This window comes from Aminobacter sp. 01T433, from assembly GCF_056398585.1.
Window position 1 is genome coordinate 1 of sequence record NZ_JBFTPR010000023.1, and the last position, 83,546, is coordinate 83,546.

Below are 83,546 nucleotides of genomic sequence, written 5' to 3' on the forward strand. Positions count from 1 at the left end.
ACCGCTTCAACAACCAGCGCCATCTGCCTGGAGGCAACCATGCCGGCCTCGTCGAGAACAAACACCGTCCTGGCATCAAGACCGTCCCTGTCTTGTTTCCAGCGCAGTTCCCACGACGCCAGCGTGCGGCTGACAATGCCCGCGTCCTTCTCAAGGCCTTCTGCTGCCTTGCCGGCAAGGGCTGCACCGACAACGCGATAACCAGCCAGTTCCCACGCCTCACGGGCAGCCTTCATCATCGTGGTCTTGCCCGCGCCGGCACGGCCAACGACAGCTGCGATCCGCGCGGCCCCCGCCACATGCTCGATGGCGACACGCTGTTCCTGCGACAGCTGCAAATGACGTGCCAAGACGCTGTCCAGCACCTTCTCTCGAACGCCATGCGTTGCGCGCTGCGACAGCCAGATCGATTGCGTTGCCATCTTGGCTTCGATGCGGATCAACTCGCGCGTTGTGTAGCGCGCTCGGACCTTGTCTCCTGTCGCAAGGTCGACGCCGTCGCGCTCGATGCGCAATGCCTCGGGGCTCTGCAGAACCCGCACCAGCAGATGCTGGAACGTGGCGGCATCGTCGACATAACGATGCAGGATCTTGGCGATATCGCGTTCGTCGAAGACGCTTCTTTCCGAAGAGACCATATCGAGCACGATCTCGGGCCGTCTTAAGAACCGGCGTGTATTCTCCTTGCGCTGCGCCTCGAACAGATCRATCCGCTCAAGCGAGGGCTTTTGACCTTCGCKTTCGSATTTACGCTGGATCGCCTTGGCGCCGACGCCGATATGRATGGTCGGCACGATGTCGATGCCGCGCTCGGCATAAGAGCGGCCATCAACGCGCAGATCGATGCCGCCAAGCGCCAGATGCCGGTTCTGCGTCTCGAACCAGCCATCGCGAAGCGCAGCAAAGTCGTTGATCCCGCCTGCCCATAGCTCATARACGATCTTGCCGGCGGTGTTGCGCAAGACCTCGCCATTCTCCCCGATGACGGCAATCTTCTTGGCGCCGAACCCATCTTCGGTCAGCGGTCGCAGCGTCATCATCAGATGGACATGCGGATTGCCCGGCGCGTCATGATAGACCCAGTCYGCMACCATGCCCTTGGCGAGGATGTGTCGTTCGACGAAATCACGGACCAGTGCGATGTTCTGCTCGGGCGACAGCTCCAGCGGCAAGGCAATGGTGATGTCCTTGGCAAGCTGGGCATCTGCGCGTTTCTCGCAAGCCTCGACCTTGTTCCAGAAGGCTTCCGCAGCACCTGCCACCGAGCGGTCGGCAATGAGGCTGCGCAGCCATTGTGGCGCATCCGGTGGTGCCGAAAACTCCTCGTGGAGTAGCCCTTGCTTGCGGGTGTAATCGACCGAGCGCGCCTCGCGTTCGTACTCCATCTTGGCGCAATGGCGATAGGCGGCCGACAGCACCGCGCTGCGGCCGTCGCCGCGGCTGACGATGCTGACGGAGAAGTGAGGGACAGTCACGGCAGAGATTGCTCCCGGAGCGAACGGACACCAGTGCGTTCGTCAGGGGCGGTTGGCCGGGCAGGCCGTTGAGCAACACGTCGCGCCAGCGACGTATAATTGCGCCCTTGGACCGCTCCTTCGGAACGGCGGGATCATCGTTGAGAGCGTCGGCTCCGCCGACTGCAGAATAAACGGGAATGCGCTTCGCACCCTCCCCGTCGATCTTTGCCTGGCGTTTGGCTCAATCCAAACAATGAGGAGGCTACCGGAATGAAACGACCCTCATCGAAGATCAGGGAAGAAATCGTCCGACTGCAAGAGCAACTCAAACAAGCGGAAATGCGCGAGGCCGAGCGCATCGGGCGGATGGCACTCCGGGCTCGTCTTGACGAAATTGAGATCGACGAAGCTGAGTTGCTGGCGGCCTTCGAGGAACTCGCGGGGCGGTTTCTCCAAAAGTCCAGAAAGAAGGATAGAGCCGGCAGGACAAACGGAACGTCGACCGCGTCGGTCGCGGCTGGCCAGGCTGCGGGCGGCGGCGGTGGGGCGTGAGCGCATGTCGCGGTTTGCCACATCGGAAGTCTGCAAGAGGGACACACGCGAGAAGATGGAGTTGGGCGGCCTGATAGTGAAGGCGGGGCTCCGATACGAGAAGTGGGCGCTATTGCTTGGCCTAATGCTCGATGCAAGCGGACGGCTGCGAGAAGACGAAGCCGAGCGACCCAGGCTCACGAAGATTGGAGTGGAGGCACTCGGTCATGACAGCGAGTAGGCTCCTGGTCGCAATCGCGCCTGTAGCACTGATGATCGGAACGCTGTTCGGCGTCACCGACGCCGAACACTTGCTGGTAACGCCCGGAATGAACGACAGTGCTCGCCTGATGCTAAGTCGTGCCGGGCTAGCCTTACCCTATTTCCTGTCGGGAACGGTTGGCGTCATCTTCCTCGTTGCGGCAGCAGGTGCAGCAAACATCAAAGCGGCTGGCTGGGGCGTCACGACGGGAAGTGCTGCGGTTGTTCTCATCGCAGTGGTTCGCGAGACAACCAGGCTTTCCGCATACACTGATCGCGTGCCAGCCGAACAGACGGTTCTGTACTACACTTATCCCTCCACCATGCTCGGAGCTGGTGTTGCAATGTTCGCGGGCATTTTTGCACTGCGCGTCGCAATGATCGGGAACGCTGCCTTCGCCAGAGCTGTGCCGCGCCGCATTCGTGGCAAGCGTGCCATTTACGGTGAGGCCGACTGGATGGGCATGCGCGAGGCGCGAGTGCTCTTTCCGGTCACGGGTGGAATTGTCGTCGGAGAGCGCTACCGCGTCGACCTCGACAGCGTCTCGACAATGGTATTCCGGGCCGACAGAAAGGAGACTTGGGGTTCTGGCGGTCGCTCGCCGCTACTTTGCTTCGACGGCTCTTTCGGTTCGTCACATGGAATCGTTTTTGCCGGTTCAGGCGGCTTCAAAACGACGTCGGTGACGATCCCGAGCGCACTCAAATGGGGTGGCGGGCTGGTGGTGCTTGATCCGTCCTCCGAGGTCGCGCCGATGGTGATCGCGCATCGCCGCGAAGCTGGCCGGAAGGTTATCACTCTCAAGGCCACTGACCCCACGACCGGGTTCAACGCGCTCGACTGGATCGGTCGTTTCGGCGGCACGAAGGAAGAAGATATCGTCGCGGTCGCGACCTGGGTCATGACCGACAATGCACGGCAGACTTCCGCACGAGACGACTTCTTCCGCGCCTCCGCACTTCAGCTCCTTACCGTGCTGATTGCCGACGTTTGTTTGTCGGGGCATACGGAGGCAAAGGAGCAGACCCTGAGACAAGTACGCACTAATCTTTCCGAGCCTGAGCCGAAACTGCGTGAGCGCCTCAAGCAAATCCATGAGCAGTCGGCATCGGAGTTCGTGAAGGAGAATGTGGCGGTGTTCGTGAACATGACGCCCGAGACTTTTTCCGGCGTCTATGCCAACGCCGTCAAGGAGACGCACTGGCTCTCCTATCCTAACTACGCGGCGCTGGTATCAGGCGAAGCATTTTCAACTGACGATCTGGCCGGCGGTGACACCGACATTTTCATCGCGCTCGACCTTAAGGTTCTGGACGCGCATCCGGGTCTCGCCCGGGTCATCATCGGTGCTCTTATGAACGCGATCTATAACCGCAATGGCGAAGTCACGGGAAGGACCCTGTTCCTGCTCGATGAGGTGGCGCGTCTCGGCTATCTCAGGATCCTCGAAACCGCCCGCGATTCAGGGCGTAAATACGCCTTGACGCTCATCATGATCTTCCAGTCAATCGGGCAGATGCGCGAGGCCTATGGCGGCCAGAACGCCACAAGCAAATGGTTCGAGAGCGCATCATGGATCAGCTTCGCCGCGATCAACGATCCTGACACCGCTGAATACATCTCCAAGCGCTGCGGCGACACGACGGTCGAAGTCGACCAGATGAGCCGCACGAGCGGGATATCCGGCTCGTCGCGCTCGCGATCAAAGCAACTGATCCGGCGCCCTCTGATCCTGCCCGACGAGGTCCTGCGCATGCGCTCGGACGAGCAGATCGTCTTTACCGCAGGCAACCCGCCGCTCCGTTGCGGGCGCGCGGTGTGGTTCCGACGGGATGACATGAAGGCCGTCGGCAAGAACAGGTTCCACCGGAAAGGTAAGGCTTGAGGACCGGAACGGAGAGCATAAAGAGCTCACCTTGCGCCTAGCATCATGGCCGCTAATTTGCAGAGCTTGGCGCACACAACCGGCCAGTGTTCGGTGTGCCCCTACCAGGCGCTCCCCTGGCGCGCCCGGCTCGACCTTGTCGGGGACCTGCGGGGCGCGCCACTGCAACTGACATCGCCGCAAGCAAAGTTATTGCATTTCCTGCGGCCTCAGACCGCAAAATACCCTGAGCTAGGCCTTTGCAGACAGGGTCGGGCTGTCATCCCCGCTTAGGATAGCGCGAAGGTCAATGGCCTGGTCATGCGGAGCAAAAAGCAAGCTGGCTTCTGTCGTACGGTACAGGTTCTCGACATGGGCGACAGCTTGCTCGACTTTACCTGCATAAATCAGCTCGATCAGCTGCCTATGATATTCATGCGGGGGCCAGAGCACCAGATTCTGCTGATAAAGCGTGATCGCCATCGTACCGCGCATCATCAGGCGCTCTTGGGCCGCTGCCAGTGTCTTGTTGCCGTACAGCAAGACCAATAGAACATAAAACTCGACGATAAGACGCCGCATGGAGTGGTAGTCATTCGCCGCCGCCACTTGCTGCTGGAACTGGTAGTGCGCGTCAAGGCGCCCCCGGTCTTCTGCGCTGAGGCGCATAGGGTTTTTAGCAAGCTCGCCCACGACATGCATGGCGATGACGCGGGTGGCTTCAAGGACTTCCTGTGCATCCTCCGGCGTCGGCGTGGCGACATAGGCACCGCGGTTGGGAGGCAAATGAACAATCCCCTGCTCCTCCATAATGAACAGGAGCTTGCGAATGACGGTCCGGCTGATGTTGAAGGCAGCGCCGATCTCGTCTTCGGCCAATTTGGTGCCGGGGCGGATCTTGCGGTCTAGGATGGCGTTCCACAGCCGGTCGTAGATCAGCGCTTCAACACAGCGGTGCCGTTAGCGCTGGGGAATGGTAACGTTGGGGCATCCTTCAAAGTCTCCTGGCGGTAATACCTGGCTTATATCAATGGTCTTGGTGGACTGGAAACATGAAAACTTGCAAATCGAGTCAACGTGCATGACAGGATTTCATCGCTTCAATTGGGTCGGCCTGCGAGGCGCCACTTGAGACAGCAACTCGGGCCAGATCGTGTTTTTCTGCGGCGGAGTCTGCCCGCAAGGACGGCCAATTGCCGATTAATCGCCACTCACGCTGAACCTCTCGGCCATCGCTCAATTGTAAGTCCTGCCACATACGAACTCGCTCGGCTTCCAATCGTATGAACGGCCGCTTCCGGTATTGCTGCGCAGGCGTCCGGCTCCGGGTGCACATTTGGTCGCTGCAGGTCTTGCCAACGGCAATCCTAAGAAGAACGATCTTACAGAGTTTGCCATTATACTGCCGCCGCTTAGATCTTGGTGAACTCTCAACTTACCGGCCTTTCGTTCCGCAAGCCAAGGCAGGACGGTTGAGGGCAACGATCTTCGTTGTCGGCCTAAACCGATCATTCTCTTAGTCGTGAATTTCATTCAGGCACTTGTTTCGTGCGACAATGTGCGGCCTTGGCCGCACCATTTGGGGCGATGAGCCCCCCGCCAGTTCGACCGGAGCGCCGCAGGCGATCGAGGCGGCGAGGCTAGGCTGAAGTCGCCGAAACCATTGCTGGCTTTGCCACAATGGGTCGGACTGGCACCCGTTGCCCTGGTGTGGATGGCCCTTCTTTTGCCGGTCTCTTGGAAACGGCTAGGGGACTGCTATGTTCAATCTCGAAGTGTGAGATGAGCTTTCGCCCGCCCTACTCTTCCTAGAGGATGAATTGAACCCGGAGCACGAGTGACCAGCTCTTCCGGGTTCTTTTCAATTCTAGGGTGAACCAATGGGGATTAACCACATGTGTGCACCTTCGAGTTTGAGGGCAAAGCCTGAATGCCTCGGCCGGGAATGCTCATCCTCCGGCTGGTTCGACGCTGGCTGCTTGTGCCTCGCGGGCGAGGTTCATGGCGGCTTCCATGCCGTCCAGAGGGTCGCCAAAGGGCGCCTTTGTCCGTGCGTTGAGGACTGACCATTTCCGGCCTTGCGTCTGTTCGACGGTGTAAAGCATAGGGTTCCCTCGTTAACTGGCATCTATCGAGGCAGGAGCTACTCTCCCGCCCCGCTTTGCGGGGTGTCACCGGCCAATGCCTTTCAATTCGGCCATGCGCTCGCCCAGCATCCACAAGGCTTTGTTGAGCTTGATGTCCTGATCGATGCCGTTGACGGCGCGGCTTGTGACGCGGCGCGGGCGTCCAAGGTCGTCGCGCCCGACGCCGCGGACACCACCCTTGATGATATTTTCCTGCGCCACATTAAATGTTGTCCAAAGATCATCGCTACGGTCGTCGTAGCGGCGCGGAATGAGGAGCTGGGCCGGTTGAATGGGCGTGGCGGTCTCGCCTTCACTATCGCCGAAGCGCACAAGGTGCGCGGCTTCGGCAAACACTGCCCGTTCTTCGCGATCCAGCTTGACCGTGCTCCAATCCTGCGGTGCCGCCAGCGTCTTCTCCGCCTCACCCAAAACGCGATAGGTACCCTCGATCACCTTGGCGCGAACGTCGCCGGAATGGCGCACCTTGACGCTGTCGAGCGTTGCCGTCTGTGCGACCATGGAATTCAGGCAACAGATGCGGAAAAGCCCGGCCATCAGGTCGTAAGCGCTGGTGCCGTCATTGGCATTTTTCAGCAGGATTTCACAAACTGTATCCCCCACTGAATGGGTCTTGGCAGTGTCGAGGCGGCGCAACCTTATCAAGTGCTTGGTGAACTCTGCCTTGCCTGCGATGCGCGTGCGCGACTGTTTTGCGCCCACAGGCATAAAGCCTTCGGCCATCAGGCCGCGCAAGACGTCGATAGTGGGGATTGGTTGGAACCGTTCGGAGCGGCTTTCATGAGCAGTAACGGCAAATATGGACGGCGCGGCTCGGCGTAACTCGTCTTCGGACATGGCACGGCCTGAATCAAAGCGAGCGGTGTTTGTGTAGATGGACATTGGTCTCTCTCCAGTTCCCTTTTTCCGCGAAGCGGTTTTGCTCTGTCCCGTAGGGGCAGGAGCCCCGCTCCTGCCTTCGAGCACGTGCGGAACGTGGGGTTGGGAGGGGAAACAGGTTTCGCGGGGAACCGCCTGCACGGAGCGGGGCATAGCCACGTGGAGGAAGGTGGGCGGAAGCCTGTTTGGGGAGGAGAAGGGGCAAAGCCCCTCGGCTTCCCTGCTTGAAGCAAGCAAGCGGCACTGGTGGGGCCGCACAACCGCTTTGCTCGGCGGAGACGGGCGTAAGCGTGGCTCCGAATAGAGCGCCACGGAGAGAACTTCGTCGTCCGCATGGACGGCGCACCATTGCCAGTATTTCCCGCCTGAGGCGACCATCTCATCGAGGTGCCATTTGTCGGGAATGACCTCTATGCCGTGAGCATATCCTTGATTTGACGAAGACTGAGCGGAATGCGGAAATAGAGCCACATCGGGTGGCTGATGATTTCAGCCGAAAAGCGGTGGCGCTAGAGATGTTTAGCCAGTCCGACTATGGCGCCATCTACGAGCCAACCTCTCATTCGGTTAACGCGACGCTACCGTCAGGATCGCCCGAAGATCGATCTCTTCTTTGCCCCCGTCTGGTCGCAATGTGCGGCGGATTGCGTCGTAGACCGTGCGGTAATAGGCGACTGCCTCGGCCGGCTCGCCGTCGAAAATATGGCGGGTCAGAGTTGTCGTAAATTCTGCTCTGCTGATCAGGGGGGGCGCTACCTGATACGAAGCAAGCGCAACGGTGTAGAGGTTCATCTGTCTATCGAATACGCCCGCCATAAGCCGGTTGCCGTGAATCAGCGCGAGAAGCAGGCAAAACTCGTTGTTCAGCCGGCGTGCGGTATGGAAATCCTGGTCAGCGGTGGCCTTTTCTTGGGCCTTGATGTGGTCGGCGAGCTTGTTGCGTTGTTCCTTGGTGATGCGCTCTGGGTGTGCCGCCAGTTCGCCTATGAAATAGATGAGCGAGGCAGACACGGATTCCAAGAGTTCCTCTGCGTCTCGGAACGATGGCGAAGCGATGTAAGCGCCGCGGTTGGCGGGCAACGAGACAATGCCTTCCTGTTCCATGATGAACAGTACCTTGCGGATGACCGTACGGCTGATGCCATAGATCTCCCCTATCACGGACTCATCGAGCTTGGCGCCCGGTCTGAGTTTGCGGTTGATCACCGCGTTCCACAGGTCATTGTAGATCTTGGCTTCGATCCCAACCAACGGCGCCATCAGCAGCGTCATCGCATCCTGATCATGAAGCGCTGGCGACAGATAGCGTTCTGGCATGGGTCCTCTTGTATGTTTGTCGATCAAAAGTTGCAGCAATACTGATTGGCGAGTCCTTTCGAATTGATTTATAGCTAGTAGGTCGTCGCTGCAAGAACGCAACGACCGGACGCTTCAAGACTTGCGCGGCCCCTTCCATTTGCTAGTCGTCAGGTTCCGGAAAGCTCGGCGGCGGCGCGCGCGTCCGTCTATCTCGGTCAAAGCGAAGGTGAGCGCCTGCTGGTCGCTGGACTTCATGAACGTACAGTTTGCCTGCGGCAGACGTTTTCCGCGTTCTCAAATGTCGTCGGTCATGCGCGTGCGAATGCCTGGCAGTGCGATATCAGGTTCATCAGCGATGAACCTGTTGGCTGATAGTTGGCGGTCGTGGTCCAGCCTGTTGTCAGATACAAGCATCATCGTTTCTCACTCGCTGTGATTGCCCCCGCGGTCTGACTCTACCTCCAATTTGCGCCGAGCCTGCCTGCTTCTGGTGGAAGAGAAGCTGCTGGTGCGTGCCATCGTCATTTCCTATGAAACGATCTGCTGCTGAGTGGGGAAATTCGGACCGACTATGCCAGCCGCAGGATTTCCGAGGGCTAAGGCAGCTTCAGGCGGCGGCCGGCGATCCGATCATTCAAGGGCTCGTGCTTTCCGATCACTATCGAGTGACACCAGTTGGCGAAAAACTCGGCGCTGCGCCACTCTCCACTCGTGGTGGTTCCAGTCGAATACAACGATGATGATCCGAAAAACCGCCGATATTGTCGTTCCATAGCCAATAGGTGCAGGCTGAAAGCCTCGAGGCCGTCGAACTGCGACTTACCAAGAACAGATACCGAAACACTCGTCTGGCGGACGTCACCGCCTGTGAGGTTGGCGCCGAAAGTCGTACAAGGTTGGGTTGCGGCATGATGCGCAACAGCCAGGAGCGTACAGTGCCGACTGCAGCATCTGACCGACTCGCTCTCGCAGCCAGACCCGGACCTCGAACAGGAGCATCGGGTGTTTCTTTGGAAGCCGAACGATGTCCTCAGAAGCCAGTGCGGAGTTCGGCAAAAATTCCCTCGATCCGGGTGGCCTCGTCATCCGTCAGACCCGCGAATTCGCGCTCGCGCGCCCGCTTCGAAAGCTGTCCGTCATTTTGGCGCAGAAACCGGAACAAAAGATCAAGTAGCCTGTCTGGCATGTCGATCATGCCCAGAATTTGACTCTTGAATGTGTCGTAACTCCGGAGGAACGCGGTCTCGGACGGCAGATCGACATCGACCGTGCGTGCCACGCAGGCGAACAGGAATTCGGCATGCGGGGTGGCGTCGAAATAGCGATAGAAGTCTATCGTCTCGTTCAGCACCTCCACATTGCCGCGATCGGTCGGCCGCCATCGAACATGCGGTATGAGACGACGCGAGTAACTTTCCAACGTCTTCCGATAGTCGTCGATCCGGTCGAGGATGACCGCAGAGACGGGGAAAACCAGGCCTGGCGGATTGAAACCACGCTCGGCCAGCACATGATGGACGAGATAGCGGTGAAGGCGGCCGTTCCCGTCCTCGAACGGATGGATATAAATAAAGCCAAACGCTAGGCCGGCGGCGGCAATAACGGGGTCGAGCCCCCTGGCCGCGCTTCTGTCGAAGGCAGTCAAGCCCTCGACCAGCTCCGGCAAATCCTCATGCCGCGCGCTGATATGGTCAGGAATGGGCGCGCCTGTGTTGCGTTCGTGCTCGCCGACGAAGCCGCCCTCTACGCGCAATCCCAAGTGCACAAAGCGCGCGTCGCCGATGACGATGCGCTGCAAACGCTGGAGTTCGTCGCGGTCGATCGGACGGCGGCCCGCCTCCCCGATGACCTGCCCCCAGCGCTGGATACGGTCCTGAGGCGGATCTTCACCTTCGATCTCGAAACTCGACCGCGAATCCTTTAGCAGCAGGAAGGCCGCCGTCCGCGCCAGCAGGTCGGCTGGCACCTCAGCGACCAGACGTCGAGCTTCTTCAGCCAGATTGCGAGCGACGAATGCTTTTAGCGCCGGCGTTCGGAACATCATTGGGCAGAACGCCGGCGTACCCGGCAGGTTGTTCTTCACCCGATGGCGGGTCGAGGTTGTGCCATTCGTCGCCCATTGCTGCTTAGGATCGACGACCAAGGCATAGGCACCCTGCTCAGCATCGGGAAGATCGAGCTGTGCGTCAAGGAGCCATTCGTACAGAAACCACAGCCGGCGCGCATAAGCGCCCGTCGGTGTCGCACGCACGATATCGGCGATCGGCTCGGAACCGGTGGCGCGAAACAGCTCCTTCAGCACGGCCAGATCCAGCCCCTCATAGCGCAGGGCGAAGGTCAGATGCCCGCTAAGGTCGGCACTGGGCGCATGGCGAGGCGTGTAGATATTCCAGCCATCGGCCTCATAGACCTTGTGGCGCGGACCAATGGCAGCCAGGGTTCGTGGGATCGGTACGGCCAGATCGTAGGCATCGATGAGAGCTGCGTAGCCTACCGGTGTGGCTGCTTCCGGCATCCCGCGACTGTGAAAAACACTCACGGCGCCTGAAAATGGCTCATGCTGTCTCTCCGTCATGAATTTCGATGCTCTTTCGTGAATATCGATTCCATAGATAGTATTCCATGAAAAGTGATAACATGCAAATATGATCCGTGAGCATGGAACCCTCGTCCTGAATTACGATCACAAAAAAGGCTTCATGCCCCTCCACCGCGACGATAGTACTGGCTATCACCAGTAAGCTGATTTCTGGTTCCCAGCCGGTGCGTTCGTGGCTGGAGCAGCCATCGGTAGTGCGCTCAATCAGCCGCGCAATGTCGAAGCCTGCGCGCTATGGTAAAACTGGGTGACAATCGCGTCGCTCGCCGAGACTTGCAAACTCAACGCCGTCATGCCGCAGGCCTATCTGGCCAGCACGCTCATAGCCATCGTCAAAGGCCACAACGGAGCCGGGTCGATGACCTCCTTCCCTGGAATCATCCACCCAAGGTGTGAGCGGGACACCGCACACAGCGACAAGCTCAACCTTTCCGACGCTTCGTTTAACGAGAGTCCGTCGTCATCTGAGATGGCCGGCGATCGGACGGAGCCGCCCGTAGAGAAGGCTATTCCGAGGTTCGAAAGACCTCTCTAACGGTCTTGATCGACCCGGCGTCGTTGACCCTGTAACCGGGTAATTGCGAAACCGCGGCATGGAACTCGTCGCCGCGCATGATCGAAAGCACGCGCTTGACTGCGTCAACCTCCAATATTTCTTTACGGCAGACGAAAAAGTAATCTTCAGTCACCAGGCGGACGAAATCGAGCCCGAATTGTCGCGCCGCAGCTTCAACCCCGAAGGCAACATCGGCCATGCCGGAGGCCACATAAGCCGCGACCGCCGCATGGGTGAATTCGGCATGTTCGTAGCCGTTGATGCCCGCGCTATCTATATGCTGTTGGGCCAGGAGCTGACTCAACAGCATCCGAGTGCCTGAATCCGGATCGCGATTGACGAAGCGTATCTGGGGATCGAGCAAGCGGTCGAGAGAGGTAATGCCGAGCGGGTTTCCGTGCGCGACCATCAAGCCCATCTCACGGGTGACGAAGCCGATAACCCGATGTGCGCTCGTCAGCCAGCCTTTGCTGGCCGCGATGCTGCGTTTGCGCAATTCGCCCTGCGGCAGGTGCATGCCGGCGAGATCGCAACCGTCATGAGCCAGCGAAGCCAACGAGTTCTGGTTGCTGACATAGCGGAAATCCACGCCGATATCCGGCTCGCGGCTAAGCAGCTCGCGCAGTTTGGGAACCGCGAAACCATGGCTAGCATGTACCCTCAGGATCAGCGGACCATGCGGCAGCAGTTGATTGATCTCAGTCTCAAGCTCCTGCGAAAGGTTCTGCAGCAGCGGCCCGAGACGCGCTTCCAGCCGCTGTCCGGCCCAAACCAGCTTGTCGCCAAAAGGCGTGAGGCTGGTGCCACTGCCTTGCTTGCGGACCACAAGCGGCGTGTCGAAAAAAGCTGACCATTTTTCGATCAGGTTCCACGCGTGGCGGTACGAAACGCCAACCAAGTCGGCAGCCTTGGTGATCTTTCCGCTCGCCCGTATCTCCGCCAGGAAGCCGAGCATGATCTGCAAGGATTGTGAGTCCTGGCTGCGCCGGAAGCGCCAGACTGGATCGATCTCGATACGGATCATCGTGCCCTCCCTGCCTTGGCGCAACCACATATGATGTTCACTTCATATATCGGTGTTAGCCAGACTTGCATGAGGGATCATGTATCCAGACGTCGATATAGGCAACAAATATCCTATTCCCACAGGAAAATATCTTTCCTAGGCTGATATCAGTCTCCTGCTCGCGGCATTGGGAACAACCGCTCCAGCAGAGACATATGAAACAAGATTCATATGTGGAGGAAGTCTGTGGTATTCGCCTTTTCCGACTGGACCCAGAAACTGCTCATCGACGGCAAACGCGTCGACGCACTTTCCGGCCGCACTTTCGAGACCGTCGATCCGTCGACGGGCAATGTCATCGCCAAGATCGCCGAGGCTGACGCCGCCGATGTCGACGCCGCCGCGCGTTCCGCCCGCGCCGCCCTCGAAGCCGATTGGGGACGGATGCGCGCCAGCGAGCGCGGCCTGCTGCTGCTCAAGCTTGCCGAGTTGATCCGCCAGAACGAGGACGAGCTGGTCAATTTGGAAAGCCTTGATAGCGGCAAGCCGGTTTCGGCTATCCGCCGCCAGGACCTTCCGGCCGTCATCGACACGCTGGTCTACTATGCGGGCATGGCCGACAAGATCAACGGCAAGGTGATACCGGCACGACAGGATGCTCTCACCTACACCGTGCGCGAGCCGCTTGGCGTCGTCGGCGCTATCATTCCGTGGAACTTCCCGCTGATGATCGGCATGTGGAAGATCGCGCCGGCACTGGCGTGCGGCTGCACGGTCGTACTGAAGCCTGCGGAAATCACCCCGCTGACAGCACTCCGTATCGGCGAACTGGCGCTCGAAGCCGGTTTCCCAGCCGGCACGCTCAATGTCGTTCCCGGCTTCGGCAAGGTTGCAGGACAGGCGATCGTCGATCATCCCGACATCGACAAGGTCACCTTCACCGGTTCACCAGCGGTCGGTCGCCAGATCCTGCGCGGTGCAGCCGGCAACCTCAAGCGCGTCACGTTGGAGCTCGGCGGCAAGTCGGCCAACATCATCTTCCCCGACGCCGACATCGATGCCGCGGTCAAGGCTGCGGGCGCGGGCATTTTCTTCAACACTGGTCAGGTCTGTTCGGCGGGCTCGCGCATCCTTGCCCATGAAAGCGTCTATGACGAGGTTGTCGAGCGGCTTGCAGCACGAGCGAATTCGACCCGCATCGGCGATCCGCGCGAAACGTCGACTGGCATGGGGCCTCTGGTCTCCGAAGTGCAGATGAACCGGGTCCTCGAGTACATCGACATTGGCAAAAAGGAAGGTGCGCGCCTGGTCACCGGCGGCAGCCGTCACGGCGAGCGCGGCTTCTATGTAGAACCTACCGTGTTCGCAGACGTCGAGCACGAGATGCGCATCTCGCAGGAAGAAATTTTCGGCCCCGTCGCCACGGTCATCAAGTTTACCGACGACGAGGACGCACTTCGCATCGCCAACGGCACGGTCTACAGCCTGGCTGCAGGCGTGTGGACAGCGGATATCGCCCGGGCGCACCGTTTCACGCGCCGCCTCAAGGCCGGCACCGTTTGGGTGAATACCTACGGCCCGACGGACATCCGGCTTCCCTGGGGCGGCGCCCGCGACTCCGGCTTCGGTCGCGAGCACGGCGAAGAGGCTATCGAGAACTTCACCGAACCCAAGGTTGTCTGGATCAACACCGGCCGTTGATGACGCGCTCTGCCTGAGCGGAAGCAACCTCAACAACCCAAGCAGTCACTGAACCGATCCGTGGCCCAGCGCTGCTGGGCACGGCGAAGCTTTGCCAAAATCTGGAGGAAAACAAGATCATGCGTATTGCCATCATCGGACAGCAGGCATTTGGACAAAGCGTTCTCGAGGCGTTTCTCGCCCGGGGCGACGAAGTCGCTGGCGTATTCTGCGCGCCGGAGAAACCCGGTGCGCGGCCCGACCCGCTGCGGGTTGCGGCCGAGAAGGCCGGGCTCAAAGTGTTTCAACTGCCCAGCCTTAAGGGCGAAGCTGCGGAGAACGCCTTGCGCGAACTCAACGTCGATCTCGCCGTCATGGCTTATGTGCTGCAGTTTGCGCCGCAGGACTTCGTCAACATCCCCAAGCACGGCACCATCCAGTACCATCCGTCGTTGCTGCCCAAATATCGCGGACCGAGCTCGATCAACTGGCCGGTGATCAAGGGCGACACCCAGACGGGCCTCACCATCTTCCGCCCTACCGACGGCCTCGACGAGGGCCCCGTCATCCTCCAGAAAACCGTCGACATCGGCCCGGACGATACACTTGGAAGCGTGTATTTTGACTGGCTGTTCCCGCTCGGCGTTGATGCCATGCTGGAAGCTGCGGACCTCGTCGTCGCGGGCAAACACAACGAAACTGAACAGGACGAGAGCAAGGCCTCCTACGAAGGCTGGTGCAAGGATGTGGAAGCCAGAATCAACTGGCATGCCCACATTGATGTGATCCACAACCTCATCCGCGGCTGCGACCCGGCACCCGGCGCATGGGCTTCGGTCAACGGCACCAAGGTACGCTTGTTCGAGGCGCGCAAGCACCTGGTACGCCGCTTCGGCGACGTCTTGGGCAAACCAGGTGAAATCAGCGCCATCGGCGAGCGCAGCATCAGCGTTTCGGCGCAGGGCGGAACCGTGGAGATATTCAAGGTTCGCACCGAAGCGGGCCAGAAGCTTTCGGGTGCTGCTTTCGCCGAAGCCTTTGGTTTGAAGCCGGGCATGAAGCTTGAGGCACCGGTCGTGGTGAAGACTGCCGAACCAGTCAACTGACGATTTTTCGTCGGTCAACCCTGGGGTTGACCATCCTCCCATAATAGCCGCCGAGCCATCGGCGGCTTTTATCCTTTCCTCTGGCCCGCCGCTGCGCCAGCAAGCTTTCACTCCTCGTGCCAGAAAAGACACCGCGCCGACGTCAGGAGGTCCGCTAGATGTGGGGGGCGCATCGTGCCTGGAATGCCGGCCAGTTGCGCCGATCGATAACGAGAAGCTGGCAATAGTGTCACGATGCGCCGCTCCAGGTCGCAGACGATGGTGCCGTAACGATGGTTTCTGGCCCAATCTTCAACACCGACAACCTTGAGGGTCCGTTCGCAAACAAGCCCGCCGCCAAACGACTCGTAGCAGCGTGTGTCATTGCTGACCGGAACCACCTGGCAAAACCGGCCGCCGGCCTGCCACCAAGCACCAATCCAGGGTGATGGACGATGCATTCCAAGCGGACGTACGCCGTGTTGCATCCGAACATAACAACCTACGACCGGGTTCAGATCGCCTAACTTTACGATGCCTTGGTGGAAGACTCGGAGGCCAAGTGGATGACGGCGGCAGATATTTTCCATTCGCTGGTGAAAAAGATCCTGACGCCGGAGCACACGAGCTGCAGATCGACGTGCGCGGCGATCTTAGACGGTATTCTCTGCGATACTCAGTTCAACATCCGGCGTGACGCGCTCGAGAAGTCGGCCCTCCAGTGCCTTCACACCCATCTGATGGAGCCGGGACTGTTCGAAGAATTCTACGCCGAGTTCACCCGCGAGGTGACCGCCGGCGCGTCGAGCGCAGCACGAACCTGGACGCTTCGTGGGCCGCGCTTTCGGCAGCCACAAGAACCTGCAACAGGCCCGCCTGCGTGCCCAGAACAAACAGCACCATGGCAGAGCCTGTCGCGTGTATGGTGACATGGGCCAGCCGGCCGGCATGGAAGAAGTGCTTGCGCCCACGCAGCATGAAGCCAAACTGCAGACCATAGTCCGCAAGAAGATGTTTTATCTGCAGAATAACCAAAAGCAGAAACATACCTTCCTGCGACTGGCTCATGATACTGGACGTCGTCTTGTTTGACGCATCTTGCTATATCCCGCCTTGCGAAAAGATCATGAACGCCAAACTTTTCTCATGCATGATCTGCCAATAACAATCCATGTTATCCACGGGTACTGCAGACAGCTCCCCATCATCGATCTTGCTCATGGATTGCGCAACCGGTCAAAGTGTAGTTCAGTATGAACCTGCGTTTCCTTCAGAAAATGCGGGGTAATTGCTATCGAACTCAGTCTGGAGGCAGCCTTATCCCCCAGTGGTTTTTTGGGACATCTGGCATATCTGCTATTGGTCGTTTCGATGATCATGCGCCGGATGCTGTGGCTTCGCATCTTCGTCATCCTGTCGTCGATCGCCGGCATTTGCTATGCGATGTTCATCCTGACCGACCCTGTCAGCGTGTTTTGGGAAACCACTTTGATTGCGGTCAACATACTGCAGTTCGGCATCAGCGCCTGGCAAAACAGCCGTGCCCGTTTCAGTCCGGAAGAACGCAGATTCATGGACCAGCATTTCCTGGGTCTGGCAACCGGACAGCAGCGCATCCTCCTGGATCTCGGGAAGTGGTCGAACCTTCCGGCGGGCACCGTCCTGTGCACGGAAGGCGCGGCGGTGCCTGCGCTCTACTACATCAGCAGCGGACAAGCCGCGGTTGCCGCCCATGAAAAGGTAGTCGGCACCTGCGAAAGCGGCAGCTTCGTCGGAGAGATCTCCGTTTCGACATCGGCCCCCGCAAGCGCCACCGTGACACTGACCGAGCCAGGTCTTTTGTGGCGAATAGAAGCCGAGCGGCTGCGTTCGCTGATGGAGCACCGCCCCCAGATCGCCAACGCGCTCAAAGCGAGCTTTTTCGTCGCGCTGCGAGACAAGCTGCTGCGTACCAACATGCAACTGAGTGTTCTTGCGGGGTCGGACAAATAGTGCCTGCGGCATGCGCCATCAGTCATCGGTCCTTGACCATGAATACAACTCCTTGACGCGTGGCCCGCATTTGACAATCATCGGGCGATTAGTGGTGCGTGTCCACTTGGACGCACGACGACGTTCAGACACTTTGAACCTACGCATCTTGATGCTGCGCATCGTGCTTGCCGAATTTCGTTTCTGATCCTCGGGCCTTTGTATCAGCTGGTTTGGCAGTCCCTTTCTTGAATGAAGATTGACGCCACATCTTGCCGCGCCGTTGCGGTGGCCACGTGGCACTGGATTGGAGCGGAACACTCGAATGTCGGCCCTGGACGAGATTCTCGCCGACCTGGGTTTCGCGCAATATCGCGCGCTATTTGAAGAAAACCATGTCGACGACTCCATGTTGGCGGACCTGACCGCCGACGACCTGCGCGAAATCGGAGTCTCGTCGCTTGGCCACCGCAAGAAGATACTAGCTGCCATCGCAGAACGGCCAAAAGCGCAGCCCCTTGCCCCGCTCCGGCCGGGCGAAGGGTCGGCCACAAGCGCGAAAAGGCGTGAGGTCACCACCGTTTTTGCCGATCTGACCGGCTACACCAAGCTCTCGCAGGAGTTGGACACTGAGGATATGCACTCCTTGCTGGGCGAATTCTACGATCGGTTCGATGCCATTGTCAGGCGCTTGGGTGGCACGGTGGACCGTCATATCGGCGACTGCGTCATGGCGGTTTTCGGCGCACCGATCTCCTTTGGCAACGATGCCGAACGCGCGCTGCGCGCTGCGCTGGAGATGCATCGCGCCATGACGGAGATTTCGTTCCGTTTTGGGCGCCAGCTGAGTGTCCATATCGGCGTCGCGGCCGGAAATGTGATGTTTTCGTCCCAGGGGATGGGGACGCTGAAAGACCGGGAGTTCACCCTGACAGGCGACTCGGTCAACCTGGCCTCCCGGCTGGCCAATGAGGCAAGGGACACCGAGACGCTGATCACCCGGCTGATTCATCAGGCCCTCGATGACCGGATCGAATCCGAGCCACGCGAAAGTGTCACCGTCAAAGGTTTCGATCAGCGGATCGAGGTCTATCGGCTGATCGGCTTTCGCGACAGCGCGACCGATCATCCGCTGATCGGCCGCGCCGAAGAGATCGCGCAGTTCGCCCGAACCTTGACCGATTGCCAGGCATCGGCAAGGGGTGGCGCAATCGCCCTGGTCGCCGAGGCAGGCTTGGGCAAGTCGCGCCTGATCGAAGAGTTTGCCCGGATCGCCGCAGATCGGCTGTTTCAGGTCCACAAGGCGCTCGTGCTTGATTTTGGCGTGAGCGATGCGCAAAGCCCGGTGCCGCTTCTGCTGGGCAATCTTTTTGGTCTCAGCGAACGGGCCGAGGCATCGGCGGTGCGATCTGTCGTTCTCCAGCAAAAGTCCCTGGGAACGATTGACGAGACGGCGGCCATGTTCCTCACCATCGTGCTTGGCGCCCCGCTTGATCGAGAGGCGCGGCAGATCCACGACGCCATGAGCGATGCTGCGCGAAGGGAAGGCTTGCGCGCGATGCTGGGGCAGGTGCTGCGCGGAGTGGCGGCGGCCGGGCCGCTGCTGTTGATCGTCGAGGATATTCACTGGGCCGACCGCACGACGCTGAAGGAGCTTGCAGAGGTCGCCGCAGTCACTGCCGATGCGCCCATCTTGCTATTGATGAGCGCGCGACCGGAAGGCTATCCCCTGGATGACGATTGGTGCGCGGACGCGGGCGGGGCAACGCTGCCCCGCATCGACCTTGCTCCGCTCAGCACTGAGGACGCATACCGCCTGGCTAGCGCAACGCACCGGCCATCAGAGGCTGTGATGCGCGAATGCGTTGCCCGTGCCGAAGGCAATCCCTTGTATCTGGATCAACTCTTGCGCCACGCCCACGAACAGGGCGGCGATACGCTGCCCGGCTCGATCCAAAGCATCATCCAGTCACGGCTTGACCGGCTGTCGCCTATGGATCGCAAGGTGCTGGAAGCCGCTGCCATTCTGGGCCAGCGGTTTTCCATGGCAGAGGTCATGACGGTTGGGCGGATCGAGGTCTACGATGAACGTCCGCTGATCGATGCCTCGCTCATCCGCGCCCACAATGACATCTATTTGTTCGCCCATGCGCTGATCCGCGACGCGGTCTTGCGCACGATGCTGCGTGATGATCTGCGCGCGCAGCACAGGCGGGCGGCAGAGTGGTTTCGCCCCATCGATGCGCTGCGCCATGCCGAACATCTCGCGGCCGCAAGCGACGAAGGCGCCGCCGCCGCCTTCCTTGCCGCTGCACGGGACGCACTGGCTGCCCATCGCAAGGATGCCGCGCTGGAACTCGCCGAACGTGGACTGGCGTTGGCCGCCGCCCAGGACGCGGTGCGCGGCGACCTCTTGCGATTGAAGGGCGACATGCTGCGGGATCTCGGTCGCGCCACCGATGCGATCGCCGCCTTCGAAGCAGCCAGTGCCATCGCCCTCAAACCAGTCGATCAATGCCGCTCGCGCATTGGGATCATTTCTGCGATGCGGATACTGGATCGGATCGACGACGCCTTTGCCTTGCTGGACGAAACCGAGGCCATTGCCGCAGCCGCCGACCTGGCACCCGAGCTCAGCGAGATCCACTATTTCCGCGGTAGCCTCCATTTCCCACGCGGCCAACTCGACGGGTGCCTGCGCGAACATGGGTTGTCGCTGAATTATGCCGAACGGGCGGGCAACGCTGAACGTCGGGCGCTTGCCCTGAGCGGGCTGGGCGACGCTCATTATGCTCGAGGTCGCATGTTCACCGCCCACACCGTGATCCAGCGATGCCTGGCATTGTGCGAGGAACACCATCTTGGCGCCGTTGAAGCCGCCAATCGTTTCATGCTGGCGACGGTGAAAATCTACATGAACGATACCGAAAGCGCGCTTGCCGAAGCACTGGCCTCCGCAAGGTTGGCGCAGCGGGTGGGGCTCGCGCGCGCCGAAATCGTCTCGCGGCTGACAGCGGGCTGGGTTCTGGTTTCGATGGGTGATGCCGCAGCGGCCCAGTCGCAAGTGGACCACGGCCTTACGGTGGCCGCGCAGTTGGGCGTACGGCGCTTCGAGCCATTTCTGAAGGAAACCGTCGCGCGTATCCGACATATCGAAGGCCGCCGGAACGAGGCCGAAGATGTCGCTGAAGAAGCGCTCGCGCAACTGCGCGACCTCGATGCCATGGCGTTCATCGGTCCCTGGCTGCTGTCGACAGTCGCGCTGACCACGTCCGACTCCGGGCGCCGGGCCGAAGCCCTGGCCGAAGGCGAGGCACGACTGCGCGACGGCGCTGTAGGGCACAACTATTACCAGTTCTACAGCAATGCCATGGAGGCCAATGCCAATGCCGGCGATTGGGCCGAGATGCGCCGCCATGCCGAACTGCTGGCGGACTATACCGCCGAAGAACCCACTCCCTGGTCCGAATTCTTCATTGCCCGCGCCCATGCCATCACCGCTGCCGCCGCGGGGCGCGACGCTGGTGAGCGGCTACGCGCCTTGAGAGAACAGGCACTGGCGGCGCAATTGCACACCGCCGTGCCGGGGATAGACCGCGCACTCGCGACGATATCGACAGGAGTAGGCACAACCGCAGTCTGGACAGTCAACAAGGAAGGGGAGAGCACATGAGGATCGCGATTATCGGAGGTGGAATCGGCGGCCTAGCCGTTGCGTACGAATTGAAGGCGCAGGCCAAGTCAAAGGGCCTGCCTCCCCCCGACTTGGTCGTCATCGAGGCGCAGCCCCGGTTCGGCGGCAATGCCGACACGTTGAATTTCAGCTTTGGCAACGGCCCGAACGGACCGGTCAACCGCTGGGTCGACCTGGGCGTCAACGATTTCAATGCGACCGCCTACACCCAGATCGTCAGGGTGATGAACACCATCAATTTCAAATTCGGGATCGACTACAAACCGCTCGAAGACACGACGAGTTACTACACCGGCGATGGGTCCCTGTTTTTCACCGACAATGCCACCCCCTGGTGGGGAACGGGCATTGATCCGGTGCTGAAGAAGACCGTGGACAGCTTCATGGTGACCGCAGGCAAGGATGTGAGCGATCCCAAGTACCACAATTACACGCTTGAGAAGTACATCGACGAAAAGTCGGCGGTACTCGGCTGGGACCCGCGGCTTGGCCCCTGGGTTATCTACCCGCGTGTCAACGGCATGTATTTCACCTCGTCCGAACTGGGCCCGCGCCAGATGCCCTTCTATGCGGTGATGCATTACTACCAGATCCAGGAAGGTGCCGGCGGCAAAGCAGCCCAGCGGAATTATTTCGTCAATGGCTCGAGCCATTGGATCACGGCTTTGACTGCCTACATGAAAAGTCTGTTGAACGTGCCCATGGTCACAGGTTTTCAGGCGAGCGTTTCGCGCAACGGGGCGGGCTGGACTGTCAAGGACGCCAACGGCTCCAAGACGGTCGATGTCGACCTTGTCGTCCTGGCCACCCACGCCAATGACGCGCTGCGCCTGATGCACGATCTGCCGCCGCAGGTTGCCAATATCCTGGCGCAGATCAGCTATGAATCCGCCGTCAGTGTTGCCCATGTCGACAACCGGCTGCTGCCCGTCGACCAGAATGCCTGGTGCACATACAACATCGTCATTCACGAACCCGGCTCCGTGGCGATGCACCCCTATGTCATCAACTACGTCGCCAACCGCCACCAGAATGACGCCGCCAATCCCGAATACGACAAGTTCGGCCTGCCGCAGTTCTTCGTCTCGGTGAACCCGCACTTGCCAATTCGCGCGGACATGGTGCTCAAGGACACCGCCGGAAACCCGGCGATGGCCTATCTGCACCACAACGTCTTTGATTTTGCCTGCATGCAGGCGCAGGCCGCCATTGTCCCGATGCAGGGGCAGGACAACCTATATTTTGCCGGCGGCTGGACGCACGGATCCGGCCTGCACGAGGAGTGCTGGATACAAGGCATGGACATCGCAAGCCAGATCCTTGCACACATCCAGACCGGACAGCCTGCGCCACAGGCCCTCCCCCATTGGGGCGATCTCGTGCGGAACCGGCTGTCGAGAACAGCGTCATCCTGACGGGAACGGGTGCATCGCGCCCATTCGGATGCTCGTTTGCTTGGGGTGCACACACACCCTTTGGCCATGCAATCCGCCCCGATGCCGACAGAGGATCGGCATCGGGGCATGTCACCGTGCAGAAGTGAGGCGCAAAGACGGCAATGACAACGCAATCAGCCGCCGACCGCACCGGTTCCCTGCGCCTGGCCATAGCCGCCCTGATCATGGCACCGCTGGCCATCGTCAGCACGATCTCGTTCTCGACCATCGTGTTTTCCGGTCCGCTCGCCCCATACCTCAGCCAGGGTGTCGGAATGGGCCTGTTCGGTGGGCTTGTTCTAGGGCTTGCAGGTGCGTTTGGGTCGTCCTTTCGCGGCATTATCTGCCAACCTCAGGATGTGACAGCGGTCATCTTGTCGATCAGCGCGGGCACGATCGCGGCCCGGGTCGGAACCGCCAACACCGAGACGCTGCTGGCCACGATCGCCATGCTGGTGGCAATCGCGGCGGCCCTCGTCGGGGTAGCCTTTCTGGCACTGGGCGCATTGCGGCTCGGCTCGTTGGGCCGGTTCATCCCGTATCCGGTGCTGGGCGGCTTCCTGGCCGCCAGCGGCTATCTCATCTTGCGCGTCGGACTGGACATGGTCGCAGCCCCTTCCGCCGGCGAACTGTTGTCGCTGCCTGCCTTCTGGCGATGGGGCCCGGTGCTGCTCTTGGGGTTGATCCTGTTCTGGGTCGCACGCCGCGACACGAGCGACTTCGGCGTGCCGATTGTCCTGGTGGTCAGCTTCGCGGTGTTCTACGCCGGCTTGAAGCTCGCTGGCATCGATCTGGCGAGCGCCGGACAGATGGGGCTGCTGCTCGGGCCGTTTGGCCCGGGTGGCGGCGAGTGGCGGATGATCAGCGTCGACGTGGTCACCCGGGCCAATTACGGCGCGATACTGGCCGAAACGCCGGCCCTTTTGACACTGGTCGGACTTGCGCTGGTAGGCATGATCCTGAACTCATCCGGGATCGAGGTCGGGTCCGGCACTCCGGTCGATCTGGACCACGAACTGCGCGTGACGGGCGCCGCCAACCTGCTGGTCGCCGCCGGCGGAGGGCTGGTCGGCTATCATATCCTGACGGAGACGCTCTTGGGGCGGCGGCTTGTCGGCCGCGGATCGCGCTGGATCGGTGCCAGCGTGGCGCTGGCCTGCGGCGTCGCGCTTATCGCTGGCGCGGACGTCCTGGCGGCGTTGCCGCTGGGGGTTTTCGCGGCGGTTGTGGTCTTTCTCGGCCTGGACTTCCTGTATGAATGGCTTTGGGTGGAACGCCGCCGCATGCCGGCCCAGGATTTCGCGGTGCTGCTGGGGATCGTCGGCGTCGCCGCGAGCGTTGGCTTTCTTCAGGCCGTCGGCACGGGCATACTTGCATCTTCGGTGCTGTTCCTGGTGAACTACGCGCGGCTGGACGTCGTCCGCTCGCGCCTGGACGGGACGTTGCGCCTGTCCACGACGGAGCGATCCGACGCTGCATCGCGCCTTCTCACGGAACAGGGTGGCGCGACCCTGATCTACGAGCTTCAAGGTTATCTGTTCTTCGGCACGGCGCATGTGCTTTTCGACCAGATCGCCGCGCAGATCGGCGCCACGCCGGGCGATCACCGCGTGCTGATCGTCGACTTCCGCCGGGTGCAGGGTCTTGATGTCTCGGCGACCTACAACTTCGGAAAACTGGAACAACTCTGTCGCACTACCGGTGTTCGGCTGATCCTGACAAACGTTGCGCCTGCGTTGATGCGAACGCTCGGCCCTTCGGGCCTGGTCGACCGCGTGGAACGGCTGCCGACACTGGACGATGCGCTGACCATTGTCGAAGAAGCCCGGCTGCAACACGCCGAACTCGCGGGGCCGCAGCCCCAGAGCGCCTTTGCCAGCCTGATCGGAAGCGCGACGGCATTGCTAGGTGACGCACTGTTTGCCAGCGAGGAGGTGCCGGCCGGCGCCGTGGTCTTTCACCAGGGCGCGCCATCCGACCGGCTGATATTACTGGAAGGCGGCAGGCTTTCGGCCCACATCAAAGGCCCGTCCGGCGATGAGATCAGGGTTGCCAGCTTTCTTGCGGGCGCATTGGTCGGCGAGATCGGCTTTCTGACACAAACGCCGCGCACCGCGACCATCGTGGCCGATGAGAAATGCTCGATCCGGTCGATTGGGCGCGAAGACCTGGACCGCCTTTCTGACCTCGAGCCCAACCTTGCGGGCGAGATTTTTCGCGAGGCGGCCGCGCAGCTTGCCCGTAGGCTAGCGCGGACGACAGCGCTACTGCGCGAAGTCAGCCGCTAGTCTGTCACCCCAAGCCGACGTTTGCTTTCGCTCGGTTCCGCTACAGCGATCTGCAAATTGTGTTGCGGGGCGACCTGGCCGCAATCCTGCGCTTTGCCGCAAACAAAAAAACCCCGACTTCCTTTCGGAAGCCGGGGTTATGGATGACCTGCTATCGCAGGGATCGGTGGTTGCGGGGACAGGATTTGAACCTGTGACCTTCAGGTCATGGTCCGCAGGAAGAGGAGCTACCATCGCCAGGGACGCCCGTCGCTTCCGGCCGAAGTCCGACCGGCTATTGGGCATCCTCGCTCGCCCGTTTTGCATCGATCGGCACCGGGACGAGCTCGCCCTCGGGATCGGGACCGGGATCAAGGGCGATAACCATCAGTGTAAGCACGACGATAGGCACCCCGATCAGGGCTGCGTAGAATGCCACGTCGATGCCAAATGCCATCGTACCGACAAGGATGGCCAAGGTGATGTTGACCAGGGTCAGCGGCAGCTGATCGGCTGAGATGAAACCGTAGAGAAATTTCAAAAGGCGAATGCCCGTCGCGCGGGGAAGCGTCACGCAGACCATCCACGCCAAAAACGCCCAGAACGCGCCCCATGCGCCCGCGTAGAGCCAGCCGAATATCGGCGCAATGATCGTTGTCAGGACAAGGGCGAAAGCGACACGCTTGTTCCTGTCGTCGTTATTGTTCTCTCTGGTCATTGTCACTTACTCCGGTAGGTCGTCGTCTAGAAAAATACGTTCAGCCGCGCCGTCGAGATCTTCGTATTGCCCATTCCAAAGGGTCCACATGAATGCAGCAAGGCCTAGGGCGCCGAGGGCCAGCGCGACGGGTATGAGAAACAGGAGCGGGCCCATTCAGGTGGCGCCCTCCCGTGGCGGACGCGCGCGCAGGGCATTGAGCGTTACCACCATCGAGCTTGCGGACATTGCCAGCGCCGCGATGATCGGAGTGGCATGGCCCAGCACTGCGAGTGGGATCAAGACAGCGTTGTAGGCAGCAGCGAAGCCAAGGTTTTGCCAAATGATCCGCGCTGCCTTTCGCGCTGTCTTGTGGGTCAAGACGATGGTCGACAGGCGGTCGGCGGGCAGGATGATATCGGCTGCTATCTGGCTGGCAGCGGCGCCGTGGCCAAAGCTCGCCGACACGTGAGCATTGGCGAGCGCTGGCGCGTCGTTGAGCCCGTCGCCAACCATCAGGGTATGGCGACCTCTGGCTCGCCAGTCTTCGAGCAATCTTACCTTCTCGGCTGGCAATAGCCCGGCGTGTCGGTCGGTGATGCCGAGGGAGGAAGAAAAGGGATCGACGACTGCCGCCCGGTCGCCAGACAAGATCGCGGGGGCAAGCCCTTGCTTCACGCAATATTCGATGACTGCCTGCGCATCGGAACGCGGCGCGTCATCGAAGGTGAACCTTGCCGGCTGTGCCTGCTCGCGAGCCAGCCAGACCTCGGTTTCGCTGCCGCCGATGCTGGGGGCAAGATCGCAGAACAGGGCGCTGCCCAGCCGAACGCGAACACCATCTATCTCCGCTTCGAGGCCGCTGCCACCGTGTTCGACAACCGTTCCAAGCGGCTCGGCTGGTGGGCCAAACCGTTCGATCAGGGCTCGCGCAAGCTGGTGCTGACTAGAAGCCGCAAGCCGTATCGCCAGGCCGATGGCTGCGGGATCAGATGGAGCATCCGTGACAACCGGTCGGCCCTTGCTCAGCGTGCCGGTCTTGTCGAACGCAACCTGGTCAATGATGGCGAGGCGTTCGAGTGCATCGCCCGATTTGATGAGGATACCCTTCTTCAGCAGGGCTCCAATCGCAACGACCTGCACTGTCGGGACGGCAAGTCCTATCGCACAGGGGCAGGCGATGATGAGGACGCTGACGGCGTAGAGCAGCGCCAGTGGAACGGAGACGCCGGCGACAAGCCACCAGCCCAGGAATGTCAGCAGAGCAATGCCATGGACGACTGGCGTCCAGATGCGGGCAACCCGGTCCGCCAGCGTCGCAGCTGGTCCGCGTTGCAGTTCCGCCTGCTCCACAAGTCGCAGGATTTCCGCCAGATGGCTGGTGTTGACGGTGCGCGTAGCACGAATACGCAAGGCGCCTGCGCCATTGATACTTCCGGCAAGGACTGCGTTTCCCGGTCCAGCTTGGAATGGCAAGGTCTCGCCCGTGACAATCGATACGTCGATGGACGAATGGCCGTCAGTGATTGAACCGTCAACCGGCATTGCCTCTCCGGGAGCGACAACAAGCAACATCCCCGGCAGAACGGCATTGGCGGGCAGCACTTCGAGCCGGCCGTCGTCATGCAGTACGGTTGCATGATCGGCTTTCATCATAACGAGCTGCTCGACCGCGGCCCGCGATCGAGCTCGTAGGCGGAAATCGAGATAACGGCCGATCAACAGCACGAACATCAGCATGGCGGCGCTGTCGAAATAGACGTCCGGACCACCCCGCAGCAGTTCGAACATGCTGATTGCGGCGGTCAGCACCAGGCCAGCGACGATAGGAACGTCGATGTTGGTCCGCCCCGATCTCAACGCCCGGAACGCGGAGCGATAGAATGGACGGCCAGCGAAGATCAGGGCCGGCACGGCAACGATGGCGGAAAGCCAATGGAAGAGTGCCTGTGTCGCCAACGGCATCTCTTGTGCCTGGCCAGCCCAAACCGCCCAGGACAGCATCATGACATTGGATGACGCGAATGCCGCGATCGCCAGACTTCGCAGCAGCTCCCTTCCGGCTTGCTGGTCGGATGCCGTGAGCTGTCCCACTTCGTACGGCGCGACACCATAGCCAAGAGCTTCGACAGCCGCTCCGATCCGCTCAGCGTCGTCCGGCTTTCCCTTCCACCCGATGGTCAGCCGGCGAAGGCTGAGATTGACCCTGGCTTCGACGACCGATGGGTCGGCCTTGAGCCGGGTTTCGATTTTGTGGATGCATCGAGCGCAATGAACGCCGTCGACGAGGAGGCTCAAACGGTGCTCGCCACCTTCGGATTCGACGAAGGCAGTGAGTACCGAAGTAGAAGGCGATGCAGGTACGGGCGCGCTTCGGAGTGCGAGAGCCAGCGTCATGGGTCGATGTCGACCTCGTTGATGCTCAGGGTGGCCTTGTTGTCTTTTTCGAGCTTCGTGCGGACGAACCAGCGACCAGCCAAAGGCACGTCCAGTGGTGCGCTGTATTGGCCGGGAGAAGTCTCGCTGAATACCACCGCAAGGATTTGCGGAAATCGCGACATGCGTTCAGCTGTGGCGTGCACGGCCAATCCCGTCAGCGGCCGGCCCTGTGCATCTTTCGCGACAAGAGTGAGCCGCCCGGACAGGCCATCGCCACGATCGAATTGCAGCGAGGACGACCACCCCAAGCGCTTTTCGGCTTCGCGCTGTGCGAGGACGTCGTCATAGGCAAGGCCGATGGAGTAGGCGTTGTCGGTGACGACCCCGCTGAAGGTGGTGTGAGCAATGGTAACGAACCATGCTTCGACACCGGCCAGACAGACAAAGAAGCCGATAAAGATCGCCGGAATCCAGAGATCCTTGCGAGGATTGGGGGCCGGCGATGGAGCTGTCACTGGCCAGGCCCCCAGAAATAGGTGTCGACCTTGCCAAGCTCGGTGCCGGCAACGGGATCCGAGAAGGTGATGTGCAATGGCGTGCGGCCGGCCGGGACATGCCCTGCGGGCACGACGACGAAAAGCCTGTCGCTGAGCTGTCTCGCCTCACCGATGGTCGCCTCGATATCAGTCAGGCCGGCATCGTCGGTGGAGCCCAATCTCAGCACGGCGCCGGGTATGCCGCTGCTTGATATTTTCACACGGTCGAGCGAGCCGAGGCGGTGGGCCAGACGCAGCGTGTAGTCGTTGCGAACAGCGCCGTCGGAGAGCTGGATGAATGGCGGATTGCGCTGAGGCTCGACCTCGACCATGACGTTGGCCATCGATGTGATGCCATAGGCCATGCCGCCCAGCGCAATCAGGCAGAACAGGGCGTAGAGGATTGATTTTGGCCGCAACAGATTCATCCCCGGCTGCTTGATGCCGCGCCTTGCTTCCGAGCCTTCGACATCGAAGCGGATGAGCCCCTTCGGCCTGTCAACCTTTGTCATGATCTCGTCGCAGGCATCGATGCAGAGCCCACACCCGATACAGCCCATCTGCAGGCCTTCGCGGATATCGACGCCTGTCGGGCAGACGCTGACACAGCGATAGCAGTCAATGCAGTCGCCACGTCCGCCGTCAAACGCCCCTTCCTCCCGCACGAGCGACGAAAGGCCAAGCAAATCGGTGCGGATAGGCGCCTTCTTCTTGCCACGCGGTTCTCCGCGCCACTTTTGGTAGGTCACCACGAGGCTGTCGCGATCGAGCAAGGCTGCCTGGAAGCGGGGCCATGGGCACATATGCAGGCACACGCGCTCGCGGGCATAGCCAGCCAGCAACCATGTTGTCAGCGTCAGGACGCCTATCGTGACATAGGCTCCGACCGGAGCCGTGCCGGTCACCAGCGCGATCGGAAACGTAAGCGCATCGTTGAAGTAGGCTGCAAAGCCGACGCCGGTCAGAACGGCGATGGTGACCCAGATGAAGTTGCGCAGTACCTTCGATGCGATGCTGCCGCGGCCAACAAGCCGTTCAGTGAGGCGGTCGACGCCATAAAAGAGATCAGTCCAGACGGTTTGCGGGCATGTGAAACCACACCAGACGCGTCCGGCAAGGGTGGTCGCATAAAACAAGCCGAAAGCCCCCAGGATCAGCGCGCCAACGGCAATTGGAAGGTCCTGAGGCCAAAATTCCAGGCCGAAGATAAACAGCCGCCGGCCGCTGAGATCAAACAATACCGCTTGGTCAGGTAGGTGCGCACCGCGATCCCAGCGTAGCAAAGGCGTCACGAAGAAAAACGTCAGCAGGATCGCGGCGACCACCGTCTTGATTGTCCGATAGCGGCCCCGGACCTTTTGCGGCAGAGACAGGCGGGTGACTGTTCTCCTGTCGATTGCGATCGTGGTCGTCATCAGCGTTCGCCTCCACCCAAGGTGTGGACGTAGACCGCAAGCATGCGGACCGTGACATCGTCGAGCCGCTGGCCCCATGAGGGCATTTCACCCATGCGCGGGGCTGCGATCTGCCGGACGATGGCATCCTTGCTGCCGCCGTAGAGCCAGATGGCATCGTTGAGCTTTGGTGCGCCCAACTCCCGCATGCCCTGCCCTTGATCGCCATGACAGGACGCACAGTTGTCGGCAAAGATTGTTGCGCCCGGCAGGCTTGATCGGGTTTGGCTCTGTGACTCGTGCGCCAGGCTCAGGACGAAGTCGGCGGTCGCGGCAATTTCTTCGGCGGACAATATGTCTCCGAAAGCCGGCATTTCGCTCTGGCGTGAGTCCGGGTTGGCATCGCGTATGCCATGCTGGATGGTCTGGTAGATGTCGGTAATAGTACCGCCCCACAGCCAGTCGTCATCGACCAGTGCCGGGAACTGTCCAATCTGACCTCCAGCACCGACCCCATGACACGCCGCGCAATTCTCGTTGAAGGCCGCCAGGCCGCCGGCTACCGCGAACCGTCTGAGCTGGTCGTCGGCTTCGATCTTGTCGAGCGGTGTCGCAATCAGCTGTGTCCGCCATTCCGCTTGCGCGGCATGGGCTGCGTTGATCGCCTGATCAAGCTGGCCACGGCTCGACCAGCCGAGCGTGCCGGGCGCAAAATCGCGCGTCGTGGCAAACGACGGATACAAGACAAGGTATCCGATGGCGAACACCCAGGTCACGACGAAGGTGATGATCCACCAGTTTGGAATGGGGGTCCTGAGTTCCTTGATCCCGTCCCATTCATGGCCGGTGGTGAGTTGCCCGGTCAGCGGGTCGCGTTCAGGGGCGCTCATTGGCCGTCTCCTTCGACGTCGAAGGGAATGCGAGCGTTTCGCTCCATCTGATCGCTGGCCGAACGACGGTAGGCCCACCAGAAGATGACCACGAACAAGACGGTGGCAACGACGAGCCAACTATTCAGGAACAAGCTGATTGCGTTTTGCGACATGGCCTATTCCTCGACCTCGTCCAGGCGGACATCGGAGAAATCGACCATCGTTCCCAGTACCTGTAGATAAGCGATCAGGGCGTCCATCTCGGTGATCTTGTCTGGCTGACCATCGAAATCGCCGACTTTGGCGCCGGGATATTTGGCAAGCAGCGGCTCTGCATTTTCGCCTGAAGCCTGCGCGCGGATATCGGCGGGGGCCTCGAGGATCATTGCCCCTGAATAGGGAACGCCAACATCGCGCAATGCTCGCAAATGATCCGAAACGTCGTCGAATGCGAGCTCCCTGCTCAGCATGAAGGGGTAAGCTGGCATGATCGATACGGGCACGACGTCGCGGGGGCTGACCATGTGAGCGACATGCCAGGCATTCGAATATTTGCCACCGACACGAGCCAGATCCGGTCCAGTCCGCTTCGATCCCCACAGGAATGGGTGGTCGTACATGCTCTCGGCGGCGATCGAGTAGTGGCCGTAGCGCTCGACTTCGTCACGGAAGGGTCGAACCTGTTGGCTGTGGCAGGTATAGCACCCCTCCCGCGTGTAGATGTTGCGTCCGAGTTGCTCGAGCGGTGTGTAGGGGCGAACACCTTTCACCGGCTTGATGGTTTCCTCCAGCCGAAACAGGGGAACCACTTCGACCAGCCCGCCGATGGAAATCACCAGGAAGGTCAGTACGAACAGTAGGGTCGTCGACCGTTCGATGATCGCGTGCCCCAAGGGCTTGTTCTTACCCGACGCCATAGCTGCGCGCTCCTTAGTGTTGAGTGGCCGGCACGAGGCCGCCAGCACGTGTTTGGCTTTGCGAGCGCAGGATCGTCATCAAGACGTTGAAGGCCATGAGCAGTCCGCCCAGGAGATAGAGGGCGCCTCCAAGGGCACGGACGAGGTAATAGGGGTGCAGCATGGCGACGCTGTCGGCGAAGGAATATTGCAAGAAGCCGAACTGGTCGTAGGCGCGCCACATCAACCCTTGGGCAATGCCTGCGACCCACATGGCGGTGATGTAGAGCACGATCGCGATGGTCGCGATCCAGAAGTGCCATTCGACCAGTCGAATGGACCACAGCTGCGTACGCCACAGGCGCGGAACCAGGTAATAGACCGCTCCAAAGATCATGAATGCGACCCAGCCGAGTGCACCCGAATGCACGTGGCCGACAGTCCAGTCAGTGTAGTGGCTGAGAGCGTTGACCGACTTGATTGACATTAGCGGCCCCTCGAAAGTGGCCATCCCGTAGAAGGCGACAGCGACAACGAGGAAGCGCAGGATCGGGTCGGTGCGCAGCTTTCCCCAAGCTCCAGATAGCGTCATGATGCCGTTGATCATGCCGCCCCAGGAGGGGATCCACAGCATGATGGAAAACGCCACGCCGAGCGTCTGAGCCCAATCAGGCAGTGCGCTGTAGTGCAGATGGTGCGGCCCGGCCCAGATGTAGAGAAAGATCAAGGCCCAGAAGTGGACGATGGACAGCCGATAGGAATAGATCGGCCGGCCGGCTTGCTTGGGCACGAAATAATACATGATGCCAATGAAGCCGGCTGTCAGGAAGAAGCCGATCATGTTGTGGCCGTACCACCATTGGATCAATGCATCCTGCACGCCGCCGAATAGCGAATAGCTCTTGGTCCCCATCCAGGACACGGGCATCGACAGATTGTTGATGACGTGGAGGACCGTCACCGTGATGATGAAGGCTAGGTAGAACCAATTCGCCACATAGATGTGCGGCTCGCGGCGACGGATCAGCGTGCCGGTGAAAATGCATAGATACACAACCCACACGACCAGCAGCAGAATATCGGCATACCACTCAGGCTCCGCATATTCCTTGCTCTGGGTAATGCCCATCGGATAGCCGGTGAAGGCGATGACCAGAAACGCCTGGTAGCCGAAGAAAAGCAGGATCGCGAGCTGGCGCCCGCCCCATAGACCCGTCTGGCATGTCCGCTGCACGACATAGAGCGAGGTAGCGATCAGCGCGTTACCTGCGAAGGCGAAAACCACACCGGACACATGCAGCGGGCGAAGGCGGCCGAAGCTTGCATATTCGCCGAAATTGAGGCTCGGAAACGCCAGCTGCAGGGCGATGAACAAGCCAGCAGCGAATCCGAAGATGGCCCAGACGACGGTTGCCAGCGCGAACCAGCGGACGATCTGCTCGTTATAGCTGGGGATTTGTTCGATATCCCGAGCCTCGGCTGCAACAGCGCTCATCTGCTTTTCTGCTCCGCTCGGACGTGTCTGGACAAAGACATTATTGCTCCATATGTATGGTTATTGCCCATACAATCATCCAGGTGACATTTACCGTCTAAACGAAGATGTGGCCAGATAGATCCGGGTGCATGCGACGATTTGTGCGTCACATACGCGTTCAATGGCACTGCTTATGCGTGTTTCTGTGTATGGGAAGAATTGGAAGTTGCCATACAATAAGACGTCACCGAGACGGCGAACGTGCCGATGCGCTGGTCGCGCCTGGCGGCGGGCGACGCAGGCCCTGTGAGGCCCTAAGTCGGCGCGCCGGGCTGCGCGACAATATCTGAGAAAAAGGTCAAGCACATGCCAACGCGAAAGTCGGTCTACTTCCACGAAATGCCGGTTGGGAGCATTCCAGCTCTCGTCACGCCGATGCTGCCGGATGGGGCAATTGACTGGAACAGCTACCGCAGCCTGATCGACTGGCACGTCGAGGCTGGGACGAACGCCATCGTTGTGATGGGTTCGACGGGCGAGTCCGCGACGGTATCAATGGACGAGCACAGCGAACTCATTCGTGTCGCCGTCGAACATGCCGCCGGCCGTATTCCCATCATCGCCGGAACGGGAGCTAACGCCACTGCTGAAGCGATCGAGCTGACTGGCTATGCGCGCAAGTGGGGTGCAACGGCAGCACTTTCGGTTGTTCCGTATTACAACAAGCCGACACAAGAAGGCATGTATAGGCATTTCAGGGCTATTGCCGAAGCTGTCGACATTCCCTTGATCCTTTACAACGTCCCAGGCCGGACGGTCGCCGACATGAGCAACGAAACAGTGGTGCGGCTGGCAGCGGTCGCAAACATCGTTGCGCTGAAGGACGCTACTGGCGACATCGGCCGGGGGATCTCGCTCATGCGTAGCCTCCCAGATGATTTCGCGGTTTACAGCGGCGACGATCCGACTGCGGCGGCACTCATGCTCTTTGGCGCGCGCGGCAATATTTCCGTGACAGCCAACGTCATTCCTGAACTCATGGCTTCATTGTGCAAGGCGGCGCATGAGGGGGATCTCAACACCGTTCGTTGCCTCAGCAGACGTATTGCTCCATTGCACGAGGCAATGTTCATCGAGACAAACCCTATTCCAGTTAAATGGGCGTTGGGAGAGCTCGGCAAGATCGATGCAAACTATCGATTGCCTATGGTTCCATTGACGGCCTCAAACCAATGTACTGTCGGCGAAGCGCTACACGCTGCACTCGCTGAAAAGCCAAACGAAGCTTGACCGGGCATCAGTTCGGAGGAGCTCCAATCAACTGGGGCTCCTGTCGAGGATTTCGCATCAGGAGCGCCACTGAAACTGCCGCGATTGCCGCCATTGCGGCAGCCGCAAACAGGGCCGTGGAGAATCCAGTGCTGTAGGCCTGGCGCGCGAGAAGCGTCGCGATGTCTTGGTGCTCTATCGCCACCAGTTTCGTTGCCATCGGCAAATCTCCGGCTACGACCGCGTCAGCAAAACGCCGCGCATCGCTTGGGCGAAGACCAATGGCGCCGTTGGCGGCCATTTCGAGTTGCTGTCTGGCAAATGTAGCCAGCACGCCGCTCAAAATGGCGAAACCAAGCAATATTCCCGAAAAGCGAGAGGTAGTGCTGATGCCAGACGCCATGCCCGCGCGGTCACGTGGAACAGATCCCATGATCGCGTTTTGTGTCTCGCCGTTGAGCAGGCCACCACCACTTCCAAGCAGGATCATGCCGAAGATGACGAGAGGCAACTGCCCCTGAAGCGCACCAAGCCCGGTCATGGCGTTGCCCAGGCACACGATGAGCAGACCAAGAACCAGTACCTGCGTCGATGACATGAATCGAGACAGCCACCGGCCTATCTGGGGAAGGACGAGCATCGCAAGCGCGAATGGCAGCATGGCGAAGCCGGCTTCAAGGGCTGGCCGCCCAAGGCCGTTCTGGAGATAAAGCGGAAGTAGCGATGCCATGACCTGTGCACATGCCGCATAAGCAAACATGGCCAGCACCGCACCGATAAAGCGCGGCAATCTGAAGAGGCTCAGATCAAGCATTGGTCTTTGCTGGACTGTCTCCACGGCGATGAAAATTGCGAAGCTGACGATGCCGACCGCAAAGCCGGCAGTGGACTGCCATGTCCCCCAGCCATGTGCCTGGCCGTTGATGAGGCCGGAGGTGAGCCCGAACATCGCGCCTGCGAAAAAGACGATGCCGGCAGGATCGAGACGGCGAGCGTTGCGGTCTCGTGATTCCGGCACCCACAATGCGACAGCAGCGGCAAGCAGAATGCAGATCGGCACGTTGACGTAGAATGCCCATCGCCAACCGAGGTAAAAGCCAATGATGCCACCCAATATGGGGGCCAGCACCATGGTCAGTCCCATCATGCCACCCCAGATCGCCCACGCCTTGTTGCGTTCTTTCTCGTCATGGAAGGTATGGCCGATAATGGCGAGTGCTGGCGCAAGCAGGAAAGCGGCTCCCGCGCCCTGTAGCGCGCGTGCCACATAAAGAGCGCGAGCCGACGGGGCAAGGCCACACAGCAGCGACGTCACTGCAAAGATAGAGATTCCAAGCAGGAAGATAGTCCGGCGCCCAAACCGGTCTGCAATCGCACCGGCCGGTAAGAGCAAAGACGCAAAACTCAGCACATAGGCGCTGATGACCCATTCGACATCGGCAAAACTCGCGCCAAGATCTCGAGCAAGGGTTGGCAAGACGATAGCGACGATATTTGTATCGAGCACCGTCATCGCGCAGCCGACGGAAGCGACGAGAAGCACGGCAAGTGAATTGCCGTCGGTCTGGCGCGCGATCATCAGCTGTCGTTGGCCTGTCCAGGCAAGGACGTGCCGGGCGTTGCGGCTCTCCATTGCTCCGGCGGATGATCCGAGGGCGTAACGATAGAACTGAAGCCGGCTTGAGCTAGGGGTTCGCGCTGGTCCGGCGACAATTGGCCAATTGCACGGATGTCACCGCCAAAGCCATGGTTTTGGCGCAACATGCGCGCCGTACGAAAGCCCTGTGCATCACGGGGTTCTGCAAAGTGCACCACCACCAGGTCGATCTTGTCGAGATAAGGGGTGATATGCTCGGGCGCGATTTCAGGCGTCACCAAAATCCCGACTGGCCGCTCGACCTCACATCCCAAAGCCACGGTGGTGAAAATCTCGAATGGGATGACAAAATTCGGTTTTCCTGCCGGCAGATGGCTCGCGTCAGGATAAAGCCATGTGTCCTCAATCACGTTCGCATTGCTGTCGATGAGCGCCATACACATCTTCCTTGAAGGCAGTGCCGTCGTCTCGACGATCAGCGTAGATTGCTCCGGCGGCCACCGGCGGCCGCCGTGTTGCAGGTTTCGGAGATCGGCACCCTGTCAGGCAGCCATGGCGCTTTTCATCCAGCCAAGCTTGCCGCGGATGGAAACAAGCGCTGCGACAAGTGCGTCCATGTGCTCTGCGGTGTGATAGGGCGTAGGCGTGATGCGCAGCCGCTCCTGGCCACGCGGGACGGTTGGGTAGTTGATCGGCTGAACGTAGATGTCGTGCTCTTGAAGCAGTAGTTCGCTGGAGCGCCGGCACAGATGCGCGTCGCCGATGATCAACGGAAGGATGTGGCTTTGAGAGTCCAGAACCGGCATGTCTGCTGCCTGCAGCATCGCCTTGAGCCGCGCCACGTTGCTTTCTTGCCTTGTCCGCTCTTCCGGATGGGACTTGAGGTGCTGGATCGCTGAAAGCGCGCCAGCCGCCAGGTGCGGACAAATAGATGTCGTGAAGATGAAGCTGTCGGCGAAGCTGCGGATGACATCCATGAGCAGCGCCGGACCTGTGACGTAGCCCCCCATGACACCGAATGCCTTGGCAAGGGTTCCCTCGATCATGGTCAAGCGGTGGGCGATGCCCTCTCGTTCGGCAATTCCGCCGCCACGCGGGCCATAGAGCCCAACGGCGTGAACTTCATCGAGATATGTGATCGCGCCGTACTTGTCGGCGACGTCACAGATAGCAGCGATCGGCGCCACATCGCCGTCCATGCTGTAAACGCTTTCAAACGCGACGATCTTGGGACGCTCCGGCGCAACCGAGCTCATCAATTCATCAAGATGCGCGGCATCATTGTGGCGAAAGATGAAGCGTTCAGCACCTGACCGGCGCATGCCTTCGATCATCGAATTATGGTTGAGCGCGTCGGAGAAGATCGCGCAGTCGGGCATGAGTTTGCCAAGCGTGCCAAGTGCCGCGAGATTGGAGATCCAGCCGGACGTGAAGACCAGCGCTGCCTCCTTGCCATGAAGATCGGCAAGTTCTGTTTCGAGCTGAACGTGCTGGCGGTTTGTGCCGGAGATATTGCGGGTCCCACCTGTTCCCGCGCCGAACAAGTCGATTGACTTGTGCATCGCGGCGAGGACGTCGGGGTGCTGCCCCATGCCTAGGTAGTCGTTGCTGCACCAGACTGTGACGCGGCGGCTTTGTCCGTCCGGTCCATGCCATCGAGCGGTTGGGAAGTCGCCGGCGATCCGCTCCAGTTCGATGAAGGTCCGATAGCGGCCATCGAGCTTCATTTCGGCAATCAGGCCCTCGAACCTTGCGACATAGTCCATGATCTTGACCACTTTCGGTAGAGTCGACGCCGAGCCACTAGCGTTCCAGCCGGCATCCGAAGCGATAAACTTACAAAATCCATATATATGGATATTGAATGCACTTCAATGAGGAATGCATGCGGCATTGTGAACCTGAAGTGGTCATGGGGGTGCCGATGACCTTTCTTGGGCGCGACTGGAAAATGCCGGGTTACGGACACCTGTACATTCTCGAGAAGGGAAATGACGTGATCGCGGCGCGTATACAGGACTGGATCGCCGGCAACGTCAGATAGCGTTGGCAACAATTTCCGGCGTTGCTCGAAAAATATCCCAGCTGGCGATGGAGCGTGCTTCGTCGCCAGCGTCCGAAATTGCAGCCATTCTTCTCGCTAGCAAAGGCGGTCGGTCAATTGACGTCCGCTTTCAGGATCGCCCTGGAACGAGCTGAACGACTGAACCAAGGCGCAAAGCCGACTTCTCGGCAGGGCGATACTAATTCGGACCATTTGCGCGAGCAGACCACTTGGACAGCGGCGGGGCGTGATATCGCTGCCGGCGACGCTCCGCTTAGGCCACTACGACCTCCGTCCCGCTCGCTTCAAGCGCGGCGGCGATCACAGCGGGCGGGTCCTGTTCCGTCACGAGCCTATCGATGGACGACAACGGCGCCACCTCGAAAATGCCGTGCTTGCCGAATTTCGAACCGTCCGCGAGCACGGTGACGGACTCCGCCCGCTCGATCATGGTCTGCGCCACTTCCGTCACCTGGGCGTCAAAATCCATGACCGAATGCGCATTGATCGCGCCGACGGTGAGGAAGGCATGGCGAGCCCGGAACTTCCGCACTTGTTCGACCGCGAACTGCCCGAGTGTCTCCCCCGCATCCGCCCCATAGGCGCCGCCGAGCAGATAGACCTTGTGATCGGCATTTGCCGAAACCGTAGCAGCGATCTTCCACGAATTGGTGATGACCACGAGCGCCGGCAGGTCGACGAGCGCTTCCGCTAGGATGACCGTCGTCGTCCCGGTATCGAGGAACACCGAGTCTCCCGGTGCAAGCAATCGGGCGGCGGCGTAGGCGATCCGCCGCTTTGCGGTCATGTTCTCCGCCATGCGCAACGCGAAAGGTCCCTCGACCGAGGGCTCCACTGACGGGTTCGACCGGACCCGCGCGCCACCGTGGAACTTCTTCAGGCGACCCAGCGCATCGAGGTTAGAAAGGTCTCTCCGGATGGTCTCGCGGGAGGCGTCGAGCGTCTGGGCCAACTCATCGACGCTGATTTCCCCCGCCTTGTGCACAAGCCTGACAATTTTTTCGTGGCGATCCGCGGGCCTCACGATGACTCCTCTTGGCGGCAGTTTTCAGATGCAACGCCGCTCGTTTGCGCTGGATTTCCGTTGTACAGCACCGATCGGTCAAGTCAACGACCGAAAGTCGCCCGAACGGCCAATCAGTGAGTTATCCCTCACCTACCAAAAACAGACAATTGCCGGACATTGCGAGGGGCGCATCCCACTGGCGGGCGCTCAGAGGCTTTACATTCGGTAAAACCATAAATACCGTTTAGTCAGTCATTGACCGAACGGGAGAAATGTCAGTGCCCCTTCCCCCCGCCATCTGCGGATCATTCGACATCGCGATCGTCGGCGCGGGAGTCGTGGGCTGCGCCGTCGCCCGGCGGTTTGCGCTTGCCGGCGCGAAGGTCGTGCTTATTGAAAAGGGAAATGACATCCTCTCCGGCGCCTCGAAGGCGAACAGCGCGATCCTGCACACCGGCTTCGACGCCCCACCTGGCAGCCTCGAGCTCGACCTGGTCCGCGCCGGCCGTCAGGAATATCTCGAGATCCGCGACACGCTGAACCTGCCGCTCGTCACCACGACCGCCTTCGTCTGCGCCTGGAACAGCATCGAGGCCAACAAGCTGGAGGCCATCGACGCACAGGCGCGTGAAAACGGCATCACCGACGTCGTGCTCCGGTCGGGCGCCGAGGCCCGCGCGGCGATGCAGTCCTTGTCGGACCGTCTGGTCGCCGCGCTTGAAGTGCCGGGCGAGCATGTCATAGACCCGTGGTCGGCGCCGCTCGCCTATCTCACGCAGGCCGTTGCGCTCGGCGCGGTTTTCCTGCGCGGCGCGGAGCTTCTCAAGGGTACGTTCGACGGAAGCTGGCTGCTGGAAACGTCGCGGGGCAACGTTGCGGCCGACAGCGTGATCAACACGGCAGGCCTCTATGGCGACATCGTCGACACGCGTCTCGGCTTCGAGGCAGCCTTCCGCATCAAGCCGCGCAAGGGCCAGTTCGTCGTGCTCGACAAGGCGGCCGCCCGCCATGTCCCCCGCATCATCCTGCCGGTCCCGACGGAAATCACCAAGGGCATCGTCGTCTGTCCCACGGCCTTCGGCAACGTACTCGTCGGCCCGACGGCGGAGGAACAGGAAGACCGGGTGCGCGCCACGGTCGAGACGGAGACGCTCGACGCGCTCTTGAGCCGGGCGGCGCAAATCGTCCCTGCCCTTGCTGACATTCCGGTGACGGCTGTCTATGCCGGACTTCGTCCCGCCAGCGAGGAAAAGGGCTACCGCGTTTTCGTGCGGCCCGACAAGCGCGCGATCACCCTCGGCGGCATCCGCTCGACCGGCCTCAGCTCCGCCTTGGGCCTGGCACAGCATGCGCTCAAGCTGCATTCGGAATTCGCGGACGATTTCGTGTCTCCCTCCGCAATTCCGCCGGTCTCCGTTCCCAATCTGGCGGAGTGCCGGGAGCGCGACTGGCAGCGTCCCGGCCATGGCGAGATCGTCTGCCATTGCGAACTGGTCACGCGCCGGGAGATCGAGGCGACCTTCGACAGTCCTGTCCCGCCCAGCGATTTCGGCGGCCTGCGCCGGCGCACGCGCGCCGGCATGGGACGTTGCCAGGGCTTTTACTGCAATGCCCACCTTGCCGAGATGACCAAGGGCAAGCTCGCAACGCCGCTTGCCAGCGAAGCGGAGGGCACCCGATGAGCGCTTTCGATGCGGATGTCATCGTCGTCGGCGGTGGTCCCTCGGGTGTCGCTGCGGCCATCGAGATGCGCAGGCGAGGCACCGAGCGGGTCATGCTGCTCGACCGCGAGCTCGCGCTCGGCGGCGCGACGCGCCATTGCAGCCATTCCCCCTTCGGCATGCTGGAATTCGGGCGCGTCTATTTCGGGGCCGCCTATGGCCGCAAGCTGGAGCGCGAAGCGGACAAGGCCGGCGTCGATATCCGCACGGGCCATTCCGTCGTGCGGCTCGACGACGACGGCGGCGTGACCCTCTCGTCGGACCGTGGCGTCGAGACCCTCAGCGCCAAGCGCATCCTCGTGACGACCGGCGCGCGCGAAAAGCCGCGTTCGGCGCGGCTGCTTTCCGGCGACCGGCCGATCGGCGTCGTCACCACGGGCACGCTCCAGTCCTATGTCGCCTTCCACGGCCTCATGCCGTTCCGCCGCCCGCTGATCGTCGGTTCCGAACTCGTGTCGCTGTCGGCCGTGCTGACCTGCCTCACTCACGGGGGGAGGCCCGTCGCAATGATCGAGCCGCGATCCCACGCCCTCGCCCGGGCGCCATTGAGCTGGTTTCCGACGCTAGTCGGCGTGCCGTTCCATCGCGGTGCCGATATCGTCGACATCATCGGACGAGATCGCGTCGAGGCGGTCAGCATCCGGCGGAGCGGCCAAGTCGAAACCCTCGCCTGCGACGGCGTCCTGCTGACGGGGCAGTTCACGCCGGAATCGGCGCTGTTCCTGCAGTCCCCCCTCGGGGTCGACGCGGGAAGCGCCGGCCCGGCGGTCGATCAATACGGCCGCTCCCGCGATCCTCTATGTTTTGCCGCCGGAAACGTGCTGCGCGCCGTCGAGACCGGCGGCTGGGCCTATCGCGAGGGTCGCGCGATCGGACGTGCCCTCGCCGAGGATATCGGCCGGGATCCGAAGGCCGCACCACCGGTTCCCGTCACCTTCGACGATCCGGTCAAGCTGGTCGTCCCGAACATCCTGCGCCGTTCGCCCTCGCTGCCGGCCGCGTTCCGAAATTTCCAACTGCGCTTCCTGCGCCGCGCCCGTGGCCGCCTTTCGCTCGAACTGGAGGGACGCGAGGTGTGGCATGCCAGCGGCGCCTGGATGCCTGAGCGGCGCGTGCTTGTGCCCATTCCGGCGGATGCGCCGCAGGCGCAGCATGTCCATTTGCGTTTCAGGGAGGAATCATGATGCGGGTAGCCGCCATAGATCAAGGCACGACGTCCACCCGCTGCCTCGTCGTCGAGGATGGCGGAGCCTGGAGGGTCGCCGGCACGCGCCGCCATGCACAGCACCACCCTGCGCCCGGCTGGGTCGAGCATGATCCGGAAGAACTCCTGCGCAATATCCAGGCCGTGCTCGAAGGCGCCGGCCCGGTGGACGTGATCGGCATTTCCAACCAGGGCGAAAGCTGCCTTGCCTGGGATGCGGGGACCGGAAAGCCTCTGTCTCCCGTCATCGTCTGGCAGGACGCGCGGACGGCGAACGATCTCGCGGCCCTGCCGCCGGTGGCGGAGGAACGTTCGAAGAAGGTGTCCGGCCTGCCGCTCGATCCCTATTTCTCGGCCAGCAAGCTTGCCTGGCTGGTGAAGACGGTGCCGGCGGTTTCGGCTGCGCTCGCTGCCGGCCGCCTGCGGCTCGGTACGACCGACGCCTTCTTCCTTGACCGACTGTGCGGTTCCTTCCGCACGGACCTAGCAACGGCCTCGCGCACTGGTCTCCTCGACCTAGCCACCGGGGGCTGGAGCCAGGAGATGTGCGACCTGCACGGCGTTCCGCGGCAGTGCCTGCCCGAAATCGTCGCCGTGGACGAGACGTTCGGACAGATCGGCCAGACGCCCGTCAGAGTATCGATCGTCGACCAGCAGGCAGCCCTCTTCGGCCACAATTGCCGGCGGCCCGGCGATTGCAAGATCACATTCGGCACCGGTGCCTTCCTGCTGGCAGTAACCGGGGACAAGCGCCCGCCGGCCTCCGACCTCCTGCCGACGATCGCATGGCACCGCAAGGGACAGGCGCCGACCTTCGCGGTCGAGGGCGGCGTCTACGATGCCGGTTCGGCGCTCGAATGGGCGCGCAGCATCGGCCTCTTCGCGGCAATGGAAGAACTCGGCAGCTTCGAGGGGCCTTCGGCGCTCAGCCGCGGCATCGTTTTCGTGCCGGCGCTTTCCGGCCTTGCAGCGCCCTACTGGGACCGGCAGGCCGCGCCGATCTTCATCGGCATGGACCATGCGACTGACCGCAGGGACATGGTCCGCGCGGTGCTGGAAGGCATCGCGATGCTGACGGTAGGCCTCATCGAGGCGGCCACGCAAGTCGTGACGCTCGGCAAGAGCATCTCCATCGACGGCGGCCTTTCGCAGAGCGCCTATTTCGCCCAGTTCCTCGCTTCGGCGAGCAACCGGTCGATCACCGTCCCGCCGATGCATGAGCTAACGGCCTTGGGCCTTGCCGAATTGTGCGGCGCGGACGTCAGCGGCGCGCGCACGACGGCGCGGACGTTCAAGCCGGACGCCACCGTCAGCGCCGCCGACCATGCGTGCTTTGCGCGCGCCATCGAGAGGGCTCGAACCTGGCGTCACTGACGCCCTCAACCTCAGACAGACCAATTCAGGAGTTTGAAAATGCGAAAGATCTTTCTCGCATGCCCCTACGGGCATGCAGACAGCACAGTCGTGGAGCAGCGGTTCCAGCTTTCGAACGCAGTGGCCGCCCGCATCGTACGGGGCGGCGCCACAGTCTTCAGCCAGGTGTCGATGTCCCATCCGATCAACGGACACCTCGCCGACCTCGACAAGGCAGGGATCGGCAAGCTCTGGGGTCCGGTCGACGCCGTTTTCATGGAGGCGATGGATGAACTGATCGTTATCGACGCCCCCGGCTGGAAGGAAAGCTCCGGGGTGGCGCGCGAGATCGACTTCTTCAAGGCACGGAACCGCCGCGTCAGCCTCTGGAGCGAGGCCGAGGGCGATTTTCCCGCATGACATGACAGCACACCAAACTGAACTAGGAGGGGAACCATGAGCAAGACCACTGCGGGACGGCCCGGACCGTCGTCCCATCATTCTAGCCAGCACGACACTCTGAAACGAGAGGTCACGGCCTTTCAATCCTTTGCCGTCGCCTTCGGCTTCGTCTCGATCGCGACCGGCATTTTCACCGCCTACGGAGCCATGCTTTCAACCTCCGGGCCGATGGGTATCTGGACCTGGCCGGTGGTCGTCGTCGGCCAGTTGATGGTCGCCCTCATCCTGGGTTCGCTCGCCGCGCGCATTCCGGTTACCGGCTATGTCTACCAGTGGACGTCGCGCATCTCCAATCCGGTCTTCGGATGGATCATGGGCTGGATCAGCTTCACCTTTCTTGCCATCGTGCTCTGCGCGGTCGACTACACCATCGCCTCCACCGTCCTGCCGGTCCTGTTCGGCTATGAGGGCACGCCCAATAACGCCTGGTGGATCACCAGCCTTGTCATCGTCGCCCAGGCTGTGATGATCGCTTTCTCGACGAAATTCACCCAGCGTTTCAACGCGGTAGCCGTCACTATCCAGCTCGTCGGCATGATCGGGCTCGTGGTGCTGCTGTTTGCCGTCGGCGCAATCAATGACGAGCTGAATTTCGCCAACCTGACGAGCACCGGCACCGTTGGCTCCGAAGGATACTACTCGTTCGGCGATCTCACAAAGGCCGGCCCTTGGATCATGGGCACGCTGCTCGGTGCCTTCACCATCGTCGGCTTCGAATCTGCAGCGAACCTGGCCGAGGAAACGCGCGAACCTGCCCGCGTCGTCCCGAGGGCCATGTGGCAGGCGGTGCTCAGCCTCGGCGTCATCGGCATGCTCTTCCTCATCGCAGTGACTGCCCTTCTCGGCGATCCTACCGCGCTCAGCGCGTCGGCGACGCCGATCGCGGACGTCATCTCTCGCGTGCTTGGCCCCGTCGTCGGTAGCTTCCTGCTGGTGCTGGTGGTCATCTCGATCTTCTCCTGCGGCCTCGTCATCCTTCTCAGCGGCACGCGTCTCGTCTGGGCGATGTCGCGCGACGAGCGCTTCCCGGGATGGCAGCTGTGGCACAAGATCAGCCCGACCCTGCAAACGCCGGTCAATGCGACGATCCTCGTCGCGGTCATCGGCCAGGTCATCCTTGCCCTGTTCTCACAGCAGACCGACGCGTTGTTCTCCCTGTTCTCGGCCGCCACGCTACTTCCGGCAATCATCTATGCGGTGACCGTGCTGATGTATGCGGCCAAGCGCCACCAGCTGCCGCCGAGCCAGGGCTTCACGCTGGGCGCCTGGGAAGTGCCGGTGCTCATCCTGGCCATCGCCTGGCTTGCCTTCGAACTGGCGATCTTCCGCGATGCCTCGTTCGCCAAACCCTGGTCCTACGTCGCCATCATGTTCGCCATCGGCGCGCTCTATCTCGGTTACCTGCTGGTCTCGCGCGGCGGTCCGAGCGGCCTGAAGATGCCCGAGCTGATTGCGATCGACAGCATCCTCGACGCCGATCGCGGAGCCGAACTCGACGCAGCGCCGGCTGAGTAAAACCAATACGGGTCGGCCGCTGCGTCGTTGCATCGGCCGATCCGTTTCCGCTCATGCACGGTCCCGAGCGGATTTCGACTTTGATGACTCTGGCTATGTAGCCGGCCAATCGCGCACGGTCGATTTGCTAGCGCGCAGGCAAACATGCCGACGCGGACGGCGCAGCCGATGTCGATCACTTCCTGCTGAGCGTGAGGCTCCAAATTCGTTACTCTGCGCGCATCTCATGTCAGGCCTCAGCCTGCCGACACGCCTCGTACTTCTATAGCTTCACCCGCATGATGGCCGCGCCATCCCTGAGCTCATCGACCTATCGCGCGTGGCAGGCAAGGATCGCATCTCGGTCGAGAATGACGGAGCCATCCAGCGCCCTGACGTCCAACCCCCCTGGAGATTGTTGTCCAGTATGGATGCATGCGCCACATGCAGGTTGGCGTCCAGCGCGATCGGGGTGCCCTCGGGGGTGGCCCTCGGCGCCGTCATCACGCTGGCGACATTGATCAGGCTGAGCGCTTGATGGTCCGGGCCGGACCGAGGAAGTTCCTGACGAATTTGGGATCGCTTCGGGGCGGTCATACTGCGGCATCTGACCGTCGAGCATGATCGCGACCCGGTCGCACATCTTGATCGCCTCGTCGATGTCGTGCGTGACGATGACGACTGTCTTGCTTTCATAGGATGCGGCGGTTGCACATGGAATATTTAGTCCTGCTTTGGCTCATTCATGGCAACATGGTGATTGCGCGCGCGCTCCAGCTCAACGTGATGCGTTTTACCACTGCGCTTTCCACATATCAGGCCGCGCCAGTCCGCGGCAGCCGAGCAGAATATTCGGCGACGTTGACGCGCCATATTCTGAATGGCGACCCAGATGCTGCGATCGAATGTGTTGCGGCGAATACCGATGCCGTGCAGCGAACACTGCACGCCGAAACTGCCAATGGTGCGATAGACCTCAGGGCAATTCTCGCTGGAACCGACTAAACCGCGGCCAAAATCTGGACGGTCGAAGGTGCCCTTTCCATGCTGATCGCTATTTTCAGTCGATGTATTGCCACGATGAAGCTGCCAGTATGCGGCGAGCTTTTCGCCGCAGAAGGCGATGAGCCATAAGTGAAGTTGATAGCGTCAGCGGTCAACGCTTGATCGCTCCAGCGGTGCAACCTCCGTTGAAGCAGCACCTGGAAGGCAACCTCATCTATTCCGGCGACTCCAACTCTTCCGGCGGTGCCTTCGCCAAAGACCTGGGAGCGATCGCCTGGATGCCGTTGGACGTCGCAGTCAAAGCAGCCCCGACTTCTTTGAAACACTAGCACCTCGCGCGGGCGGTCATCCTTGCACGGATTCGCGACTTCAATTGCCTTAGCCCTCAATCGCGCGGCGTTGCTGGCGGAAATTCCAACCGCCAGCGGCGGATGTAAGATTGAGTGCGTAATAGTTTTTGATTGATTGTCGTCAATTTTCCAATCAGAAGTCTATGCAAATCGTTAATTGCCCCCTAATAGGGCGCGTGCATGTGCGGCGCGCCATGCTGGAAATCTCGTGTCGTAGGTTCAAAGTGACTAGCCTCCATCATTCCCAATGTTCCGCCGACCCAGACGGATCGAATGAACTTCCATTTTCGATCAAGGACCGTGGACCCCATCCACGATCGTCTTTGTCGTCGATTACTAGCTATTGCCAAAAAGCCACACCACCCAGCAATCGTCCATAAACATAGCAGCTCAACCCCTGGCTTACTTGCGTGCACCATAATATCCACGCACGCTAATGTGGCTGTAGGGCGCGGCTCGGAGAATATTCCGTGAAGATCAGATTTCTACCCGCTCCTAATCATTCGCCAGCTCGTGCGGGATTACTCCGCGCAGCTATGTCGACAACATCTCTGATTGCACTCGTTGCGACGGCCCAAGCGCAGGCCATCTCAGTCACCAACGGCTCGACGGTGGCCGTGCCAGGGCCGCTGTTCCCCGCCACGACCTATACCACTTCCGCCCCCTTGGGGCCTGGAACCGGCATATCGGCAACTAACAGCAGCACGGTCAATGCGACGGGCGTCACCATCACCACGAGCGGTGACCAGGCGAGCGGAATTGGGGCCCGCACCGGGGCGACGATTGACTACACTGGCGGCTCGATCACGACATTGGCCACAACGGGCACCGGTACGAGCTCGTCCTATGGTGCGTTTGCAAACGGCGGTACGGCCGGCATCGCTCTGCATGGAACCAGTATCTCGACCGCAGGTATTTCCGCATATGGCGTTTATGGAATTTCCAGCAACCGCGTGCTGGTTGATGCGACGACAGTACTCACGTCAGGCGCGGCTGCTAACGGCATCCAGGCAACCAGTGGCGCTGTCATTACGGTGCAAAATGGCTCGCGCATCGAGACCACGGGCGCCGGCGCAAACGGCATTGCATCACTTGCCGGTTCGACAATCAACGTGAGCGATACGGGAATCATTACCCGCGGGGCAAACGCCGTAGGCATGGTCTCCAGTGCGAATGCTAGCAGTTTGGCACGCATCGCCGCTCGAAATGTGACCGTCGAGACTTTTGGCGACGGTTCAGTCGGCGCTGAGGCCTTCCAATTAGGATCCACACTTACCTTCGATGGCGGGTCGGTCACGACGCATGGTATCGGAGCGGCAGGCGTGTCGGCTCAGGACAATGCCACCTTGAGCGCGACGGGGGTAACGATCTCGACTGCAGGACAGAACGCAGCCGGGGCGTTCGCCTTTGCATCTGGTGCTGTCCCTGGTGTTGTCAACTTGACCAACGGCAGTGTTACCACGTCCGGACCTCAGGCCGTCGGGCTTCGAGCGCAGGGCAACGGCATTATCAATGCCAATGGTACGCCAGTCACCACGAGTGGCGCCTCCGGTCACGGGCTGGAAGCCACGCAAGGAGGCACGATAAATTTCGCCAACCAGACCGTGACAACTACAGGGGCGAGCGCCGCAGGCCTGAACTTCGGGCCCACCCCGGTTGGTGTGGTTAACACCATCAAAGTGACCAACGCGACGGTGAATCCGGCCGGCGATGGTTTGCGGGCAATTACGGGCGTTAACGTCGCGACGCTGACAGGGTCAACACTCAATGCCGGCAGTGGCATTGCCCTGGATTCGGTCAGTCAGGCCAGCACAACGTTCACGGCTGATGCCTCGACGATCAACGGCTCCGCCCAGACCGCCAGTTCAGCCGTTATGAATGTTACACTGCAGAACAACTCGCTGTGGAACATGACAGGCACATCGACGGTAACCACGCTTGTCAACAACGCGAGCCTGATCGGTTATTCGCCACCGACCGGTGACCGGGCGCAGCTGACGAGTTACAAGACGCTGACGACCAATAGCTACGTGGGCATTGGCGGGCGTATTGGGCTCAATACTTATCTGGGAACGGACGGCGCTGCCTCCGACCGGCTTGTCATCAATGGCGGCACGGCAACCGGCGACACTACGCTAATCATCAGGAACACCGCTGGACCGGGCGCCTTGACCCTTTCCGACGGCATCAAGGTTGTCGATGCCATCAACGGCGCGACCACTGCCAATGGATCGTTTGCCCTCCAGGGTGAGTTTGTTACCGCGGACGGCCAACAAGCGGTGGTCGGCGGCGCCTTTGCCTATACGCTGCATCATAATGGCGTCGTCGATCCAGCCGACAGCGACTGGTACCTGCGCTCGTCGCTGAGGCCGGTCCCGCCCACGCCGCCTGGCCCAACGCCTCCTGACCCGACCCCACCTAATCCGCCCGTTCCTCCGCAGCCGCGTTATCAGCCCGGCGTGCCACTCTATGAGGTCTATCCGCAGCATCTGCTGGCACTCAACACCGTGCCGACGCTGCAGCAGCGGGTCGGCAACCGCTACTGGACCGAGCCGGCACCCGAGACGGTGTTCTGCAAGGACGCTTCGCAGAATTTCCAATGTCCGGTCACAGGCGAACAAGCGCAATATTATGCCGGCGCCGATGGCCACCAGGCACTGATCGAGGACCAGCGGGCGATCTGGGGCCGCATCGAGGGTAGCCACGCTAGCATCGAACCGGCGGTCAGCAACTCCGGCACCGACTACGACACCAATGTGTGGAGGCTGCAGGCCGGCCTCGACGGGCTGCTGCACCAGGCCGAGGACGGCTCGAAGCTGATCGGTGGCATCACCGTGCATTTCGGCCAGGCCTCGAGCAACGTCACCTCGTTCTTTGGCGATGGCGACATCAACACCAATGGCTATGGCTTCGGCGGCACGCTGACCTGGTATGACCAGAACGGCTTTTATGTCGACGGCCAGGCCCAGCTGACCTGGTTCAACAGCGACCTGACCTCAAAGGCGCGTGATCTGGAGACGCCGACGCTTGTCGACGGCAATGGCGGCTTTGGTTATGCGCTGTCGCTCGAAACCGGCAAGAAGATCGACCTCAACGAGACCTGGACGCTGACCCCACAGGCCCAGCTTGTCTACGCCAATGTCGACTTCTCCAGCTTCACCGATGTCTTCGGCTCCAACATCTCACTCGGCAGCGGCGACTCCCTGCTTGGCCGGCTCGGCATCTCCGCCGACCATGACCAGAACTGGAAAGACGACGAAGGCAAGACCCGGCGCCGCCATCTCTACGGCATCGCCAATCTCTACTACCAGTTCCTCGACGCCACCCGGGTCGACGTTTCGGGCGTAAGCTTCGAGAGCCGGCCGGACAGGGCTTGGACTTGGCGGCGACTACAATTGGAACGACGACAAGTACGCAGTCTTTGGCGAGGTCTCGGTCAACAGTTCGCTGGAAAACTTCGGCGACAGCTACGCCCTTGCCGGTACCGCCGGCTTCAGGGTGAAGTGGTAGGGAAAGAGAAAGGCCTGCCGGGAGGGGGTTGCGGCAGGCCCCATGCTAGAGGGTGTGCTTGAGGGGACGAGCAGAGGCACTGGCAACACGCCAAGAATGCAAAAAACCCCGCAACTCACAGGGTGGTGACGGGGCTCTTGAATGGTCAAGCTTAAGGACGCGGGACTTGGTACATTTCCGCCAAGCCATGGTCGCGCAGCAAGGTTAATCGCCGGTAAATCTACGTCGGCGGCGGCCTGCCAAAGCTCAGGTTTCGGCAGGCCGCCTAACAGCCTGACCCCTGTCAAAAGAACAAGCCGCTTGTTCGCAGCATACCCGTTGTAATGAGGAAATTAAAAGGCCCGCCGGGAGGGGTCACGGCAGGCCTCGCCTGGAGCACTTATGGGGTTCTGGACGCACTCCAGACACCACAAACCACGTAGTGTCCGAATGGTTCCGAAAAGATGGACTATTGGCGTACGTGCAAGCTCACTTGTGACGTAGAGTTGTAGATGTGCATCCCAACCGCACCCATGGCAGGATGCTTGCGGGCAGACGGTCTGTGATCTCTGCCTAGGCCGGTGCACCCAGGCAACCCCCGCATCAAATGCACCGGCCGCCAAAGGCCTAAAAATGCAGGCGAACGGCAAAAGCAGAACATCGTCTGCGGGGTTGGAAACCTTCTCCCCGTGCAGGATGGCAAAGCCAGAAATCTGTTTGAGGATATCTCGGTGACATGGATTGCGGTTGCCGGCGCCCCGCGCTCGACAATCTTCGCGCAATGCGCACGCAGATCGTCGGGCGTGATTTCGGTGAGCAGGCGGTTTCGCCAGATCGGCAACAGATCACGCTCGAAGATTGAGCGGCGCATCGAGCGTGTGCTCTCCGCCATAGGGGGCGTCAGTTCGCTGCGGCAGCAGCCGACCGTTTGAAAACGATAGTTACCCTGGTTCCCTGCGTGGCACTTGAGTTGACGTCGAATTCCGCCTTGGCGTTCTCAGTCAGCGAGTGCGCAATCAGCGCCCCCAGCTTACCATGCTTGGGCCAGCTCTCGCCTTCAGGCAGCCCGATCCCGTCGTCCGCAACGATGATCCTGCAACCATCGCCGTCGACGAAGCTGTGTAGGGTTATTGTGCCACCGTCACGGCCGCGGAAAGCATGTTTGAGCGCATTGGTCAGCAGCTCGTTTACCACCAACCCTGTCGGCATGGCGACGTTGATCGAGACCGGATAGGTATCCACCTTCATGTCGAGTCGAATACCCTCGACTGCATGCGAGGTCATCACCGCTGACGCGATCTGGCTGAGATAGACGCCTAGATCGACCTCATCCTTCTGCTCGTCAGCTGACAGCGTCTGGTAGAGGATGGCGAGGGCGTCGACGCGACCGGCGAGCCTCTCGAAGCGCTTCTGGTCCGGCTCGGTGGCATTTCGGGTTTCCAGACGAATTAGCGCGGTGATCATCTGCAAATTGTTCTTCACACGATGCTGCAACTCCCGCAACAGCATGTCCTTTTCGCGCATGCGCTCCTCGACTGGGCGCGGATCCGCAGTCTCGCCATGAGCCGACACGTCAACAAGCGCCACCAGCCGAAAGCAGATCTTGCCGTTGTCGTCCTCAATAAGATTGGAATAGACGTCGACAAGCGCCTGCTTATCCGCGTCGCACTCAAGCCGGAAGGTGCCGACGAAATCGGTTTCCTCGATCACGGCCTCGGCCAGGGGGCGGTCCTTTTGCTGGTGGAGGCCAACGCCGGAAAGTGCGGACCAGTTTTGCCGCGTAAGGCCGGACGCCGTCAGGCCCGAGAGTTTTTCAAATTCCGGATTGGCATAGACAACGCGCTCCTTCGCCTTCAGGTCTGAGACCGCTATGGCAATCGGCACTTGGTCGAGGAATTTCTTGAATTGTTCGCTTTCCAGCGCATTGGCAAGGTCAGGTGTATCGAGCAGTTGCTCCACAGCCTCGGCTTTATCTGCATCGGATGTCATCTTCGGCCCCTGTGCTGGAAATGGGCGACATCAATACCAGCGATACGTTACTCCCGCTATTGCCAAAGCAAAAGGCGGCAAGGCCCCCGCTCAAGGATTAGGAGTCTTTGTGTCGCGGAGCGGCAGGACCATTGTGAAATGCAGGCCCTCACGGTCGTAATTCAGTTCGACTTTTCCGTCGTATTGCCGGACAATCGTGGAAGAGGTACGCCGGATCGCCCAAATCCAGCGGCCCCAGAGCGTGTTCTTTATAGGTATAGGTCGTCCGTTTCGTCCCGATGCCACTGCGCGCTAGAAGAACCGACTGAAAAGGAACTTCCCACCGGTGGCTCACACGCTGATTTGGTGCGGCAAACGGGAGAAAGCAGGAAGGTATCGTCGCGGTGGAGGTGAGGAAGGACGACGACGGAACGGTTGTATTCAGCCAAGCTGGCACCAACTAATTCGTTCGGTCCATAGACTGGTTGAGAAGAAGAGTTTCGGCCACCGATCTTCACTATCCGCTATTGACCGGCTTCCCTCTATCTGTCGGCCGCTCTAGCGGAAGGCCGAACGCATGGGCATACGCCGTGCCCGAATCGCGGATGTCGGCAGACGGACGATCGAGGTCTTCGGCCGCGACCGCGACGGCGACCGCATCTACGCGTCACCTTCGGCCGCTCGCCGAGCTGCCCGGTGTTGAGCTAGTCGAGCTCTTGCAGCGGGAGTATGACGCACCAGGCCGCGCTTGACTCAGCCGCGTTCCCCTTCGGCAGGGCTTAGGTCAGCGCAAGCCACCACCAAGGAGCGCACTCCATGCCTAACCTGAAGATTATGATTGCCTTCGTTGCCGCGATTGCCGCCTTCCCCGTCGCCTCCAACGAGCCGCCCACTCAGCAAAAGACGTGGCAGTCAATGGATACCGCATTGGGACCGGACCAGACTAAGCCGTAATCGCAGATACGAACTCTGATGAGTTACAAGAGTTGCAAGCTCTCATCGGCGACTCATGCCAGGCATTGTTGACGCTTCCGGCGGCTGGGCTGAATCCCACGCATGTCTTGGCGGCTGGGGTTACGTCTGATGGTGTCTTGACGTTGGTCGTCCAACAAACCGCCTAGTTAGGGGCGGGTTGCCCGCTGGCAATCGCCACGTCCGCACGGAACGGAACGATCGCGCGCCGCGCGTTTCAACTATCCTGCTGGTTGAAAAGAGGCCGGCAATGTTAACAATCATGGCCTTGGCCGCCACGGCGAGCCTTTATCTGATCTTTGCGCTCGTCGGGCAAACTTGGTGCTCTTTGCGTCGTGGCGCAATGTATGACGGCGTTAAATCTGGGATTGCGGGATTTATCTTGATTGCGTGCCTTGTCACCGTCATCGCAATCGCGTGGACAGAGAGCTGCGGATTTGACTGCACCGGTGCGGTCGTCGCGTGGGAGTAGCGGTTCTTGCGCTTTGCGACCCGCTTGACGGAATGCACACGCTAACCGCGAACTCAATTGCCTAGAGCGGGAGGTCCGTTCGCCTCCTCAGGAGGATGGATCGATTTTGGCGGTCGTGCGTTTTAGTCGCCTCTAAATTGGAGGCCAAAATGCCAGACGACCCGATGAAAACCAAGGAAGACAGAAGGCTCGTATCCCAGCAGGATTATGAGATCGAAGAGTTCGCGCATAAATATGACCTCTCGCGAGGTGAAGCCGCAGCTTTGATACGGCGCTACGGACCATCTCGAGGCAAGCTTGACGCCATTATTGCTCAGCGCCTCTATGGGTAATGACGCCGTTCGTGCCGCCGTGCATCCCGACGCTGGTTGACAAGCCGCCAGAGCGGCGGCCTCAATCGGGGCCGGCAACAAAGAAGCGGTGCCGGTCCAGCCGGTCTTACGCGTCATGGTGAAGTACTTGCGCGGCGAGGACAAGCTGCGGCATGCGACCGTGACGGAAGTGCTGATCCCTTGAGCGCAGAAACGGCCTGCCTAGCAAGGTTCGACAGGCCGCTTCCAGCACAGATTTGGTTGCATCATCATCACTGCGCACCAACAGGTTGCCAGGGAGTCAAAAGGCCTGCCGGGAGGGGTCACGGCAGGCCTTGCCTGGAGCGCGCATGTGGGGGGTCGGGACACACTCCAGACATCACAAACCACGAAGTGCCAGATTGTTCCTAGCGTCGGCTTGATATTCATTTGTCTGTCCGCAGTTGCGAGGAGTACAATTCGCCATCGACGGTAACTTTCGCGGGCATCGTCGACTGAAAGCGCCAATGCTTCCGCCCAGTTGTGAGGAAGTGATGGTCGCTCCCATTTCTGCGTTCGACTTTGACGTCATCCGGTCCGTGATGGAGAAATTCGCTTCCACCGGCACTACGGACCCGGACGATCTGCGCCAATTAGCTCGGACCATCGCGGAAGACTACTGTCCGGGCGAGGTCTATTCGGATGAAATGATCGATGTGCTGGTGAGCGCGGCGCTTGCCTCTAGGGACGAATCTGACCCAACCGAGTGATAATCTGCTCTGTTTGGTGCTGCGCAACTGACAGTAGTGTATCAACCTCATCAAACAGGCGTCTGTTGGTCATGTGCGCTATGCTCCGCCGCAGGGTTCGAAGCTCCCGGCGGAGCGTTTCGGCATCGGCGAGTTCATCGACAAGCATCGACGGAGCCTTACTGTGGACAGGCTGCGTTTGATGTGATTGGAAGTCACATCGAACGGGCATCCCCATAACCGAATCATGCGGTCTCCGTTCCCGCCTACCAGGCCAATGCCGGATCACTCGGAGTTAACAGCGCGAACTCCACCATTGACGAGATGCATAAAAGGCCTGCCGGGAGGTCACCGGCAGGCCGATAGGCGTGTCGGAGGGGAGCACGCCTCACGGACAGCAAAGACCAGCATTTGCGGCATGCTGGTCTGGCCCAGACGGGCGCAGCTGAAAGGTTAAGACCACGCCCTTTCTGCTCCGCTCACCAAAACGTCGGCCGTTCAAATCAGGTTCCCACAAAACAGAAAAATAGCCCCGACACCTTTCGGCAGGTAGTGCGGCGATGTGATTGTTGCCGCCACCAAAACAAAATTAGAAGCAGGGTAATATTTGGCTTTGCGTTTCCACGGCTCATTAACGTGGGTGGCACATGCTGATGCCATCCGGGTCATCGCCCCACAGCCTGCGACCCGGATCGCGCGCCCGGCTCAAGGTCGGCGGCAATTTCCCTGCTTGCCGATTGGCAAGGCCGGGCGCGTTGCCTTGCAAATGCCTGAGGATTCCGATCGCCCGACACATCTCAACGGGCTGCCAAAATGGGCATCGTCAATCCATTGATCTAGTTGCTTGCCGCGCGACGGGAGAGCAACATTGCTTTCGGGCTGATGGGGTAGAGCGCCGGCGCGACGCCTTACATCCGACAAGAGAGCATTGCGACGGTACCCCATCCGCCCCAAGCACACAAATGCCGTGCGCGATGCAATTGCCTGCTTGGAGCAAATATCCAAGCAGGCAATTGTCTGGCGGCTACCGGAACGCAAGAAAGCCCCGCCACCTTGCGGCAGCGGGGTTTTGATCACGAGAAATTTGGATCCAGAATGATCACATCGCCGAGCCGACTGTCACTGCGGTGACCTTGGTTGCATCGTCGTCAGCCACAGTGATGGAGATTTTCTTGCCAACCGCGAGCTCTGGGGGCAACGCGATATCTGCAGGAACGGTATAGGATTTGCCGTCTTCAAGGGTGATAACGCGAGTATCTTGCTTGAACTCCTTGACGACGCCGTCAACCGAAGCTGCCCATGCCGCGCCACTCATGAATGCAACAGTACCGAGGGCGAGAATGAGTTTCCTCATTGTCTTTCTCCTTGGATCAGTCCCTTCGCCTAGCAAACGGGTAACGGGGGCGAATGGTTGCACAGAAAGTGCCGAGCGGTTTTCATGCGCGTCAATCGCCAAATCTGGCGATAGCGAAGCAGTCAGCTCTACGGCAGTCTTCTCCCAAAAAGAGATCGCCATGGCTCAATGGTTTGTGACTTAGCAGGAGACGAACGTGCCACCGGCAAGCTGTGTTCGACATAGATGCCCTATGTCTCTGGGTGCAGTGGATTCCGAACGACTTGGCCCCCTGCGTGCCCGACTGGTTCACGCTCGACGATTTCGGCTCGGCCCGCGCCAATGGCTTCACAAAAGAGCGCGCGAAAGCCTGGCCCTCTTGTTCATCACCTCAATATTTCGACGCTGGCAAAGCAACCAGAGCGGGCCGAGAATACAAAAAAACCCGGCACTCGTTGGGTGGTGACGGATATTCTCACGATGCGACAGCTTTGATCCAGCATCATTCGCTGACCACACACCGCAGCGCTTTGGCACCTCGATCGACGAAAGCTGGAACCCCTACCCTGAGTGCCGCAGCTATAGCGTCCGAGCTTGAAACGTCGCTGAGGAACGCCGCGGCCTGCGACCAGGGGCCATCCTCCAAGGGCGCTCTATCCAGGAAGGTCGAGTGAACCAATTTTGTCTGCCCGGCAGCGCGCCGCTGTGAGATCTGATCAAGAGCATCTGTCAGCCACTGGGCATCGAATCGTAGGGTTTTGAGACTCTCCACCGTGACCTTGCCGCCGGACGCGAGCTTCATCTCGGCTTCCGATAAAACCGCCAAGACCGCACGTGCTCGAGTCAAGATCTGTGGGATGAGTTCATCCAGTGCTCAATGCCCCATCGTCCTCAGCGCGTCGGCACTGTCGACGATCTCAGTTGAAGGTGCAGTCTTGCATTTCGGCTCAACCGTCCGATGTTTCCTAATGACAGTCTCCACATTCACCACGCGGAGCCGCTCGCCCCTACGGGCTCGATCCAGCACGTCATCGCATGCGGCATCCGGAGCGTTTGCCAGCCTCACTATCGCCGTAGGGGGGAGTGCCACATTGAGCTCTTGGAAGATCAATGGTTGGCTTCGGAAACGCGTGTAGACATTGATGCAATCGCGTGACCACTGCTCAGACATTCCCGTTTCGGACACTAGCCAGGGAAGCCAAGCACCGTGTGGCAACAATTGGCGAGCCCGATGTAGATGTTCGCCGATATCGCCCAGCGCCCCCGCTGCTTCAACAAGAAGGCCGCGGATGGCGCGGGCGTTATCCTGCAGCTGATCTCGAACTTCCGGCGGTACCGCGCCGTAGTCGAAGCCGAGGACTACCTCCCCGCTGCCACATCATTATTCATCGTCCTACTCCCGCCCATTTTTATAGATGAACGGGTGTAGCGATCGGCCAATTACCGAATCCCACTCAACTGTCGATAATTGCCCTAACCAGCTGATTTCCCAACGACTTTTCCTCTATAAATGCACGCAATATCCGACAGACGGCTCGTCAAATTGCCACGCTGTTGATTTCATTGAGGATTTGCCAGAAATTTCTTTCTGTGAATATTCGGCGTCTGTCGATATCAATCGCCGAGTTTGCAAGTCCAGTCGCTCACATCCAACGACTTGCAAGAAAAAGTGCCGTCACTCCAAAACCTTACGCCCTTCCCTCTTCAAGGATGCCGGCCGGGACCTTAGCCACCCCGACCGGCCAGTCAACTATCACTTGGTGGTATTGATTGTGATGCGCTTGGCGTTCGCCTGCGCCCTTTCCGTCTTAGGCAGGGTCACGGTGAGAACGCCGTTCTTGAATGCCGCCTCCACCTTGTCCTCGTCGACCTTGCGACCGAGAGCAAGGCGCCGCTCGAAACGCCCGTAATAGCGTTCGCTGAACTGACGATCCTTGTCTTCGGTTTCCGATTTCTTCTCGCCGCGAAGTGTGAGAACACCTTCGTTAAGCAGAACCTCGACGTCGTTCTCGTCAAGTCCGGGCATTTCCGCGACCACCCGGATTTCCTTGTCGTTCTCCGAGAATTCGACGCTGGGCCAGGTGCCATTGCGAGGCGTCATGCGGCTAAACGTCGACGGTGTGTCAAATCCCCTGAACACCTCGTCGAACAGCCGGTTGACGTTGCGATGCAGAGACATGAACGGATCCATGTCTTCGCTACGATAGATCGTCGGAGCCTGGTTGTTGCCTCGGTTCCATGGAATCAGATCACGCACACTCATCGTCTTTTCCTTTCGTCTTTGTTGGTGTCCTTTCTTGTCAGGTCACGACGACCCCCCACCCCAGATGGGGTGTCGCGGCGGCCGGTCCAGATAGATCATGCCGCTACGTTGGCTTCGATTCGCTTCGACGCAGACTTCTTGTCAGCTTCGGCGCTAATCGCGATCCGTCGCGGCTTCATTTCCTCGGGAATTTCCTTCTTGAGGTCGATGATCAGCAACCCGTTCTCGAGCTTGGCACCCATGACGCTGACATGGTCGGCGAGTTCGAAACGACGGTCAAAGGTCCTCATCGCCAGTCCATGGTGGAGATACAAAACCTCGCCATTTTCTGTCTTCAAACCGTTGATGACGAGCAGGTTCGGCTCATGGGTGATCGAAAGCTCGTCTTCTGCGAACCCAGCTACCGCAAGCGCGATACGATAGGTGTCTTCACCGAGCTTGACGATATCATAGGGCGGCCAATTGTCGGCCTGCGGTGAACTGGATTTTTCGAGGAGGTCGAAAATCCGGTCAAAGCCGATGCTCGACCTGTAGAAGGGAGAGAAGTCCATATTTGTTCTCATAGCTACATCCTCCTTGGAGCAACATAAGTACGAGGGTACGCCAAGAAGCCTGGCGCTCCCTGACAGTGCCGGCCCCTTACAGCGGCCGACGAATAATCAGTTGGGAAGCGATTTGCGCGACGTCAAGGGGCGACCAATTGAGCCGCCATTTTGACGGCGTGGTAGCGATTTAGCAGGCCGGAGCTGCTGACAAGCGTTGAGCGAATAGAGGTTTCTGCGGGGCGGACTGTAGGCAGCCTGCCGGTGTGCGAAGGCAAATACCTTGCACCCCCGTGACAGCTCCTATGGCGCTGGCGCAATGGCACGGCCGCCGGCCTCAGCATCGAGACCACGAGGCCGACATCCGCGAGGGTGGGGTCTGGCGGTTCGACATGATGCGCGTGTTAAAGGGTAAGCAGCAACGCTTCCCGAACCTCGTGGGCTTTCTGGAGATCGTGCCGAACTAGCGCATCGTGCTGGACTGCGGCACACCGCCTCCCCGACGACCCAGACCGTTTCAGCGCCGCCGACGTCTGGCGCAAAACTGGGTGGAGATTCAGGCCTGCGCCGGCGCAAAAATTGATCTCGCACAAGGACCAAGGCGTCTGAGCGGCTATAGTTCTGCGCATGATCCTCCATCTGCTCATCGGCACGATCGTCATAAGTGTAACGGTATTGGTCCACACCTTTGGTCTGATCGCCGTTACCCATTCGATGCGAGACCTCGTCGCCCGGTTTCGCATGCACGGACGCCGCAGCCGCATCGTCGCGATGATCAGCGTGGTGATGGGGCTTTTCGCCGTCATGACCACCGAGGTCTGGCTCTGGGCCGGCCTTTACTGGCTGCTTGATATCTTTGAGGACTTTGAAACCGCCCTGTATTTTTCGACCATCACCTTTTCGACGGTAGGTTATGGTGACGTTGTGCCCGCGCACGCATGGCGCGTGCTGGCGGCTCTTGAGGGCGTGAACGGATTTCTTCTAATTGGCTGGTCGACGGCCTATCTGATCGCCGCTGGAACTCGGATCGGTCCGTTCAAGGCCGGGGAGCATTTCTGAGAGTGCTGCACCGCCGCCTGCTTAGTGGACTCGGTGACGCCTCCAGCGGGGATGACGGACAATATCATTCGGCCGTCGTTCGAACTCAGACGAACACCATCACCATGACGTATCCAACGATGAAAACAGCCTCATTACTTTGCGGCATATGGCGTCCTCTAGCGTGAATCGTTTCGGAAAAATCAGGGCAGTTTGAAGTCTCCATCTTGCCGGGTTTCAGGCGCTTGGCGCCTTGTGGATGCAGCGCGATGTCGTGGCGTGCAAACATCGGTGCAAGGTCGACTAAGATGGATTCCCTATCGCGCCAGCCGACCGCAACCCAAGGGTTGGAAGGCACGAACGAATAGCGACAACATGCGCCATGCATTCCTCCCGCTGTGATGCCCTCGCGCACGCTACAGACCACTGTTTCAGCGCCGCCGAACGCCTGTGATATAAACCCTCGTTGTCAATGACCGTGGAATCGGGACCCCGTATTTTCGCGTACCGTTTGGACGAAAATCACCCCTTAAACAGGGTCCACATTCCATGAAAAATTACAGGCGGCCGTGCTGGCGTTCATCGCGGCGACATGGAACAAGGACAGGCTCGCGGCCGTCCTGTTCCTGCCTTACGCGGCATGGACCGCATTCGCCACCGCACTTACCGCGGGCGTCGTGACGCTGAACTGAGCTGGCCGGCCAAAAGCGGGTTTCGCCGCCGCTCCTCTGCCCCTGCCCGCGCGGCAGGGAATGGTCACCCTGGTTTGGCCACCGTCCAGGCGGTGAGGACATATCCGCAAGTTGCCGCGGTTGCGGTGAGCGCAATGCCCCACATTATGTCGACGACGCTGACGGAGACGGACCAGTTCTTCAGCGTCGCCAGGTTGGTCATGTCGTAGGTGCCGTATGCGACGAGCCCGAGCAGCGCGCCATTGACCAGCGCCGTCGCCCAGCTTGCGCCATTCACCGCCGGCATCACCGCGAAGTGCACGATGCCGGCGACATAGACGAGATAGAAAAGGCCGGCGACCCCGAGGTTCGGCTGGTCGAGAAGCAAAGAGCCGATGCGGCTGCGGTAGAAGCTGGTCGATACGGTCGACAGCCAGACGAAATCGAGGCCGAAGAACACGACTGCGGTTGCGGCATAGGCGGCGGCGTAACTGGCGATCATCGGTGCTCTCGGCTGCTCTTGGGAAAGACGCGCCCGGTCATATGCCCAGGATGGGCTGGATCGCCCGCATGATCCAGCTGCGGAATTTCAGGGGCGAGTCCGTCACCGCAAGACAGATGCAGTCGGAGTCCGGGGTGGCTACGGGCTGGTGCGTCAGGCTGGCGTCGGCATCCTCGATATCGCCGCGCGCAAATATGTCGTTGCCATCGACGAAGCTGCCGCTGAGCACCAGGGTCAGCTCGCGCCCGCCATGGCTGTGCTCCGGCACCGGCTTGCCACCGGGGATGCGCAGCAGCCGCACCCTAGTCTCTCGATCGCCGGTGCGGATCGGGATCTGGTAGGCGCCGCGCCCGAGCGGCCGCCATTTCAAGCTATCGAAGTCGCCGCCGACATAGGAGCGCAACGGCTCCGGCAATCCGCCGCCGCGGCCGACGGGTGCTGTCTTCGGCAACGCGTCGGCAGGGCTTGCGGCTTGCTGTTGCAGCCGGCTGCGGACGCTGGCCCAGGAATCGTCGAGCGTGGCATCGTCGGCAATGGTCTCGAGCATCTCGCCGCCGATGCTTTCGGCGACGGAGAGCCGGCGCCGGCAGGACGGGCAAAGCGCGAGGTGCGTGGCGACCGCGATGCTCCAGCCTTCGGCGAGGCTGCCGGCGGCATAGCTGACGAGCAGGTCGTCGCTGATATGGTGACGGATAGTCACGAAACCTCTCCCGAGTGGGCGAGCGCGGCCCGCATTTTGTCGAAGGCGAGGCGCATGCGCGACTTGACCGTTCCCAGGGGAAGATTCAGGCGCGCCGCTATGGCACTGTGCGAATGGTCTTCGAAGAAGGACAGTTTCAGCAGCGCCGCCTGGTCCTCCGGTAGCGCCGCGATTGCCTGGTGCAACTGCTCCGAGGCTTGTCGCGCATCGAACTCGGCATCGGCGGGGGCGACGTCGTCAGGCACGAAGGCGGGGTCGTTGGGGTCGAAATCCGGACGCTTCTCGCGCCGGTACGCGTCGATGCGCAGGTTGCGCGCGATGGTGAAGATCCAGGTCGACACCGCGCCCTTGGCCGGATCGAACCTGTCGGCCTTGTTCCAGACCGCGATCATGGTTTCCTGCATTAGCTCCTCGGCCAGCTGACCGTCGCCGCCCGTGCGTGCCATGTAGGCTCTGACGCGTGGCGCGAAGTGGCGAAAGAGCGCCTCATAGGCCTCGAGGTCCCGCCGCGCACCGACCGCGCGCAGCAGCGCGACCATGTCTGGAGTTTGGTCGGTATCAGTCTTGCGGCGCATACTAAAACTTCCCAACTCGCAATGCCGCAGCGCGGAGAGGCGCCAATGCCCCACCATAGAGGGTTTTTGCCACGCCGGCGCGCTTATGGGAACGATCGTGTTCATGTCATCGATACGTCGTGTAAAGACGGCCGGATCACCGATCAGCGAAATTTTTGTCCCCACCAATCCGGTGCGACCCTGGCTGCGTATCAGCAAACAAGGCCGTTGCAGCATCGGAAAGGCAGTAAGTGAACATTCGTACCAACAGAGAATTGCCGGACCATGCACGCCGCGTGGCGGTCATCGGCTCTGGAATTGCGGGCCTTTCGGCGGCCTGGCTTCTCAGCCGCAAGCTCAGCGTGACACTCTACGAGAGCGACAAGCGCCTTGGCGGTCATTCCAACACGATCATGGTTCCGACGGAGGATGGGATTCTTCCCGTCGATACCGGCTTCATTGTCTACAACGAGCGCAACTATCCCAACCTCGTTGCCCTGTTCAAGGAAATCGGGGTGCCGACGACTGCCTCCAGCATGTCCTTCGCCGCCTCTCTCGAGGGCGGAAAACTCGAATATTCCGGCTCCGGACTCAACGGCCTCATCGGCCAACGAGGCAATGTCGTACGGCCGCGCTTCTGGCGGATGATGCGGGACATCTTGCGTTTCTACCGCGAGGCGCCGGCCCTGCTGCTGCGAGTAGACCTGAACGGCGTCAGCCTTGGCGAATATCTCGATCGCAACAACTACGCGCCCGCCTTCATCGAGGATCATCTGTTGCCGATGGGGGCGGCGATCTGGTCGACCACGGCGAGCGAGATGCGCGCCTATCCGCTGCTTGCCTTCGTCAGGTTCTTTGCCAGCCACGGCCTGCTCAGCCTCGCCGATCGCCCCAAATGGCGAACGGTGCTCGGCGGCAGCCGTGAATATGTCCAGCGCCTGAGCAAGGATTTTGCCGAAGGCATCCGTCTCGGCGTTGGGGTCAGGAGCATTTTGCGCGCAAACGGCCACGTCGTCATCACTGATGCGGCAGGAAACGCCGACACCTTTACCGATGTTGTCATTGCCGCCCATGCCGACCAGGCACTCAGGCTGCTGGCCGATGCCGACCACGAGGAGCGGGAGTTGCTCGGCGCCTTCCGCTACACCGACAATGTGGCGGTGCTGCACTCCGACGAAAACCTGATGCCGAAGCGCAAGCGTGTCTGGTCGAGCTGGAACTATATCGGCGAGAGCAGAGTCGAAGACGCCCAGCCGCTGTGCGTCAGCTACTGGATGAACCGGCTGCAGAACCTCGACATGCGCCACCCGCTTTTCGTGACGCTCAATCCGACCCGCGAGGTCGCTCCATCGAAGCTCATCGGACGCTACAGCTATACCCATCCGCTGTTCGACCAGCGCGCGCTCGACGCCCAGCAGCAGCTCTGGCGGCTGCAGGGCAGGCGCAACACCTGGTTCTGCGGTGCCTATTTCGGGTTCGGGTTCCACGAGGACGGACTGCAGTCGGGCCTGGCCGCCGCCGAGGCCGTTGCAGACGTGCGGCGGCCCTGGCGGGTACCTGACGAATCCGGCCGGATCGCGCTCCATCCCCAACTGGAGGCAGCGGAATGAGCCAGTCGGCGCTTTTCCTGGGCGAGGTGGTGCATGCGCGCGCAAGGCCGCGCCGACACCGGATGAATTATCGCGTCTTTTCGCTGCTGCTCGATTTCGACGAACTGAATGCCATGAGCTCCTCGTCGCGGCTGCTCGGCTACAACCGACGGGCAGTCTTGAGTTTCTGGGACGCCGATCACGGCGACGGCAGCGACAGCGGCCTGCGCGACTGGGTCGAAGCGCGATTGCGCGAAGCCGGCATCCTGGAAGAGGGCATGAGCATCCGGGTGCTGTGCTATCCCCGCATCTTCGGCTACGTCTTCAATCCGCTGACGGTGTATTTCTGCCATGCCCCCGGCGGTGCGCTGCGGGCAATCCTCTACGAGGTCTGCAACACCTTCGGTGAGCGCCACACCTATGTCATTCCGGTCGAGGATGGCGCGACGGGGCCGGTGCGGCAAGGCTGCGCCAAGGAACTCTATGTCTCGCCCTTTATGCCGATGTCGTGCTTCTACCGATTCCACATCGAGCCGCCGGGCGACAAGGTACTGGTGCGCATCGATGAATCAGACGCCGAGGGCCCGCTTCTGGTCGCGTCGTTTGCGGGCCGGCGAGAGCCGCTGTCGGACCCCGCGCTTCTGCGTGCGCTGATCCGCTACCCGCTGATGACCCTCAAGGTGACGGTGGGCATCCACTGGGAGGCGCTGCGCATCTGGTGGAAGGGCATCCCAGTGCACCGGCATCGCTCTGCCGCCAACAGGGTCGCCACGACCATCGTCGCGGGAAAAATGTCAGGACACACCCATCCATGAGCAATGTTGAAGGAAAGTCGGTCTCCGCGAGGAGCCTTCGCCGGCCGCTTTGGGCGCGACTTCTCTGCGGCTGGGGCGACAGGATCGCCGCCGGCCAGCTCACCATCCGATTTCCGAATGGAGACACGCACTTTGCGCAAGGCGCACTGCCCGGTCCGTCGGCAAGCCTCAATGTGCGTTCGGCCAAGCTGGTGTGGAAGCTGGCGAGCGGCGGCAGCCTCGGCTTTGCCCGCGCCTATCTCGACGGCGACTGGGACACGCCCGACCTCGGCGCGGTGCTACAGCTCGGCGTTGCCAATCAGGCTGCGCTCGGCACTGTCCTAGACGCACCGGGGCCAGCCAGGCTGGTCGCATTCCTGCGGCATCGGCTGCGCGCCAACACGCGCGCCGGCAGCCGGCGCAACATCGCCTTCCACTATGATCTCGGCAACGACTTCTACCGTCACTGGCTCGACGAGACGATGACCTATTCGTCGGCGTTGTTCCTGAGCGAGGACCAGTCCCTGGCCGACGCACAGCGGGCCAAATACGCCCGCATCGTCGAAGCACTCGATCTTGGCCCGGACGACCATGTTCTCGAGATCGGCTGCGGCTGGGGCGGCTTTGCCGAATATGCGGTGGCCGAGACGGGCTGCCGGGTGACCGGGCTCACGCTTTCGCGCGAGCAGGCCGAGTTCGCACGGGAGCGCCTGGCGCAGGCCGGTCTTGCCGTCAAGGTGGAGATCAGGCTTCAGGACTACCGCGACTGCGCCGGGCGGTTCGACAAGATCGTTTCCATCGAAATGTTCGAGGCTGTCGGAGAGGAAAACTGGCCGACCTATTTCGACGCGCTGCGGGCGCTCCTGAAACCCGGCGGCCGCGCCATGGTCCAGGCGATCACCATTGCCGACGAACATTTCGTCCACTATCGCCGCAACGCCGACTTCATCCAGACCTACATCTTTCCCGGTGGCATGCTGCCCTCGCCCCGCGCCTTTACCTCCGTCGCGACGGAGCGGGGGCTGGCCGTCCTGGACCGAAAGTTCTTCGGGACCGACTACGACAAGACGCTGCTTGCCTGGGACAGGGCGTTCGTCTCCGCCTGGCATCGCATCGAGCCGCTCGGCTTCGATGCGCGCTTCAAGCGCATGTGGCGCTATTATCTGCACTATTGCGCGACCGGCTTTCACAGCGGCAGGATCGACGTGGCCCAGTTCCTTCTGGCGCGTGACTGAGAGGAAGCGGCGCTCAGCTGCGAACCATGCGCCGCGTCACGGCAAGGCGCAGTCTTGCCGGCAGGGCCGCCAGGACCTTCATCGACAGCACCATCTTCCAGGGAAAGGCAATCTCGAAGTGCCGCGATTTCAACCCAGCCATGATGTGATCGACCGCCGCGTCGGCCGAGATCAGGAACGGCATCGGAAAGTCGTTCTTCTGCGTCAGCGGCGTGTCAACGAAGCCAGGATTGACGAGGCTCAGGCGGACGTTGCGGGCGGCGAGTTCGGGATGCAGCGCCTCGCACATGTTGATGAGCGCGGCCTTCGACGCGCCATAGGCGGCGGCACCCGGCAGGCCGACATAGCCGGCGACCGAGGACACGACGGCGATGTGCCCGGACCCGCGCGACAGCATGCGTGGCATCAGCGCGGCCAGGCAATGGACGGAGCCCATCAGGTTGACCTCGACGGTGGCGCGAAAGGCAGCGGCGTCGAATTGGGTGGCGGAGTCGCGGGCATAGCTGCCGGCATTCAGCACGGCGAGATCGAGCGGCCCAAGGGCATCCTCGATGCCGGCAACGGCCTCGCGCACGGCCACCGTGTCCGTCACGTCGAGCGGAAAGGCATGGATGCGGCCAGGCGCTTCGGCGGCAAGCGTGGCAAGGTCTCGCGCCGTCCGCGCGCTGGCAGCGACGTTCCAGCCGTCCCCGGCGAGCCGCAGCGCCAGTGCGCGACCGATGCCGGAGCCGGCGCCGGTGACCCATGCCGAGCGGCCGCTCGTCGTCCCGGCCCCGGCGTGCATGTCGACGTCTGTATTTCCGCCCATGGCCATTCCTTTGCAAAATCCGATCTACACCCCTGTTACGTTGAAAACCGGCAGTTGGTTCAAAGGGCGCTGCCTCCGGAAGCGACGGGTGCATTCATCTGTCTTCCCTGCATTTGCCGTCAGGAGTTGCCATGATGTTTCGTTCGCTGGTCTGGCTTCGCGACGACCTCCGATTGGCCGACAACCCGGCCCTCGATGCCGCGGTTGCCCAGGGCGGGCGCGTTGCGGCTCTCTATGTGCTTGAGCAGGCCCCCGGCTTGCGCCCGCTCGGCGGCGCGGCCTCGTGGTGGCTCGGCAAAAGCCTCGCATCGCTCGGCCGAAGCCTGGATGCTGCCGGCATCGAACTGCAGGTCGAAACCGGAGATCCCCAAGAGATCGTGCCGGCCGCCGCCCAACGGCTCGGCGTTACAAACGTTCTCTGGAACCGCCGCTATGCGCCTGGGGCCCGCGAGATCGACAGCGCCATTAAGGCCGCGCTGCAGGATGGCGGGATGGCGGCGACATCCTTTCCCGGCAACGTCCTCGTCGAGCCCTGGAACATCAAGACCGGCAGCGGCGGCGCGTTCCAGGTCTACACTCCCTTCGCCAGGGTGCTGCGGCAGTGGCCGATCGCGTTTCCGCTGCCGAATCCCGTTCCCGGAGATCGTGAGCCCTCGGAGGACGGCGTCGCTGCGTGGTCCTTTCAGCCGAAATGGGCCCAGGAGATGGAACACCACTGGTTGGTTGGCGAGGACGGCGCACGGGCGGCGCTGCTGCACTTTTTCGACGAGGCGCTCGAAGGCTATGTCGAGGACCGCGACCGTCCGGGCAGGCCGGGCACGTCGGCCTTGTCCCCGCACCTGCGCTTCGGCGAGATCAGCGCCCGGCAGGTCTGGTATGCCGCGCAGGCGGTCGCCGCCGAGCATCCGGCAAGGGGCACGGCCGTCGAAAAGTTCCTGTCCGAGCTGATCTGGCGCGACTTCAACTATCACCAGCTCTACCATCGCCCCGACATTGCCGCCGTCGCGATGCGCGACAAGCTTTCCGGGCTGGAACGGCGCGACGACCGGCACGCATTCGCGGCCTGGACGCGCGGGCGCACCGGCATCCCGATCATCGACGCCGGCATGCGCCAGCTGTGGGAGACCGGCTGGATGCACAACCGCGTGCGCATGCTGGTTGCCTCGTTCCTGACCAAGAACCTGCTCATCGACTGGCGGCAGGGCGAAAAATGGTTCTGGGACACGCTGGTGGATGCCGACGTGGCGAGCAACCCCGGCAACTGGCAGTGGGTCGCCGGCTGCGGCATGGACGCCGCGCCCTATTTCCGCATCTTCAATCCCCTGCTGCAGGGCGAGCGTTTCGACCCACGCGGCACATTCGTCCGGCGCTGGCTGCCGGAACTGGCCGGAATGCCGGATGCCTGGATACACCGGCCATTCGAGGCGCCCAAGGGCGTGCTCGGACGTGCCGGCGTGGTGCTCGGCCAAAGCTATCCGCGCCCGATATTGGATCTCAACGGGTCGCAGAGGCGGGCGCGGGAGAACTTCGCCGCACTCAACGCATAACGCACCGAATCCGGCAAGCGCTTGGGCTAAGAGGGTGTTTGAGAATTGGGGCCGGGAGCGGTCTGTCAGGTTCCGGGATAATGCCATCGACAAGCGGCCGTTCCGCTCGACCTCGAGTAGGCCATAACCGAGCTTGTTGACCCAACGGACGAGGCCCTCCTCGAGTACGTTGGAGATGTCGTTGTTAAGGGCGCTGGGGCTGTACTTGGAAACGTCAACGAAGGTTTGGCGATGATACACGCCGCAAACAAGATATGCCCGGCGCAGTATCATCACCGCCTCGCAGATGGCCCCGATCCGCAGCACAAACACCGCCTTGGGTGGCCTCAAGGTGTATATGTTCGCGCGGCTCATGATATCGGCTTGCTGATTGATCCTGGATTCTGACAGAATGGCGGCGCCCAAGCGCATCTCTGAAGGTGAAGCTGATGCACGCATGGCTCAGGTCAGGCGCGTCCGGACGCTGAGGCTGCTCGACGATGCCGGCGACCGACGCCTGACACTAGTCATAGCGCCTGCCGGCTTCGGCAAGTCCTCGTTGATGAACCAGCGTTACGAGGATCTGCGCAATCAAGGCCACCAAGCAGCTTGGGTCGCGCTGGATGGCGACGATCGCGACGGCACCCACTTCCTCCTCGGACTGCTCGGAGTTCTCACCGCAGCACACGTCTTCCCCGCTGCGGCGCAGGACTATTCCAGTCTGTCGCAGCAGCATGCTCTGAGCCTCATTCTGACCCAGTTGCAACGGCTGCGCCCCCCCTGTACCTGTTCCTCGACGATTATCATTTCGCCCAGAGCGATGGAAACGATGCGACGCTGGCGCGGCTCGGCTCCTGTTTTCGCCGCAGGCCCGAAGCCTCCGGCTGCTGATCATCTCCAGATCGGAGCCGAGGTTGGCGGCCATCTCGGCGATGCAGCTGAATGGCCAGCTCACCTATCTGAAGCCCAGCGATCTGCGTTTTTCGGCCGGAGAGGCTCAGACCCTGCTCGCCATGGCAGGGGTCAAGCTCGACAAATCGCAGATCGAGGCGCTGGTTCAGAAAACCCAGGGCTGGGCCGTGGCACTGCAGCTGGCTCGCGTCCTGCTACGCGACGGGGCCGTGACTGACAGAGACCTGCTGGAACTCAGTGGCACCCAGCTCGACATGGCGCGCTACCTCTCCGAACAGGTGTTTTCGTCGCTCTCGGTCCCTATGCAATCGGCGCTGGTCGGCGTTGCGGCCCTGCCCTATTTCAGCGCCGAGCTGGCAAGCGCGGTCGTCAGTCCTTCGGCCGCCGCCGAACTGGCCTCCGATATTGCCGTCGGCGGCCTGCCGATCGAGGCGTTCGATGATGGGCACAGGCAGTTCAAGCTGCATGCGGTATTCCAGGAATACCTGATACAGGAAGTCCTCGCTCGCGGGCTGGACATCAACCAGATCAGGCGCAGTGCCGCATACTGGTAGGCGGCCCGCCGTGACTGGGCGAGTGCCATCCGCCACGCGTTGCATGCGGAAGACTTCCGCCTTGCTGGGGAATTTTCCGAAAGTGCGGGGGATGGCGACAGGTCTATGCCGGCGCCCGCGGGCTGCTGCAGCAGTTTCATGCACTGGCGGCGGTGCTGCCTGAACCGGAAGCCGCAAAGTTCCCACGTAGCTTTCTCGGACTGGCCGTCGCCGCCGCCAAAGGTGGCAACTTGGCGCTGGCAACTCATTATTTCGAGCTGGTCAATCGGACCATCGACAGGTCCGACAACATCCTGGTCAACGAGGTTCGCCTGATCGGCGCCCTCATGGCGCTGTACCGCGACGACCGCATAGAAGCCCTAGACTTGTCGCTTCTCGAGCGCGATCTGACGCTGCTTGACCTAGTGGAACCCGTGCAGCGCGCGCTGACCTACAACCTGCTGTGCTTTCAATATCTGGAGCGCAGCGAGTTTGAGCGCGCCGAGCGCCACGGCAACCTGGCGATTCAGTCCTTTAGCCAGGCAGGAGCGTTTTTCGGGGCGATGCACCTCTATGCCCATGTAGGGCAGGCACAGTTCTTTCGCGGCGACCTGGAAGGTGCAAGTGCGACCTACGAGCGCCTGGCCAGCGACGCGCAGAACGCTATTGGCAAGGGTTGCGACCTCGATGCGATCGCGCAAGTCCTGCTGGCTGAGACGCTATCGGAGCGTGGTCTTCACGATGGCGCCGAGCGCATCCTCGAATGGTCGCTGCCGCATCTGGAAAAGAACGACTGCTGGTTCGACCTTTTGGCAGCAGCCTATCTGTCCCGCATCCGCGCAAGAATGGTCAGGAACGATTTCGACGGCGTGGACGCCGTGCTCGAACAGGCAAGACGCACCGCACTGCGCCGTGGCTTTCCACGCCTGCAAAGGCTGGTGGCACGCGAGCAGATGCGCTCGATCATCCACTTCGGCGACATCCAGGGCGCCAAGCGTTTCGCCGACCGTTTCGATTTGGGGGCGGAAACGGCATTCGACATCGAGCGCAACCGGCTTTCATTCCGGCTGCGCGGCGAGGTACCCGCCACGCTGTGGGTACGAATCTGGATACAGGAAGGCCAGGTGGAGCGCGCGCTCGACATGCTGCAGCGCCTGGAGGTGGCGCAGGAGCGTCCCTTCAGTGTGCCGCGAATGCTCCGGATGCGCCTGCTGGCGGTGCTGGCCGGCATGAAGACTGGCAAGGCCGAACGCACCGCTTCGGTGCTTGATGAAATCCTGCTGACCCTGCCCAGCGCAACCTATCGCGCGGCTTTTTTTGAGGAGGGTCCCGAAATGCTCGCCTTGCTGCGCCTGCGCGCGCAGGAGGCCGGCCCCGACAGCCTGATCGCCCGGCGCGTCGGCCAGATCTTTGCGCCGGCAGATGCGTCAGTTCCAGGAGAAGGTTCGGCAGAAACGGCCGCGGATTCCTCGAGCGCACCGCATACGCTGACCCAGCAGGAGCTGAAGGTCATTTCATTGATCTGCGGTGGCTTCTCTAACAAGGCTGCCAAATGGAGCGATTGATGGAGAACAACCACGGGAAGATCGGTCGATATCTTGTCCAGATCGTCTGCGTTAGGGTGCCGTTTGTCGGCAAGTTGGGAATCGTCATAGCCAAAGCCGATAATCCTACCGGCCTTCTTTATGGCGTTTGCATTCCGACCCGCCCACTCCTTCGTGATTTCGATGAGCGAAGCTATGGTGCCAACCTTCCTTCCAGCGTTCCAAGCGGCGTGCTCACGGCTAGCATCATCGAAATGAGAATGACCCATGTGAGTTCTCCTTGGCCTTGATTGGCCAAAGAAGAAACAGGATTCCGACACTACCGCTCGGGGGCCGTCTCCGGACAGGCAGCTTCCGCCGACCAGAAAGCGATAGCTGACATCAATTCAAGTATGACCGAGGTCTCGAACCAAGCTCGGCCATTCATTCATACATCGTGGAGCGTGGAGGGCGGGAAGAGGGAATTTTGCACGCTGGGGGGGCACTCGCTACCGATCGGGCCTCGCCGCTTTTCACCACAGAAGGTCGCCAGGCATTTCTTGATTTCTGTATCGATGCCCAAATTCTTGCGAAAATCGCCTAACTCAGCGGTGCTGCACGACATTGCTCCATTGCTGACCCCTGAGTCGAACTGATCTTGAAACCGGAAATCTGACGACACATATCGATTGCGGGTCGCTGCCGCTGTCGGCGTCGGCCTATTCAAAAACGCAATCTTTCGTTCGACTTGGAGGATCTGATGAGCGATCGGATGTTCGACAGCCCTGTTTTCGTAAAGTCCGGAAACAGCCTTATCGAGGAAATAAGTTGTCTGGAGGACGCCCTCGAATTTCTCTACGAATGGCCAAAGAACCGACGCGGCACGATTTACGAGACGGCTCTCCGCGCGTGTCAACGAGCTTTTGATAGCAACTACCCGCTAGGCGCCGCGAGACAAGCATTCTGCGGCTTCGCCAAATCCGCCAACATTCTCGAAGAAGTCAGCATCCCGCTGCCATGGATGACAGGGGGAAAGGCTGGCGCAAGCGGTCTCGGTGCATAAGCGGAGGACGCGCGATGCTCGCACAATCTTTCGAAAAGCCCATCCGTGTTTGGGTCGGGCTTGGCTTCCCTCGCCAACTCAACACCGTCGTCGATGCCTTTCAATTCGCGATGGAGTGGTGCGGGAATAGTCCTGAGCAGCGAGCGGCAATTAGGGCCTGTAAAGCTGCATTGTCTGGAGACATTGACGCTGAGACAGCCAGGGGTGTCTTCGCCGCCTTTGCTCGGAAGAAAGACATCCTGGTACAGGACGGCGAGATGCCCCTGGAAAGTGCGGGGTCTCGATCTGCCCACGCTTGATTGATCGGCGGGGGCAGCAGCTAGCTGCTGCCCCCTCCCAGCTACTCGGACGTAACCAATGGCAAAGTTACCTATGATAAAATCGCCCGAAAATCACCCAAGTGCCCTGGCTTACGACGCTGAATGCCAAGGTGCCTTAGTAGAACATGTCGATAAGCTTCTGGATTATGCCGAGGCCGCCGGCTGGGACCGCACGAAAGCGGCGTCAGCAGTGATGTATCTCAGTGCCAAACGTTTGAAGGCTAAGACTGATGGGCCCTAGCCTCGTCCGTCCACCATCCTGACAATAAAAAGCCGCTCGGGTGACAAATCCGAGCGGCGGAAGCGAATGCTCCACGGAGGAAGGAATCGTCACCGTTGACGGCCCGATTGCCGTCGGCGATGACGGAGCCGTCTCCGGACGGTCCTCTGTGGATGGCTCCCGCATTGCAAGAGATAATTCGACGCGCGTGGGTCGGGTGCAGTCTTCTGTCCGGCCCCACATGATGATTCTCCCGTCAACGCATTTGTAATCCGAGGTGAGCTCTCTTCCTGCAGGGCCTGCCTGCTAACCTCACATCCGGCGGGATGATATCCCAACCACTGTCCCGCATTCGGGACGGGAGAGCTCCAAAGGAACGGCACCACTCTGTGAAAACGGCACTGGAGCACCACGCCGGACAACGGCGACGTTCCCTCGGTCACCGGGCTGCTTTGCCGTCGCAGAGCTGCCCGATCTCGATAATTATTATACGGCGGGCTTCATGGTCGCTCCCTCGGGTACGACTCCATCGACGGCAAAGCGCCACAGAGCGATCAGCAACTTGCGAGCCAGCGCGACCACCATGACCTTGCGGACGCGGCGGCCAGTAGAGCCGGTGCGTTCCCGGAACCAGGCGACCTGGGCAGCACCAGGCTGGTAGCGTTGCCAGAGCCAGGCCAGCTCCACCATCACCGTTCGAAGCCGCCGGTTCCCGGCCTTTCCGATCCCTTGCTCTCGTTCCACCCCACCACTGTTGTAAGGCGTCGCAGTAAGACCTGCATAAGAACCGAGCGCTTTGGCATTAGCGAAGCGACGGACGAAGGCCTCGCGGACCAATATTGTGGCACTCTGCACCCCTATACCGCGCAGACTGCTGAGCTGCTGGATCATCCGACTGGCATCATCCGAAGCGGGCACCTCCGCTACCGCATCGCGGTCGTGTTCCAGCGTGGCGATCTGATCGAGAACGAGCTCCAGCCGGCTCAGCAACCGTTCGATCTTGGCTCGGGCGTGAGGTGGGATTGGGTCATCCAGACCGGTACGAAGGTCGGCCAGACGCCGCCGGCGGTTTTTCAGGAGCGGGTTGTAATCCTCGACGCCGAGCGTCGCGAGGACAGCACCGATCCGGTTGGCAAGGCTGACGCGTTCGGACACGAGCTCTGTTCGTTCGCGGACAGAGCGCCGTGCATCCTCATCGGCTTCGTCAGGGATCGGTACCATGGAGCAGACACGCGGTTCGCCGCGAAGCCACGCCAGCAGCGTACGCAGGAGTAACTCGGCGTCGATCCCGTCCGACTTTGCGCGACGCATGCGACGATCGACGGGAACGCTGGAAGGCTGGATGACATGGACCTCCACTCCTTTGGCAATCAGCCATCTGGCAAGCCAGAACCCGGACCATCCAGCTTCGTAGGTCGCAACCACCCGATCTACCGGGTGGCCGGCAGCAGCAGCACGAGCACGATAGCCATCGATTGCGCAATGAAGAGCAAGCTTATCTGGCTCAATGGCGCGCTTCGCTTTGGTCTGCGGCAGGCCGGGCACCTGGGCCGCCAAAACCCAGTTTTTGTTGCTTAGTTCGATAGCCAGCACGAGCGTACGATCGTATTGGACAATTTCTGCGCCGTTGAATGATTGCGACATGATCAGGCCTCCAGAGCTTGAGATGGCGCAGTCTAATCTGCCTGCGCCGCAAATCATGGGATCTGTTGATGCAGCCATAGGAGACTGCTGGCCCTGATGGGGTCGGCAAAACAAGGTCCCAATCTGCTTAGCAGGCTATGACGCCTCGGACTGTCCGCGGGTTGTCCCTGTTTCCGGCCTGACCGGTTTCGCCATCATATCGCTTCGCTCTCACAACCTCATGGAGCCGATCGGCCGGCTCGAACTGTTTCTTGCCTTCAGGATCTCATCTCTTGGCGACTCTATGCCGCAAGGTGCGGGGCATGGCGCGCCTGGTAAACCTCGCCGCGGATCATGATCGCCCAGACCACCCGGGCCGAATGGACAAACCGCAGGTCAAATCACGCGCCTGAAGCTGATCAAACGCCAGATGTACGGTCGAGCAAAACTCGATCTGCTACAGGCGCGATTGATCGGCGCAACTTTGAAGTTCAACTTCAGCAAAACTGCGTCAGAGCCGATTCTCAATGGAAATATCAGGCTGCGTGGGTCAGCTCTCAGTGGAAATCAACACAGTGGGTTCCGAACAGGATGCTGCCACATGTGCCCGGCTGTTTCGCGCTCAACGAGATCCTTCCCGTCTTCCGGAGCTGGGTTTTGTCGGATCGGGCTGTGCTTGACGCCGTCGTCGTCGGGCGGGACTTGACCGTCGCCGCGGTTCCCACCCTCACCAACAGCCTCAGACGGGTTCCTTTGCCTTGGATCGAATCTTTGGCTTCCGCCGCACAACTTTGCGCACTGGCGGTTTGAGGCGCACAGCCGTTTCGTCTGCTAGCGCGCCGATAACGGCTTGTGCCATGGTACGGGCGATGAAATCACAATTGATCGAGGCACCCAGCTTGACGTCATCTTGCGCCTCCTCGGCTGGCGTCCAGAATACCACCCCCACCCGCAGCGAACTTCGAGATCGCTTAAGGCGGCGCACCATATAACGCGCGTGGACCACCGACCCAGCGTTCAGAAATCCAATGACGACCGCATCGACCCCGCTCAGGTCCATTTTCCTGATTTGAACGGGCTCCATGGCGTGATGCCCTATCAAACGGGCAGTAGCACCTTGCACAGTTAGAACTTGTGACAGCATTGCCGCAGCGGCATCGTCGAGCTCACCGCGCCCGCCGGCACACAACACGGTCTTGCCGGTACCATCCGGAAGCTCCGCTGCCTCATCGGCCACTGCTGGGTCATTATCATGAGGCTTGTCCAGTATGGCGGCGCTTTCGCCTTCATCCTCCGCCGCCTCTTCGTCCGCATATTCTTCGAGATTTTCAACGAGGGCGATGGCGCTTTCAGCCACTCGAATGCGACGGTCGTCCGCCAAGACACCTCGCGCCCGGTCGAACTCGCCCAGAGCGAGGGCAGGAATGGCAACCGTTTCATAGAAGGTGATCAGGTCATTATCTTCGAGGAACATCTCGGCGCGATCGGTCGCTTCCTCGGCGTCGCCAGCCAAAAACCTCTGGTAAATCTGCTGATCCGGCTCGAGCACGGGTTCGTTACCGAAGAGCACGTCGAGGAACTCGAACTGCGGCACATGTCGTCCCAAAACGACAAGGCACACGGTAAGCGGCGTCGAAAGCAGGAGCCCAAGCGGCCCCCATAACCAGGTCCAGAATATCGCCGCCACAATGATGGCCAGGGGAGAAATGCCAGTGCGCGACCCATACAGCCAAGGCTCGATGACATTGTTGGTGGCAAGTTCGATAACAATGAACAGTGCTGCGGTCCACAGCACCATTGTCCAGCCAGGATCAACGGCCAGCGCCAATGCCAATGGGAAGATAGATGCGATGATAGGTCCGATATAGGGCACGAACCGAAGCAGAAGTGCCATCAAACCCCAAAGCGCAGCATTGGGTACGCCGATGACCCACAGGCCGATGCCGAGCGGCACCGCATAGGTAATATTCACGACGAGTTGCATCAAAAGATATTGTCCTACGCGGCCGCCTGCTTCTTGAAGAGCAGCGGTCGTACGGTGGAGGTCGCCTGCTCCCACAAGGCGAATGAAGCGGTCGCGCAGATCTTCCCGCTTCAGCAGCATGAAAATCACCACCACCACGATGATGCCTCCGGTCGCGAGCGGCTGGATCAGCGGCTCGATGATCGTCTGGAGCAGTTGTAGTGGCTGCAATTTTGGCTCGATGACTTCAACCGGAAGCGGAGCGGTGGCTTGTTCGCCTGACGGGGCGGCACCCTCGGCCTTGGGCTGCGGCTCCTTCCCAATCTGGTTTCCGAGACGCTCCAGAAGTTGCGAGACACGATTGACAAGGCCCGCACCGACACTGGCATCCTTGATGGACTGCACCTTGGTTTCGATGTTACTCTGATAGACTGGCAGGTTTTGGGCGAGACTGCCGATCTGCGTCGCCACCACCGCGCTGAACAGGAATATCGAAACGAACGCCCCAAAGACCACCGAAATGACGGCCACGGGTCGCGGAACGTGGAGTTTCCGCAGCCACGACACGACGGGAGCAAGGGCGAACGTGAGCAGGATGGCGATCGCCAACGGCAAGAAAATGTCGCGCCCAAGATAGAGCGCGGCGACAGTGGCGACGATACCCACCAAGGTAGGAAAGCTACCCCGTGGTGATTCCTGTGGCAGCGACCGAACCGTCATTTCCCTGTTCAATGGTTTCATGCCGGCAACCCCAACTGGTGAAGAAGACGCAATGTCATTCCCACGTCCGAACCCTGTAAAGAACTAGCCCGCCCCGATGGTGGGAGCGGGCCTGTTTGCCATCAACTTTAGCTGCGCTGGTCCGAGGGACTATTTGGCCGCGGCCACGTGCCATACGCCACCAACGCCATCGCCCTTCACGTCGCCTGGCTTCTTGTCGTCGGCATACGTGTAGAGCGGCTTGCCGTCATAGGCCCACATTTTGGAACCGTCTTTGCGATCGACGATAGTCCATTTTCCCGCGGCTTTCGCGCCGGCCGCAGCCTTCAGGGCTGGCCACTTTGCAGCACAATCGTCATAGCAACTCGATGTGTTAGCCTTGTCCTTGTCGAACGTGTAGAGGGTCATGCCCTTCGTGTCGGCATAGACTTTACCCTTGGCCGTGTCTGCCATCTTCGCAGGCTCGGCCGCATAACTCATACCCGCGGTCATAAAGAGCGCCGCCAGTCCCAAAACAATGCGTCTCATGTTGGGATCCCTTGTGTTCTTGACGCCGGATAATTACGGGCATCAAGCTATACAAACGGCTTGAACAGGCCATTCGTTCCCTCGCTTGTTTGTGTATGTCACCTCCCGTTTTTGCGCGGCAATCGTAACGCCTCTCCTGGGAGAATTTAGTCTCGAGTGGAGACCAGGACACCCTGAAAGCGACGGCCGCAGCCTCCTATCCGAACGATTTCGCTTCTGAAATCGTGCTCTTACAGGGGCAGGATTTGAATCATCGACGTCGTGGGCATGAGGTTGGCAAGGTAACCAATAACGGAACCGTTTCGGTCCCTAGCGGTTGTTACCCTTCAACCCAACAGGAGGTTATGAGATGATTTTCCGAAGCGCACTTGCCGCCACCATCCTGCTCGCAGGAACCGCATTCGCCGCTGCCCAGACTGTAGCAGTGACCCCAGAACAGGAAACCGTGGTCCGGGAATACGTGAAAACCAACCCGGTGATTGTCGAACGTCCATCCAACTTCGAACTAGTAGTCGGGGCGATCATTCCTGATATTCTCAAGCCCGGCGCACTCGCCGACAACAGGCTGCCAAAACAGTATCAGTATGTGGTCATGGACGGCCATACGGTGCTCATTGACCCGCAGACCCGCAAGGTCTTGCAGATCATTGACTGACCGACTCGCGCTCTGATGTAGAATTCCTGACCGTCATCGATCGGACACCCCGCTACCACAGTTCATTTGTGGTTGAGAGGTGTCTGATCCGATCAGGATATTTGAAACTCGGCGCCTCAGTCATCTGCTCAGCCGTACCACTCTTCACTTTTGGGCTGCTGCAGGCAGCCTCAGCCGGCCGTATCAGTACTGAAAACAGTGCTGCCTTAGCCAAACCGTTGCAGCCATGCGACAGCCAATCGTTCTTGCGGGTCAAGTCGCAATGCACGAGGCGGCTTCCCAAGTTCTGCAATATCAGCTGGAAGGCGACCTTCGGCCCAAGCCTCCACGACACGCGGGTGAACGTAGCCTTGCCGACATACGGCTCTGGTGTTTCCCAAACGGTGGCAACTTCATCGATCACCTCGTTGCATGCCCGCCTCATCATGCGGTCGGTATCGGGAGCTTTGCGCCCCGCAAAAAGCGTCAGGGCTCGAACCGTACCGCCCCAGGTGCGAAAGCCTTTGGAGGTGAATTCGCCACCGCTTGCTTCGCGGATGTAGGCGTTTACGTCGTTTGAGGTGACTGCGTTCAAGCCACCTTGACCGTCCAAATACTGAAACAGCATCTGACCAGGAATATCTTGGAGCGATCGCATCGCCCTCGCCATACGCCGATCATCTATGCTCAGCTTCCGTTCCTTCCCCGACTTGCCCTTGAAAGCAAAGCGGATCGTCGAACCCACGATCTTGACATGCTTGTTCCTTAGTTCGTCAGCCCATAGCTCCTGTTCGCCTTTGCATAGATGGGACTGCCGACACGGATCATTGTTTGGTCCAACAGCCAAACGACGAGAGCCAGGACTCGCTCACGCACGAGGCCCGGTAAGCTTAAATCTTGTTCGACCTGTTTGCGCAGGCGAGGCAACGCATGCGCGAAGTCCACGAGACCAGAGAATTTGGCTTCATCCCGATATTGCGACCATTGCTGGTGGTACAAGTATTGCTTCCGCCCCCGCTGATCGCGCCCGGTCGCTTGAATGTGCCCATGCGGGTCGGGGCATATCCAGACATTAGTCCATGCGGGAGGAATGGCGAGGGATTTGATGCGCCTGAGTGTGGCTTTGCTCACCGTCTTGCCGTTCGACGTATAACGAAAAGATCTTCCTATCTTCCGGCGTAGCACTCCGGGTTCACTATCGGTCACATACTTGAGCGACGCCGATTGGGCTGCTTTTGGTGGATCGCTTTCGTTGAGCATGGGAACATCCCGAAACCAGCATAAGCCCTAAAACGGCAAAACGGTTCCAACACGCTTAAGACAGCATCGCGTTTGCACATGAGCGTCCGCTATGCCTTGCATGCTCTCGCCAACGACCAAAATCCTGAGTCTTTTTGGGAACCTGCGGCCTGTGTGGAGAAAGCGGTCCCCGGCTACGCAGCCTTACGGTCGCGTCCGAAGGGATCGCCAAGCACCGATTCCGTGTGAAGGGCTGCCAGCCACTCGCCATCTTGGCGGACCCAAGTGGTTGCGTCGGCTGCTCTTAATGTCAACGGCATACCCTCAACCTCCATGTCCTCGGTCACGATGTAGGCGATGACAGCCACTTCCTCGGAAGGAAACATGACCTTCACATCGTCGAGTTGGTAGGATTTCAGCTGCCACAGGCTATCGCCCTGCCTAGCCAAGCCACGATAGTCGTCATGCGTGAGTAGTGCGGTCCCTTGCGCACCCGCGACAATAGATTCTCCACCCAATATCGCCAGGGAACCTTCGATGTCCTTATCCACTATCGTCCGCCAAAATTTCTTCTCTAGATCGATGATCGTCTGTTCGTTGGGTTGAGCCATCATTTGTCTCCTCAGATCGGTGCTCAAAGAAAACCATCGAGAAGACAAGGTTCCGAAGATCAAAAAATGCGGGCCTGCAGAAGCGCCCTGCCCGTCTTAGTGTCCTGCTTGGCCAAATGTGATCGGCAGGCGGCGCCATGCCGATTGCGAACGAAACGGAAACAGTGCTTCATCGCTCGATGAACAAAATCGCCCGAGATTCGAGCCTCGAACCCCAATACCTTGCCAGGCTCAACCCTGAGCAGCGAGCCGCTGTGCTACATGGAGCTGGCGAGGTAGCTGCTCCCCTGCTGATCATTGCAGGTGCAGGGTCGGGCAAGACAAACACACTCGCCCACCGCGTCGCCCACCTGATTGTCAAAGGTGCAGATCCGCGGCGAATTCTTCTGATGACCTTCTCACGCCGCGCATCCGTGGAAATGACCAAACGTGTCGAGCGGATTGCTGGCGAGGTCCTGGGCAAGGATGCGGCCGTTGTCACCGATGCGCTGACATGGGCAGGAACGTTCCACGCCATGGGCGCCCGACTGTTGCGTGACTATGCGTTGGAAATCGGGCTTGATCCAGCTTTCACGATTCATGACCGGGAGGACTCGGCGGACCTCATGAATCTGGTGCGCCACGAGCTAGGCCTCTCCAAGACAGAGAGCCGCTTTCCGGCCAAATCGACGTGCCTTGCCATCTATTCTCGCGCCGTCAATGCGCAATCGGCTTTACAAGATGTGCTAGGCGGAGCATTTCCATGGTGCATCGGCTGGGCAGAAGAGCTCAAGCAGCTCTTCGCCGCCTATGTCCATGCCAAGCAAGCCCAAAACGTACTCGATTATGACGATTTGCTGCTTTATTGGGCGCATCTGACGGGCGAACCGTCTTTCGCCGCCGAACTTGCATCGCGCTTTGATCATATCCTGGTGGATGAATACCAAGACACCAATCGGCTGCAGTCCGCCATCCTGCTCGGACTAAAACCCGATGGCGCGGGGCTGACCGTTGTCGGCGATGACGCCCAATCGATTTACTCGTTCCGCGCAGCCGAGGTGCGGAACATCCTTGATTTCCCGCAACAGTTTTCCACCCCTGCCGCAGTGATCACGCTCAATCGCAACTACCGTTCGACTGAGCCAATTCTGGCAGCCGCCAATGCTGTCATCTCCGGCGCGACAGAGCGTTTCACCAAAAATCTCTGGACTGATCGCAAATCGATGGAGCGGCCACACCTGGTCACGGTTCGCGACGAAGCCTCTCAGGCAAGTTATGTCTGTCAGAAGATCCTTGAAGAGCGCGAGGCTGGTAGCACTCTAAAGTCGCAAGCCGTGCTGTTCCGTACGTCTCATCACAGTGGACCTCTCGAGATCGAACTGACGCGGCGCAACATCCCATTTATAAAATTCGGGGGCCTGAAGTTTCTCGACGCGTCTCATGTGAAGGACGTGCTGGCGGTCTTGAGGCTGGCAGAGAACCCGCGCGATCGTGTGGCTGGCTTCCGTGTACTGCAGATCTTGCCAGGCATCGGGCCTTCCACCGCTGGCCAGATCTTGCAGGTATTGGAAGCGGGGCCTGATGCCCAGACCGCATTGCAGAGCTTTGCCGTGCCAGCACGCGCCGCAGCGGACTGGCCAAGCTTTGTCGCCCTGTTCACCGCTCTACGCCAGAAATCGCCTGCTTGGCCCGCCGACATCGAACGGGTCCGGCTGTGGTTTGAGCCCCACCTTGAGCGGCGCCATGAGGACGCAATTACCCGGCGGGCCGATCTCCTGCAACTCGAGCAGATCGCAGCTGGCTATCCCAGTCGGGAACGTTTCCTCACCGATCTGACACTCGATCCACCAGATGCCACAAGCGACCAGGCTGGCCCTCCCCTCCACGATGAGGACTATCTGATCTTATCAACCATCCATTCCGCCAAGGGCCAGGAATGGAAGAACGTGTTCGTGCTGAATTCGGTCGACGGTTGCATTCCTTCCGATCTCGGGGTCGGCACGACTGAAGAAGTCGATGAGGAACGGCGGTTGCTCTACGTCGCCATGACGCGCGCCAGGGATTCGCTACATCTCATTACGCCGCAGCGTTTTTATACTCATGGCCAGGCTGCGCGCGGTGACCGCCATGTCTACGCTTCGCGGACCCGCTTTATACCAGGATCGATCCTCGAGCATTTCGATCGCCAAATCTGGCCGCGTGCGGGCCACAACGAAGCGAGCCAGTCGAAACCAGCCATTCGTGTGGACATAGGCGCTCGAATGCGCGGCATGTGGAAGTGATGGGCCAAATGGCGACGATTTCCTAAGTCTCTAAAGGCACCACGGTTACCGCGGGCTTTTTCAGAACAACTGCCTCTGCGAGTGGGATCGTCCTCGCCGAATTCGACCCTATGTCTTCGGAAAAGCAAAGAAAGCGATGTTGCTCTCCCGATCTGGGGCAAGCAGCTAGATCAATGGATTGACGATGATTTTTACAGCGCGTTGAGATGACCGAAGGTGTCGGGCGGTCGGAATCCTCAGCCATTTACAAGGCAACGCGCCCGGCCTTTCCGGTTTCGGCAAGCAGGGATGCCACCGACCTTTGAGCCGAGCGCGCGATCCGGGCCGTGGGCTGTGGGGCGGTGACCCGGATGGCATCAGCATGTGCCACTCACGTTAATGAGCCATGGAAACGCAAAGCCAAATATTACCTTCTTCTAATTTTTGTTTTTGGTGGCGGCAACCATCGCATCGCCGCACTACCTGCCGAAAGGTTGGCGGGGCTATTTTTCTGTTTTGTGGGAACCTGATTTGAATGACCGACGTTTTGGTGAGCGGAGCAGAATGGGCGTGGTCTTCACCTTTCAGCTGCGCTTTTCTGGGCAGGACCTTCCTGCCGCAACGGGGTCTTTGCCCGTCTGTGAGGCGTGGTCCCCTCCGACACGCTTTAGCATGGGCCTGCCGGTGACCTCCCGGCACTCCTTTTAATTCCCTCACTACAGCTGCGAGCGAGCGGCTTATTCCAATGACAGGGGGGAGCCGGTGATCCGGAGTTGAGGCCACGGACGACATCGGTGGGTGGCCTATTGAGTTTTTCAGTCGCCCGACGATCCGTCTACGAGGCCGCGCTAGAAGTGCATCGTCAGACCGAAGATCGGGCCTTGCTGAACGACATCGAAGACAAAGCCGTCGTTTTCGTAGTTGACGCCAAGCGCCCGATATCCCGCAATGGCGGAGAAACGCTCGTTGAAACGATAGCCCAGTGCCGCGGCGACATCCCAGTCGACGTCCGCACCCCCGGCTCCGACCAATCCCCAGCCCGTGAAGAAGACCTTGGGCGTGAACGAATAGTTGCCGCGGACACCGACAAGGCCATCCACCCAGGTGGCGCTGTCGCTTCTCGACACGCCGCCCAGAATGCCGCCGCTGAAGGAAATCTCGGTATCGACCGACCAAACCCGCATGCCGCCAACGATATCGAACCGCCCAGCGTCGCTTTCGAAAACGGAATAGCCAGCACCCAGGAAGCCGGCAAAGGTTGTTGACGTCAGATCCACACTGTCAGCAAGGACGCCTCGCGGGGTGCCTCGGCCGGACGAAATCTTGGAGTAGATCAAATCGCCAAAGATGCTGTAGCGCCCGTTCCGCGCTTCGGCGATCGCCATCGCGGCAAAGTCGAGTTCATCCAGGAT

The 83,546-nt window shown here is 60.5% G+C and carries 76 protein-coding genes and 5 pseudogenes; 37 read left to right on the forward strand and 44 right to left on the reverse strand.

What is annotated here, in order from left to right; translation table 11 throughout:
* A partial coding sequence (gene traA / locus AC1DLV_RS26820; RefSeq protein ID WP_476836295.1) for a Ti-type conjugative transfer relaxase TraA occupies positions 1 to 1,475 on the reverse strand: 1,475 nt, incomplete at its 3' end.
* A 252-nt stretch (positions 1,476 to 1,727) separates the two neighbouring features.
* On the opposite strand from traA, the gene AC1DLV_RS26825 reads away from it, so the two are divergent.
* The 3 genes from AC1DLV_RS26825 to traG are packed head-to-tail and all read left to right on the forward strand — an operon-like array spanning position 1,728 to position 4,135.
* Positions 1,728 to 2,009 (forward strand): TraC family protein, encoded by a 282-nt coding sequence (locus tag AC1DLV_RS26825; protein ID WP_476803085.1) that lies wholly within the window; start codon positions 1,728 to 1,730, stop codon positions 2,007 to 2,009.
* 4 nt (positions 2,010 to 2,013) lie between these two features.
* Positions 2,014 to 2,229, forward strand: a complete 216-nt coding sequence (gene traD, locus AC1DLV_RS26830; protein WP_476803086.1) for a type IV conjugative transfer system coupling protein TraD — start codon at positions 2,014 to 2,016, stop codon at positions 2,227 to 2,229.
* The gene (gene traG, locus AC1DLV_RS26835; protein WP_476803087.1) at positions 2,216 to 4,135 is read left to right on the forward strand and encodes a Ti-type conjugative transfer system protein TraG; all 1,920 of its coding nucleotides are present in this window, start codon (positions 2,216 to 2,218) and stop codon (positions 4,133 to 4,135) included. The genes traD and traG overlap by 14 nt, the downstream gene beginning before the upstream one ends.
* 231 nt (positions 4,136 to 4,366) lie before the next feature.
* Here the strand turns inward: traG and AC1DLV_RS26840 are convergent, their stop codons facing one another.
* The 6 genes and pseudogenes from AC1DLV_RS26840 to AC1DLV_RS26865 form a co-directional block, all read right to left on the reverse strand.
* Positions 4,367 to 5,053 (reverse strand): GntR family transcriptional regulator, encoded by a 687-nt coding sequence (locus tag AC1DLV_RS26840; RefSeq protein ID WP_476803156.1) that lies wholly within the window; start codon positions 5,051 to 5,053, stop codon positions 4,367 to 4,369.
* Between the two features lie 1,010 nt (positions 5,054 to 6,063).
* Positions 6,064 to 6,219, reverse strand: coding sequence for a hypothetical protein (locus AC1DLV_RS26845; RefSeq protein ID WP_476803088.1), 156 nt, complete (start codon positions 6,217 to 6,219; stop codon positions 6,064 to 6,066).
* 66 nt (positions 6,220 to 6,285) lie between these two features.
* Complete coding sequence (locus AC1DLV_RS26850; RefSeq protein ID WP_476836296.1) at positions 6,286 to 7,098, reverse strand: DUF932 domain-containing protein; 813 nt, start codon at positions 7,096 to 7,098, stop codon at positions 6,286 to 6,288.
* A 378-nt stretch (positions 7,099 to 7,476) separates the two neighbouring features.
* A pseudogene (locus tag AC1DLV_RS26855) lies at positions 7,477 to 7,628 on the reverse strand (IS6 family transposase); the annotation flags it as partial.
* Positions 7,629 to 7,707: 79 nt separating this feature from the next.
* Positions 7,708 to 8,457: a GntR family transcriptional regulator gene (locus AC1DLV_RS26860; RefSeq protein WP_476803090.1), complete on the reverse strand. Its 750-nt coding sequence runs from the start codon at positions 8,455 to 8,457 to the stop codon at positions 7,708 to 7,710.
* Between the two features lie 1,012 nt (positions 8,458 to 9,469).
* Entirely contained in the window at positions 9,470 to 11,014 is a 1,545-nt protein-coding gene (locus AC1DLV_RS26865) for a Fic family protein (protein WP_476803091.1), read from the reverse strand.
* A 265-nt stretch (positions 11,015 to 11,279) separates the two neighbouring features.
* Between AC1DLV_RS26865 and AC1DLV_RS26870 the strand changes: the two are divergent.
* Positions 11,280 to 11,434 (forward strand): annotated as a pseudogene (locus AC1DLV_RS26870) (transposase domain-containing protein); the annotation flags it as partial.
* A 110-nt stretch (positions 11,435 to 11,544) separates the two neighbouring features.
* On the opposite strand, the gene AC1DLV_RS26875 reads toward AC1DLV_RS26870, so the two are convergent.
* Positions 11,545 to 12,618 carry a substrate-binding domain-containing protein gene (locus AC1DLV_RS26875; protein ID WP_476803092.1) on the reverse strand — a complete coding sequence of 358 codons (1,074 nt, stop codon included), beginning with the start codon at positions 12,616 to 12,618 and terminating at the stop codon, positions 11,545 to 11,547.
* Between the two features lie 213 nt (positions 12,619 to 12,831).
* Between AC1DLV_RS26875 and AC1DLV_RS26880 the strand changes: the two genes are divergently transcribed.
* On the forward strand, positions 12,832 to 14,301 hold the full coding sequence (locus tag AC1DLV_RS26880) for an aldehyde dehydrogenase family protein (RefSeq protein WP_476803093.1): 1,470 nt from the start codon (positions 12,832 to 12,834) through the stop codon (positions 14,299 to 14,301).
* A 119-nt stretch (positions 14,302 to 14,420) separates the two neighbouring features.
* Positions 14,421 to 15,386 (forward strand): methionyl-tRNA formyltransferase, encoded by a 966-nt coding sequence (locus tag AC1DLV_RS26885; RefSeq protein WP_476803094.1) that lies wholly within the window; start codon positions 14,421 to 14,423, stop codon positions 15,384 to 15,386.
* A 194-nt stretch (positions 15,387 to 15,580) separates the two neighbouring features.
* Here the strand turns inward: AC1DLV_RS26885 and AC1DLV_RS26890 are convergent.
* Both AC1DLV_RS26890 and AC1DLV_RS26895 read right to left on the reverse strand, forming a co-directional pair.
* Positions 15,581 to 15,834 (reverse strand): annotated as a pseudogene (locus tag AC1DLV_RS26890) (ISL3 family transposase); the annotation flags it as partial.
* A 308-nt stretch (positions 15,835 to 16,142) separates the two neighbouring features.
* Positions 16,143 to 16,433 (reverse strand): hypothetical protein, encoded by a 291-nt coding sequence (locus AC1DLV_RS26895; RefSeq protein WP_476803095.1) that lies wholly within the window; start codon positions 16,431 to 16,433, stop codon positions 16,143 to 16,145.
* Positions 16,434 to 16,736: 303 nt separating this feature from the next.
* Here AC1DLV_RS26895 and AC1DLV_RS26900 point away from each other — a divergent pair, with 303 nt between their 5' ends.
* The 4 genes from AC1DLV_RS26900 (at position 16,737) to AC1DLV_RS26915 (ending at position 24,754) form a co-directional block, all read left to right on the forward strand.
* Complete coding sequence (locus AC1DLV_RS26900) at positions 16,737 to 17,357, forward strand: cyclic nucleotide-binding domain-containing protein (RefSeq protein ID WP_476803096.1); 621 nt, start codon at positions 16,737 to 16,739, stop codon at positions 17,355 to 17,357.
* Between the two features lie 304 nt (positions 17,358 to 17,661).
* Positions 17,662 to 21,009 (forward strand): adenylate/guanylate cyclase domain-containing protein, encoded by a 3,348-nt coding sequence (locus AC1DLV_RS26905; RefSeq protein WP_476803097.1) that lies wholly within the window; start codon positions 17,662 to 17,664, stop codon positions 21,007 to 21,009.
* Positions 21,006 to 22,445, forward strand: a complete 1,440-nt coding sequence (locus AC1DLV_RS26910; protein WP_476803098.1) for an FAD-dependent oxidoreductase — start codon at positions 21,006 to 21,008, stop codon at positions 22,443 to 22,445. Before AC1DLV_RS26905 ends, AC1DLV_RS26910 begins: the two co-directional genes overlap by 4 nt.
* A 143-nt stretch (positions 22,446 to 22,588) precedes the next feature.
* Positions 22,589 to 24,754 (forward strand): cyclic nucleotide-binding domain-containing protein, encoded by a 2,166-nt coding sequence (locus tag AC1DLV_RS26915; RefSeq protein ID WP_476803099.1) that lies wholly within the window; start codon positions 22,589 to 22,591, stop codon positions 24,752 to 24,754.
* A gap of 274 nt (positions 24,755 to 25,028) precedes the next feature.
* Here the strand turns inward: AC1DLV_RS26915 and AC1DLV_RS26920 are convergent, their stop codons facing one another.
* From AC1DLV_RS26920 to ccoN, 9 genes are all read right to left on the reverse strand, one after another.
* Positions 25,029 to 25,451, reverse strand: a complete 423-nt coding sequence (locus AC1DLV_RS26920; protein WP_476803100.1) for a hypothetical protein — start codon at positions 25,449 to 25,451, stop codon at positions 25,029 to 25,031.
* Between the two features lie 6 nt (positions 25,452 to 25,457).
* Positions 25,458 to 25,607 (reverse strand): cbb3-type cytochrome oxidase assembly protein CcoS, encoded by a 150-nt coding sequence (ccoS, locus tag AC1DLV_RS26925; protein ID WP_476803101.1) that lies wholly within the window; start codon positions 25,605 to 25,607, stop codon positions 25,458 to 25,460.
* Positions 25,608 to 27,728, reverse strand: coding sequence for a heavy metal translocating P-type ATPase (locus AC1DLV_RS26930; protein WP_476803102.1), 2,121 nt, complete (start codon positions 27,726 to 27,728; stop codon positions 25,608 to 25,610).
* A 95-nt stretch (positions 27,729 to 27,823) separates the two neighbouring features.
* Positions 27,824 to 28,324 carry a FixH family protein gene (locus AC1DLV_RS26935; RefSeq protein WP_476803103.1) on the reverse strand — a complete coding sequence of 167 codons (501 nt, stop codon included), beginning with the start codon at positions 28,322 to 28,324 and terminating at the stop codon, positions 27,824 to 27,826.
* Positions 28,321 to 29,760: a cytochrome c oxidase accessory protein CcoG gene (gene ccoG, locus AC1DLV_RS26940; RefSeq protein WP_476803104.1), complete on the reverse strand. Its 1,440-nt coding sequence runs from the start codon at positions 29,758 to 29,760 to the stop codon at positions 28,321 to 28,323. The genes AC1DLV_RS26935 and ccoG overlap by 4 nt, the downstream gene beginning before the upstream one ends.
* Positions 29,760 to 30,629 carry a cytochrome-c oxidase, cbb3-type subunit III gene (gene ccoP, locus AC1DLV_RS26945; protein ID WP_476803105.1) on the reverse strand — a complete coding sequence of 290 codons (870 nt, stop codon included), beginning with the start codon at positions 30,627 to 30,629 and terminating at the stop codon, positions 29,760 to 29,762. Before ccoP ends, ccoG begins: the two co-directional genes overlap by 1 nt.
* Entirely contained in the window at positions 30,626 to 30,784 is a 159-nt protein-coding gene (locus tag AC1DLV_RS26950) for a cbb3-type cytochrome oxidase subunit 3 (protein WP_476803106.1), read from the reverse strand. The genes ccoP and AC1DLV_RS26950 overlap by 4 nt, the downstream gene beginning before the upstream one ends.
* Positions 30,785 to 30,787: 3 nt before the next feature.
* A complete protein-coding gene (gene ccoO, locus AC1DLV_RS26955; protein ID WP_476803107.1) occupies positions 30,788 to 31,528 on the reverse strand; it encodes a cytochrome-c oxidase, cbb3-type subunit II in 741 nt (246 codons plus the stop codon).
* 13 nt (positions 31,529 to 31,541) lie between these two features.
* Positions 31,542 to 33,002, reverse strand: coding sequence for a cytochrome-c oxidase, cbb3-type subunit I (gene ccoN, locus AC1DLV_RS26960; RefSeq protein WP_476803108.1), 1,461 nt, complete (start codon positions 33,000 to 33,002; stop codon positions 31,542 to 31,544).
* 348 nt (positions 33,003 to 33,350) lie between these two features.
* Here ccoN and dapA point away from each other — a divergent pair, with 348 nt between their 5' ends.
* On the forward strand, positions 33,351 to 34,274 hold the full coding sequence (gene dapA, locus AC1DLV_RS26965) for a 4-hydroxy-tetrahydrodipicolinate synthase (RefSeq protein WP_476803109.1): 924 nt from the start codon (positions 33,351 to 33,353) through the stop codon (positions 34,272 to 34,274).
* Between the two features lie 7 nt (positions 34,275 to 34,281).
* On the opposite strand, the gene AC1DLV_RS26970 is transcribed toward dapA, so the two are convergent.
* From AC1DLV_RS26970 to hemA, 3 genes are all read right to left on the reverse strand, one after another.
* Complete coding sequence (locus tag AC1DLV_RS26970; RefSeq protein WP_476803110.1) at positions 34,282 to 35,832, reverse strand: MFS transporter; 1,551 nt, start codon at positions 35,830 to 35,832, stop codon at positions 34,282 to 34,284.
* Complete coding sequence (locus AC1DLV_RS26975) at positions 35,832 to 36,287, reverse strand: DUF934 domain-containing protein (protein ID WP_476803111.1); 456 nt, start codon at positions 36,285 to 36,287, stop codon at positions 35,832 to 35,834. The genes AC1DLV_RS26970 and AC1DLV_RS26975 overlap by 1 nt, the downstream gene beginning before the upstream one ends.
* A 105-nt stretch (positions 36,288 to 36,392) precedes the next feature.
* The gene (gene hemA, locus AC1DLV_RS26980) at positions 36,393 to 37,616 is read right to left on the reverse strand and encodes a 5-aminolevulinate synthase (RefSeq protein WP_476803112.1); all 1,224 of its coding nucleotides are present in this window, start codon (positions 37,614 to 37,616) and stop codon (positions 36,393 to 36,395) included.
* A gap of 98 nt (positions 37,617 to 37,714) precedes the next feature.
* Here hemA and AC1DLV_RS26985 point away from each other — a divergent pair, with 98 nt between their 5' ends.
* Positions 37,715 to 37,894: a hypothetical protein gene (locus tag AC1DLV_RS26985; protein WP_476803113.1), complete on the forward strand. Its 180-nt coding sequence runs from the start codon at positions 37,715 to 37,717 to the stop codon at positions 37,892 to 37,894.
* A gap of 274 nt (positions 37,895 to 38,168) precedes the next feature.
* Here the strand turns inward: AC1DLV_RS26985 and AC1DLV_RS26990 are convergent, their stop codons facing one another.
* Positions 38,169 to 38,939, reverse strand: a complete 771-nt coding sequence (locus AC1DLV_RS26990) for a DeoR/GlpR family DNA-binding transcription regulator (RefSeq protein ID WP_476803114.1) — start codon at positions 38,937 to 38,939, stop codon at positions 38,169 to 38,171.
* 260 nt (positions 38,940 to 39,199) lie between these two features.
* Here AC1DLV_RS26990 and AC1DLV_RS26995 point away from each other — a divergent pair, with 260 nt between their 5' ends.
* The 7 genes from AC1DLV_RS26995 (at position 39,200) to AC1DLV_RS27025 (ending at position 50,082) form a co-directional block, all read left to right on the forward strand.
* Entirely contained in the window at positions 39,200 to 40,603 is a 1,404-nt protein-coding gene (locus tag AC1DLV_RS26995; protein ID WP_476803115.1) for an FAD-dependent oxidoreductase, read from the forward strand.
* Positions 40,600 to 41,826, forward strand: a complete 1,227-nt coding sequence (locus tag AC1DLV_RS27000) for an NAD(P)/FAD-dependent oxidoreductase (protein ID WP_476803116.1) — start codon at positions 40,600 to 40,602, stop codon at positions 41,824 to 41,826. Before AC1DLV_RS26995 ends, AC1DLV_RS27000 begins: the two co-directional genes overlap by 4 nt.
* The gene (locus tag AC1DLV_RS27005) at positions 41,826 to 43,220 is read left to right on the forward strand and encodes an FGGY family carbohydrate kinase (RefSeq protein ID WP_476803157.1); all 1,395 of its coding nucleotides are present in this window, start codon (positions 41,826 to 41,828) and stop codon (positions 43,218 to 43,220) included. Before AC1DLV_RS27000 ends, AC1DLV_RS27005 begins: the two co-directional genes overlap by 1 nt.
* Positions 43,221 to 43,259: 39 nt before the next feature.
* Positions 43,260 to 43,619, forward strand: coding sequence for a DUF1937 family protein (locus AC1DLV_RS27010; RefSeq protein WP_476803117.1), 360 nt, complete (start codon positions 43,260 to 43,262; stop codon positions 43,617 to 43,619).
* 36 nt (positions 43,620 to 43,655) lie between these two features.
* Entirely contained in the window at positions 43,656 to 45,176 is a 1,521-nt protein-coding gene (locus AC1DLV_RS27015) for an amino acid permease (RefSeq protein ID WP_476803118.1), read from the forward strand.
* Positions 45,177 to 45,863: 687 nt separating this feature from the next.
* On the forward strand, positions 45,864 to 46,160 hold the full coding sequence (locus AC1DLV_RS27020) for a hypothetical protein (RefSeq protein ID WP_476803119.1): 297 nt from the start codon (positions 45,864 to 45,866) through the stop codon (positions 46,158 to 46,160).
* Between the two features lie 886 nt (positions 46,161 to 47,046).
* On the forward strand, positions 47,047 to 50,082 hold the full coding sequence (locus AC1DLV_RS27025; RefSeq protein ID WP_476803120.1) for an autotransporter family protein: 3,036 nt from the start codon (positions 47,047 to 47,049) through the stop codon (positions 50,080 to 50,082).
* Positions 50,083 to 50,655: 573 nt separating this feature from the next.
* Here AC1DLV_RS27025 and AC1DLV_RS27030 read toward each other — a convergent pair.
* Positions 50,656 to 50,894 (reverse strand): annotated as a pseudogene (locus AC1DLV_RS27030) (phage integrase central domain-containing protein); the annotation flags it as partial.
* 5 nt (positions 50,895 to 50,899) lie between these two features.
* A complete protein-coding gene (locus AC1DLV_RS27035; protein WP_476803121.1) occupies positions 50,900 to 51,988 on the reverse strand; it encodes a sensor histidine kinase in 1,089 nt (362 codons plus the stop codon).
* A 795-nt stretch (positions 51,989 to 52,783) separates the two neighbouring features.
* Here AC1DLV_RS27035 and AC1DLV_RS27040 point away from each other — a divergent pair.
* The 4 genes from AC1DLV_RS27040 (at position 52,784) to AC1DLV_RS27055 (ending at position 54,471) form a co-directional block, all read left to right on the forward strand.
* Positions 52,784 to 52,921 carry a hypothetical protein gene (locus tag AC1DLV_RS27040; protein ID WP_476803122.1) on the forward strand — a complete coding sequence of 46 codons (138 nt, stop codon included), beginning with the start codon at positions 52,784 to 52,786 and terminating at the stop codon, positions 52,919 to 52,921.
* Between the two features lie 268 nt (positions 52,922 to 53,189).
* Positions 53,190 to 53,411, forward strand: coding sequence for a hypothetical protein (locus AC1DLV_RS27045; protein ID WP_476803123.1), 222 nt, complete (start codon positions 53,190 to 53,192; stop codon positions 53,409 to 53,411).
* A 149-nt stretch (positions 53,412 to 53,560) separates the two neighbouring features.
* The gene (locus AC1DLV_RS27050; protein WP_476803124.1) at positions 53,561 to 53,743 is read left to right on the forward strand and encodes a DUF3606 domain-containing protein; all 183 of its coding nucleotides are present in this window, start codon (positions 53,561 to 53,563) and stop codon (positions 53,741 to 53,743) included.
* A 512-nt stretch (positions 53,744 to 54,255) separates the two neighbouring features.
* A complete protein-coding gene (locus tag AC1DLV_RS27055) occupies positions 54,256 to 54,471 on the forward strand; it encodes a hypothetical protein (protein ID WP_476803125.1) in 216 nt (71 codons plus the stop codon).
* 1,078 nt (positions 54,472 to 55,549) lie between these two features.
* Here the strand turns inward: AC1DLV_RS27055 and AC1DLV_RS27060 are convergent.
* The 3 genes from AC1DLV_RS27060 to AC1DLV_RS27070 form a co-directional block, all read right to left on the reverse strand.
* Positions 55,550 to 55,804, reverse strand: coding sequence for a DUF1344 domain-containing protein (locus AC1DLV_RS27060; RefSeq protein ID WP_476803126.1), 255 nt, complete (start codon positions 55,802 to 55,804; stop codon positions 55,550 to 55,552).
* A 481-nt stretch (positions 55,805 to 56,285) separates the two neighbouring features.
* Entirely contained in the window at positions 56,286 to 56,585 is a 300-nt protein-coding gene (locus tag AC1DLV_RS27065) for a hypothetical protein (RefSeq protein ID WP_476803127.1), read from the reverse strand.
* Positions 56,586 to 56,657: 72 nt separating this feature from the next.
* A complete protein-coding gene (locus tag AC1DLV_RS27070; RefSeq protein ID WP_476803128.1) occupies positions 56,658 to 57,002 on the reverse strand; it encodes a hypothetical protein in 345 nt (114 codons plus the stop codon).
* A gap of 18 nt (positions 57,003 to 57,020) precedes the next feature.
* Here AC1DLV_RS27070 and AC1DLV_RS27075 point away from each other — a divergent pair, with 18 nt between their 5' ends.
* Entirely contained in the window at positions 57,021 to 57,212 is a 192-nt protein-coding gene (locus tag AC1DLV_RS27075; RefSeq protein ID WP_476803129.1) for a hypothetical protein, read from the forward strand.
* 324 nt (positions 57,213 to 57,536) lie between these two features.
* Here AC1DLV_RS27075 and AC1DLV_RS27080 read toward each other — a convergent pair whose 3' ends face one another.
* Both AC1DLV_RS27080 and AC1DLV_RS27085 read right to left on the reverse strand, forming a co-directional pair.
* Positions 57,537 to 58,046 (reverse strand): Hsp20/alpha crystallin family protein, encoded by a 510-nt coding sequence (locus AC1DLV_RS27080; protein WP_476803130.1) that lies wholly within the window; start codon positions 58,044 to 58,046, stop codon positions 57,537 to 57,539.
* Positions 58,047 to 58,141: 95 nt separating this feature from the next.
* Complete coding sequence (locus tag AC1DLV_RS27085; RefSeq protein WP_476803131.1) at positions 58,142 to 58,609, reverse strand: Hsp20 family protein; 468 nt, start codon at positions 58,607 to 58,609, stop codon at positions 58,142 to 58,144.
* 284 nt (positions 58,610 to 58,893) lie between these two features.
* Here AC1DLV_RS27085 and AC1DLV_RS27090 point away from each other — a divergent pair, with 284 nt between their 5' ends.
* Both AC1DLV_RS27090 and AC1DLV_RS27095 read left to right on the forward strand, forming a co-directional pair.
* Positions 58,894 to 59,055 carry a hypothetical protein gene (locus AC1DLV_RS27090; RefSeq protein WP_476803132.1) on the forward strand — a complete coding sequence of 54 codons (162 nt, stop codon included), beginning with the start codon at positions 58,894 to 58,896 and terminating at the stop codon, positions 59,053 to 59,055.
* Between the two features lie 160 nt (positions 59,056 to 59,215).
* On the forward strand, positions 59,216 to 59,647 hold the full coding sequence (locus AC1DLV_RS27095) for a potassium channel family protein (protein WP_476803133.1): 432 nt from the start codon (positions 59,216 to 59,218) through the stop codon (positions 59,645 to 59,647).
* 85 nt (positions 59,648 to 59,732) lie between these two features.
* On the opposite strand, the gene AC1DLV_RS27100 is transcribed toward AC1DLV_RS27095, so the two are convergent.
* Positions 59,733 to 60,041, reverse strand: a complete 309-nt coding sequence (locus tag AC1DLV_RS27100; RefSeq protein WP_476803134.1) for a hypothetical protein — start codon at positions 60,039 to 60,041, stop codon at positions 59,733 to 59,735.
* Positions 60,042 to 60,195: 154 nt separating this feature from the next.
* On the opposite strand from AC1DLV_RS27100, the gene AC1DLV_RS27105 reads away from it, so the two are divergent.
* A complete protein-coding gene (locus AC1DLV_RS27105; protein ID WP_476803135.1) occupies positions 60,196 to 60,318 on the forward strand; it encodes a tryptophan-rich sensory protein in 123 nt (40 codons plus the stop codon).
* 64 nt (positions 60,319 to 60,382) lie between these two features.
* Here AC1DLV_RS27105 and AC1DLV_RS27110 read toward each other — a convergent pair whose 3' ends face one another.
* The 3 genes from AC1DLV_RS27110 to AC1DLV_RS27120 are packed head-to-tail and all read right to left on the reverse strand — an operon-like array spanning position 60,383 to position 62,074.
* On the reverse strand, positions 60,383 to 60,799 hold the full coding sequence (locus tag AC1DLV_RS27110) for a DUF2177 family protein (protein ID WP_476803136.1): 417 nt from the start codon (positions 60,797 to 60,799) through the stop codon (positions 60,383 to 60,385).
* Positions 60,800 to 60,836: 37 nt separating this feature from the next.
* The gene (locus tag AC1DLV_RS27115; RefSeq protein ID WP_476803137.1) at positions 60,837 to 61,499 is read right to left on the reverse strand and encodes a ChrR family anti-sigma-E factor; all 663 of its coding nucleotides are present in this window, start codon (positions 61,497 to 61,499) and stop codon (positions 60,837 to 60,839) included.
* Positions 61,496 to 62,074 carry a sigma-70 family RNA polymerase sigma factor gene (locus AC1DLV_RS27120; RefSeq protein ID WP_476803138.1) on the reverse strand — a complete coding sequence of 193 codons (579 nt, stop codon included), beginning with the start codon at positions 62,072 to 62,074 and terminating at the stop codon, positions 61,496 to 61,498. The genes AC1DLV_RS27115 and AC1DLV_RS27120 overlap by 4 nt, the downstream gene beginning before the upstream one ends.
* Positions 62,075 to 62,310: 236 nt before the next feature.
* On the opposite strand from AC1DLV_RS27120, the gene AC1DLV_RS27125 reads away from it, so the two are divergent.
* The 3 genes from AC1DLV_RS27125 to AC1DLV_RS27135 are packed head-to-tail and all read left to right on the forward strand — an operon-like array spanning position 62,311 to position 65,671.
* Positions 62,311 to 63,663: an NAD(P)/FAD-dependent oxidoreductase gene (locus AC1DLV_RS27125; RefSeq protein ID WP_476803158.1), complete on the forward strand. Its 1,353-nt coding sequence runs from the start codon at positions 62,311 to 62,313 to the stop codon at positions 63,661 to 63,663.
* A complete protein-coding gene (locus AC1DLV_RS27130) occupies positions 63,660 to 64,457 on the forward strand; it encodes a DUF1365 domain-containing protein (RefSeq protein WP_476803139.1) in 798 nt (265 codons plus the stop codon). The genes AC1DLV_RS27125 and AC1DLV_RS27130 overlap by 4 nt, the downstream gene beginning before the upstream one ends.
* Positions 64,454 to 65,671 (forward strand): class I SAM-dependent methyltransferase, encoded by a 1,218-nt coding sequence (locus AC1DLV_RS27135; protein WP_476803140.1) that lies wholly within the window; start codon positions 64,454 to 64,456, stop codon positions 65,669 to 65,671. The genes AC1DLV_RS27130 and AC1DLV_RS27135 overlap by 4 nt, the downstream gene beginning before the upstream one ends.
* A 13-nt stretch (positions 65,672 to 65,684) precedes the next feature.
* On the opposite strand, the gene AC1DLV_RS27140 is transcribed toward AC1DLV_RS27135, so the two are convergent.
* Positions 65,685 to 66,479, reverse strand: a complete 795-nt coding sequence (locus AC1DLV_RS27140) for an SDR family NAD(P)-dependent oxidoreductase (RefSeq protein WP_476803141.1) — start codon at positions 66,477 to 66,479, stop codon at positions 65,685 to 65,687.
* Positions 66,480 to 66,610: 131 nt separating this feature from the next.
* Here AC1DLV_RS27140 and AC1DLV_RS27145 point away from each other — a divergent pair, with 131 nt between their 5' ends.
* Complete coding sequence (locus AC1DLV_RS27145; protein ID WP_476803142.1) at positions 66,611 to 68,026, forward strand: cryptochrome/photolyase family protein; 1,416 nt, start codon at positions 66,611 to 66,613, stop codon at positions 68,024 to 68,026.
* Positions 68,027 to 68,528: 502 nt separating this feature from the next.
* On the opposite strand, the gene AC1DLV_RS27150 is transcribed toward AC1DLV_RS27145, so the two are convergent.
* Entirely contained in the window at positions 68,529 to 68,741 is a 213-nt protein-coding gene (locus tag AC1DLV_RS27150; protein ID WP_476803143.1) for a hypothetical protein, read from the reverse strand.
* Between the two features lie 178 nt (positions 68,742 to 68,919).
* Here AC1DLV_RS27150 and AC1DLV_RS27155 point away from each other — a divergent pair, with 178 nt between their 5' ends.
* Entirely contained in the window at positions 68,920 to 69,471 is a 552-nt protein-coding gene (locus AC1DLV_RS27155) for a winged helix-turn-helix domain-containing protein (RefSeq protein WP_476803144.1), read from the forward strand.
* 152 nt (positions 69,472 to 69,623) lie between these two features.
* Entirely contained in the window at positions 69,624 to 71,015 is a 1,392-nt protein-coding gene (locus AC1DLV_RS27160) for a tetratricopeptide repeat protein (RefSeq protein ID WP_476803145.1), read from the forward strand.
* A 35-nt stretch (positions 71,016 to 71,050) separates the two neighbouring features.
* Here the strand turns inward: AC1DLV_RS27160 and AC1DLV_RS27165 are convergent.
* A pseudogene (locus AC1DLV_RS27165) lies at positions 71,051 to 71,263 on the reverse strand (hypothetical protein); the annotation flags it as partial.
* A 470-nt stretch (positions 71,264 to 71,733) separates the two neighbouring features.
* Here AC1DLV_RS27165 and AC1DLV_RS27170 point away from each other — a divergent pair.
* Both AC1DLV_RS27170 and AC1DLV_RS27175 read left to right on the forward strand, forming a co-directional pair.
* Complete coding sequence (locus tag AC1DLV_RS27170; RefSeq protein ID WP_476803146.1) at positions 71,734 to 72,036, forward strand: DUF982 domain-containing protein; 303 nt, start codon at positions 71,734 to 71,736, stop codon at positions 72,034 to 72,036.
* Between the two features lie 14 nt (positions 72,037 to 72,050).
* Positions 72,051 to 72,335, forward strand: coding sequence for a DUF982 domain-containing protein (locus AC1DLV_RS27175; protein ID WP_476803147.1), 285 nt, complete (start codon positions 72,051 to 72,053; stop codon positions 72,333 to 72,335).
* A gap of 727 nt (positions 72,336 to 73,062) precedes the next feature.
* On the opposite strand, the gene AC1DLV_RS27180 is transcribed toward AC1DLV_RS27175, so the two are convergent.
* The 3 genes from AC1DLV_RS27180 to AC1DLV_RS27190 form a co-directional block, all read right to left on the reverse strand.
* Complete coding sequence (locus AC1DLV_RS27180) at positions 73,063 to 74,220, reverse strand: IS110 family RNA-guided transposase (RefSeq protein ID WP_476803148.1); 1,158 nt, start codon at positions 74,218 to 74,220, stop codon at positions 73,063 to 73,065.
* A 718-nt stretch (positions 74,221 to 74,938) separates the two neighbouring features.
* Positions 74,939 to 76,903, reverse strand: a complete 1,965-nt coding sequence (locus AC1DLV_RS27185) for an AI-2E family transporter (protein ID WP_476803149.1) — start codon at positions 76,901 to 76,903, stop codon at positions 74,939 to 74,941.
* A 129-nt stretch (positions 76,904 to 77,032) separates the two neighbouring features.
* On the reverse strand, positions 77,033 to 77,410 hold the full coding sequence (locus AC1DLV_RS27190; protein ID WP_476803150.1) for a COG4315 family predicted lipoprotein: 378 nt from the start codon (positions 77,408 to 77,410) through the stop codon (positions 77,033 to 77,035).
* A 349-nt stretch (positions 77,411 to 77,759) separates the two neighbouring features.
* On the opposite strand from AC1DLV_RS27190, the gene AC1DLV_RS27195 reads away from it, so the two are divergent.
* Positions 77,760 to 78,065 carry a DUF1236 domain-containing protein gene (locus AC1DLV_RS27195; RefSeq protein WP_476803151.1) on the forward strand — a complete coding sequence of 102 codons (306 nt, stop codon included), beginning with the start codon at positions 77,760 to 77,762 and terminating at the stop codon, positions 78,063 to 78,065.
* 52 nt (positions 78,066 to 78,117) lie between these two features.
* On the opposite strand, the gene AC1DLV_RS27200 is transcribed toward AC1DLV_RS27195, so the two are convergent.
* The 3 genes from AC1DLV_RS27200 to AC1DLV_RS27210 form a co-directional block, all read right to left on the reverse strand.
* Entirely contained in the window at positions 78,118 to 78,789 is a 672-nt protein-coding gene (locus AC1DLV_RS27200) for a hypothetical protein (protein ID WP_476803152.1), read from the reverse strand.
* 20 nt (positions 78,790 to 78,809) lie between these two features.
* On the reverse strand, positions 78,810 to 79,304 hold the full coding sequence (locus tag AC1DLV_RS27205) for a hypothetical protein (protein ID WP_476803153.1): 495 nt from the start codon (positions 79,302 to 79,304) through the stop codon (positions 78,810 to 78,812).
* Between the two features lie 173 nt (positions 79,305 to 79,477).
* Entirely contained in the window at positions 79,478 to 79,894 is a 417-nt protein-coding gene (locus AC1DLV_RS27210) for a nuclear transport factor 2 family protein (protein WP_476803154.1), read from the reverse strand.
* A 179-nt stretch (positions 79,895 to 80,073) separates the two neighbouring features.
* Here AC1DLV_RS27210 and AC1DLV_RS27215 point away from each other — a divergent pair, with 179 nt between their 5' ends.
* A complete protein-coding gene (locus tag AC1DLV_RS27215; protein WP_476803159.1) occupies positions 80,074 to 82,155 on the forward strand; it encodes an ATP-dependent helicase in 2,082 nt (693 codons plus the stop codon).
* Between the two features lie 827 nt (positions 82,156 to 82,982).
* Here the strand turns inward: AC1DLV_RS27215 and AC1DLV_RS27220 are convergent.
* Positions 82,983 to 83,546, reverse strand: a 564-nt coding sequence (locus AC1DLV_RS27220) for a DUF481 domain-containing protein (protein WP_476803155.1), incomplete at its 5' end; no start/stop codon positions are given.

Excerpts from the sequence above, each read along its gene's own strand:
- AC1DLV_RS26825 (WP_476803085.1), top strand. The coding sequence starts at position 1,728 with ATGAAACGACCCTCATCGAAGATCAGGGAAGAAATCGTCCGACTGCAA.
- traD (WP_476803086.1), top strand. The coding sequence starts at position 2,014 with ATGTCGCGGTTTGCCACATCGGAAGTCTGCAAGAGGGACACACGCGAG.
- traG (WP_476803087.1), top strand. The coding sequence starts at position 2,216 with ATGACAGCGAGTAGGCTCCTGGTCGCAATCGCGCCTGTAGCACTGATG.
- AC1DLV_RS26845 (WP_476803088.1), bottom strand. The coding sequence starts at position 6,219 with ATGCTTTACACCGTCGAACAGACGCAAGGCCGGAAATGGTCAGTCCTC.
- AC1DLV_RS26850 (WP_476836296.1), bottom strand. The coding sequence starts at position 7,098 with ATGTCCGAAGACGAGTTACGCCGAGCCGCGCCGTCCATATTTGCCGTT.
- AC1DLV_RS26860 (WP_476803090.1), bottom strand. The coding sequence starts at position 8,457 with ATGCCAGAACGCTATCTGTCGCCAGCGCTTCATGATCAGGATGCGATG.
- AC1DLV_RS26865 (WP_476803091.1), bottom strand. The coding sequence starts at position 11,014 with ATGACGGAGAGACAGCATGAGCCATTTTCAGGCGCCGTGAGTGTTTTT.
- AC1DLV_RS26875 (WP_476803092.1), bottom strand. The coding sequence starts at position 12,618 with ATGATCCGTATCGAGATCGATCCAGTCTGGCGCTTCCGGCGCAGCCAG.
- AC1DLV_RS26880 (WP_476803093.1), top strand. The coding sequence starts at position 12,832 with ATGTGGAGGAAGTCTGTGGTATTCGCCTTTTCCGACTGGACCCAGAAA.
- AC1DLV_RS26885 (WP_476803094.1), top strand. The coding sequence starts at position 14,421 with ATGCGTATTGCCATCATCGGACAGCAGGCATTTGGACAAAGCGTTCTC.
- AC1DLV_RS26895 (WP_476803095.1), bottom strand. The coding sequence starts at position 16,433 with ATGAGCCAGTCGCAGGAAGGTATGTTTCTGCTTTTGGTTATTCTGCAG.
- AC1DLV_RS26900 (WP_476803096.1), top strand. The coding sequence starts at position 16,737 with ATGATCATGCGCCGGATGCTGTGGCTTCGCATCTTCGTCATCCTGTCG.
- AC1DLV_RS26905 (WP_476803097.1), top strand. The coding sequence starts at position 17,662 with ATGTCGGCCCTGGACGAGATTCTCGCCGACCTGGGTTTCGCGCAATAT.
- AC1DLV_RS26910 (WP_476803098.1), top strand. The coding sequence starts at position 21,006 with ATGAGGATCGCGATTATCGGAGGTGGAATCGGCGGCCTAGCCGTTGCG.
- AC1DLV_RS26915 (WP_476803099.1), top strand. The coding sequence starts at position 22,589 with ATGACAACGCAATCAGCCGCCGACCGCACCGGTTCCCTGCGCCTGGCC.
- AC1DLV_RS26920 (WP_476803100.1), bottom strand. The coding sequence starts at position 25,451 with ATGACCAGAGAGAACAATAACGACGACAGGAACAAGCGTGTCGCTTTC.
- ccoS (WP_476803101.1), bottom strand. The coding sequence starts at position 25,607 with ATGGGCCCGCTCCTGTTTCTCATACCCGTCGCGCTGGCCCTCGGCGCC.
- ccoG (WP_476803104.1), bottom strand. The coding sequence starts at position 29,760 with ATGACGACCACGATCGCAATCGACAGGAGAACAGTCACCCGCCTGTCT.
- ccoP (WP_476803105.1), bottom strand. The coding sequence starts at position 30,629 with ATGAGCGCCCCTGAACGCGACCCGCTGACCGGGCAACTCACCACCGGC.
- AC1DLV_RS26950 (WP_476803106.1), bottom strand. The coding sequence starts at position 30,784 with ATGTCGCAAAACGCAATCAGCTTGTTCCTGAATAGTTGGCTCGTCGTT.
- ccoO (WP_476803107.1), bottom strand. The coding sequence starts at position 31,528 with ATGGCGTCGGGTAAGAACAAGCCCTTGGGGCACGCGATCATCGAACGG.
- ccoN (WP_476803108.1), bottom strand. The coding sequence starts at position 33,002 with ATGAGCGCTGTTGCAGCCGAGGCTCGGGATATCGAACAAATCCCCAGC.
- dapA (WP_476803109.1), top strand. The coding sequence starts at position 33,351 with ATGCCAACGCGAAAGTCGGTCTACTTCCACGAAATGCCGGTTGGGAGC.
- AC1DLV_RS26970 (WP_476803110.1), bottom strand. The coding sequence starts at position 35,832 with ATGATCGCGCGCCAGACCGACGGCAATTCACTTGCCGTGCTTCTCGTC.
- AC1DLV_RS26975 (WP_476803111.1), bottom strand. The coding sequence starts at position 36,287 with ATGGCGCTCATCGACAGCAATGCGAACGTGATTGAGGACACATGGCTT.
- hemA (WP_476803112.1), bottom strand. The coding sequence starts at position 37,616 with ATGGACTATGTCGCAAGGTTCGAGGGCCTGATTGCCGAAATGAAGCTC.
- AC1DLV_RS26985 (WP_476803113.1), top strand. The coding sequence starts at position 37,715 with ATGCACTTCAATGAGGAATGCATGCGGCATTGTGAACCTGAAGTGGTC.
- AC1DLV_RS27000 (WP_476803116.1), top strand. The coding sequence starts at position 40,600 with ATGAGCGCTTTCGATGCGGATGTCATCGTCGTCGGCGGTGGTCCCTCG.
- AC1DLV_RS27005 (WP_476803157.1), top strand. The coding sequence starts at position 41,826 with ATGCGGGTAGCCGCCATAGATCAAGGCACGACGTCCACCCGCTGCCTC.
- AC1DLV_RS27010 (WP_476803117.1), top strand. The coding sequence starts at position 43,260 with ATGCGAAAGATCTTTCTCGCATGCCCCTACGGGCATGCAGACAGCACA.
- AC1DLV_RS27015 (WP_476803118.1), top strand. The coding sequence starts at position 43,656 with ATGAGCAAGACCACTGCGGGACGGCCCGGACCGTCGTCCCATCATTCT.
- AC1DLV_RS27025 (WP_476803120.1), top strand. The coding sequence starts at position 47,047 with ATGTCGACAACATCTCTGATTGCACTCGTTGCGACGGCCCAAGCGCAG.
- AC1DLV_RS27035 (WP_476803121.1), bottom strand. The coding sequence starts at position 51,988 with ATGACATCCGATGCAGATAAAGCCGAGGCTGTGGAGCAACTGCTCGAT.
- AC1DLV_RS27040 (WP_476803122.1), top strand. The coding sequence starts at position 52,784 with ATGCCTAACCTGAAGATTATGATTGCCTTCGTTGCCGCGATTGCCGCC.
- AC1DLV_RS27045 (WP_476803123.1), top strand. The coding sequence starts at position 53,190 with ATGTTAACAATCATGGCCTTGGCCGCCACGGCGAGCCTTTATCTGATC.
- AC1DLV_RS27050 (WP_476803124.1), top strand. The coding sequence starts at position 53,561 with ATGCCAGACGACCCGATGAAAACCAAGGAAGACAGAAGGCTCGTATCC.
- AC1DLV_RS27055 (WP_476803125.1), top strand. The coding sequence starts at position 54,256 with ATGGTCGCTCCCATTTCTGCGTTCGACTTTGACGTCATCCGGTCCGTG.
- AC1DLV_RS27060 (WP_476803126.1), bottom strand. The coding sequence starts at position 55,804 with ATGAGGAAACTCATTCTCGCCCTCGGTACTGTTGCATTCATGAGTGGC.
- AC1DLV_RS27065 (WP_476803127.1), bottom strand. The coding sequence starts at position 56,585 with ATGAAGCTCGCGTCCGGCGGCAAGGTCACGGTGGAGAGTCTCAAAACC.
- AC1DLV_RS27075 (WP_476803129.1), top strand. The coding sequence starts at position 57,021 with ATGTTCGCCGATATCGCCCAGCGCCCCCGCTGCTTCAACAAGAAGGCC.
- AC1DLV_RS27080 (WP_476803130.1), bottom strand. The coding sequence starts at position 58,046 with ATGAGTGTGCGTGATCTGATTCCATGGAACCGAGGCAACAACCAGGCT.
- AC1DLV_RS27085 (WP_476803131.1), bottom strand. The coding sequence starts at position 58,609 with ATGAGAACAAATATGGACTTCTCTCCCTTCTACAGGTCGAGCATCGGC.
- AC1DLV_RS27090 (WP_476803132.1), top strand. The coding sequence starts at position 58,894 with ATGGCGCTGGCGCAATGGCACGGCCGCCGGCCTCAGCATCGAGACCAC.
- AC1DLV_RS27095 (WP_476803133.1), top strand. The coding sequence starts at position 59,216 with ATGATCCTCCATCTGCTCATCGGCACGATCGTCATAAGTGTAACGGTA.
- AC1DLV_RS27110 (WP_476803136.1), bottom strand. The coding sequence starts at position 60,799 with ATGATCGCCAGTTACGCCGCCGCCTATGCCGCAACCGCAGTCGTGTTC.
- AC1DLV_RS27120 (WP_476803138.1), bottom strand. The coding sequence starts at position 62,074 with ATGCGCCGCAAGACTGATACCGACCAAACTCCAGACATGGTCGCGCTG.
- AC1DLV_RS27130 (WP_476803139.1), top strand. The coding sequence starts at position 63,660 with ATGAGCCAGTCGGCGCTTTTCCTGGGCGAGGTGGTGCATGCGCGCGCA.
- AC1DLV_RS27135 (WP_476803140.1), top strand. The coding sequence starts at position 64,454 with ATGAGCAATGTTGAAGGAAAGTCGGTCTCCGCGAGGAGCCTTCGCCGG.
- AC1DLV_RS27140 (WP_476803141.1), bottom strand. The coding sequence starts at position 66,479 with ATGGGCGGAAATACAGACGTCGACATGCACGCCGGGGCCGGGACGACG.
- AC1DLV_RS27145 (WP_476803142.1), top strand. The coding sequence starts at position 66,611 with ATGATGTTTCGTTCGCTGGTCTGGCTTCGCGACGACCTCCGATTGGCC.
- AC1DLV_RS27150 (WP_476803143.1), bottom strand. The coding sequence starts at position 68,741 with ATGCTGCTGCGACAGACTGGAATAGTCCTGCGCCGCAGCGGGGAAGAC.
- AC1DLV_RS27170 (WP_476803146.1), top strand. The coding sequence starts at position 71,734 with ATGAGCGATCGGATGTTCGACAGCCCTGTTTTCGTAAAGTCCGGAAAC.
- AC1DLV_RS27175 (WP_476803147.1), top strand. The coding sequence starts at position 72,051 with ATGCTCGCACAATCTTTCGAAAAGCCCATCCGTGTTTGGGTCGGGCTT.
- AC1DLV_RS27180 (WP_476803148.1), bottom strand. The coding sequence starts at position 74,220 with ATGTCGCAATCATTCAACGGCGCAGAAATTGTCCAATACGATCGTACG.
- AC1DLV_RS27185 (WP_476803149.1), bottom strand. The coding sequence starts at position 76,903 with ATGAAACCATTGAACAGGGAAATGACGGTTCGGTCGCTGCCACAGGAA.
- AC1DLV_RS27190 (WP_476803150.1), bottom strand. The coding sequence starts at position 77,410 with ATGAGACGCATTGTTTTGGGACTGGCGGCGCTCTTTATGACCGCGGGT.
- AC1DLV_RS27195 (WP_476803151.1), top strand. The coding sequence starts at position 77,760 with ATGATTTTCCGAAGCGCACTTGCCGCCACCATCCTGCTCGCAGGAACC.
- AC1DLV_RS27205 (WP_476803153.1), bottom strand. The coding sequence starts at position 79,304 with ATGCTCAACGAAAGCGATCCACCAAAAGCAGCCCAATCGGCGTCGCTC.
- AC1DLV_RS27210 (WP_476803154.1), bottom strand. The coding sequence starts at position 79,894 with ATGGCTCAACCCAACGAACAGACGATCATCGATCTAGAGAAGAAATTT.
- AC1DLV_RS27215 (WP_476803159.1), top strand. The coding sequence starts at position 80,074 with ATGAACAAAATCGCCCGAGATTCGAGCCTCGAACCCCAATACCTTGCC.